This window comes from Tenacibaculum sp. IMCC1 (assembly GCF_054906355.1).
The window spans coordinates 1212672-1328014 of sequence record NZ_CM142818.1; the positions used below are offsets into that span (position 1 = coordinate 1212672).

The window sequence follows — 115343 nt, forward strand, 5'->3', positions numbered from 1 at the left end:
GTGAAATCATAGTATTGAATTGTTGAGGTAAAAATACAATTATTTTTAGTTCTCTGTTTTGAGTTTACTGCTTATTGTTGTGTAATTTTTACCGTTTCTTTACTAACAAAATTCTAAACCTGTTACAGGTTGTTTTTCACTTTCTACTACTTTGTGTGTATCGTATGTGTTTGGTTTATTTTTAGCGTATTATCTTACACTTTTTACATCGTACATTTTGAGAGAACTCTGTCAATTCGAGTGAATTTTACGATTGAAAATGAGTAAAATTTGTATCGAGAATAAGAGTTATAGTGTTTAGATTAGTTCTCGATATTATTTTTCGTACCTCAAAATCACTCGAACTGACAGTTTCCTATATTTTTGTCTCTAAAGGCATCAACTGGTTTAATCTATTCGTTTTCTTTGCTTGTCCAAAGAAAAGAATCAAAAGAAAAGACACTTTTTCTTAGGAATTTTTCAGTTATCGCATTTAAATTAGTTCTCGATAGTTCTACTGAGCGAAGTCGATGTATGATTTTCGTACCTCAAAATCACTCGAACTGAAAGTTTTCTGTATTTTTGTCTCTAAAGGCACCTACAGGTTTGACACTCTTGATTTATTTTCTTGCTTTTACGACTGTTTTTTTACTCCTTCTTGTTTGTTTTTTATATTTTGCTTTCTAAAAACTAACCGAATTTTAAAACTTACGTGTTGTAAAGAATAAGAAATTTTCTTTCAACTTATAACTACTCTTATATCATGGCTATAAACTACCCTTTTGGTCTTCCGTTAAAACATAATTTTGCTGAGTTTGTACACTACAATGGTTTATTTCTTCCGCATGAAACTGATAGAATTTTGAATTTATGGAGTGAGAATCAAAAAATTAAGGCTACGCTTAGTGGATCTGACACTTATGATGATGAGCTTAGAAAAAGCGATGTGATGTTTATTGAAAATACGCCTGAAACTGAATGGATTTACAACCGATTGGCGGGGTTGGCTATTCAGTGTAATAACGAACGATATTGGTTTGATTTATTGGGTTTTCATAACAATTTGCAATTGGCTAGCTATACTGAGGGTGACTTTTTTGATTGGCATTTGGATTTTGGTGCGGGTGAAATTTCTGATAGAAAACTGAGTATTTCCATGCAGTTATCTGACCCTGATGAGTATGAGGGTGGTGATTTACAGTTTATGCTGAATCAAAAAATTGTAAGTGCTCCTAGAGAAAAAGGGACCATCATTGTTTTTCCTTCTTTTATGATGCATCGTGTAACTCCTATTACCAAAGGGGTTCGTAAGTCTATTGTGGGTTGGGTTGCGGGTCCTCCGTACAGGTAGTGGTTACTCGCTAGTTGTTAGTGCTTAGTTGTTAAGAGTTCGTGGTTTATTTCTATATAAAGTTCTTATGATATTACGGCAGTTGCCTTTGGTAAAAAGGTCTGCGCCGTGGTGTTAACGGAGTATGCCGTGATATCAGCGACCCATGCCGCGGTGTCAACGGAGCATGCCGTGATATTAGCGACCCGTGCCGCGGTGTCTTCGGAGCATGCCGTGATATTAGCGACCCGTGCCGTGGTGTCTTCGGAGCATGCCGTGATATCAGCAACCCATGCCGTAGTGTCTTCGAAGCATGCCGTAGTATCTTCGGAGCATGCCGTGATATCAGCGACCTTGACAACTACATCTAAAGTCGTTAATGACACGTAACACTACTTTTATTACTTAAATAGTTGAGCTTATGGGATTCCGTAAGAAAATTAAATTATTATTAGTAAGTTCGTAAGAATATAAACAGACATAAAATACAATCATAGACCTACCTAAACAGGTGTATAACGATGTATTTTACATCTATATAAACAAGTTGTGTGCCATAAGAAAAATCACTTTAGAGATTGAATAAACTTTTAAAATATCGAGAAAAACTAAATCTGACTCAAGAGGAATTAGCAGAAAAAGCAGGAGTTTCAACCAGAACCATTCAACGGATTGAAAAAGGAACTGAACCCAAAGGACATACTTTAAAAGTTTTGGCTAAGACTCTTGGAGTTACAGAAGATGAATTAAAAGAAAATATAGCGGAACCTAAAACAGAAACCATAAACTATCAACTCACTAAACAAATTAATCTTTCTTCTATTTTAGGTATCATTCTTCCACCAATTAATATACTGCTTCCTTGGTTTATTATGAAGCGGAAAAATCAAGTGAATGAAATAACAAAACAAATTATTTCTGTTCAAATATTCTACACAATTATTGCTTTAGTATGTATTCTATTAAGTCCGTTTATAAGTAAGTGGTTCGGATTAACTAAACAAATAACTTTAATACTATTAATCGTTTCAGTTATCATAAATCTATATGTAATCATTAGAAATACTATTGAATTAGATAAAAACCAAAAACTATATATAAGACTGAATTTCAGTTTTTTATAACGCCTGTCAGATAATTGTCATCTAATTGTCAGGTAAATTTTTGTTTTTTATTAATTGGTATCAAGAGATTTGCAATTTCAAATATCAATCAAAATTTAATATGAAAACATATAAACTAATTTTTGCAGTCCTATTAATTCTAACAGCTAAAAACAGTGTTGCTCAAGTCGCTAATAATTCAAATTTATTTATTGAGCTAAAAAAAGCAGATAGCCTTATTTTTAATGAGGGGTTTAACAAATGTAATTATTCTGCTTTAAAAAAAGTTCTTCATAAGGATTTAGAGTTTTTTCACGACCAGAATGGAACTCAAAATTTAGAGCAATTTTATAAATCTTTTTCAAATAGCATTTGCTCTAACCCCAATTTCAAACCTATTAGAAAATTAGTAGATGAAACACAAAAAGTATTTCCTTTAAAAAATAATGGAGAAATATACGGAGCAATACAGGCAGGTGAACATATTTTTTACATTAAAGAACCTAACAAAAAGCTCTATGCAACTGAACGAGGAAAATTTACACACACTTGGGTGTTAGAAAGTGGACAATGGAAGGTCAAACGAATATTAAGCTATGAACACAAGCCACCAACAAAAGATTACGGAGTAAAATTTAATGCTGATTATGCCTACAAACTGTTTGATAATGATAAAGAAATCGAAAAATTATTAGAAAGACACAAAATTCCGTCGATAGCAATTGGATTAATTAAAAATGGAAAAATTCAACAAATAAGAACATTTGGAAACAAAACTGCAAAACAACCAATTTCAAATAACAGTATTTATAAAGTTGCTTCTCTAACAAAACCAATTACAGCTTTTGTAGTTTTAAAACTAATTGATGAAGGTAAATGGAATTTAGATGAGCCTGTTTCTAAATATTTTATAGATAAAGACATAAAGAATAGTAAATATCTAGATAAATTAACTACAAGGCATATTTTGTCACATCAATCTGGCTTTCCAAATTGGAGGTACTTAACCGATAGTAAAAAATTACACTTTCAATTCGAACCTGGAACAAAATGGCAATATTCTGGAGAAGGCCTTGAATATCTGCGTAAAGCAATTGAAAAGAAATTTAAACGTCCATTTGAAGACATTGCAAAAGAAAAATTATTTAATCCACTTGGAATGAATAACACCCATTTTTATTGGACTAATGAGATCGATGAAAATCAATATGCTGTTGAACACAATGAAAATGGAAAACCAATACATTACGAAAAATATTCTGTTGCAAATGCTTCAGCCAATTTATTAACAACAGTCGAAGATTACTCTAAATTCTTGGAGTATATTTTAAATGGTGCAGATTTATCAAAAAAAACTTATAATGAATTTTTAAAAGTCCAAGCAAACGAAAAAGATGGAATTGATTGGAGTTTAGGGATGCAAATGTTATCTGACTTACCAAATAACGAAACAGCATTTATGCACACTGGTGGAGATTATGGAACAAAAACTATTGCACTGCTTTTAAACAATTCCAAACAAGGTTTAGTGCTTTTCTCAAATTCTGAAAACGGAATGGTTTTATGGCAAAAAATTATATCAGAATATTTCGGAGCGGTTGGAGAAGAAATCGTAAGAAGAAATTTGGAATAGAATACTTATGAAATATTTAATATCGACTTTCTTCGTAGTTTCTTTACTAGTGAGTTGCAAAAAAGAATTATCATTACATAATCCAAACTCATTAGAAAAGTATTCAGACTCATTATTCGCAGACGCTATAAAGAAAAATCAAATAGCTGGAGCATCTATTTTAGTGCTTAAAAAAAACAAAATCTTACTTGATAAAAACTATGGATATGCAAATATAGAATTATCAACCAATATGCCTATTAATGCGGTATTTGAAATAGGCTCTGTAACAAAACAGTTTACTGCTGTTGCAATTCTAAAATTAGCAGAACAAGGTAAAATTAATTTAGATGATGATTTTACCGACTATTTGAATTTTGACACAAAAGGCAGAAAAATCACAATAAAAAACCTTTTAGAACATACTTCTGGCATTGCTAACTATACAGATATTCCAAAGTTTTGGTCACTATCTGTTCAAAATTTACCAAGAGACTCTCTTGTTAGGTTAGTTGAACAAGAAAATTTTCAATTTGAGCCACAAGAAAATTTTGTCTATAACAATTCTGGTTATTTTTTCCTTGGATTAATCATTGAAAAAGTTACAGGAAAAACCTACGAAGAGTATTTAAGAAAAGGATTTTTCATCCCTTTGGGTATGAAAAACACAAGCTATTGCTCAATGAAAGCTATAGTTAAAAATAAAATAAATGGATATAGTTCAACAGAAGAAGGATTAAGACAAAAAGATTACATCAATCATATATGGCCATATGCTGGTGGTTCTTTGTGTAGTACAACAAATGACCTATTAATATGGCTAAAAGCATTACACGAATACCGAATTTTATCTAAAGAATCATACCGTTCACTTATTGAACCCATAAGGTTAAGAAATGGTACTAAACTATTTTATGCAAAAGGTCTGGTTAATTTTTCAAATTATGGAAATGTAGAAATAGGACATAGTGGATATATCCCTGGTTTTGTATCCATAACACAGTATTTTCCGAAAGAAGATTTATATCTCATTTGCCTTATAAATACCTCTGGACTATTAGGTGTAAATCACTTTACCAATAAAATAAATTGGAAAATTTTAAAGAGAAAAATCTCAAAACCTATACCATTAGATTTTGATAATAAAATGATTGAAGGAATATATTCAGGTAAAATTGGAGGTGAAAAGCTATCGCTCCAAGTTTCTGTTAATACGAATAAAGTTATTCTGACTAATGTCCAAAATCAAAAAACAGATACTTTGAAAACCTATATAGGTAATAACACTTGGATGAATAAAAATGATGTTATCACAATTAAGAACGGTATGTATAAATTCAATTCTGAATACAAATATTATTGTTTAAAATTGGATTAAATATAATACGGCACACAACAACGTATAAAAATAATAGCGGCATTGGTGCTTAAATCAAGCTGCTTTTTTTATATTTAAGCTTTAGCATAATTTGTAAGGGTTGCGTTTTAAAATCCGCTACTATTCTTATACAAGACCGTTATAACCAATTCGATGAACCCTATCAGAAAAATATTTTTCTATAAAAAGCAACTAAATGGAAGAGGACGGTTTGGTGGAGTTGAATTAGAACTAAAAAAAGTTAAAGAGAAATCAAAAGTTATTGATAAGTGTGAGTGGAAAGACTGGAAAGCTTACACCGTTGATTTTCAAGAAACCAACTATATGAAATCTATAAAAGCATATATTTTAACCTCTATTGAATATATACTTGAGAATTATAACTGTGGTATCGGACTTGAAATTGGCTTAACTGATATTAAAGTATTACCCTCTGATACTCAACCCACTCATATATTAGCTTCAGTAATTATTGGAGTCTATGGACTTATTAGCCAACATTTAAATGAGAATCAAATTGCATTAATTGATAAATTCATAATACAAAATACAGATAATGAATTTCCTAATTATAATGAATTGATTTTAGAAATTTTGAAGAATAATTAATATAGAAAACAGGTTATAACACCGTGTATAATTAATTGCGGCTGAATTTCCTCATCGGAAATTCAATCTTATTAATTATCTTTCCGCTACAACGGAAAAGAACTCGCGTCCTTTTCCCGCAAAAAATCATACACAAATACGTTAGCAGCAAGCAAGAAAAAGAAAACCCAATAAATGGTAAACTATGAATTAAAATATGGAGTCGCCGAAGTTGCCAAAATTTTGGAAATTGAGAAACAGGTGATTAAAAATATGGCTTATCATTTCAAAGAATATTTAAATCCCAATGCAAATCCAGAAACAGGCAAAATAAGAGAATTTACGGTCGAAGATATTTGTACTTTAGGATATGTTTATATGTATTGGGAGGAAGAACCAGATTTTGAAAATATCCGTTATGGATTAAATGCAAATGAACAATTTGAATATCCTTATTCCGAATTAGCTACAAAAGCAAAACCAATTTTCAGAGAATTTTCGGATGAATTAATGAAAACCAATGTTTGGATGATAGGAGGAATGACTGAATATTCGGATAAGTTGACGCTTGCTAAATCATATAAAAAAGCAGGAGATTCACTAATTGAGATGGGAATTGACGATGATAATAAAAGGGACATAATTTATCCAGCGATTTATAATTATAGACACGCAACAGAATTATATCTCAAATCATTAATAAAAAAGGAAAAACAAACACACAATTTAAAAAAGTTGTACGAATTCGTAGAAGAAATTCTACAAAGAAGATAGGTGTAAAACCTCCAAAATGGTTTGAGAATTTGATTTTAGCTTTTGATGATTTCGACCCAAGTGGAACAACTTTTCGATATGCAATTCCGATCGAAAAAGATGAAATGTTCGTAGATTTGGTTCACATAAAAAAGCTAATGAATTGGTTTGATGAATCAATCGAAAGAATAGGAAATAAAATTACCGAATTAAATCGTAACCAAGAATAAAAAAAAGCCAGCAGCTAACAATGGCTATAAGTAATTGCTTGTTCTCGCCTACTTCTGAAAATCACAAAAAATATGAAGAAAATATTTACATTGTTCACTTTAATTATTATTTCAAATCTTTCATTTGGACAAAATCTAGAAGACCTGGACAGTTACACAGTTGATGAATTTTATAAAAAAGTAGAATTAGATGATGAAACTTTAGATGAATATGGTGATGAAATTGAATATATTTATGTCAAAACAAATGTTGATAAGGGAGATTATAAAATTGAATTAACTGATGGTGATGGTGACCTTTATGAAATTAAAGGCACAAATTTATATGTGACATTTAATGGATACTTTGGTTATGCTGGCTATTCAAAAAAATGTATTATGAAAGTTGATTATTATTCAACCAAAGTTTACAAACTTGAATAAATATGAAAAGTTATATATTTCTAACCCTACTCTTCTTATTAACTCAGCTTACATTTGGTCAAAATATTCCCGAAATATTAAAAAAATATGAAAAGGGAATCATTGTAACTCATTCGAAAGACACTATTTACGCCGAATTATATAATGGGTCTAAACCGAATCGAATGAAGTATGTTTGGAATTATGAAACATCAGTTAAAACCAAAAATAAAGAGTTGGAAATAGTTGAATTTGGAGGTTATAATTACATTAATAATGAATGGGATTCAAATACAATTTTCGGTAGACCTTTTAATAAATCTGAATTTTCAAAATGGTATTCTTGTGAAAACGGGATTTTAAAGTTAGGCGAAACTTATTCTGACAAAAATAACTGGACAACTAGCGATTACATATACGGTGATACAAAAACAGGACTTTGGTATTTTATTGGAAAAGACTCTAATGGACAGAAATATATTGGTTATAAGAAATTTGTTTTAGTAGGGAGATTAAGAGACAAATAAGAGTAATTCGTTAATAAATTTACCTTAGATAAGGTGTTAGTTTTATATATTTGATAACGTAAAAAATTGCTAAGATTTATAATATCACTTGTTTTTGTTGGGGTAAAAGAATTGGAGTTTTGTGTAAAACAAGTTGCCATTAATTATGAAAAAACTAATTCCAATAGAAAAAAGAAAATCCGAATTAAAAAAGTTTGGAGCTAATAAATATTTTATTGAAAATATTGGAAAAATAGATGAACTAAAATATCGTGTTGAGAACGTGGAAGGAGCTTATTTCTACTTTCCAACAATTTCTAATTATAAAATATTTAATGGACTAAATATTATTCCAATTTATGACGAAGGAGAATCTTTCCGAGTATTTGGATACAATGATTCGATTCAAAAAATCTTTCATTTTGAATTAGAAAATGATGAAATATATAACGATTATGGAACTAATTGGGATTTACTTCTTTTAGATATTATGTTTCAATACTTTAATGACGACATTGAGAACGGGCTTGACATTATTGGATTTAAAAAGGTTGGAGATAAATTAGGGTTTGACAAATCAGAAACTTTATACAAACTATTAGATATTCCTGTAGACAAATACAATGAGAAGTATAACGAACTTGACAAATGGAAAATCGAATTAGCCGAAAAGTTAAAAATACTACTGTAAATAACAATGTATATAAAAAATTGGCGAAGCAGTAATAATATAAAGGGGTTTGGCTCGTATCAAACCTTATTAACCGAAAACTCAGTACTTGGAAACCGCCTACTTTTCATATGCTAACCTTTGTAAAAAACATTTAAATGAAGACTTGGACAGTCAAAGACTTACTGTATAAAACTTTTGAATTTAGAGAAATGGTTCCTAATTCAAATGAATGGAATGAAAGTTCTCTGAAATATAATGAACCGAGATTGATTCGTTTCAGGAGACTGAATGCCTTACTAAAAGCATTTGGCCTTACTAGAACGAAAAAACAGAAAAATAGTTTATGGACGATGCTCAGCGGTAAGAAAATAGCTAAAGAAGATGAATTGACCAAAAATAACACCTTTTTTGCGTGGAGATTTCATTCTCAAAAGAGAATCAATAAAATATCCGAGAGTTCAAGAATTGATAGAAAAAGGAAAATCATCCGAGTCGGATCCTTTTAACGAACCAAGAGATATTTATACATTCTACAATCATCTGATGAAATATAGAATTGAAATTGATAATGTTCTTAGACACAATAGTGTAGTTTTAGAAGCAAGTAGTTTAGGGTTTCGCTCTGCAATTACTCTAACAGCTGAATTGAACAATGATTTATGTAAAAAAGCAGAAAAAATTGACGAGTTATTATTTGAAATTATAAATCCAAATGACCTCTCATTTGACGAAGAAACCTTGATTAAAGAATATGGCTTTCCTAAAGAAGATTTAAATGCTATTGATGTGGATAATTATTAAAAAACGTTTTACAACAATTTGTATAATTCATTGCTAGCTCTAGCTTACTTACGAAAATCCTCGCGGACTTTCTATTTGTTATTTATTTGCTAACTTTAGTGCTTAAAACACGTTGTAAAACATATGAAAAGAACAGTATTATTGACATTAATATTTTTCCCCCTGATTTTAATTGGGCAAAATTCAGAGAGTTATTTTCCGATTGAAATTGGAAAAGAAAAAAACTGACTTGGTATAAAGATAAATACGTGGAATCTTTTACAGACTCAACAGAACTAGGTGGAAAAAAATATTATTTGTATTTTCAAAAATTTAAAAATAACTTAATGGAGATGAAAATCCGAATTAGTAACGATACTGTATATCATTGGAATGATGTTAAGAAAAAACATCAAGTATTTTTCGGAGTAAACCCAAAAGTTGGACAAACAATTGGCAACGGAACAATTAAAAAAGTTGGAGCAAAACTAAAAACACCGAAAGGAAAACTTAAAGATTTATTAGTAATCGAAATGAATTATTCGAACGGAATGTCTGATATAAGATATTACCAAAAAGGACTTGGACTCGTCGCTGTGAAAAATAATAAAGGATTAATATCTTATCATATTCCTGATTAAAAAATACGTTTTACAACAAAGAACTAAGGTAAAAAACAAGTAAATTTTATACTTTTTTAAACCAACGTACTTTTATAATTTGCGTCATAAGGTAAACCACTTTTTACGATGGCAAAAACTTGTTTTAGTAGCTTATTACATACCGCTATTAAAGCTAGTTTTTTAACCTAAAAGCTATCTCTATAAAATTTGTCAAACATTCGTAATTTTGCCATATGAAAATAAAACTACTCGCCATAGGCAAAACTGACAATAAACAGTTGCAGCAATTAATTGACGAATACCAAAACCGCTTAAAACATTACGTAAAGTTTGAGTTGGAGATTATTCCAGATATTAAAAACGTTAAAAACCTAAGCGAGGCGCAACAAAAAGAAAAAGAAGGAGAGTTAATTCTGTCTAAACTGCAACCTACTGATCAATTAGTTTTATTAGACGATAAAGGAAAACAGTATACTTCTGTAGAGTTTTCACAATACTTACAAAAGAAAATGAACTCTGGTATTAAGCAACTGGTACTGGTAATTGGAGGTCCGTATGGTTTTTCTGAGGCTGTATATAAAAAAGCACAAGGAAAGTTATCACTCTCTAAAATGACGTTTTCTCATCAAATGATTCGTTTATTTATTGTCGAACAAATTTATCGTGGGTTTACCATTCTTCGTAACGAGCCTTATCATCACGAATAAGTGTTGTTAAGCTATTTATTCATATCAAATTTTATGTGAGTCAAAACATTATGTTTTTAGTATCCTGAAAAACATGATAAAAAACATGATGAAAAGTTATTTTTTTTTCGCATTTAGCCATACTTTTGCGCCCCGAAAAAAACAAAAACTTAATACCATAAAATTAAAATGAAAACACTAAGATTCCTAGTCTCTTTAACTTTATTCTTAACGCTTACTTGCCAACAAGTAAATGCTCAAGATGACATTAAAACTTTAAAAGCTCAAGTAAAAAACAAGAAAAATCAAATTAGCGCTAATGAAGAAATTTTAGTTAGTGGCGTTGGTGCTTTAAAACGTGTAAAAGGAAATTTAGAGCGTTTTAAAACAAGTAAAAAGGCTACAAAACAAGAGGTAGAAAGAAAAGAAAAAATTGTTGCTAATATGCAACAAAGGTTAAGCAAGTTAAATAATCAAATTGATTTACATAAAAAAGACTTAGTGTCTCTTGAAAGAAAGTTAGCTAGAAAACTTAAAAAAGAAGAAGCTAAGAGAGCTGAGGAAAAAGAGGAAGCTAAAACTACTACTGTAAGTACTGGTCTTGTGGTATATGAAGATAATATAAGTGACGAACAGAAAGAAGTTCTTTTACAAAAACAAAAACTTGAAGAGGCCCGTAAGAAGTTAGACGAAGAAAGAAAAGCCAGAGAGCTTGCTTATTTAAAAGAACAAGAGGCTTTACGTTTAGAGGAAGAAAAATTGAAGCAATTAAGTAACCAAATTAAAGCTAAGGAGCAAAACATTAGTAAAGAGAAAAACACGTTAATAAGTGACCTTGAAGATGATATTAGCATTAACGAAGAAATTTTAATTAGTGGTAAGGAAGGTTTAGCTAAAATGAAATCTAAATTAGAAGAGGCTAAGCAAGATGCTTCTACTTCTAAAGAAAGTATTGAAAGAAAACAAGCTATTATCAGTAAGATTGAAAATCGCTTGTTAAAAATTGAAAATGAAATTAATGCTAAAAAGCAAGAGTTAGCAAAAATAAAAGCTTAAAACTTTTTTCTCATAAACAAAAAACTCCAAGAATAACCTTGGAGTTTTTTTATTGTTTTTATGTTGTTGCTTTAGTTTTTCTAAACATTAACCAAAAACCGATTAACACTAGTGGAATACTTAACACCTGACCTGTGTTTAATGTATTGAATACCCAATCTTCTCTTCCTTCTACTTGTGCCTCTTTTAAGAACTCTATTACAAAACGTAACGTCCATAACACAACCATAAACAGTCCGAATAAAAATCCTGTTTGGTTTTTCTTATCTGTTTTCCAATAGAAATGCCATAATGCAAAAAACAAAACTAAATAACTTAGTGCTTCGTATAATTGAGTTGGGTGACGTGGTACCGTCTCTCCTGCTCTTTTAAAGATGACACCAAAGCTGCTTCCTGTAGGTTTTCCATAAATTTCAGAATTAAAAAAGTTTCCAAAACGGATGAAAAATCCTGCCAAGGCTACCATAATTCCTAATCTATCTAAAATAAACAACCATGGTTTTTGTAAGTGTTTCTTAGCGTAAAAGTACATGGCTATAGGAATAGCTATTGCTGCTCCGTGACTTGCAAACCCTGTAAACCCTGTAAATTTCCATCCATCTAACAATCCGAATAAAGCCGAAGCTCCTTCTAGCTTTTTAAATGGTAATATGATTTCTAGTAAATGATTTTGGTAATAATCCCAACTGTAAAAGAATACATCTCCTAAACGCATTCCTATCAACATAGAAACGAATACGTACATAAATAACGGATCTAGTTTTTCAACAGCAATGTTATCGTTGATGTAAATTTTTTTCATCAATCGAAGTCCTAAAATAAACGCCGCTACAAACATTAAACTGTACCAACGAATACCAAAACCTCCTAAATTTATTATTTCTGGGTTCCAATCCCACACTATGGATAAAAAATTCATCTACTTTAATTTAGTTTTTGTGTCAATCCAAAACACTATTGAGTTTCTTTGTTTCTAAGGTTGCTCAACAGTATAAAATGACTGTTATTTTTCTTTTTTCTCTGGAACAGGATCGTAACCGCTTCCTCCCCAAGGGTGACAACTGAAAATTCTTTTCAATGCCAACCAACCACCGTAAAACAATCCGTGTTTTTGCAACGCTTCAATTGTATAACTTGAACACGTTGGTGAATATCTACATGTTGCTGGTGTAAACGGAGATATGGCTGTTTGATAAAATCGAACTAGTAATATAAACGGATATGTTAGTATTTTTTTCAATTAATTAACTGTAAACGTTGTTCCTTCTCTACCGTCTTTTAATTGAATACCTAATTCCAGTAATCTATCACGAATTTCATCAGACAATGCCCAATCTTTATTCTCACGTGCTTCTTTACGCATGCTAATTAACATTTCAACGACACCACTTAGTTTGTCTGAATTATTTCCTTCTGAAGTTTCATTCATTAATCCTAATACATCAAAAACAAACGCGTTGATTGTATTTTTAAACACGTCTAAGTCATCGGTAGTTAAACTTGCCTTTCCTTCTTTTATTTGATTGATAACTTTTACTGCTTCAAATAAATGTGCTATTAAAATTGGCGTATTAAAATCATCATTCATAGCATCGTAGCAATCTTGTCTCCATTTTTCAACATCAAATGAAGAAGAACTACCTGCTTCTATTTTATCCAAGAAATCTACAGCTTCCATCAACTTTGCATGTCCTTTTTCAGCAGCTTCTAACGCTTCTCCAGAAAAGTCTAAAATGCTTCTATAGTTCGCTTGCATATTGAAAAAACGAACCACACTTGCAGAAAACGGTTTTCCTAAAATGTTATTTTCTCCCGTTAAAATTTCATTTGGTAAAATAAAGTTCCCTGTTGACTTTGCCATTTTTTGACTGTTCAACAATAACATATTGGTGTGCATCCAGTAATTTACTGGTTTAACACCACTGCAGGTTTGCGATTGTGCAATTTCACACTCATGATGCGGGAATTTTAAATCCATTCCTCCACCATGAATATCAAACTGTTCGCCTAAGTACTTTGTACTCATCACTGAACATTCTAAATGCCACCCTGGAAAACCATCACTCCAAGGTGAAGGCCAACGCATAATATGACGATCGTCTGCTTTTTTCCAAAGTGCAAAGTCTTGCGGATTTCTTTTATCAGACTGTCCGTCTAACGCTCTTGTATTGTGAATAGCGTCTTCAAATTTTCTACCAGAAAGGATTCCGTAGTTACCTGTTTCATTATATTTTAACACATCGAAATACACCGAACCGTTTACTTCATAAGCAAAACCTTTTTCCATGATTTCTTTAATCATTTCAATCTGCTCTACAATATGACCTGTTGCTGTAGGCTCTATACTTGGTGGTAAAAAATTATAGTTGTTTAATACATTATGGAAATCAACTGTATAACGTTGCACTACCTCCATCGGTTCAATTTCCTCTAGTCGTGCTTTTTTTGCTATTCTGTCTTCTCCTTCATCTGCATCGTTTTCTAAGTGACCAGCATCAGTAATATTACGTACATAACGCACCTTATAACCTAAGTGTAATAAATAACGATACACCACATCAAAAAACATAAAAGTTCGTACGTTTCCTAAATGGGCGTTGCTATATACTGTAGGACCACATACATACATTCCTACGCGTCCTTCGGTTACTGGTTTAAAAAGCTCTTTTGATTTGGTTAAAGAGTTATATATTTTAAGTTGATTTTCTTTGTATAATTCCATAGTAAAAATGACTATTTGCAATCGCTAATATAGGCACTTTATAAAGAATATAGAAAAAGAATTTGGCAGCAATTTTGTAGAAATAAAAAGTAATTTTGTTTGTATTTCTTATTGGTTTTTAACTTTTAATTGGCTGTATTTACCGTCTATTTCTATTTTCTTATCGTTTGAAATCAAAATAAACTCTCCATTATATTCTACACTTCCATCTTTTAGTTTCTTAACCTTATTACTCTGAATATCGAATTTTTTGTTTATCCCTGCTAAATCGACCCCAGCATCTGAATAATTTAAAAGTACTTTTAAATTATCATGACTAGGGTGTACTTTGGTTATGGTTAAATTTCCAAACTTATTATTTACTTCAACATTGCTATACACATTATTTACCACCAATCCTGATGAATTAGAGTTTACGGTTGTATTGGTAACCGATGCTAATTGAGCATCGGTTACATTATTTAAGAACAACGTACAAGCGTTTAATGAATTTATGTTTACTGGTGAAAATGAAATATTTAATTTTCCACCGTCAAGTGCGTCAGCTTTAAAAGTTCCATAACTAACCTTTCCTGAAGCTTTAGTTTTTGGTAGTTTTACTTTACAGTGTCGTGTATTCAAGTCAAACGTTGCCGATTTTGGAACTTTTATCGTAATCTTCTTTGTGATTTTTACTTTTTTCCCATTAATCATAAGGTTATTGCTGTCAGAAGAAAAAGAATAATTCCTGTGATTTTTTTTCATTTCTTCTCTAACCTTATGCATTTCCACTCTCGCTTTTGCTAATTGTTTTTGAATTTTTTCTCTGTCAATTTTTTTAAGCTCACTTTTAACTCTTTTTAGTTCGTCTCTTAATTTTTTTTCATTGAGAACTTGATGGTTTTTTGAGAAAAACATCTTTGTTTTAGAATTTTTATTATTCTTAAGATATTCTTTATATGCTTCCGTTTTCTTAAATTCCTCCCATTCTTCTTTTGAGGTTATATTTACATTATGTTTGCCATCTTTCCACTTAAACCTGACAAGCTCTTCATTTTCAAACATTTCCTCTACATCAAAATCCACATCTTGAAATAACTTTTCAAAATTAATTTCTGGAATTTCAATTTCAGGCATTTCTGGCATCTCAGGCATTTCTGGGATACTTACCTCTGGTATTTCTGGTATTACTACAACCTCACTTTCTGTATCATACTCAAATACTCTTGGGTAATTATTGTCTGATGAATTGAAGAATACAATATTGTCTCTTCCTATTCTAAAACTATTTCTATTGGCATTAATTTGTACCTTACTTTTATTCCCTAAGGCTTCAAATTTCCAGTTGTCTAAATATTTTTGAGCTTCTTTTTTATCTAGCCCTTCAACTTCTACAACTGCTTCTACTGAAACTTCATTTTTATTCCATGTAGTTACATCTACATCTGCATTAGATGCATTGATATTAACTACTACGTCTTTACTTGTTTTAAAATTTTCACTAAACTTTTTATCGTATTTCTGTGCAGATACAACGCCAGTTACTAACAGTAAAAAAACACTGATTTTAAATTGTTTGAATGTCATTTTGAGTTGGATTTTTAAATTCTTGTAATTGTTTTTGCATACGTTTTAACAGCTGTAAACGTAATTGCAGGTTTCCAATCAATGCATTGATAGTATCATCGTTAATTCCTTTTGTATTGAGCTCTTCGGTTAACGATTTATATTCTTTGGTTAATTCTCCTATTTTAATTAAATAACCATCAAAAAGTTCTTTATTATCTTCAGTTAATTCTAACTGACTTAGTTCGTAATTAATGGTATTTACATAGTAATCTTCCACCGTTTTTAACTCAGGAGATATGGTTCCTAAACTAATTTGATTTTGAGTTTCTTTTGGAAGCTCAGTTATTATTGGATTTACAGTATTAGTTGGGTAAAACTGAATTCCCAAACTCACCAACAACACAATGGATGCTGCTATATACAACCACTGATATGATTTTTTTGTTGATGGTGTTGAATGCAATTCATCCATCAACTTTTGTTGAAAACGCTGTCTGTGATTTGTTGATAACCTCTCGGTGTTTTCAACATTGTTTTTTAGTATTTCTCTAATATCTTTAGACATGGTGTACTGCTTTTAATTGTTCTTGCACTTGTCTTTTTCCTCTTAATAAATGTGTTCTCGAACTCACTTCCGAAATTCCTAATATTTGCGAAATCTCTCCATGATCATACCCTTCTAATAAAAACAGAGTCAACACAACTCTATACTTTTCTTTTAATTGCTGAATGCAGTTTACAATTTCTTGATACGATATCGTAGCGGCTACATTCCAATTATCATCATCTGCTACTGTGGTAATTTCTTCGTTAATAGAAACCAGTTCTAATTTTCTCTTCTTTAAATAATCAATACTTTGATTGATAACGATTCTTTTTAACCAAGCACCAAACGCTACTCCTTTTTTATATGAATCAATATTTTTAAATGCTTTTACAAATGCTTCTTGCATTACATCTTCCGCTATAAAAGAATCTTTTACATACCGTAACGCCACTGTATACATGGCATCACAATACAAATCATACAATTGCATTTGTGCTTTTGCATCATTGCTTCTACAGGCATCTATTACCGATTGATGTAACTGTTTAGTTGATTTCATTCTTGATTTCTTACCCTAAATACGAGACTTTTTCTACCGCGTTGCATTTTCCTGCATTTTTATTTCTAAATTTACGTTATTATTTTGTTTTACCTACATAATGACCGACAAAGACACATCTGCACTCTCTGAAAAAGACGGGGTTTCTCAGCCTGAAACCACCAGTAAATCATCTGCAGAAAAAATAAAACGTAACAGAAGAAAAACTACCTCAACTGAAGAATTTGTTACTCAAATAGTTGCTGGTAATATTCCTTTTTTAAGTAGAGCTATTACGTTAGTGGAAAGTACGAATCCAAAACACCAACAACAAGCCAATGAAATTTTAGAAGCTTGTTTACCGCATGCCAATAAATCGGTTAGAATTGGAATTACAGGTGTTCCAGGTGTAGGAAAAAGTACGTTTATTGAAGCTTTTGGTAAGCATTTAACTTCTTTAGGAAAAAAAGTAGCTGTTTTGGCGGTAGATCCAAGTAGTTCTATTAACAAAGGGAGTATTTTAGGTGATAAAACACGTATGGAGGAATTAGTAACTGATGAAAATGCTTTTATCCGCCCTTCTCCTTCTGGAACTTCGTTAGGTGGTGTTGCTCAAAAAACACGTGAAAGTATTATTTTATGTGAAGCTGCTGGTTTTGATACTATTATTATTGAAACGGTAGGTGTTGGACAATCAGAAACGGCTGTACATTCTATGACTGATTTCTTTTTATTGTTGAAATTGGCAGGTGCTGGTGACGAATTACAAGGTATTAAACGTGGAATTATTGAAATGGCGGATGCGATTGTGATTAACAAAGCAGATAGCGGTAATGAAAAAAATGCTAAACTAGCGAAAGTAGAATTTAACAGAGCTTTACACTTATATCCTGCTAAGGAAAGTGATTGGCAACCTAAAGTTTTATTAGCTAGTGCATTGCATCATCAAGGAATTGATGCTATCTATGCTATGATTGAAGAGTACATGGGTTTAGTGAAAAAATCAGGCTACTTTCAACAGAAAAGAGATGATCAAAATAATTATTGGTTGTTAGAAACCATTAATCAGCAATTAAAAAGTAATTTTTATAACAATCCAAAAATTAAAGAATTATTGCAGCAGGAAATTGCAAAACTAGAAAATGGGAAAACGACACCGTTTACTGCAGCAAAACGATTGCTAGAAAACAGCTAAATTATGGAGCTCATAATGGGCACTTAATAAAATTTTATTTTTAAACAACTATAAATACCTAACTGGTATAATTTACAGACATATGGAAGATAACACCCTCACTTGGAACGACTTTACAAAGGTAGAAATGCGTATTGGTACGATCATTTCTGCCGAGGTTTTTAAAGAGGTTAAAAATCCTGCCTATAAAATGCAGGTTGATTTTGGTGATTACGGAATTAAAAAAACCTCAGCACAAATCACTAAACTGTATCAGCCTGAAGATTTGATAGGAAAACAAGTGGTTGCTGTGGTAAACTTTCCTAAAAAACAAATTGCTAATATGATGAGTGAATGCCTTGTATTAGGTGGTTTAGGTGATGGTAAAGAGGTTACTTTGTTAACTACTGAACGTGCTGTTAAAAACGGGACAAAGATTGCGTAGCATTCTTTCCTGTTTTTTATCAAGTTTTATTTGTATTAAGAGAAATCAGCTTTTTGAACTTTTTAGCTTTAATAAATTACTACCCCAGTCCATTCTTTAAATTTAGAAAAGTAATGCTGTCAAATTGCTGTTCTAAAAAATCAATTGCACGTTGGCTACGTACTCCTGATTTACAGTACACTATTACAGGTTTTTCGGTATTTATTTCATCATATCGTTGAGCAAGCTCTCCTAAAGGGATATGTTGTCCTCCAATATGGTGCTGCTCTCGTTCCCAATCTTCACGAACATCTAATAAATTATAGGATGTTAGATTATTTTGTAACTCCTCTAGAGTTATCTCGTGAGTAGCTGTTTTTATTCCGCAAAAGAATTCATAATCGTTATCTAATTCAATAACCTCAGCTTTATTGGTCTTTTCAAACTTTAATATCATTTGACGCATACTTAATGTATCATACATCAATAATTTATTGGCTAACACCTCTCCTATTCCACAAATAATCTTAATAGCTTCATTGGCTTGTAAACTTCCTATAATTCCAGGTAATACACCTATTACACCAATTTCAGAACAATTGGGTGATTCTTCTGGTTTGGGTGGTGTTGGATATAAACATCGGTAAGTAGCACTTCCTTGATAATTAAAAACACTTACTTGTCCTTCAAACTTAAAAATAGCCCCATACACCAATGGCTTTTGTGTTAATACCGCTGCATCGTTGGTTAAATAACGAGTGGCAAAATTATCGCTACCATCTACAATTACATCATATTTTTCAAATAATGAAATAGCATTCTGATTAGTTAATTTTTCTTTATATACATGAAACTGAACAAAAGGGTTTAACTTTGACAAACGATTTACTGCTGTTTCCGCTTTAGACTTTCCTATATCGTCTATTGTATATAATATTTGACGCTGTAAGTTACTTTGGTCTACTACATCATCATCTATAATTCCAATCGTACCTACACCTGCTGCTGTTAAATATTGTAGTACAGGACACCCTAATCCACCGGCCCCTATCACTAATACCTTGGATTGTTTTAATTTTAATTGCCCCTCTTCTCCTACTTTATTGAGAATTAAATGACGGTTGTATTGTTTTTGTTCTTCTTTTGTTAGCATTTGGTTATTAGCTATTCGCTTTTGGCTATTAGTATTTATTTTACAACTTTATTTTCTTAACCTTGAGTATAATACATTTAACATTTTTCTTATTGAAATTATTTCTCTATTTAAATTTTCATGATCTTCGTACGACAAATAATTCAATTCACTTGTAAGCTCTAGAAGGTACTCAACATCAGCTGATTAACCTGATGCTATATTAACAAAATAAGCAAATTCTTTTTCTGTATTTCTACTAACTCCTTCAACAATATTCGTTGGAACTGATAATGAAGCTCTTCTTAATTGTGAAGTTATTCCATATATTTCTTCTTTAGGAAAGCCTTTAGTTAACTCGTACACTTTTAATGCTAACTCATGTGATTTTTTCCACACTTCAAACTTTCGATAATTTCTCATAGCTTTTTTATTTGTTTTTCAATCTTAATCATTACCTCAAAAAACCAAGTGCTAACAGCTAAAAGCCAATCTATCCAAACTGCTCCCAATCTTTCCAAACTACTTCTAATCCTTGACCTTTTAGCATCTGTACAATTTCTTCTGTACTTCGTTCGTCTGAAATTTCAAATTGCTCTAACGATTGTGGTTCAACACTATATCCTCCAGGATTTGTCTTTGACTCTGCACTTATTGAGGTTGCCCCTAAATTAACAATATTATTCCTAAAAACTTCACTTTCTCGGGTAGACATTGACAGTTCTACATCTTCATCTAATAATCTAAATGCGCAGATTAATTGTACCAAATCAGCATCCGTCATTTCTACTTTGGGTTCTAATCCTCCTGAATGTGGTCTCAAGCGTGGAAATGAAATAGAATACTTCGTTTTCCAGTAGGTTTTTTGTAAATATTTTAAGTGTAATGCTGTAAAAAAGCTATCAGCTCGCCAATCTTCCAGTCCAAATAAAGCTCCTAATCCTATTTTATGAACACCTGCTTTCCCCAATCTATCAGGGGTTTCTAAACGATACTCAAAGTTTGATTTTTTCCCTTTCGGATGATGTTTTTTATACTCTTGTTTATGATAGGTTTCTTGATATACCAATACGGCATACAACCCATTCTCAATTAACAATTCATATTCATCTTGATCTAAAGGTTGAACTTCAATAGTAATATTTGAAAATTGTGAACGAATGAGCTGAATCGCGTTTTTGATATAATCAACTCCCACTGTTCTATTAGCTTCCCCAGTAACTAACAAAATATGATCGTAGCCTTTTTTCTTTAAAAAAGCAACTTCTTTTAATATTTCATCGTCGGTTAATGTTCTTCTCGGAATTTTGTTTGTAAAACTGAATCCGCAATACGTACATATATTCTGACACTCGTTACTCAAATACATTGGAGCATACATTTGAATGGTATTTCCAAATCGCTTTTTAGTAAGCATGCGACTCCTTTGCGCCATTTGCTCTAAAAATGGTTTTGCTGCAGGAGAAATGAGCGCTTTAAAATCTTCCAAATCGAGTTTATCCTTAGATAAAGCACTTTCAACATCAACGGATGTTTTATTGAAAATGCTTTGTAAGGTTTCATCCCAATTGTACTGATTAAATATGGTTGTAAATGTTTTACACATCTTTTAATTTTTATTCGTCATTGTAAGCGAAGCGAAGAAATCTTTATTTTTTTAGGTTCTCAGCAAACAGATTACTTCGTCCTTTTCTCCTCGTAATGACGTTATACTAACTTAAAAAACTCGTTAATGGGCTACTTGCTTCTGCTTGTTTTCTTACGGGAGCTAATTTTGCTTCATATGCCATTCTTCCTGCTTCTACTGCCATTTTAAAAGCTTGTGCCATCGCTACCGGATTTTGTGATACCGCAATAGCTGTGTTTACTAAAACAGCATCGGCACCTAATTCCATAGCATATGCCGCATGGGAGGGTGCTCCAATACCAGCATCAACAACTACTGGAACATTAGATTGTTCTATAATGATTTCTAAAAACTCCAACGTCTTCAATCCTTTATTACTTCCAATGGGCGCTCCTAAAGGCATTACACATTGTGTTCCTACTTCTTCTAATCGCTTACATAAAACCGGATCTGCATGAATGTAAGGCATCACTACAAATCCTTTTTTTACTAATTCTTCAGCAGCTTTTAAGGTTTCGATAGGATCAGGTAATAAATATCTTGGGTCTGGATGTATTTCTAATTTTACCCAATTCGTTTCCAAAGCTTCTCTAGACAATTCAGCTGCAAACACTGCTTCTTTTGCTGTACGAACTCCCGAAGTGTTTGGTAATAAATTGATTCTTGAGTGGCTTAAATGTGATAAGATATCATCATCTTCATTTTGAACATCTACTCTTTTTAAAGCAACTGTTATCAATTCACTTTCTGATGCTAGCAAAGCCTCTTTCATTAATTGTGAGGAACTGAATTTTCCTGTTCCTGTAAATAATCGTGAGGTAAATGTTTTATCGGCTATTGTTAAGTTGGTATTCATTATTGCTAATTTATTGCGCTCCTATTTTGTACACTTGTTCATTGGTACTTGGAGCTTTTAAAATTTTATGAAATGTAGGAATCGAGTTGAAATTTTGTGTAATTGCTCCTGAAACAGCGACTCCATATACTCCTGTGTTTATAACTTCAGATACGTCTTCTATAGTAATTCCTCCAATGGCTATTATTGGAGTGGTTGTTTTCAACTCTTCTAAAAGCATCTGGTAGCCAGTAGTCCCTAAAACTGGACTCAAATTCTTTTTAGTTTCAGTAAACTGATAAGGACCTAAACCAATATAATCTACTTTTTTCTCTAGTAGCATTTTACAATCTTCTAAAGTATTTGCTGTTCCTCCTACGATATATAAATCACCTAAATACTCTTTTGCTTTTAACGGACACGTATCTGTTTTTCCTAAATGAACTCCATCTGCTTTGATTTCTTTAGCTACTTTGTAATAATCGTTTATGATTAAACGCGTTTGAAAATGACTCGTAATTTCTCTCGCTTTTTGAGCTGTTTCTAAAATAGTTTTCGGATCCAGATTCTTTAATCGGAGTTGTACCCACTCTGCTCCAGAAGCACAAGCTCTTTGAACATTTTCTATGTGTTCTTCTGGAGTTTTCCCTTGAGTTATATAGTGTAATTTACTTATCATGTATAGTTGTGCTCTCCTAAGAGCGTTTTATTAGAGTTTAAAAATTGTTCTGTATACCATTTGGCATTTGTACATGCATCTTCTAAAGAAAGTTGTTTGGCTATGTTTGAAGCTAAAGCTGAAGACAACACACAACCGCTTCCATGCTTTTCAAAAACGGATGTAGCTTTCGGTGGAATATTCAATTGTACTATCTTACTGTAATATACTTCATCCCATCCTTTTTTATCTTCTCTATGCCCTCCTTTTAAATAGATATTGGTCTTTTCTGAAATGAATTCAATGGTTTCTTCAATCGATTTATTAGAAAACAAAACTTTGATTTCATCATAATTTGGAGTGATAAAATCACAGTGTTGCAATACTTCTTCAAACACCTTTATATTCTCTTCGGAATGAAAATCAAATCCTGCACTAGCTTTTAAAACAGGATCCAAAACTATCTTTATAGATGGATTGTATTTTTTTAGTGTTTGGACAACCTCCAATAATACATTCCAAGATTGTATGATTCCTATTTTTGCTACTGATATTTCAAAGCGTTCAAATAAAGTTTCTATTTGATTGATGATGGTTTCTTTATCAACCCAAACACAGTCTTTAAAATCAATATCATTTTGAACTGTAACTGCTGTACATACCGATAATCCATATAATCCATGTGCTTCAAAAGTTTTAATATCCGAAGTCAATCCTGCTCCACTTGACGGATCAAATCCTGCAATCGTTAGTATGTAAGCTTGTTGTTTCATTTTTTATTAATATGCTTTCTTTTGATAAAAAGATTACTTCTTCATATACTTCTCGTAATGACGCTTGATATTTTTAAAGCTTTGAACTGGGGTTTCTGTATTCCAAACTCCTCCTAAAACACCAATTCCTTGAAAACCTAGCTCTAAGGTTTCTTGAATGGTATCTGTATTGATTCCGCCCATACCTATAATGGTTTTATCAATATGGTTTACATCAAAGCCTCTCCCTTCGTATCCTTCCTTTGAAATAGAAGAGAAAACAGGACTCAATAAATGGTAATCGAACTCAATATCACAATTTGCTAATTCTTCAGGTTCGTGAAAAGAGCTACTCATCGCTTTTCCTATCATATCTAATCCAATAAAATATTCGCTTCCATTCTCTAAAGCATCAATTCTTTTTTGCTCTTGAAAATGAATTCCTTTTAGGTTGAAATCATTAATGAGTTCATGAAAATAATGAGTAACTATTCTATCATGATACTTTTCATCTATCTTATTCAAATAAGCTACATGCTCCACGTAATTCTTATCAGGTTTTCTGAAATGATAATATTCCAATCCTTCTTCAAATAATTGTTGAAGGATTTCAATCTCATTTGGAATATCTTTTTCTGGAGCTATTAAAACAATCATATAGTGAATTTTAAATTATGAATTACGAATTTAGAAATTGTCAACTCGTAATTCATAATTCTAAGTTTAGGTTTTATAGATAAACTTCTGAACCTTTGTCTTTAAACTCTTTAGATTTTTCCTCCATTCCTTTTGCAAATACTTCGTCTCCTTCCACTTTATTTTCTGCTGCAAAGTCACGTACTTCCTGCGATATTTTCATAGAACAGAATTTTGGCCCACACATAGAGCAAAAATGTGCAATTTTAGCTCCTTCTGCTGGTAAGGTCTCATCGTGATATTCTCTAGCTAATTCTGGGTCCAATCCTAAATTGAATTGATCTTCCCAACGGAACTCAAAACGTGCTTTACTTAAAGCATCATCTCTGTGTTGCGCTCCCGGATGTCCTTTTGCTAAATCCGCTGCATGGGCTGCTAATTTATAAGTAACTACTCCTGTACGTACATCTTCTTTATTAGGTAACCCTAAATGTTCTTTTGGTGTTACATAACACAACATGGCACAACCAAACCAACCAATCATTGCCGCTCCAATTCCTGAAGTTATATGGTCGTATCCTGGAGCAATATCCGTAGTTAAAGGACCTAAGGTATAAAACGGAGCTTCATCACAAGCTTCCAATTGCTTATCCATATTTGCTTTAATCATATGCATTGGCACGTGACCTGGACCTTCTATAAAGCATTGTACTTCATGTTTACGTGCTATTTTTGTTAGCTCCCCTAACGTTTCTAATTCAGCAAATTGCGCTTCATCATTCGCATCGGCAATACAACCTGGTCGTAAACCATCTCCTAACGAAAAAGCAACATCATAAGCCTTCATAATTTCACAAATTTCTTCGAAATGGGTATATAAAAAACTTTCTTTATGGTGTGCTAAACACCATTTTGCCATGATAGAACCTCCTCTTGATACAATCCCTGTAATACGTTTTGCCGTCATAGGCACATAACGTAAACGAACTCCTGCGTGAATCGTAAAGTAATCTACTCCTTGCTCAGCTTGTTCAATTAAAGTATCTCTAAAAATTTCCCAAGTTAAGTCTTCAGCAATCCCATTTACTTTCTCTAAAGCTTGATAAATAGGTACGGTTCCTACAGGTACAGGTGAATTACGGATAATCCACTCTCTAGTTTCATGAATATTTTTACCTGTAGATAAATCCATAATATTATCAGCACCCCAACGACATGCCCAAACTGCTTTTTCTACTTCTTCTTCTATGGAAGAAGTGGTAGCTGAATTTCCAATATTCGCATTGATTTTCACCAAGAAATTACGACCTAAAATCATAGGTTCTGCTTCTGGATGGTTGATGTTTGAAGGAATAACTGCGCGTCCTCTTGCTACTTCCTCTCGAACAAATTCAGGAGTAATTTTTGTAGGAATACTTGCTCCGAAATCTTGCCCTGGATGTTGTTTAGACAAACGTGTCATTTCATCTATTCGCTGGTTTTCACGAATGGCAATATATTCCATCTCGGGGGTAATAATTCCTTTTTTTGCATAATGTAACTGAGTTACATTTTGTCCTTTTTTAGCTCTCTTAGGTTTATGCTTTAAGTTAAATCGTAAATGGTCTAAACTTTTATCATTTAAACGTTCGTTACAATAATTCGAAGTAAATTCATTTAATTCTTCTACATCTCCTCTCTCTATAATCCATTCTTCTCGAATACGTTCTAATCCATTATGAATATTAATCTCTTTATTGGGGTCTGTATAAGGACCTGAAGTATCGTATACTGTAACTGGCTCATTAGGTGTTCTTTTTTTAGTCATCGAATCCACAGTATCACTCAATTCAATTTCGCGCATTGCTACTTTTATCTGTGGATGAATTTTTCCTTGAACATATATTTTTTTGGAGTTCGGAAATGGTTGTCTTGTTACACCATCTTGTTTTGGAGCTCTATCTTTTTTCTTCATTTTAGGGTTGTTTGTTTATGTTTTTGTTTTGCTTTCTGAAAATATTATCCTCCTTGTGTAGATTTAATGATTAAAACTTCATCATTGTTTTGGAGTAGTTTTGAAGACCAATCTGTTTTTTTTACCACACTACTGTTAACAGCAATAGCAATTCCATTGGTTTTAATTTGTAGTTTATCTACTAATTCTTGCAATACTAATGGGCTTAAAAACTCTTGTTGATTATTGTTTACTTTTATCGTTATCATACTAACATATATTTAAAGTAAACTGTAGAAGAAATTCAGAATTGTTTTATTATGAACAATACCTAAATAAGATTTTATAACTTTTCCCTACGCTGGTGTTAACCATATCAGGTTCAAAGGATCTTTCTCAAACTAGCGAACTAGCTACTCCTAAAGTTTACTGCAACAAATATAAACGTTTATTTTTTCTAAAACGACCTCTATAAAAATAAAAAAGCGAACTTTTAAAAGTTCGCTTTTTACAAAAATTATTATAATACTATAAACTCTTTACCTTTTTAGTTACTTCTTCAAGAACTTCAAACGCCGTTTCAGCCATTTTATTTCCTTTAAAGTCTAGTAATGGGTTTACTTCAACAAACTCCAAACAAGCTACTTTATTACTTGCTAACAATCCGTTAATTATATCAATGATTTCATGTTGATCAAATCCTTTAGGTACTGGTGTTCCTGTACCATAAGATATCATATCACAATCCATTGAATCTACATCAAACGACACATATATTACATCACAAACAGATAATTTATCTAAAGCTTCGTTTACACAAACATCTAATCCACGGTAACGAACTTCAGCAACCATATAGTTTTTAATACCATATTTTTCCATTTGTTTGTCTTCTGGTTCTTCTGTATCACGAACACCAAAGAAAATGATGTCTTCAGGTAAAACTTTTTGCCCTGGAGTACCTATGTTTTTCATACGTTCCCACAACTCTGATGTTTCTCTGTCTACATCATTAATTTGGCAGTCTAAATTATCGTCTGAAATAGCGGCAGATAAAGGCATTCCGTGAATATTTCCTGATGGTGATGTATAAGGAGAATGTAAATCTCCATGAGCATCAATCCAAACTACCCCTACTCTTTTATTAGGGTTAGCTGCTTTTATTCCACTGATAGTTCCTAACGCTGAAGAATGGTCTCCAGACAAAACTATAGGAAACTTCCCTTCTTGTAAATTTACTTTCACGTGGTTACTTAATCGTTTACATTGATTAAAAACGCTATCAATTCGTTTTGCAAACGAATTATTTACCTTATTATAAATAGATTCGTTTTCAGTGATTACATCTTCAAAATAAAAAGAATCGAAATAATTACTTTTTTTATTTATCGCTGCAATTTCAATCGCATCTACTCCCATGTCAGACCCACGAGTTCCTGCTCCAATGTCTGATCTGTTTTTGATAATTTTAATTTCTTTCATCATGAGTTATTTTACATAAAAAAATGCCATTTAATTATTTTAAATGACACTTTTTAAATAGTTTATCTCTTGTCTAATTCTACGAATTCCCTTAAGTTCTCTCCAACGTAAACTTGACGTGGACGACCAATTGGTTCTTTGTTTAAACGCATTTCTCTCCATTGAGCAATCCATCCTGGCAGGCGCCCTAGAGCAAACATTACTGTAAACATTTCTACAGGAATCCCCATAGCTCTATATATTATTCCTGAATAGAAATCTACATTTGGATATAGTTTTCTATCTACAAAATATGGATCATTTAATGCTTCTTGCTCTAATCCTTTTGCGATATCTAAAATTGGGTCTTCAACTCCTAAGTCATTTAACACTTCATCGGCAGCTTTTTTGATGATTCTTGCTCTCGGGTCGAAGTTTTTATATACACGATGTCCGAATCCCATTAAACGGAAAGGATCATTTTTATCTTTAGCTTTTGCCATGTACTTTTTAGTATCTCCCCCATCTTCTTTAATTGCTTCTAACATTTCAAGTACTGCTTGATTTGCTCCACCATGTAAAGGTCCCCATAAAGCTGAAATTCCTGCTGATAGCGATGCAAATAACCCTGCATGAGAAGAACCTACAATACGTACTGTAGATGTAGAGCAGTTTTGTTCATGGTCTGCATGTAAGATTAATAACTTATCTAGGGCATCTTTAACTATTGGATTTAATTCATACTCGTCATTAGGTTTTTGAAACATCATTGTTAAAATATTCTCAACATAACCTAACTTACGTGAACCGTAATTTAATGGCAATCCTTGTTTCTTACGTAAAGTCCAAGCTACCAATACTGGGAATTTCCCCATTATTTTAACAATAGCTTTATACATATCTTCTTCTGAGTCAACATTAACAGAAGATGGATTAAAAGCTGTTAATGCAGACGTTAACGACGATAATACCCCCATTGGATGTGCATTCTTTGGAAAGGCATCAATAATTTTTTTGATGTCATCATCAACAATAGCTTCATCTAAGATGTCTCCATAAAATTTATCTAATTGTTCTTTAGTTGGTAATTCTCCAAAAATTAACGCATAAGCCACTTCTAAGAAATCTGCTTTTTCTGCCAATTCTTCAATTGAATATCCACGGTATCTTAAGATACCTTCTTCACCGTTTAAAAATGTTATAGCACTTTGGCATGAACCTGTATTCTTGTATCCTGGGTCAATAGTTATAACTCCACCCGTGGCTCCTCTTAAGGCTTTAATATCAATTGCAGTTTCATTTTCTGTTCCTTTTATTAAAGGAAACTCATACGTATTTTCGCCAATTTGTAATTTTGCTATATCTGACATTTTTTACTATAATTTTTTATGATTGAAGTGAGTTGCGAAGATACCATTTTTTGAATTATTTTAAAAGTTAGAATTGATAGATTTTTAATATGTAAAAATCAGTTTATTTTATTAAAAAAAACAAATCTAATCTTACTTATAATACAACGCCTTACCTAGAAGAAAGACACAATTAATTTCTCTTATAAAATTGATTTAATCTTAATTCTCTTATTTTTTCAGACCTTACAAACTTATTTAAGCATACCAAATTCCGTATTCTTTTAGAGTGTGTATTTTTTTCTTGATAACAAATTAATTACACAATATCTTTTATTTAACTCCGTTAACAAAACAACATATATTTTTAGAAAAAATTAATTCAATTCATAAAACCCTTTCACAATGAAAAAAATTAAATTTATTATTGCATTATTATGCATATCAATTCTTGCCGTACAATGTACCAAAGAAGACAATAATTTAACAAGCGACAACGCCCCTATGGGGATTAACTCTCCAAGCATGCTAGAAATTAACAATGCTGAGTGTTACACTGTTGACGGTTTTGGTCCAAACTCTTACTGGGCTGATTATATAGTTAACCAATCTACCACCAATTTTTTAAAAACTGAACACAACGAAGCTGCGAGTTTTTTTGGAATGGGTAATGTACCTTTATACTTAGCAGGTGGAGACGGAACTTTCAATGCTCTTTCTTATTCTAATGGTTATGTAGTATGGGGAGAAGAATTGCTAGCTAGTGCTTTAAATTATGGTAATGTTGCTATTGCTTATGTTGCTGCTCATGAAATGGCACATCAAGTACAGTTTAGAGACAATACCATTCCTAGCGGCAATCATGTTAGTGCTACTGAATTAGAAGCTGATGGTTTTGGAGGATATTTTATCCGTAGAACTTATACTAGTGATTGGAATACTGCAGCGGGTGCTTACAACTTCTCACAAACATTAGCTGGTCCTAATGGAAGTTCTCATGGTACAGCTGCCCAAAGAAGATCTGCTTTTAGGTTAGGTTACTTATTAGGAGATAACGGTACCTATTCTAACAGAAACTTTGATACAAACTTTTTTTACTACTATGACTATTATGTAAAAGATGGTAGATTAAAGTTAGAATTAGTTAAGCCTGCTACTATCGAACAAAGTCAGCACGAGCATATTGTAGCACACTTAGAAGAGTTACAAAAAATTGCTTCAGGAGAAATTTCTGAAGAAGAATTCTTAAACTTAAATTAAAATATAATCGACTAAAATAAACGAATTGAATTGAATTTCAAAGGCTGTTTTATAATTTAAAACAGCCTTTGTTTTTTATACTATTTAGCCTTGATTTGGTTTTTCTTTATCTTCTTCATAATTCTTTTCAAAGCACTATGAATAATAAGGTTTGAGTTTTTTGAAAGCGCATAATCATTATCTTTTTCAGAAACAACTAATTTACCAACTACTGTTTGGCTGTATATTATTTTAAATATGTTTAAATCGTAGATACTAAGTGTCACTTCACCTATGTTTTTTGAAGGATCAGTTAGAGAATTACTTGCCCCTAAAACACCTACTTCATTGGATATATTTTTAGTTCTAATATCAATAAAGTAATCATAACCTGTGCCGTATTTTATATCTTTTAAAATAGATTTATCAAGACTAGGTAAAATATTACTAGGAATTAATAGTCCTTTCATGTTGCTAACTACCAAAAGTCTATTACCTATAAGTTCAGAAAATCGTTCATTTGCCATTTCAGTTAAACCATCTTTTCTAATGTTTTTAAAAGAAGTAACATCATTTAACAACCACTTTCCTTTTCTGAAATCTAATCGTGAATTTACATCTCCAGAATGAGTGTATTTTACCAAATTACAAGACGTAATTACAATAACAGCAAGTAATATGTATAAGTATTTCATATTTCTATAAATCAAACCCTAAATTTAGTTGTAACATTAAGGGGAAAAAACCATGACCTCCATTTACATCAAAATAATAAATAGGTCCCATATCAAATAAAAAGTGAAAGTTTTTACCATATCTACGTTGGATACCCCAAGTAGGTCCGACAGCAAAATCTAAATTATCAGTTACTACATCATCTCCAAAAAGAGTTTTACCTCTTGTTAAAATACGAGCTGATATAAAATTTGCTGAATTGTTGGTTATATTCAAACCTTTAGTTTTACGTTTATCAAAATTATAAAACCATCTCTGTTGCAGGTCTAAAAAAGGGTTTATGGCATATACTAACCCTGTATCTACACCAGAAGCTGAAGAGTGTGGATAACTTCCACTATATCCTATTCCTACCCCTATAGAAAGAGTTGAGTTATTTCCAATAGGCATTTCATATTCAATCCCTGGGTTTAAAAAATTTACTCTCCAAACACGCTGCGTTAGTTGTTCTTGAGAAAATACTGTTGCAACAAATAAGCTACAAATAAGCAGGAATGATTTTTTCATAATTATTTTTTTAGTTCATAAACAACTATATAAAAAGTTAGAAGTGTTTTACCCTACTTTTACTTCTTATATTTAAACTATTTATCAAAAAACAATACTATACTTAACTAAAAAAGCCCGTACTTAAGTACGGGCTTTAAAGTTTATTAAAAAATTATTTTATTTTAAACGCTTTTTCTTTCGGATAATAAGCTACATCTGCCAATTGTTCTTCAATACGTAATAATTGATTGTATTTTGCCATACGATCAGAACGTGAAGCAGAACCTGTTTTGATTTGTCCACAGTTTAATGCTACAGCTAAATCTGCAATGGTATTATCTTCAGTTTCTCCAGAACGATGACTCATTACAGAAGTATATCCTGCATTATGCGCCATGTTTACCGCTGCAATTGTTTCTGTTAATGTACCTATTTGATTTACTTTAATTAAGATTGAATTTGCAATTCCATTCTCAATTCCTTTTGATAAACGCTCAACGTTTGTTACAAATAAATCATCTCCAACTAACTGAACTCTATCTCCTACTTTTTCTGTTAACATCTTCCATCCATCCCAATCGTTCTCATCCATTCCATCTTCAATAGATATAATAGGGTATTTTTCACATAATTCAGCTAAATAAGTAGCTTGTTCTTCTGAAGTTCTTACAGCACCTTTATCTCCTTCAAACTTAGTATAATCATACTGTCCATCTATATAAAACTCAGCTGAAGCACAATCTAATGCAATCATCACTTCTTCTCCAAATTTGTATCCAGCATTCTTGGTTGCTAAGGCAATTGTTTCAATAGCATCTTCTGTTCCTTCAAGCGTTGGAGCAAATCCACCTTCATCACCTACTGCTGTAGATAAATTACGATCATGCAATACTTTCTTTAAGTTATGGAAGATTTCAGACCCTACTTGCATTGCTTCTGTAAAGTTTTGAGCTTTTACTGGCATAACCATAAATTCTTGGAATGCAATTGGTGCATCTGAATGTGAACCTCCATTAATGATATTCATCATAGGAACAGGTAAAGTATTTGCTGAAACTCCGCCTACATAACGATATAATGGTAATCCTAATTCATTTGCTGCTGCTTTTGCTGCTGCTAAAGAAACACCTAAAATAGCATTCGCTCCTAAAACTGATTTGTTCGGAGTTCCATCTAAATCAATCATCAATTGATCGATCATGTTTTGCTCAAATACAGATACTCCTAATAACTCTTGGGCAATAACTGTGTTAACATTTTCAACCGCTTTTAAAACACCTTTACCCATATAATTGTCACCTCCATCACGTAATTCAACAGCTTCGTGTTCACCTGTAGAAGCACCAGATGGTACTGCTGCTCTACCTACGATTCCATTTTCTGTAGTTACATCTACTTCCACTGTTGGATTTCCTCTTGAATCAAAAATTTGACGTGCATGAATGTTTATTATGATACTCATAGTTATTTACTTTTAATATAGATTCCCGTGATTGTTAATTCACGGGAATTTATTTATTATACTTTTTAAAAATTTATGCTTTTACTTTTTTAATGTTCTCAATGAACTGATCAAATAAGTATTCAGCGTCATGCGGTCCAGGACTAGCTTCTGGATGGTATTGTACAGAAAATACATTTTTAGACTTCATTCTAATACCTGCTACAGTATTATCGTTTAAATGTACATGTGTTATTTCCACATCTGGATGCGATTCTGTTTCTTCTCTATTAATAGCAAAACCATGATTTTGAGAAGTAATTTCTCCTTTTCCTGTCAATAAATTTTTAACAGGATGATTAATACCTCTATGACCATTATGCATTTTATAAGTAGAAATTCCATTAGCTAATGCAATTACTTGGTGCCCTAAACAGATTCCAAATAAAGGCAAATCTTTTTCTATTATTTCTTTAGCAGTCTTTTGAGCTTCTACTAAAGGCTCTGGGTCTCCAGGTCCATTAGAAATAAAGTATCCATCAGGGTTAAAATCACTCATTTGTTCGAAACTAGCATTGTAAGGGTACACTTTAATATAAGCGCCTCTTTTAGCTAAGTTTCTTAAAATATTTTTCTTTATACCTATATCTAAAGCTGATATTTTTATTGAGGCATTTTCATCACCTACGAAATAAGGTTCTTTGGTTGATACCTTAGAAGCTAATTCTAATCCTTCCATGTTAGGAATTTCAGCTAATTGCTTCTTTAATTCGTCTATTTTATCTATTTCAGTTGAAATAACAGCGTTCATAGCTCCATTTTCTCTAATGTAAGATACTAACGCACGTGTATCAACATCTGAAATAGCTACTAAATTGTGCTTTTCGAACCAATCGAATAGATTCCCATCTGAATCTACACGAGAGTGTGTAAAACTGAAGTTACGACAAATTAAGCCTGAAATTTTAATTCCTTCTGATTCTACTTCTTCATTATTAACTCCATAATTACCAATATGAGCATTGGTCGTTACCATTAATTGTCCGAAGTAAGAAGGATCTGTAAAAATTTCTTGGTATCCTGTCATACCTGTATTAAAACAAATTTCTCCTGTTGCGGTTCCTTCTATTCCAATAGATTTACCGTAGAAAATAGTCCCATCTGCTAATAGAACTAATGCTTTTTTACGTGTTTTATATTTCATTTAGTGGTGTTGTGTAATTTGTTTGCAAAAATATATAAAAAAAGGGACAAACATTAAATGTTTATCCCTTTGATATAATTTATAAAAATTCTCATTTTTATTCTTCTTCTTGTGAAGTTTGAGTTTCAACAGCTGCAGCTTCAGTTTTCTTCGCTCCACCACGACGGCTACGACGAGTACTCTTTTTAGCTTTGTTTCCTTTTGGATTGTATAACTCGTTGTAGTCAACTAATTCAACCATCGCCATTGGAGCGTTATCTCCTTGACGGTTTCCTAATTTGATTATACGAACGTATCCTCCTGGTCTGTCTGCTACTTTTACAGAAATTTCTTTGAATAATTCTGTAACAGCTTCTTTGCTACGCAAGTAACTAAATACTACTCGACGGTTGTGCGTTGTATCGTCTTTAGATTTTGTAATTAAAGGCTCAACAAACTTACGTAAAGCTTTTGCTTTAGCTTCAGTAGTATTGATTCGCTTGTGCTCTATTAAAGAACAAGCCATATTAGATAACATCGCTTTTCTATGCGCTGTTTTTCTACCTAAGTGATTAAATTTCTTTCCGTGTCTCATGACATTTGGTTTTAGCTCTCATCTTGCTACTACTCTAATTTAGAGGAGCAAAATATGAAAGGTTAATCTTTATCTAATTTGTATTTGCTTAAATCCATTCCGAAATTTAAACCTTTGTTAGCCACTAACTCATCCAATTCTGTTAATGATTTTTTACCAAAGTTTCTGAACTTCATTAAATCGCTTTTGTTAAATGATACTAAGTCTCCTAAAGTATCTACTTCTGCAGCTTTTAAACAATTTAAAGCACGAACTGATAAATCCATATCAACTAGTTTCGTCTTTAATAACTGACGCATATGTAATGATTCTTCATCATAAGTTTCAGTTTGTGCAATTTCATCTGCCTCTAAAGTGATACGCTCATCAGAGAATAACATAAAGTGGTGGATTAAAATCTTAGCTGCTTCTGTTAAGGCATCTTTAGGATTGATAGATCCATCAGTATCGATATCGAAAACTAATTTTTCGTAATCGGTCTTTTGCTCTACACGAAAATTTTCAACAGCATATTTTACATTCTTTATTGGAGTGTAAATAGAATCTGTAAAAATTGTTCCTAAAGGCGCACCAGCTCTTTTATTTTCTTCTGCTGGTACAAAACCTCTACCTTTTTCAATGGTAATTTCAGCATTTAACGTTACTGATTTATCCATGTTACAAATTACTAAATCTGGATTTAGTACTTGAAAACCTGAAATGAACTTTTGTAAGTCACCAGCTGTTAATTGCTCTTGCCCTGATATTGCAATAGAAACTGTTTCTCTATCTGATTCTTCAATCTGCTTCTTAAAACGTACTTGCTTTAAGTTTAAGATAATTTCTGTTACATCTTCTACAACACCTTGAATAGTTGAAAACTCATGATCAACTCCGTCGATACGTAATGATGTAATAGCGAATCCTTCAAGAGATGATAATAATACTCTTCGTAATGCATTACCAACTGTTAATCCAAAACCTGGTTCAAGAGGTCTAAATTCGAATCTTCCTGAAAAATCAGTAGATTCAATCATTATTACTTTATCAGGCTTTTGAAAATTTAAAATTGCCATATTATTTTTCTTCGTTTTAATTGTTATTTAGTTGCGCGGTTTATAAGTGTGAAGAAATACGAATAAACCCTTTGGCTAAATACCAATATGATTAATTTATTACTTAGAGTATAATTCTACGATTAATTGCTCTTTAATGTTTTCAGGAATTTGTAATCTTTCTGGAGCTTTTACAAATGTTCCTGATTTTTGATCTGCATTCCAAGTTAACCACTCGTAAACATTGCTATTAGCTGCTAAAGCATTTTCAATAGCTTCTAACGACTTAGATTTTTCTCTTACTGCTACTACATCTCCCTCTTTTAATCTATAAGATGGAATGTTAACGATATCTCCGTTAACTGTAATGTGACGGTGAGATACTAACTGACGTGCAGCTCTACGTGAATTTGCAACACCTAAACGGTATACTACGTTATCTAAACGAGATTCACATAATTGTAATAAGATTTCACCTGTTACTCCTTGAGAAGCTGATGCTTTTTTGAAAAGGTTACGGAACTGACGTTCTAAAATACCATAGGTATATTTAGCCTTTTGCTTTTCCATTAACTGGATTGCATATTCAGATTTTTTACCTCTTCTTTTACCTACTCCATGTTGTCCTGGAGGGTAATTTCTTTTTTCGAAGTTTTTATCGTCTCCGAAAATTGCTTCGCCAAACTTACGAGCAATTTTAGTTTTTGGTCCTGTATATCTTGCCATTTCTAATTAGTTTAGTAGGGATTATGAATTAAGGCGTACTCCTTCGATAATCTTTTTAATCCTACTGTGTTAAAATACTTAATTTTTCACGCACAAAAGTACGCTAAATAAAGTATAAGTTGAAAATTAATTCAACTTATACTCTTCTTCTTTTAGGTGGACGACATCCGTTGTGAGGAATCGGAGTAACATCAATAATTTCTGTTACCTCAATACCTGAATTGTGAATAGATCTGATTGCAGATTCTCTACCGTTACCTGGTCCTTTAACATACACTTTTACTTTACGTAAACCTGCTTCTTTAGCAACGTTTGCACAATCTTCTGCTGCTAACTGAGCTGCGTAAGGAGTGTTCTTTTTAGAACCTCTGAAGCCCATTTTTCCTGCAGATGACCAAGAAATAACGTCACCTTTTTTGTTTGTTAAAGAAATAATAATATTGTTGAAAGATGCAGTTACGTGAGCTTCACCAACTGACTCTATTACAACTTTACGTTTTTTTGTTACTTTAGACTTTGCCATAATTCTTTACTATTAGTAAAAAATAATCAATGATTATTTTTTCTTGTTAGCTACAGTTTTTCTCTTACCTTTTCTTGTACGAGAGTTATTCTTTGTTCTTTGTCCACGTAATGGTAAACCAAGTCTGTGACGAATACCTCTTTGACATCCGATATCCATTAAACGTTTGATGCTTAATTGAACCTCAGAACGTAACTCACCTTCAATAGTGTAAGTTCCAACTTGCTCACGAATTGCTGCAATTTGATCATCAGTCCAATCTTGAACTTTGATACTTTCATCTATATTGGCAGCAGCTAAAACTTCTTTAGCTCTGCTTCTTCCTATACCAAAGATGTAAGTTAAAGCGATAACACCTCTTTTATTCTTTGGAATATCTATACCTGCGATTCTTGCCATAACTACCCTTGTCTTTGTTTAAATCTAGGATTCTTTTTGTTAATTACATATAATCTGCCTTTTCTGCGTACAATTTTGCAGTCGGCACTTCTTTTCTTTAATGATGCTCTTACTTTCATCAGTGTGTGTTTTTAATATCTGTAAGTAATTCTTGCCTTTGATAAATCATACGGACTCATTTCTAACTTTACCTTATCTCCTGGTAATAGTTTTATATAATGCATACGCATTTTTCCTGAAATGTGAGCCGTAACAATATGTCCGTTCTCTAATTCTACTCGAAACATTGCATTCGATAATGCTTCTGTAATAGTTCCGTCTTGTTGAATTGCTGGTTGTTTAGCCATATTATTTTAATGATTTTCTGTTACTGTTACCTGTTTTCATTAAACCATCATAACGACTGTTTAATAAATACGAGTTTATTTGCTGAATAGTGTCTATTGCAACTCCTACCATAATGATTAATGATGTTCCTCCATAAAACATTGCCCAGTTTTGAGTAACTCCAAACTTTACAATGATTGCTGGTAAAATAGATAAAGCTGCTAAGAAGATAGATCCTGGTAATGTAATTTTCGACAATACTGAATCTAAAAAGTTAGCTGTTTCTTCACCTGGTTTATAACCTGGAACAAAACCATTACTTCTCTTTAAGTCTTCTGCCATTTTATTCGTTGGAATAGTAATAGCAGTATAAAAGTAACTAAAGACAATAATTAATAAAGCAAATATAACGTTATACCATAAACCGTTAATATCAGTTAAACTGTTTAATGCTGGATATTTTTGACCTAATGCTATTGGTAAAAACATAATAGCCTGTGCAAAAATAATTGGCATTACTCCAGCTGCATTCAATTTTAAAGGAATGTACTGTCTTGCGCCATCAACATCTTTAATGTTTGTAACTGCTGTACGACGTGCGTATTGAACGGCTACTTTACGTACTGCTGTAACTAATAATACGGTTAACAAGATTACTACAAACCAAACTATTAATTCGATTAAAATCATCATAATTCCTCCAGCACCTGCAGTTTGCTTAGAAACTAATTCTTGAATAAATGCTGCTGGGAAATTTGCGATAATACCAACGGTAATTAATAATGAAATTCCATTACCAACTCCTTTATCAGTAATACGCTCTCCTAGCCACATTGCAAAAATTGTTCCTGCACTTAAAAGAATGATAGATGATACCCAAAATGTTGCTCCAGTTACTAAGAATGCTTCTTGCGGTAAACCCATTTGGTTTTGGATTACTCCAATGTAGGTTGGTGCTTGAAACAACGTAATAGCAATCGTAAGCCATCTTGTTATTTGCGTAATCTTCTTACGTCCACTTTCTCCATCTTTTTGTAATTTCTGTAAATACGGTACTGCAATACCCATTAACTGAACCACGATTGATGCAGAAATATAAGGCATTATACCAAGTGCCATAACTGACGCTCTAGCAAATGCCCCACCTGTAAATGCGTTTAATAAACCTAAAAGTCCACCGTCAGTACTGTCTTTTAATGCTGATAACTGAGTAGGGTCAATTCCTGGTAATGGAACTGCTGCCATAAAACGGTAAACAGCGATTAAACCTAAGGTTAAAAGTAACTTTTCTTTTAACTCTTCAATCTTCCAAATGTCTTTTAAAGTATTTATAAAATTCATCATTTACAATTCTTATAATGTTACTGCTTCACCTCCTGCTGCTTCAATAGCTGCTTTAGCTGATGCTGTAAATTTATGTACAGTTATATTTAATTTAGCTTTTAACTCTCCACCACCTAATATTTTAACTAAGTCGTTTTTACGAGCTAATCTGTTTTCTACTAAAACGTCTAAATTAACTGTATCTGTTATCTTTCCGTTATCTACTAATGATTGTAACTTGTCTAAATTTACACCAACATATTCTTTACGATTAATGTTAGTGAAACCAAATTTAGGTACACGTCTTTGAAGTGGCATTTGCCCTCCTTCAAATCCTATTTTACGAGAATAACCAGAACGAGATTTAGCTCCTTTATGTCCTCTTGTAGAGGTACCTCCGTGACCAGAACCTTCTCCACGAGCGATTCTTTTACCGCTTTTTGTAGATCCTGCTGCTGGTTTTAAGTTGTGTAAACTCATCTTTATATTGTCTTATTTAATTTCTTCTACAGAAACTAAGTGTGAAACTTTACTTACCATACCCAAAATTGTAGCTGATGCTTCATGCTCTACAGTTTGGTTCATTTTACGTAAACCTAACGCCTCTAACGTTCTTTTTTGATTTTTAAGGCGACCGATTTGACTTTTTACTTGTGTAACTCTAATTTTACTCATCGTCTTAAATTTTAACCGTTAAAAACTTTCTCTAAAGATATACCTCTTTGCTTAGCAATTGTAGCAGCACTACGTAATTGTAATAAAGCATCAAAAGTTGCTTTTACTACGTTGTGAGGGTTTGATGATCCTTGAGATTTTGATAATACGTCTTTAATACCTACAGCTTCTAATACTAAACGTACAGCACCTCCGGCAATAACCCCGGTACCGTGTGAAGCAGGCTTGATGAATACTTTTGCACCACCAAATTTACCTTTTTGTTCGTGTGGTAATGTTCCATCTAAAATAGGAATACGTACTAAATTTTTCTTTGCATCTTCAACTGCTTTTGCAATTGCAGAAGAAACATCTTTAGATTTCCCTAATCCGTGACCTACAACTCCATTACCATCTCCAACTACTACGATTGCAGAGAAACCAAATGCTCTACCTCCTTTAGTTACTTTGGTAACACGTTGTACACCAACTAATTTATCTACAAGCTCTAATCCGCTTGGTTTTACTCTTTCTACGTTTTTATATCCTAACATAATATAATTTCTTAAAATTTTAAACCAGCTTCTCTTGCAGCGTCTGCTAATACTTTAACTCTTCCGTGGTATAAATATCCGTTACGGTCAAAAGCAACAGTATCAACACCAGCCTTTACAGCTTTTTCAGCAATAGCTTTACCTACAGCTGTAGCCGCTTCTGCTTTAGAACTAGATGTAATTTCTTTATCTCTTGATGATGCAGATGCTAATGTAACACCAGCAACGTCATCAATTAACTGAGCATAGATTTCTTTGTTACTTCTAAAAACTGATAACCTTGGTTTTTCAGCTGTACCTGTAACAATCTTTCTAATTCTATGCTTAATTCGTTGTCTTCTTTCAAGCTTTGATAATGCCATAATAATTTCTCTTATTTATTATGCAGATTTACCTGCTTTTCTTCTTAATACTTCTCCTACAAACTTAATTCCTTTTCCTTTGTAAGGTTCTGGCTTACGGAATGAACGAATTTTTGCTGCAACTTGACCAACTAATTGCTTGTCATGTGAAGTTAATTTTACGATTGGGTTCTTACCTTTTTCAGATACTGTTTCAACCTTAACTTCTGGAGCTAAATCTATTACAATATTGTGAGAGAAACCTAAGGCTAAATCTAATTTTTGTCCTTGGTTAGATGCTCTATAACCAACACCTACTAACTCTAACTCTTTAGTAAATCCTTTGCTAACACCTTCAACCATGTTATTGATTAAAGCACGGTATAAACCATGTGCTGCTCTATGATCTTTACTTTCTGATGGTCTTTCTAAAGTAATGGTACCATCTTCAACTTTTACAGTAATATCAGACTTAATTTCTTGAGTTAACTCTCCTAATTTTCCTTTTACTGTAACCACATTTCCGTCTACTTTCACTTCAACACCTTGTGGCAATGCGATTGGATTCTTTCCTATTCTACTCATCTTACAAAATGTTTTTTAGTAAACGTAACATAATACTTCACCACCAACGTTCTCTTGTCTTGCTTTTTTGTTTGTCATTACACCTTTTGATGTAGAAACAATAGCAATACCTAATCCGTTCAATACTCTTGGCATTTCTTTAGCGCCAACGTATCTACGTAAACCTGGTGTCGAAATTCTTTGAATCTTTCTGATTACTGATTCTTTCGTATCACGATCGTATTTTAAAGCTATCTTAATCGTTCCTTGAACCTTATCGTCATTGAACTGATAACTTAAAATGTAACCTTGATCGAACAAAATCTTCGTCATTTCCTTCTTCAACTTTGAAGCAGGAACTTCAACTACTCTGTGATTTGCTGCAATAGCATTTCTCACTCGAGTAAGAAAATCCGCGATTGGATCTGTATACATAGTTAATTAATTTTCGGTTTTGGTTTTTAGCATTATTATCTTATCAACGCAAATACTAAACCTGAAACCAGTTAATACTTATTTATTTGTTTTTTGAGTAAAATCTCATAAGCATTATACCATTTAAGTGGTATTTACTTACAAGGCGTAATTTACCCTATAAAAACAGAGTGCAAATATACATAAACTTTTTGAAAATCAAACCTTTTTGATGATTATCATTTTTAGTATCAAAATATTACGTTTCTGTAAGAGTATTTTAATTTTAAAATGAAATTAAAGTATGTATTAATTACACCTTTTTATTAAGCAAAAAGGTGTACAACTTTGTTTAGTTATACACCTTTATTTTGTATGGAAGAGCTTCTTACCAGCTTGCTTTCTTTACTCCTGGAATTAATCCTTGGTTAGCCATTTCACGGAAAGTAACACGTGAAATTCCGAACTGACGCATATATCCTTTTGGACGTCCAGTTAGTTTACAACGATTGTGCATTCTAATTGGTGATGCGTTTTTTGGCAACTTTTGTAATGCTTCATAGTCTCCAGCTTCTTTTAAAGCTTTTCTCTTTTCTGCATATTTAGCAACCATTTTAGCTCTTTTGCGCTCACGCGCTTTCATTGATTCTTTAGCCATCTTATTAATTCTTTTTAAATGGTAATCCTAATTCTCCTAATAATGATTTAGCTTCCTTATCAGTGCTTGCTGATGTTACAAAAGTAATATCCATACCACTAATTTTTTTCACTTGATCAATATTAATCTCTGGGTAGATGATTTGCTCAGTAATTCCTAAATTGTAATTACCTCTACCATCAAAACCATTTGCTTTGATACCGTTAAAGTCTCTTACACGTGGTAAAGAAGCTGTAACTAATCTATCTAAAAATTCGTACATTTTGTCTCCTCTTAACGTAACTTTTGCTCCAATAGGCATTCCTTTACGTAATTTGAAGTTTGCAACGTCTTTCTTAGAAATTGTAGGTACTGCTTTTTGACCAGTAATAGTAGTTAACTCATCAATAGCGTATTCTATTAATTTCTTATCTGCTATAGCTGCACCAACACCTTTACTTACTACTATCTTTTGTAATTTAGGCACTTGCATTACATTGCTATAACCAAATTCATCAGTAAGAGCTTTGATAACTCTGCTCTTGTACTCTTCTCTTAATCTTGGTACGTAACTCATTGTTATATTGCTTTATCTGATTTTTTTGAAACTCTGAACTTTTTTCCACTTTCCTTATCAAAATCATACCCTACTCTAACAGCTTCACCGTTTTCGATTAAGGCTACATTCGATATATGTAATGGAGCTTCCTTTTTTACAATTCCTCCTTGAGGGTTAGCAGCACTAGGTTTAGTGTGTTTAGACACCATATTTACACCTTCTACTACTACTCTATCCTTATCTTTAAGGATTTGTAAAACTTTTCCTTCAGATCCTTTATGATCCCCTGCTATAACTTTAACAGTATCTCCTGATTTAATTTTAAATTTTTTCATTTTAAAATCTGATTTTATAACACCTCAGGTGCTAATGATACTATTTTCATAAATTGTTTCTCACGTAATTCACGAGCCACAGGTCCGAATACACGAGTACCTCTCATTTCCTCTGAAGGATTTAAAAGTACACAAGCATTATCATCAAATCTGATATATGATCCGTCTTTACGTCTAACTTCTTTCTTAGTACGAACAACAACTGCACGAGATACTTGACCTTTCTTTACAGTTCCGTTTGGAGTTGCAGATTTTACTGAAACTACAATTTTATCTCCAACGCTAGCGTAACGCTTTTTTGTTCCTCCTAAAACTCTAATCACTAAAACTTCTTTTGCTCCAGTGTTATCTGCGACTTTTAATCTTGATTCTGTCTGTAACATATTATTTAGCTCTTTCTAGGATTTCTACTAATCTCCAACGCTTAGATTTACTCATAGGACGTGTTTCCATGATCCTTACAGTATCACCTTCGTTGCAATCGTTATTCTCGTCATGTGCAACGTACTTCTTAGTCTTCAATACGAACTTTCCGTACATTGGGTGCTTTACTCTTTTTACCTCGCTAACTACGATAGATTTCTCCATTTTGTTGCTAGATACTACACCGATTCTCTCTTTTCTAAGATTTCTTTTTTCCATCTTTAAAACTGACTAGAATTATTGTAATTCTCTTTTAGTTAACTCTGTAGCAATTCTTGCTACAGTTTTTCTTAAGCTACGTAACTCTAATGGGTTTTCCAATGGAGTTATGGCGTGAGCCATCTTAAGATCAGTATAATTTTTCTTCAACGCCCCTAGCTTTTCTTGTAAGTCAGCTGTTGATAATTCTTTAATTTCTGATTGTTTCATGATCTAATAGAATTAAGCGTTATAATCAAAATCTCTTGCTATTACAAACTTCGTTTTTACAGGAAGTTTTTGCGCTGCTAAACGTAAAGCTTCTTTTGCTACTTCCATTGGTACTCCACCAATTTCGAACAAAATTCTACCTGGTTTTACAACTGCTACAAAGTGATCTGGTGCACCTTTACCTTTACCCATACGTACCTCTAACGGTTTCTTTGTTATTGGTTTATCTGGGAAAATCTTAATCCAAAGTTGCCCCTCTCTTTTCATATAACGAGTTGCCGCAATACGAGCTGCCTCAATTTGACGAGAGGTAAGTAAGTTCTGATCTAATGATTTGATACCAAACATTCCGTTAGAAAGTTGAGTACCTCTACCAGAGTTACCTTTCATATTTCCTTTCGCCTTCTGTACCTTACGGTATTTTACTCTTTTTGGCTGTAACATTGTTAATTTCTTTTAAAAATTATTTTCTTCTGCGAGGTTGACGTTTACCACCACCTTTGTTTCCACTACCTTTTTGCTTAGATAGTCCAACTAATGGAGATAATTCACGTTTTCCATAAACCTCACCTTTCATAATCCATACTTTCACACCGATTCTTCCGTATGTAGTATGTGATTCAACAAGTGCATAATCGATGTCTGCTCTGAAGGTAGAAAGAGGAATTCTTCCTTCTTTGTAATGCTCAGAACGTGCCATTTCAGCTCCGTTTAAACGACCTGATAATTGAACTTTAATTCCTTCTGCATTCATTCTCATTGCAGCAGCGATTGCCATTTTAGTAGCTCGCTTGTAAGAAATTCTATTTTCAATTTGACGTGCGATACTAGCAGCAACTAATTTTGCATCTAATTCTGGACGCTTAATTTCGAAAATATTAATTTGAACTTCTTTACCAGTAATTTTCTTAAGCTCTTCTTTTAACTTGTCTACCTCTTGACCTCCTTTACCAATAATGATACCTGGACGTGCAGTAGTGATAGTAACGGTTACAAGTTTTAAGGTACGCTCAATAATAATTCTTGATACACTTGCTTTAGATAATCTAGCATATAAATACTTTCTTATCTTATCATCTTCAGCAATCTTATCTCCGTAGTCATTTCCACCATACCAGTTAGATTCCCATCCTCTGATAATTCCTAAACGATTTCCTATTGGATTTGTCTTTTGTCCCATTTCTACTTTGATTAATTACTATTATTTTTAGTTCCTAACTCTAAAGTTACGTGATTAGAACGCTTACGAATTCTATGTGCACGACCTTGCGGAGCTGGTCTTAACCTTTTTAACATACCTGCGCTATCAACACAAATTGATTTTACGTATAATCCAGCATCTTCAATGCTTGCATCTTCATTTTTAGCTTGCCAGTTAGCAATAGCTGATAATAATAACTTTTCTAAGTTACGTGATGCTTCTTTTGGACTGAACTTTAAGATTTGTAAAGCTTTTTCAACTTCTACTCCTCTTACTAAATCTGCTACCAAGCGCATTTTTCTTGGTGATGTAGGACAATTAGTTAATTTAGCGAAAGCTCTAGACTTTCTAGCTTCTTTTAACTGTGTTGCCATGTTATGTTTACGACTTCCCATAATTTCCTACTATTTTTTACCTTTATTTTTTGCACCAGCATGTCCTCTAAATGAGCGTGTTGGTGAAAATTCGCCTAATTTATGACCTACCATGTTTTCAGTAACGTAAACTGGTACAAACTGACGTCCGTTGTGAACTGCAATTGTTTGCCCTACGAAATCAGGAGTAATCATACTTGCTCTAGACCAAGTTTTGATAACTGACTTACTACCTGCTTCTACGTTAGCTAACACTTTTTTCTCTAACTTATAGTGAACGTAAGGTCCTTTTTTTAATGATCTTGCCATGGTTTATTATTTCTTTCTACGTTCTACGATATACTTATTACTAGCTTTGGTCTTTGATCTAGTCTTAAATCCTTTAGCAGGAATACCGTTTCTAGATCTTGGATGCCCTCCAGAAGAACGTCCTTCTCCACCTCCCATTGGGTGATCAACTGGGTTCATTCTTACTGCATTTGTTCTTGGTCTTCTTCCTAACCATCTACTTCTACCTGCTTTACCCGAAACTAATAATTGGTGGTCTGAGTTAGACACTACTCCAATTGTAGCCATACAAGTTAATAAGATAAATCTTGTTTCTCCAGAAGGTAATTTAACAGTTGCATATTTACCTTCTTTTGCAACTAACTGAGCAAAAGCTCCAGCAGAACGAGCCATAACAGCTCCTTGACCTGGGTGTAACTCAATACAAGAAATTGTAGTTCCTAAAGGAATTTCACTTAAATACATAGCGTTACCTACTTCTGGAGCTACTTCCTTTCCTGAAATGATTGTTTGACCTACTTTTAATCCGTTTTGTGCAATCACATAACGTTTTTCACCATCAGCATAACTAACTAATGCAATAAATGCAGTACGGTTTGGATCGTACTCAATAGTTTTTACTGTTGCAGGAATACCTTGCTTATCTCTTTTAAAATCGATAATACGGTATTTTTGTTTATGACCTCCACCGATGTTACGTGTAGTCATTCTACCCTGGTTGTTTCGACCTCCAGATCGTTTTTTCGGAGCTAATAAAGATTTCTCCGGCTTATCAGTAGTAATGGTGTCGAACCCATTTACAACTCTAAAACGCTGACCTGGTGTTATTGGTTTTAATTTTCTAACTGACATTCTGTCTTTTCTTAAAGATTGTTATAAAAATCAATAGTTTCTCCTTCAGCTAACTGAACGATTGCCTTTTTGTATCCACCTGTTAATCCAGTAACTAAACCTTTTTTAGTGTATTTAGTTTTTCTTTGTACTGGATAATTCATTGTTTTTACAGATTCAATCGCTACACCATAAGCAGCTTCTACAGCTCCTTTGATTTCTAATTTGTTAGCTTTTTTATTTACAACAAATGTATAACGGTTGTTTAACTCGCTATCATTTGTAGCTTTTTCTGTAATAATAGGTTTAATTAAAATACTCATCTTGTTCCCTATTTACTTAAATTAGACTCAATTCCTTCTAGAGAGCTTTCTGAAATAACCACTTTATTAGCATTTAAAACGCTATACGTGTTAATACCTGAAGCATCTACTACTTTAGAACCTTTTAAGTTACGAGATGATAAGTAAACATTCTTACTTTCTTCACCTAATACGAATAAAGACTTTTTAGCGTCTAATTCTAAAGCTTTTAATACATTGATAAACTCTTTAGTTTTTGGAGCTTCAAAATTGAAGTCTTCAACAACTACTAAATTGTTTTCTTTTGCTTGAATACTTAAAGCTGACTTACGTGCTAAACGCTTTAAGTTTTTATTTAACTTAAAAGAATAGTTTCTAGGTCTTGGACCAAACATACGTCCACCACCTCTAAAAACACCAGACTTGATACTACCCGCACGAGCTGTACCAGTTCCTTTTTGTTTTTTTATCTTTCTTGTACTACCAGCAATCTCAGCTCTTTCTTTCGATTTATGAGTACCTTGTCTTTGATTAGCCAAATACTGCTTTACATCTAAATAAATTGCATGATCATTTGGCTCAATTCCGAATACCTCGTTAGAAAGTTCAACTTTTCTACCAGTATCTTTTCCTGTAATATCTAATACTGCTACTTTCATTATTTCTCGATAGTTACATAAGAGTTTTTGTGACCAGGAATTGCTCCTTTTACAACGATAAGATTCTTATCTGCAACCACTTTTAAAACTCTTAAATTTTGAACTTTTACTTTGTCTCCACCCATACGACCTGCCATACGCATTCCTTTGAATACTCTTGCAGGGTATGATGCTGCACCAATTGAACCTGGAGCTCTTAAACGGTTATGTTGACCGTGAGTTGCTTGTCCAACCCCGCCAAAACCATGACGTTTAACAACACCTTGAAAACCTTTACCTTTTGAAACTCCTGATACATCAACGAATTCTCCTTCAGCAAAGTGTTCAACAGTAATTGAGTCACCTAATTTGTACTCACCTTCGAATCCTTGGAACTCAACGACCTTTCTTTTAGCAGATGTACCAGCTTTTTTAAAGTGACCATCTAAAGCCTTGTTAGAGCTTTTTGCTTTTTTGTCATCGAAACCAAGTTGTAACGCGTTATAGCCGTCAACCTCTTCGGTTCTGACTTGGGTAACAACGCAAGGACCTGCTTCGATTACAGTACAAGGAATATTTTTCCCATTTTCATCGAATAAGCTGGTCATTCCTACTTTTCTTCCTATTAACCCAGACATATTTGTTAATTTTCAGACGATAGATTTTAATTTATCCAGCGCGTCTATTAATAAAATAATTTTTTGAAACAAATGTTTCTTGTTTTCCTTCGAACTTCTCAAAAAAAAAAAAGAGCGAAAAACATCTTCACTCTTTGAATTTGTTTTACCGTTTTTCCTTCGCGAAACCCTCAGGACATGTCATTTCTGAATACTTTTCAGAAACTTACACACTCCGAAAACTAAAATTTCGGTGTGCAAAAGTATAAAAAACTTTCGGCTTAACAAAATTAAACCGAAAGTTATTCATTTACTTATACTTTGATCTCAACTTCAACTCCACTTGGTAACTCAAGTTTCATTAGCGCATCAATAGTTTTTGAAGAAGAACTATAAATGTCTAATAATCTTTTGTAAGCAGATAATTGAAATTGTTCTCTTGATTTTTTGTTTACGTGTGGTGAACGTAACACTGTAAAAATCTTTTTATTTGTTGGTAAAGGAATTGGTCCGTTTACTACAGCACCAGTACTCTTTACTGTTTTTACGATTTTCTCAGCAGACTTGTCTACTAAATTATAATCGTAAGATTTTAACTTTATTCTAATTTTTTGACTCATCTTAATTAACCTTTAGCGTTTGCGATTACTTCTTCTGAAATGTTACTTGGAGTTTCTGCATAGTGAGAGAATTCCATAGTAGAAGTTGCTCTACCTGAAGATAATGTTCTTAAAGAAGTAACATATCCAAACATTTCTGATAAAGGAACGATTGCTTTTACTACTTTAGATCCAGCACGATCGCTCATATCGTTTACTTGTCCTCTTCTTCTGTTTAAGTCTCCAACGATATCTCCCATGTTCTCCTCTGGAGTTAACACTTCTAATTTCATCATTGGTTCCATGATTACAGCTCTTGCAGCTTTTGCAGCAGCTTTATAACCTAACTTAGCAGCTAATTCGAATGATAATTGATCAGAATCTACAGGGTGGAAAGATCCATCCTTTAAAGTAATCTTCATCGAATCCATTTCATAACCAGCTAAAGGACCATTCTTCATTGCCTCTTTGAATCCTTTCTCTACAGAAGGTACAAATTCCTTAGGAACGTTACCACCTTTAATAATAGACTCAAATTGTAATCCTGTAACACCTTCATCAGCAGGCTCCATAGTAAACACAATATCAGCAAATTTACCACGTCCACCAGATTGTTTCTTATAAACCTCTCTGTGATCTGCAGTAGCTGTTAAAGCTTCTTTGTACTCTACTTGTGGTTGTCCTTGATTTACTTCAACCTTAAACTCACGCTTTAAACGGTCAACAATAATATCTAAGTGTAACTCACCCATTCCAGAAATTACAGTTTGACCTGAAGCATCATCTGTTTTTACAGTAAATGTTGGATCTTCCTCTGCTAATTTACCTAAAGCCATACCTAACTTATCAACGTCAGCCTTAGTTTTTGGTTCAACAGCAATACCGATTACTGGATCTGGGAAATCCATTGATTCTAAAACAATTGGATTCTTTTCATCAGATAAGGTATCTCCTGTTTTAATATCTTTAAATCCTACAGCAGCTCCAATATCTCCAGCTTCAATAAAGTCGATAGCATTTTGCTTGTTAGAGTGCATTTGGTATATACGTGAAATACGTTCTTTTTTACCTGAACGGTTGTTCAACACATAAGAACCTGCATCTAAACGACCAGAATAAGCGCGGAAGAATGCTAAACGTCCTACGAAAGGATCTGTAGCAATTTTAAATGCTAAAGCTGAAAATGGTGCTTTTGCATCTGGCTTACGTGTTTCTTCCTCACCAGTATCAGGATTAGTTCCTACGATATTATCTCTATCTACTGGCGAAGGTAAATAACGACATACAGCATCTAATAAAAACTGAACACCTTTATTTTTGAATGATGAACCACATACCATTGGAATAATAGACATATCCATTACAGCAGCTCTTAATGCAGCATGCACTTCTTCTTCTGTAATTGAATCTTCATCTTCCATGTACTTCTCTAATAAGTTTTCGTCATAAGCAGCAACCTCTTCGATTAACTTACCACGTAACTCACGAGCTTCTTCTTTCAATTCTTCTGGAATTTCTACAACATCAAAAGTTGACCCGTAGTTGTCATCATGCCATACAATAGCACGGTTTTTAACTAAATCAACAATTCCTTTAAAATCTGCTTCATCACCAATGTTTAATACGATTGGCACTGCATTAGACTTTAACATGTCTTTTACTTGCTGACATACTGCTAAGAAGTTTGCTCCTTGACGGTCCATTTTGTTAACGAAACCGATACGTGGTACTTTATAGTTATCAGCTAAACGCCAGTTAGTTTCAGATTGTGGCTCAACTCCGTCTACTGCAGAGAATAAGAACACTAACCCGTCTAATACACGTAACGAACGGTTTACCTCTACGGTAAAATCAACGTGACCTGGAGTATCAATAATATTAAAATGGTATCCCTTAGCATCAGCGGTAGGCTGTCCATTTTCGGTTGGGAATTGCCAAGTACAAGTAGTAGCTGCAGAAGTAATTGTAATACCTCTTTCAGCTTCTTGCTCCATCCAGTCCATTGTAGAAGCACCATCGTGAACCTCTCCAATTTTGTGAGACACCCCTGTATAGAAAAGGATACGCTCAGTTGTTGTTGTTTTACCAGCATCAATATGAGCAGCAATACCGATATTTCTTGTATATTTTAAATCTCTTGCCATTTCTTATTAAAATCTAAAGTGTGAGAATGCTTTGTTTGCTTCAGCCATCTTATGAGTATCAACTCTTTTCTTAACAGCAGCGCCTTCTTCTTTAGCAGCAGCTAAAATCTCAGCAGCTAAACGCTGTGCCATTGTTTTTTCATTACGCTTACGCGCATAAGAAATCATCCATTTAATCGCCATAGAAACCTTACGGTCTGGACGAATTTGCATTGGAATTTGGAAAGTTGCACCACCAACACGGCGAGAACGAACTTCTACGTGAGGCATCACGTTAGATAAACCATCTTTCCACACTTCTAAAGCCGACTTTTCTTCGTCAGTTTTCTTTTCGTTTACGATATCCATTGCATCGTAAAACACTTTGAACGCTACAGATTTTTTACCGTCCCACATTAAGTTATTCACAAAACGTGTAACTAATTGATCGTTGAATCTTGGATCCGGTAACAAAACTCTTTTTTTAGCTCTTCTTTTCCTCATGTCTTTACATTAAAAAAGTTACTAATTAATTTTTACTTTTTGTCTTTTGGGCGTTTTGCACCGTACTTAGATCTACGTTGGGTTCTACCCTCAACTCCAGCAGTATCTAATGCTCCACGTACCACGTGATATTTAACACCTGGTAAATCTTTTACCCTTCCACCTCTAACTAATACTATCGAGTGCTCTTGCAAGTTGTGTCCCTCACCTGGAATATACGCGTTGATTTCATTACCATTTGTTAAACGCACCCTTGCAACCTTACGCATCGCTGAGTTAGGTTTCTTAGGTGTAGTGGTATACACACGCGTACAAACTCCACGTCTTTGTGGACATGCTTGTAAAGCAGCCGATTTACTCTTCTTAGTTATTTTGGCTCTTCCTTTACGAACTAATTGTTGAATAGTTGGCATACTAAATTATTACTTGTTTTTAATTTGTACTTAAATTACTCTAATTTTAAGAGTGTGCAAATGTACGACAATTTTCTATTTATTCAAATATCAAGGAGTTATTTTTAACAAACCTCAAAAAAAAAACTTCAAAAACTCAAACTCACAGCGCCTCTTACACCTTCTCTAAAACACAAAAAAAATAAACAATATGTTAAAAAAAACAAACAATTTCAAAAAACAAACAACAACCTTACATTCCACACCAAAACAAACACTTTATTTTAGAATTATTTAACAAATACCTTGTTTTTTTAAGTTTTATTTATGATTTTTGGCTCAATTAATTCAAATAATTACATAATGAAAACAAAAATTAACGGAATACTAACACTACTCTTAGCGTTAGTTGTGCAAATATCCTTTGCACAAGAAAAAGTGATTTCAGGTACTGTTTCCGACGAAACAGGCCCCCTGCCTGGAGTTAACGTACTAATAAAAGGGACAACTTCCGGAGTAGAAACTGACTTTGACGGAAAATTTTCTATTAAGGCTAAGACTGGTGATACACTTATTTTTAGTTTCGTAGGAATGAAAACTGTTGAAAAAATAGTTGGAACTACTAACGTTATCAATTTAACCATGGCTAGCGACAATGTACTTGATGAAGTTGTTGTAACTTCCTTAGGTATAAAAAGAGCTAAAAAGAGTTTAGGTTACGCTTCTCAAGAAATCAAAGGAGACAAGGTTTCTACTGTAAAACTTGATAATGTAGTAAACTCTTTATCTGGTAAAATTAGCGGTGTTCAAATTAAAGCTAACAACAATTTTGGCGGATCTTCTAATTTTTTAATCAGAGGAATTAGCTCTTTAACAGGAAACAATCAACCTTTATTTATCATAGACGGAATCCCTATTTCTAATCAAATAGAAAATAGCGCAAATCAAAAAAATGGTAGAAGAGGCTTTGACTACGGTAACGCAGCTTCTGACATTAACCCTGATGATGTTGAATCTATTAATATTTTAAAAGGAGCCGCTGCATCTGCTATATATGGATCTAGAGGAGCAAACGGAGTTGTCATTATTACAACCAAAAAAGGAAAAGAAGGAAATATGAAGGTAAATATATCTTCCGGTATTACCCTAGGAAAAATAGATAGATCTACTTTTTTAAAGTATCAAGATAAATACGGTGCTGGATATGGCCCCTACTATGGAAGTACAGGATATTTTGAAGATATTGATGTTAATGGAGATGGGATTAACGATTTAGCAGTGCCTACCTACGAAGATGGTTCTTTTGGAGCTCCTTTAGATGGATCTCTTGTTTATCAATGGGATGCGTTTGTTCCTGAACACCCAAACTACCAAACTGCAACACCTTACATCGCTGGTAAAAACACTCCTGCAGATTTCTTCGAAACTTCTCACCAAATCAATAACTCAATATCTATTTCAGGAAGCGATGATAAAGTGAGTTACAGATTAGGGTACACAAACTTTCAAAACAAAGGTATTTTACCAAACTCTAAACTAGACAAAAACACCTTTAACTTTAATGGTACTTTGAAAGTTTCAAATAAACTAACTACAGGTGCCAATGCCAACTTTATCAACCAAGATGTTATTGGTAGAAATTCTACAGGATATGGAGATAATTTAATGTCTCAATTTAGACAATGGTGGCAAGTAAACGTTGACATTAAAGACCAAAAGTATATTTACGACTTAACTGGCAAAAACTATAGCTGGAATCACCAAGGTTCGGTTGGAGGATCTCCTTTACAACCACAATACTGGGACAATCCATATTGGACTAGATATCAAAATTACCAATCTGATAACAGAAACAGATTCTTTGGTAATGCATTTGCTACATATAATATTAATGATTGGTTGGATTTAACTGGTAAAGTAGCTGTTGATACATACTCTGAAGTACGTGAAGATAGGAGAGCTGTTGGATCAGTTGCTACAGAGTTTGGACTAACAGTTGGAGACCAAGCGTCTGGTTATCAAAGAACACAAATTAACTTTTCAGAATTCAACTATGATCTAATGTTGAACTTCAGTAAAGATTTATCTGAGAAATTAACCCTAAATGGTGTTTTAGGAATGAATATCAGAAAAGAAAAATACCACTTCTGGAGAGCCTCAACAAACGGAGGTTTAGCTAACCCTGGTGTATATTCTTTAAGAAACTCTGTCTTACCCGTTAACCTACCCGAAGAACGTTTAGCCGAAAAACAAGTTAACGGATATTACGTTCAAGCTACTTTAGGATATAACGATAGACTCTTCTTAGAATTCACAGACAGATACGATGTATCTTCCTCTCTCCCAACAGCAAACAATAGCTATAACTATTTTGCTGTTAGTGGTAGTTTTATTTTTTCAGAACTAATAAACACAAACTGGTTAAACTATGGTAAACTTAGAGCTGGATACGCTGAAGTAGGTAACGACCTACCTGCCAACAACGTTTACGACACCTATAATGTTATAGATCATTTCGGTAGTGTAGCTTTAAGCTCATTTAATGGCACCAAGAAAAACGAAAACTTAGTACCTGAAAGAACCAAAGAAATAGAACTTGGTCTAGAAACTAGATTTTTAAACAATCGCTTGGGCTTAAATTTATCTTGGTATAAAAAAGACACAGAAAACCAATTAATGCCAGTCACCACAACAGCTGCTTCAGGTTTCTCTAGTAGATGGGTTAATGCTGGTACCATAGAAAACAAAGGGGTTGAAGTAAGTTTAGATGGAAAAATAATTCAAAATGAAGACTTTAAATGGAACACTACAATTAACTGGTCAAAAAACAACAACTTAGTTAAAGAATTATATTCCGACGTAGAAAACATTCAACTTGCATCGTTCCAAGGGGGTATTTCAATTAATGCCACTAAAGGTCAACCCTATGGAACAATAAGAGGTACTGGGTTTGTCTACGATGATAACGGCAACAAAGTTGTTAACGATAATGGTTACTATAAAGTTAAAAGCAATCAAATTATAGGAGATACTAACCCTGACTGGAACGCCGGTATCACAAACACTCTTTCTTATAAAAATTTATCGTTAAGCTTTTTAATTGACATCCAACAAGGAGGAGATGTATACTCATTAGACCTTCATTATGGTCAAGGTACAGGTTTACCAGACTACACAGGGGGGCTTAACGAACTTGGAAACCCAATAAGAAATCCTATTACATCAGGACCAGACAGTGGGGGTGTACTCAACCCTGGTGTTACAGAAGACGGACAACCAAACACTACTCGTACTCCTGCAGACACATACAATGGAGCTTTCTACTGGGGAGACTCGAACGTAAACCCAGCCGCACTTACTATATATGATGCTTCATATATTAAACTAAGAGAGTTAAGCCTTAAGTACAATTTTCCTAAAACTTGGCTTCAAAATTCTGCAGTATCGGATTTAACAATATCTTTAGTAGGTAGAAATTTATGGATAATAGACAAAAACGTACCTTTTGCTGATCCTGAATCAGGATTAGGAGCAGGTAATGCTCAAGGATATTTATCCGGATCATACCCTACCGTAAGAACAGTTGGTCTTAATGTTAATTTAGAATTTTAAAAGATTATGAAAAAAATATTTTTATTTTTAATTTCAACATTCTTAATCGTCTCTTGTGTCGATGAAGACTTAAATGTTGATAAAAAAAATCCGAGTGAAGTATCAGGCGCAACACTTTTTGCCAACGGTACCAGAAACATGTTTGACTTAATGAACTCATGTAGTGTTAATGAAAACGTTTTTAGACTATATGCTCAATATTGGGCACAAACAACCTATCCTGATGAAAGTCAATTTAATCAAGTTAGTAGAAACATAGGAGGCTCAATTTGGAACACACTATACAGAGATGTTCTTAAAGATTTAGATGGAGCTAGAGTCTCTACAGAAAACTCAGTAGATAACCCTAACAAAGAAAATCAATTAGCAATCATAGAGTTTACTACAGTTTACGCATATAGTATCTTAGTAGATACCTTTGGAGATGTGCCATACACAGAAGCACTTGATCCAAACAATCCAACTCCAAAATATGATGATGCTGAAACAATTTATTTAGATTTATTAGATAGACTATCAAAGGCCATTCAAACTATTAACACCAATGGAAACTTTGGTTTTGATGATTTTATTTACGGTGGTGACCTTTCAAAATGGAAAAAAGCTGCTAACTCATTAATGTTAAGAATGGCTATGAGAATAGCAGACTCTAACCCTACCGAATCTATCCAGTATGCTAACTTAGCTTCAACAGATTTAATTCTTAATAACAGTGATAACTTCTCTATTAATTATCTGGGAGCCTCTCCTAACACCAATCCTCTATACGTTAGCTTAGTACAGAGTGGTCGTAATGATTTTGTTGCAGCTAACACATTTATTAACAAAATGCAACCAAGAGAGTATTTAACTTACAATTCATCTGACTTGAATGGAGACGGCGTAATTGATGAAAAAGATGAAGTAGAATACATAGATCCAGACTCTTTTACTAACACAGATCCTAGAATGTTTGTATATTTCAGAACCAATAAAGTAATCCCTGAAGAGTTAAACATAACTGACTCTAATGACAATGTAGTTGCTACTTTCTCATACACAAATGCATACAACAACCAAACTCAATTGTTCGAAGGAGGTACTTATGGTACTGCCAACAGCCACAGTGGTCATACTCAACTAGGAGACATTCTAAGAGTACCAGACCTTAAAGGCACGATTATATCAGCTGCCGAAATTAGGTTTTTATTAGCAGAGGCATCTGCTAGAGGTGGATATAGTGTAGGCGGAGATACCGAAACTCACTATAACGAAGGTATCAGAGCCTCTTTTGATGAATGGAAAATAAACGATGTTAGCTCTTATTTAGCAATGACTCATGTTGCTTACTCAACTGCATCTGGTGACTGGAAAGAAAAAATTGCTACTCAAAAGTGGTTAGCTTTGTATAATAACGGTTTTGAAGGATGGACAACTTGGAGATTATTTGACCAACCAACCTTAAATAACTTACCTGTTACTAACCCTGAACAAATTCCTACTCGTTTTCTATACCCTACTTCAGAATCAACACTTAATGGTACAAACTATCAAAGTGCTTCTTCAAGTATTGGAGGGGATGAAAAAACAACAAAGATTTTTTGGGATAAAAACTAACACCTAAAAACATTAAAAGCTGAAGTTAGTAACTTCAGCTTTTTTATCATATCCAATAAAAACACAAAACTTTACACTAAAAATCATGAAATTGAAATTATTATTAATTACAGCGTTAGTCACAAATACTGTTTTCTCACAGTTTACCAGATCTCAAAAAATTCCCAAACACGCAAATAGCATATTCAACAACAACATGGATCATTTTGCTATGGCTAAAATTGATATGAAATTCAATAATGAATTTGGAAAAAATGTATCTGGCACATATTACTTAACTAAAGAATGGAAAAAATGTAAAATAACTACTAAAGAAAATAAAAGCTATACTCTACCAAACTGCAATTACAATTTATTCGATAAAAGATTTGAAGTTCAATTTGAAAATAATGATTTTATCTACTTAAAAAAACAAAATATAGAGCAAATTATTTTTGATAACAAAACCTTTAAACCCATAAGCAACAACCTTATATCTAACACAGATAATAATTATTATCAAGAGATTGCTCAAAACAAGAATATCACTCTTGTAAAACTATACAAACTCAAAAAGAGAACAGTAAACTCAAAGGAATCTCTAGGCATAATCGAAAACAAAATAATTAATAAAAGCTACAACTATTTTATTAAGGATAACCAACTCATAAAAATACCTAGATCAAAAAAGAAAACCTTATCGATTTTAGACATTAAATACAAGAAAAAAGAGCACAAAGAAATTAACACAAAAAACACAAATGATTTAAAAAAACTTCTCCAAAAACTGTAATTTTTTTACACATAGCTATTACCCTACCCCATCTTCTTTTCATTATCCCAAAATAAAACTACAATTACAAACCTTTTTAAGCAATCACAAAAACAACTATCATATTTTCTGTTTTAAACACTCAATTCAACAATAATCACAACATTCAACTACCAAAATTAGACATTTACAAAAAATAAAAATAGTTTTCAACTATTTTACTCATATTTACTAACCTATACTTTTTTAAAAAATCATCTCAAGTATTTTTATGTTAAAAAATTGTTTATTTAAGATATATTTATGATTTTAGCGATTAATTAATTCAAATAATTACATAATGAGAACAAAGTTTAATGGAATTTTGACGCTATTCCTAGCGTTAATTGTGCAAATGTCCTTTGCACAAGAAAAAACAATTTCAGGTACCGTTTCAGACGAAACTGGCCCATTGCCTGGGGTTACAATTTTAAAGAAGGGTACCACTCAAGGTACAGAGACTGATTTTGACGGAAACTACTCTATCCAAGCTAAAACTGGAGACATATTGGTTTTTAGCTTTGTTGGTATGAAAACAGTTGAAAGAACTATTGGTTCCTCAAGCACACTAAACGTTACTATGCAAAATGATGTAAACATACTTGAAGAAGTTGTTGTTACAGCAATTGGTATAAAGCGAAAGCCTAAAGAACTTACAGCTTCAGTAGCTAAATTAAAAAATGAGGATCTTACTAAAACAAAGTCTGTAAATGCTACAAGTGGAATTATAGGTAAAGTTTCTGGTATCCAAATAAATACTATAAGTAATAGTGTTAACCCTAATACTAGGATTGTTTTAAGAGGTAGTAGATCTTTAAGAGGAAACAATCAAGCTTTAGTCGTTATAGATGGTTCTCCTGCTCCTAGATCTGCAATTGACAGGATTAATCCTGATGATATTGAAAGTATGACTATACTTAAAGGTTCTAAATCTGCTGCATTATATGGTTCAGCTGCATCAAATGGTGTTGTAGTTATTACAACCAAGAAAGGTAGAGATAGAATGAGTATTCAATTAAGTTCTACTTTAGAATTATCTTCTGTAGCTTATTTACCTGAATTACAAGAAGAGTTTGGTGCCGGAGGGTTTCCTGATGGTAATTTATTACCTTTAGAGAATGTAAACTGGGGACCAAGATATGATGGTCGATTAGTTGACGCAAGTGAAACATTGGATAATGGAGAGGTTTGGCAAGTTCCTTTTAGTCCAATAAAGGATAGAAATAAAAACTTTTTTGATGTTGGTACAACTATAAGAAATGGTGTATCAATAAGTGGCGGTGATCAGAAAAGTGATTATCTTTTCTCTTTAGATCAAACAAATGTCAATGGTATTGTTCCAAAAGATAAATATAACAGAACTAATGTCAGATTTAAAGCTAGTAGAAAATATAATAAACTAACAGTTGGTGGTAACTTAAGTTTTTTTAGATCTCATGCTAATGTTGTAGGAGAAGGTGGTAGACAAGGAAGACCAGTTTATTGGAATGTTTTGAACACACCTCTTCATCTTCCTCTAGATCAAATGAAAAACTGGAGAACAGGTAAATTTACAAGAAATGAAGTGTCTTACTTCAGGTTTTATGAGAACCCATATTTTATAATTGACACTCAAAGAGAAAAGACAGATATTAATCAATTTAACTTTATAGCTGATATTAACTACGAGATTAACGATTGGATTTCTGCTACAGTTAGACCAAATTACACTTATACTTCTAATAAGTTTGACAGACGATTTGGAGCTTTTACCTATGAATTTCATTTACAAAATGTGTACTCAGAAATGGATGAGTATGGAGCTGTAAAAGCAGATCAGTTGACTACCACTAGTAGATTTAACAATGACTTCCTTTTAACCTTTGACAAAAATATCACAGAGGATTTTTCTGCAAAATTAATTTTAGGTAACAATATTTTTCTTAATAGACTTGATAGGATTAATGTTGAAGGAACAAACTTGATTGTTCCAGATTTCTTCCACGTTTCTACAAGAACTGGTGAGTTAACAGGTAATCAGTTCAGCACAGAAAATAGAAGAGTTTCAGTCTATGGAGATCTTACTTTAGGTTATAAGGACTTTTTATTTTTAAACGCTACGGCTAGAAATGACTGGTCGTCAACTTTACCTAAACAAAATAACTCATTCTTTTATCCTAGTTTTGGTTTGTCTTTTGTTGCCTCTGATGCTATCCCTAGCCTTGTATCTCCAAAAGGGTTAAGCTATTTAAAACTAAATGCAAGTTGGGCAAAAACTGGTAACGATGCAGATCCATTAGTAGCAAATGATATATTCTTTGCTCCTGATAATTTTCCTTACGGTAGCACAGCTGGTTTATCTCAAACTAGTAATGTTAGTGATCCTAATTTAAAACCAGAATTTACAGAATCTATAGAAGCTGGTATTGAATTTGGTTTAATTAATAATAGAATAACAGGTAGTATTAACGGATACAAAACTAATACTACAAATCAAATATTAAATGTAGATGTTCCTTTCTCATCTGGAGCTAGAACATATTTAACAAATGTAGGTGAACTACAAAACATGGGGTTAGAGTTAGATTTAAATGTGACTCCAATTAAAACTGAAGATTTTAAGTGGGATGTTAGTGCTAATTATTCAACTTTTGATACAGAAGTTATATCTCTTATGGATGGTGCTGATCAAATACAAATTGGTTCTCTTGATGCTACCAATGCAGTAAATATAGTTGCTAAGGTAGGAGAGCAGTTTCCATTAATTGAAACTACGGCTTATTTGAGAGACCCTCAAGGAAGAATTATTGTCGGTGATGATGGTGACCCAATTCAAGATACTAAAAATCAAATTCAAGGTCAAGTAACACCTGACCAAATATTAGGTTTAACTACCAACTTAAAATACAAGAATTTTAATTTATATGTTGCTGCTGATTATAGAACTGGACACGTTTTTTACAACAACTTAGTAGACGCTCTTGAATTTACTGGTTTAACTCAACATAGCGTTACAAATAATCGACAACCATTTGTTTTTCCTAATTCTTCTTATTCTGACGGTAATGGTGGTTATATATCAAATAATAATCGCTTAACGTCAGGAGGAGGTAATGCATTTTGGGATAGTTACAATGAGGTAAAAGAAAACTATGTTACCGATGCTTCTGCTTGGAAAATTAGAGAAATAGCTTTATCATATAATTTTGATAAAGAATTATTAAAAAGTGTAGGAATTCAAGACTTAAGCTTAGGAATTTATGGGCGTAATCTTTTCACGTTTAGACCTAGTGACAATGTTTATACCGATCCAGAGTTTAACAGTAACAGAGCTTCTACTAGTAACTTTGTTGGTGTTGGAACTCAATCACAAACACCTCCTACAAGACAATATGGTCTAACATTAAATGTAAAATTCTAATAACAATGAAAAAACAAATCATAAATTATATAGTATTATTTGCACTCTCATTTGTATCTGTAAGTTGTAGTGACTTTTTAGATGTAAATGATGACCCAAATAATCCTACGGTTTCTACTCCAAAATTGACCTTGCCTGTAGCGCAACAGGATTTATTAGCCTTAAATTCACGCTCGATGAATTATATTGGTAACTTTATGGTATATAATTGGACAACGCCATCTAACTGGTCTGCTAATCAAAACCTAATAAGGTATAATATAACTACAAACACTCTTGCTAATGTTTGGGAGACTTCTTATGCTGATATATTCAAGAATTTAACTTATATCGAAAATTATGAAGGTAGTGCTGATTATACAGTGTATAAAGTTATCTCTAAAGTTTTAAAAGGTTATCAATACCAATATATAGTTGATTTATACGGAGATGCTCCTTATACTGAAGCTAATCAAAGAGCTGAAGTTTTATTTCCAAAATATGACGATTCTGAAACTATATATAAAGATCTAATTGATAAATTGACTGAAGCTGCAAATCAATCTGTTAACATGCCAGACAATTATGATGACCCTGGTTCTCAGGATATTATTTTTGGAGGAGATATGACAAAATGGGCTCAATTTGCTAACACTATCAAGTTAAGACTTCTTATAAGAATGAGTTCTACAGGTCAAGATGCTTATATTTCTAGTGAAATTGCTAAAATAAATGCTAATGGAGCTGGCTATATTACTTCAAGTGTTCTTGGTAATCCAGGTTATAGTGACGACACAAACAAACAAAATCCATTCTTTGGTTACTTAGGTAGTGCCGCTGGTCAAACTACACCAACTGATAGAAATGATTTTACAATTGCAACTGATTATGCATTAGACTATTTAGCTGGTACAACTAATGACCTTAGATACCAAAGGTTATATGCTGAGGCTGAAGAAGGTGGTTATCATGGTGCTGCCCAATCTACTACTTTACCTGCAAGTGGTTTTACAAGTGAAGAAACATCACATGTAGGGCCTGGACTATTAATTAATTCAGAGCAAGATCAACCATTAATGCTACATTCAGAAGCTTTATTATTACAAGCAGAAGCTATGGTTAGAGGTTACATTCCTGGCGGAGATGCTGCAGCTAAGAGTATGTATGAACAAGCCGTTATTTCTTCTTTTAACTTCTTAAAAGTTCCTGACGCTACGACAGAAGCTAATAATTACTTAGCTCAACCATTACCTAATGTATCTTGGGATGATTCTACTGATAAATTACAAGCTATAGCTGTTCAAAAATGGATTGCTTTAAATGGTGTTAATGGTGCGGAATCATGGATTGAAGTTACTCGTACAGGATTTCCTGCTAATTTACCTGTTCCTACTGAAGCAGATAGTGCTGGTAAAAGACCTGTAAGACTATTGTACCCTAATTCAGAGATTGCTAGAAATCCTGATAATGTTCCTGCTCAAACTAAAGAAGCTATATATACAAACATTCCTTTCTGGAAAAATTAACTCTTAATATATTATGAAAGCAATTTATAAATTTAAATTTTTATTATTGGTACTCCTTTCTCTTGTAACTGTATCTTGTTTAGATGATAGTGTTACTGATTTTGGGAAAGGTCCAGTAGTTGTTCAATTTCCTGCAAGTGAATTGAGTCAAAATTTCTTGCAAGATGGTAGTGGAACTGTATATGATTTTGAAATACCAGTTCAATACTTTGGTGGAGATAATACTCCTCTTAGCAAAGATGTTACTTTAACTGTTGGTATAAATTCAGAATTAACAACAGCAACTGAAGGTTTCGAATTTTCACTGTCAGAAACATCTTTTACTATTCCTACAGGATCTAATTCTGCGATGGTTAGCTTAAAAGTAAATTCTGCTAACTTAGATTCTTCTGATCCTAAAATTGTAGCTTTGGAAATATTAGACTCTTCTGAATCTGCTTCTAATAATAGAGGAATAATTTTATTAACCTTACAAGGTATTTGTCCTTCTAACTTAGCCGGAAGCTATGCATATACAGCTGGTAACGGTAATGATGTTACAATTACTGAAACTGGTACTGGAACATACTCTGTTAGCAATGACAATGCTTTTGGAGGTAATTATCCAATATACGTAAGCGATTTATGTGGTACACTTACTATAACTGGTGGTTATTTAGCAGATAATTTTGGAATTCCTGTAAGTGGTTCTGGATCTGTTTCTGAAGATGGAAATACAATAACATTGATATATACAGTTGATGGTTATTTTTCCAATAGAACTATGGTTATGGAGAAAAAATAGTTAGTTTTAAATAAAACTAAAACCACCTCTAACGAGGTGGTTTTTTTATACCATAAAATCAACTACATTTGCAACATGGAACAAAACACAAATATTTTCGGTATTAGAGCCATTATTGAAGCTATAGAAAGTGGAGCTTCAATCAACAAGGTATATCTTCAAAAAGGCTTACGAGGAGAGTTATTTTTTCAATTGGATAAGCTCCTAAAGAAGAATAAAGTATCAACTAGTGTAGTTCCTACTGAGAAGTTAGATCGTTTATCTAAACATAACAATCATCAAGGTGCTGTAGCTAAAATTTCCCCTATTGACTTTTATGATTTAGAGAGCTTAATTGAAGAAGCATTAGAATCTGATAAAACTCCCCTATTTTTATTATTAGATCAAGTTTCTGATGTAAGGAATTTTGGGGCCATTATTAGAACAGCAGAATGTACTGGTGTAAACGGAATCATCATTCAAAAAAGTGGTAGTGCTCCTGTAAATGCTGAAACCATTAAAACTTCAGCTGGAGCTGCTTTTAAAGTACCTATTTGTAAAGTAGATCATATTAAAGATGCCATTTTTCGACTAAAGGCTGCAGATATTAAATTAGCTGCTGCTACTGAAAAAACTGAAGATTCAGTTTTTGATGTTAATTTTAATCAACCTATAGCAATCATCATGGGTTCTGAGCACAAAGGAGTAAGTAACTCTGTTTTAAAAATGGTGGACTATAAGGCTAAATTGCCACTTCTAGGTGAAATTGAATCTTTAAATGTTTCAGTTGCTTGTGGTGCGTTCTTATATGAAGCTGTAAGACAACGTTTATAATATTTTAAATCCTGCTTAGTGCAGGATTTTTTATTCCTCTTCCTTGTAGATATAACGGTATTTTATTTCCTTCAATTCTAACTCGGCTTCTTCTACAATTGGTGGAATATAGTTTCCATTTTCATCAAACATATCATCAAATTCTGTTTTAGAGAACTCAAACCTTTCCTTAATTATACCTTTATTTTTGTATAACAAAGCTAATACTATTCCTGTAATTAACCCTGATAAATGACCTTCCCAAGACATTCCTTCTTTAATCGGTAATACATACCAAACCATACTTCCGTATAAAAATATGGTGATGAAAGAAACAGCTACTAACCTGTAGTTTCTCTTTATAATTCCACTAAAAAGAACAAAACTAAAAAGCAAATACACAATTCCACTCGCTCCAATATGGTAGGATTCTCTTGCAATTAACCAAGTTAGTAATCCAGCAATAATCCCTCCAAATAACAAAACTTTAATTGCTACTTCCTTATAAAAATAAAAAAGACAAGCTGAGAGCACAAATAAAGGAACTGAATTATTAAAAAGATGCTTGGTGTCACTGTGAATAAAAGGAGAGCACAAAACCCCTTTTAAACCACTAAAATTTCTCGGAAAAACTCCAAATTTATTGAAATTCCATCCGAATTTAATTTCTATCCAATATACAAGCCAAATTGTAAAAACAAACAGGAGAGGAATAGTAAAAACTGTTGAAGAAAATTTTAGTTGCTGTTCTGTGTTCATGACCTTTAAAATAACAAAAATAAATCCAAAGCAGTATTTCTGAAGTTCTGTCATAAATCTTTGCTATTTTTACATTATGAATCAACCTTTGGCAGAAAGAATCCGTCCACAAAGTTTAAGTGACTATATTAGTCAACAACATTTAGTGGGCGAAAATGGAATTTTAACCAATCATATAAAACAAGGAATTATTCCTTCACTAATTTTATGGGGGCCTCCAGGAATTGGAAAAACTACCTTAGCCAATATTATTGCAAATGAATCTGGACGTCCATTTTATACCTTAAGTGCTATTAGCTCTGGAGTAAAAGATGTTCGCGAAGTAATTGAAAAAGCAAAGAAAAGTGGCGGATTGTTCACGCAAAAAAACCCTATTTTATTTATTGATGAGATTCATCGTTTTAGTAAATCTCAACAAGATTCTTTATTAGGCGCTGTTGAAAAAGGTTGGGTAACTCTAGTTGGCGCTACCACTGAAAACCCAAGCTTTGAGGTTATACCTGCCCTACTCTCTCGTTGCCAAGTGTATATATTAAATTCTTTTGATAAAAATGATTTGGTTGCTTTGTTACATCGCGCAATGGAAAAAGATGAAATCATTTCTCAAAAAAAAATCAACTTAAAAGAAACCGATGCACTGCTTCAAGTTTCTGGTGGGGATGCGAGAAAACTTCTGAATATTTTTGAATTATTAGTTTCTGCTGATGATGAAATTGAGGTTACTAATGAATTGGTATTATCTAAAATTCAAAAAAATACGGTTCGTTATGATAAAACAGGTGAACAACATTACGATATTGTTTCTGCTTTTATAAAATCAATCAGAGGTAGTGATCCCAACGCAGCAGTGTATTGGTTAGCTCGTATGATAGAAGGCGGAGAAGATGTGAAGTTTATTGCTCGTAGAATGCTTATTGCTGCTTCTGAAGATATTGGTAACGCAAACCCTACTGCGTTAATTTTAGCCAACAATACCTTTCAAGCTGTTTCTGTAATTGGCTATCCAGAGTCTAGGATTATTTTAAGCCAGTGCGCTGTATATTTAGCAAACTCTGCCAAAAGTAATGCTTCTTATATGGCTATAGGTGAAGCACAAAATTTAGTTAAAACAACTGGTGATTTGTCTGTTCCGTTGCATTTACGTAATGCTCCTACTAAATTAATGAAAGACCTAGACTACGGAAAGGAATATCAATACTCTCACAACTACGCTGGTAATTTCGTAAATCAAGAATTTTTACCCGATGAGATAAAAAACACAAAATTGTATGAACCAGGTAACAATGCTCGTGAAAATCAATTTAGAGAACTACTGAAGCAACGTTGGAAAGATAAATACAATTATTAGTTACAATACAAATAGGTTATGAATTATAAACTAAAAACTTTTATCAAAGTTGCTCAGTATTCAAGTTTTACACTTGCTTCTAAAGAGTTGAATATTTCACAACCTGCCGTTTCTAAAACTATTTCAAAATTAGAAGAAGAATACAATACAACTTTTTTTAATAGATCACGAAACTCTATTTCATTAACAAATGAAGGAAAAATTTTTCTTGATTATGCTTATAAAATTACTGAGTTATTTGAAGAATTAAAGAATTCTTTTCTTTTAAATGAAAAGAGCGTTTCTCTTGAATTTAATATAGGATTGAGCACCACAATTGCTACGTATGTGATACCAAAAGTACTCGCTAAAATACAACAAAACTCTAATAATATAAAGTTCAATATAATTAGTGGCAATACAAAAGATATTGAACATAAGATTTTAAATCAAGAATTAGAGTTTGGTATTGTAGAAGGAAAATCTTCTAATCAATTATTACGATACTCAAAATTTATAAAAGATGAGATTGTGCTGGTTACAAGCACTAACAATAGCAATAGTAAAAGCTCTATATCAAAAAAAGAACTAAGTGAAATACCTTATGTAAGTCGTGAAGTTGGTTCGGGTACACGTGAAGTAATTGAAGAAACTTTAAAGAAAAACAACATTACTACACTAAACAGAGTAATAACATTAAATAACACAGAGGCTATTGAACAGTATTTGCACTACTCTAACTCTTATGCTCTCTTATCTATCCACGCTGTAACGGAAAAACTTATTCAAAACAAATTAAAAATAGTTGATATTAAAGGACTTTCTTTTGAACGTGAGTTTGATTTTGTTTGTAGGACAAACTATCAATCAAAAAAAATGGACCTACTTTATAAATTAATTAAAACCAACTATAACTTTTAGTTATCTTGAATAACTATTTAATTTCCTTTTTAGCTATATTTCAGTCGTAGTTTTGTTTCATCAAATTCTTAGAAAAAATGAAACAATTCTATCTAATTATCTTTTTTATATTCTCTTTAACACTAGCCTTGGCTGGCTACATTTCTAGCCCTTTTGCTTTAGTATTTGGCTTTATTTTGACATCTATTTTTGGTAATCCTTTTCCAGAAAAAACTAAAAAAGCAACTCAAATTCTTTTAAAAACGTCTGTTATTGGTTTAGGTTTTGGAATGTCTTTAACTGAAACTATACAAACAAGCAAAGAAGGGTTTATTTTAGCTACTTTATCAATTATTTTAACCGTAACTCTAGGTCTCTTTCTTATTAATTTTTTATCAATTGAGAAAAAGTTAGGCTTTTTAATTACTTCGGGGACTTCTATTTGCGGCGGAAGTGCTATCGCTGCTATTTCACCTGTAATTAAAGCTAATCATAAAACTATAAGTATCGCTATTGGAGTTGTTTTCTTTTTAAATGCTATTGCCTTATTTATATTTCCTCCTTTAGGGCATCTTTTTGGTTTAACTCAACAACAATTTGGAATTTGGTGCGCCATAGCTATCCACGACACCAGTTCTGTTGTAGGGGCTGCTTTAGAGTATGGTGATGAAGCTTTGCAAATAGCAACTACTGTGAAACTTGCACGTACTTTATGGATTATACCTTTATCTTTTTTTGCTATGCTTCTTTTTAAGTCTAGTGATAGAAAAATTAAAACCCCTTATTTTATAATTGGATTCATTGTAGCTATGCTACTCAACAGTTATCAAGTTGTTCCAGAAAGTTTTTCGATAAACATCGTAGAATTATCTAAAAGACTTCTCGTAGTAACCTTATTTTTAGTAGGAATGAATTTAACTGGTAAGGATTTAAAAGAAAGTGGTATTAAGCCTGTTATTGTTGCTTCTCTTTTATGGATATTTATAAGTGTTTTTTCACTACTCTTTATTATTATTTCTTAAAGAGTAGTGAAAAATATGCGTTAGAACTTTATTTGATATTGTTTTATTGTTTTAGTTCCATCCACATAATACTCAGCAAACCAAAAACCTCCATTTTTATATAAAATTCCATTCTTATCTTTAATTACAAAAACGTCTTTTACATTCGTTTTTAATACTTGAAAAACAACTTCAGGTTTTGTGTTTACTAACTGGAATCCGTTAGTTATTAATTGTGCGTACAATACATTTTTTGTTGTGTTTTCTTCATTAGCCTCATCTGTTTTATTTTTTACTACCTCAACAGCTGAAACCACTGGAGCTACTACTTCTTCTTTTACAGTAGTTACTTCTTTTGATGGTGTATACTTGTACTTTAATGCCTGTACTGATTTAAAAGCATTACGAATAGCTTCATGATAGGCCTTTTTGTAATCTTTCTCTTTACTTCTTCCTTCTTTAGATGCAAACACCACTTTGTTATTACAATCTTTTAACTCTACAATACTCTTTGTTGTAAATAATCCTGATTCATCTCTTACTGTACCTGTTAAAGCTAAACACCTATTATTTACAACTTCTTCTGGTAACTTCTCATCTTCTAATAGTGCTGTAAAGCCATACTTATTGAATAAGAATTTTGTTAATGAACTTGTTTGGTATTTATCTTTACCTTTTAAAAAGTCAAACTTTGTTGGTACAATAACATACTTGTAAGTATTAATAGATTTTTGCGCAAAACTTGTTGCTGTGATTAATAATAAAACGTAAACTATTTTTTTCATTTATTTAAATATTAAATTAACTCCTAGTTGAAAAGAGGTTGTATTGGCATCAGCAATATCGGCAATTTTAAACAAATTGTCCACTACACCGTATATGTTTAACTTTCCTGTTTTTACTGATAATCCTAATCCAAAATTAGTGTATGAAAAATCATCAATTGTATAGGTTATTTTACTCCTCACTCCTTTTATTAAAATTCTTTCATAAAAACTTGTAAATGCGAATTTAGGTCCTGTAGGTCTAAAAACAGCAAACAACTGACCACCAATAGCATTGTTATAAAATTTATTATACGTCATATCGTAGCACGTTTCTTCTCTTCTTGATTTTCCCCAACTATGTTTAACTGAACTATTAAACTTTATAGGACGCATTACTGTGTATGAATTTTTATCTTCTTCATTAGGTATTTGGCTTTCTATGTCGTTCTTTAAGTCTTCCCAATAATTACGATTTGTTCCATCGTATTTAAACTCAATACCAGAAAAATCATAACTTCCTTTTACAGATGCATTTCTATTTCCTTTTGAATAATTCACAAAACCTACATCTAACAAACTAGCTGTTAATTCAGTTTGTTTATTAATCTTATAGGTAATTCCAAAATCTATACCTAAGCCCAAGTTTCCTCCCAAAAGTGATCTACTAATGATATCTTTTGTAGAAATTTCAACATTATTATTTTCATTATAAATACCAGAGCTATAAACCGCGGCATCAATATTATTTAAATGGTGTGTGTAAATATTATCTTGACCTAATTTTGTTGCAAAACTTCCTTTATTTTCAGTAGAAGTAACATTAGCTATTCCCGAATAAATTTTTAACCTCCCTCCTACTGTTAACTTATCATCTACTTTTTTTGAAATACCAACATGGAGAACACTTAATACTTCAGATTTTACCGAAACTTCTGATGCCAAAAAATCTTTATTTAAGTTGGAAGCATTGCCATCATTAATTAGTTGTAATATATTTTTTGGCACCGCCATAAATGCGTCTACTTCTGTATAAAAACCTCCAGATATATAATACTTATCATTAAGTTTATAACCTGCATTTAGTATTTCTATTTGTGTGTTTAACTGTATATAATCGTTAACTGATAATTTATTTAATGCATTCCTATACTTAACATTAAAATTAATCATGTCATTTCTAAAAACATCGGCTATTGTAACATCACCTGTTACTCCGGCTTGAAAAGACACTCCTGATAAAAAGGGAATTCCTACATGATATTTATAATTAACGGTTGCTCCTGGGTTTAATAATAATGTTTGTGGTATTTCATCGAACCCATATAAAACTTGTTTATTTTGACTGTTTATTTCGTGTATTACGATTATAAACAACAGCAATAAAATGTATAAATGTTTCATTAATTTATTTTAAAATAAAGGGTTCCTGCTGATTTAAAAGTAAACTTTTTGGGTTCGTTGATATCAATCACGGTACCGTCTGAACTTGGTAATAGCTCAAGAATTAATTCAATTTTAGTTGAATTTAAAATACTTGAATTACTCAAAACATCAATAACCTCTTGAAAGTTAAAAGCCTGAGTGTTTTTTGGAATATTAATTGATGTAACTCTATACGTTACTGCATTATTCTCGCCGAGAAAATTAAAATTAAGTTTAAAGTTTCTATCAAAAGGATTATTTATTTCAAAATTAAGTTCAATTTTATTTAAATCTTCAGCTCCTTCATTATTAAAAACTTCTAACCTTGAAACCTCTCTTATTCTTGCTATTTCAATTCCTGTTGGTGTAACTAATGAAGTTTGATCAAGATTGGCATACACTAATGATGCAACAATAACTGGTGTTATTTCTATATCTTCTGCTTGACTAAAATCAATATCTTTTATACATGACATATGTGTTATTAAAACAAATAATATAAAGAAGTGTTTTACTTTCTTATTTTTATTTATTTTCAGAATATTATTCATTTATAAATATTTTTTTAATTCAATTAATGAAGTTATTTGTTGGACGTCTTTACTTTTTATTTCTTCTGAAAAGTGAATTACTTTCATTTCTGAATTTAGAGCACCAATAATATCAGCCTCATAATTGTCACCTATCATAACAGACTCTTTTGCTTTAGCTCCGGCTTTTTCCAATGCAAACTTAAAAACCTTCGAATTAGGTTTTTTAGCTCCAACACATTCAGATGTGATTACTTGTTTAAAAAAATTACTAATTCCTGACTTTTTTAGTTTTAATTTCTGCACCTCTTCAAAACCATTAGTAATGATATGTAAATCATACTTCTTTTCTAAGTACTCTAGTACCTCTTTAGTATTATCAAATAGGTGGTTAAAGTTTGGTAAATATTCTATGTAATCTTTAGATATTTGGTTTATTAAATCATCAGAAACTTCATAATTTAAATTATCAAATGTTTCTTTTAATCGATAATACCTTAAAGCTGATTTTTCTATTTTATCTTCTCTGTATAGTTTCCAAAACTTAAAGTTCAAAGGCATATAAACTTTTAAAAAATCACCTACTGGAATAGTTATATTTTGTTCTTTAAAAATTTGATTAAAGGTTAGTTTAGAGTTTTTATCAAAGTCCCATAATGTATGATCTAAATCAAAAAACAAATGTTTTATATCCATATTATCTATGTATTTCTTACTATTTTTATCATTGAATTGTATAATCTATTCCAGCCTCTCCATCTTAAATAATTACTTAAACTTTCATTATGAAATACTGTTATAAAAGTACCATTTACCGCCTTTACTTCATTTTTTAAATCTCTAATTTTTCCTAATGACTGTTTTGGTGTTAACTTCATGTAATCGTTTAACGTTGTATCCATCAAAGCAAATGGGAATATTTTTAATGGTGTTTGAATTTCAAAATCTAAATCGTAAAAGTGAAAAGGTGTACATGTAGTTGCTCGAAAACCAACATGTGTTGTATATCCCATTGAATAGTCTTCATCTATCTCTAAATCTATTAACTGTTGATATGTTTCTGGTAAAGACACTCTTAAATAGTGCTGTCTTGAACGTTTAATAGGCATATTAGTTATGTTTTCTAAACGCTCTTTTTCCTTTTTTAACATAGCCGCATTATTAACGGTGTAATAAGAAGGATGTAAGCCTACACGAGCGTAATCAACCATATCTTTTATTAACAATTTAAATTTTCTTTTAGAAGCAGAAACATTAGTATCGAATGTAGTATAATCACCTATTAAAAAGAAAAATATAGTTCTTATGTTATATGTTTTCTTTATATCTATTATTTCTTTAAAGGTATCAAATGGGTCTTTTTTAATATTAAAAAAGACAGCAAATCTATCCCAAACTGTAAAAATCTTAAACTGAGAAATGTCTTTTAAAAAACCTCCCAATATCCTAATAAAACTTTTATACTTATATGCATAAGCATTATCCACATCTATTGTAGATATATACTTATATTTTCTTGTAGTATGTTTAAAATCAGGAAATTTTTGCTTTAAAGTATCGAGAAACTTATATGCCCATATATCAACAAGTGGCTTTTCTAAAAACCCATTTTGATATGCTATACTTTCTTTTACCGAAAAACGGCCATGCTCGTCTTTAATATGCGGTAAATATTCTTCATATCTTGATATTAAATAAAAACTAGCAGCAAAAATATCAAATGGGATCTCAGAAGTTTCAGCCGTTGAAAAAAAACAAGGAGCTTCATCCCATTTTTGAATAATTATTTCTACATCCTTTACACCTTGTTGAAACAACAACTCATTACTTTCAACAAAAAACTCTTTTCCTAAAGGAACATTTGTATATGAAAACTTAGGTCCATTATAAGCTACAAATTCCTCTACTTTCCCTGTAAAATCAATCTGAACTTGTAAAATACGAGTAAATATATGTTTAAAAATATAACGTACTCTAGGAGTAACTTTATGGGTATAAATAAGTATCATAAATAGTAACTAGAATCGTAAAACGACTATAAAATTCCTTCATCTGCAAAGCTAAAATAAGCTTTTTCAGTAACTATTAAGTGATCTAGTAATTTAATATCTAAGGTAACACCTGCTTGCTTTATTTTTTTAGTGATATCAATATCTGATTTACTTGGTGATAATTTTTCTGAAGGGTGGTTATGACAAACAATTATTCCAATTGCAGAAAGCTCTAAAGCCCTCTTATACAACAACCTTACATCTACCAAAGTAGCAGTAAATCCTCCTTTACTTAATTGGTGTTTTGCTAATACTTTATTTGAGTTATTAAGATATAATACCCAAAATTCTTCGTATTGTAAATCACCTATAAGTGGTTGCATAATTTTTGCTACATCAATAGAACTTTTTATTTTAGGCACACTTGCTCTTCCTACAAACTGTCTTCTTTTACCAAACTCTAAAGCAGTTACCACAGATATTGCTTTTGCCTCCCCTATTCCTTTAAATTTCATTAACTCCTCTATAGATAATTTTGCTAAAGCATTTAAGTCGTTGTTTACTGATAATAATATTCTTTTTGCTAAAGCAACTGCACTTTCATCTCTATTTCCAGAGCCAATCAAAATAGCTACTAATTCGGCATCTGACAATACTGTTTTTCCTTTAGACATTAACTTTTCTCTTGGTCTATCATCTAATGCCCACGATTTAATAGAAATCTTATTCATATTATTTTTTTTCCTTTTCACAGTCTTATAAATACGTAAATAAACGTAGTCGTTTAATTACAAAACTTTAATTGTTTTTTCTTTTAAATTTATAAATATAATTCATTTTTTGCACAACCAAAAGAAGCACAGTATCTTTGCATTCTATCTTTTTTAATTTTTAATATGAAGATTATTATAGCCGGGGCTGGAGACGTTGGTTTTCATTTGGCTAAACTCCTTTCTTACGAAGCACAAGACACATATGTAGTCGATTTTGATGGTGAAAAATTAGAATATCTAAACAATCATTTAGATGTTATCACCAAAAAAGGAGACGCTACCTCTATAAAGTTATTGAAAGAAATAGGTGTAAGCTCTGCCGATTTATTATTAGCAGTTACTGAAAGTCCTAATACAAACTTTACGATTTCTGTAATAGGTAAAGCATTAGGTGTTAAAAAAACAATTGCTAGAATTAGTAATCCTGAATTTTTAAACAACCCTTGTATTAATTTTAAAGATTATGGTGTAGATTTTATGATCTCTCCAGAAGAATTAGCTGCGGAGGAAATTAAGTCTCTACTAAATCAATCTTCGTTTAACGATACTGTAGCCTTTGAAAATGGAGTTTTTAATATCATGGGAACTACACTTGGCTATAAATCTCCTATTTTAGACCTTACTGTTAAAGAAACTAAAGAGAAGTTTTGTTTAGTAGACTTCATTACTATAGCTATAAAACGTGAAGGGACCTCTCAAACAATTATTCCTCGTGGAGATACTGAGTATAAAATAAACGACCAAGTATATTTCTCTGTGCCAAAATATAGTATTGATAAACTATACCCTATCATAGGAAAAGAATATATAGATATTAAAAATGTAATGATCTTGGGAGGAAGCCGTGTTGGAAGAAAAACAGCGAGAAAACTCTGCAAAGATAATTTTAAAGTAAAGCTAATTGAAAAAGATAAAGACAAAGCCTTACAACTTGCAGAAGATTTACGTAATACATTAGTTATTTACGGTGATGGTAGAGATTTAGAATTGCTGGAAGAAGAAAGTATTAGAGAAATGGATGCTTTTGTGGCTGTTACTGGAGACTCTGAGACCAACATCATGTCCTGTTTAGTAGCTAAATCTAAAGGTGTAAAAAAGACAGTAGCTTTAGTAGAGAATATGGATTATATTAACATTTCTCAAACTATTGGTATTGATACGTTAATTAATAAAAAATTAATTGCTGCAAGTAATATTTTCCGTCATATTAGAAAAGGGGAAATTGTAGCCTTAGCTAATCTGCATAATGTTGATGCTGAAGTTTTTGAATTTGAAGTACATCCAGGTGCTAAAGTAACTCAAAAAATCATTAGAGAATTACGCTTTCCTAGAGAAGCCATTATTGGAGGTGTAATTAGAAATGGAGAAGCATTAATGTCTTTTGGTGATTTTCAAATGCAAAGCGGTGATAGAGCCATTGTTTTCTGCTTACCTGAAGCTATAAATATCGTAGAAGACCTATTTAAGTAATGGAAAACCTTAATCTTAAATTAGTCTATCGTTTTTTAGGAGTTACAGCTATCCTGAATGGGTTATTTATGTGGCTTGCCTTACCCATAAGTTTTTATTACAACGAATCCGCTAAATTAGGAATTCTAAATGCCGGAATTATTACGATAGCAATTGGTTCTTTATTGTTTTTTTTCAATAAACCCGATAATAAAAACATTCATAAAAAAGAGGGATACCTTATTGTTACTTTAGGATGGCTTACCTTATCGTTCACAGGAATGCTTCCCTATCTACTCACAGAAAGTATACCGAACGTAACTAATGCTTTTTTTGAAACAATTTCTGGTTACTCAACCACAGGTTCCTCTATTTTAACCGATATAGAATCTATGCCTAAGGGTATTTTATTTTGGCGAAGTTGTACACACTGGATTGGAGGCATGGGAATTATTGTACTTACCATTGCTATTTTACCTTTATTAGGTATCGGAGGTATGCAACTTTTTATGGCTGAAGCCCCAGGTCCTTCTGCTGATAAACTACACCCAAGAATTACTGATACAGCAAAACGCTTATGGTTAATTTATGTATTGTTAACTGCTATTGAATTTTTACTACTAAAAGTAGCTGGAATGACTTGGTTTGATGCTATTAATCATGCTATGGCGACCGTAAGCACGGGTGGATTCTCCACTAAAAATGCTAGTGTAGCTCATTGGAATAATGCTCCATTAATTCAGTACATTATCATCTTTTTCATGTTTATTGCTGGTACTAATTTTGTACTCACCTATTTTGCATTAAAAGGAAAAGTTAGAAAAGTTATACAAAGTGAAGAATTCAAATACTACCTTTTTGGTATTCTTGGAATAGCTACCATTGTAGCTTTAATGATTATCTTTTTTCAAGATCCCAATCTACAAACTACTATAGAACATCCTAAAGTATGGGGTGAAGTAGAAAGTGCAATAAGACATTCTTTATTCTCTGTTATATCTGTAGTGACCACAACTGGTTTTGTTACTGCCGATTTTACAATGTGGAGCTTTTTTGTTACCGCAATATTTTTCTCTTTATTTTTTTTAGGAGGTTCTGCAGGGTCTACATCTGGAGGAGTGAAAATTGTTCGTCACATTATCTTGTTGAAGAATAGCTTTCTTGAATTTAAAAAATCATTACACCCAAATGCCATAATACCTGTTCGTTATGACGGAAAAGCAGTTAATCAAACAATTATATTCAACATACTTTCATTTTTTGTACTCTACATGCTAATTTTTATAATTGGTACTGTTGTTCTAGCCCTTTTAGGTTTAGATATAAAGTCTGCTTTAGGAGCATGCGCTTCTTCATTGGGTAATATCGGACCTGCTATTGGAAGTGTTAGTCCTGTAGACAATTTTAACCATTTATCAGCAGGTGCTAAATGGTTTTGCTCTTTTCTAATGTTAATTGGTCGTCTAGAGCTATTTACTGTGTTAATTTTATTAACTCCTTTTTTCTGGAGAAAAAACTAACTTAAGTAATAAACTTACCTATAAAAAACATCTCTACTTATACGTATATACCTTAAAAGTACACGTTTGCATATTAATCGAATACGCTTAAACAATAGAATTAAAGTTTAGTGCGGTTTGTTTTTATATTTGGTTTATAGAAAACAAATATTCAACATTTAGCAATTTTACACACTTGTAACAAAAAACTATAACCAACAAATAATTAAACAGTTACACAAAGCATATTGTTTTTTTTACTAAATTGTTGTTCTTAACATTAACTACTAAACTTTTTATTTATGGAACCATTTTTAGGTCAAATTACGATGTTCGGAGGAAACTTTGCTCCAAGAGGTTGGGCATTTTGCGATGGACAATTACTGGCAATTTCACAAAACTCTGCTTTATTTTCAATTTTAGGAACCACGTACGGAGGAGACGGAAGAACAACTTTTGCTTTACCCGATTTAAGAGGTAGAGCTCCAATAGGCCCTAGAAATGGCCCTGGCTTAAGTGATTATAGATTGGGTCAAAGAGGAGGGGTAGAAACGGTTACCTTAAACATTACTCAAATGCCAAGTCATAATCATGCAACTCAAAACAATACAGCTGCTGACCAACATATTCAATTAAGTGCTGATGCTGGTATTCGTAGTACTCCTCAGGCAGGAGATGTTCCTGCTGGAGCAAGTTTTGGATCTGGTATTAGTGCCACACCTGTAAATGCTTATGGACCAGCTAACAATACTGTTAATGGACAAACTATTAGTGCTAATGCTGGTTTGAATATACTTAATACAGGTGGAAACCTACCACATACTAATGTACAACCTTACTTAGCTGTTAATTATATTATTGCTTTGGTAGGTGTTTTTCCTTCTAGAAATTAACTTATTTGATAAAATAAAACTCTAGTGAAAATCATTAGAGTTTTATCTGTAAAATTATTTAACCAATCATATACTAAATAAAAATGAAACATCGTTACTTTAAATTCTTATTGAATATACTTGTTTATTTTGTGCTTATTTTTTCTAATAAGCAATTGAACGCTCAGACCCCTAGTACTATGGAATTTGGTTCATCAACTGTGGTTTTAGCAACTGGTACAAATCCTAGTGCTGATCAATCAGTTAATTCTCTATTAAATAGCTTTGATATCTCTAGTACATCTAGTGGCAACATTGTTCTTGCCTTTGCCACAAATGGGAACGGAGTAGGTACTGATGCAATTGGTGGAGCCTCGGATGCTGTATTAGCTTGGGCAGGAAATGGTACTTTTTCTGTTAGTTCTGGAACACTATCAACAGATAGTGGTGGGGAAATAGGTATTACATCAATGCAATTTGCTTACCAACAAGCTATAGGTGGTAGCACACTTGATTTCACATTCATTGGTAAAAAAGATGGTGCAACAGTTGGTACACTTGTCTTAGTAGACCCTGCTCATAACTCTGCTATAAATATAAACTTAGCTTCACCTACTACAGGTTCTTTTTCAGATATTGACGAAATAGTTATAACACCTGCTACTCCTATTTTTGGGGGATTTTCAATAGATGGTATGGTAGTTACATCTGCTTTTTCCAATACAGCACCTGTAATTGGAGGAACAACCGCTGGTCAAAGTGTAAATGATAATAGTACTCTTTCTCCTTTTTCAAGTATCACAACTACAGATGCAGATGGAGATAACTTATCTGCTACCATTACATTAGATAATAATGCAAAAGGAACATTAACAGGTACCGGCCTTATTGGTTCTGGTCCTTATACAATTTCAAGTACTACTCCCGCAGACCTACAATCAAAACTAAGAGCTTTATCGTTTAATCCAACAGACAATAGAACATCAACAACAGAAACGACCACTTTTACAGTAGTTATTAATGATGGTACTGTTGATGATACGGATAACACAACAACTGTGATTTCAAGTGCAGTTGCACCTGCTGTTTCTAGTGTGAGTGTACCTACCAATGTAACTTACGTAACAGGACAAAATTTAGATTTTACCGTAAACTTTGACGAGGATGTAACTGTAAATACTACAGGAGGAATACCGCAAATAGCTATTACCATTGGAGCTACCATACGCCAAGCAACCTACATTAGCGGTAGTGGAACAAGTGCTTTGGTTTTTAGACATACGGTTCTTTCAGGGGATCTTGATACTGATGGTATTGCTGTTGGCTCTTTAGCTGCTAATGGCAGTACTTTAAAAGATTCTGGAGGAAAAGATGCTAATCTAACATTAAATAATGTGGGGGCAACTACTGGTGTATTAGTAGATGCAGTCGCCCCTACTGTAACAAATGTTAATGTACCTGCAAACGCCACTTACATATCAGGTCAAAACTTAGATTTTACTATTAACTTCAATGAAAACGTAATCGTAAACACTACTGGAGGAACTCCTCAATTAAGTATTACAGTAGGAGCAACTACTCGTCAAGCAACCTACATAAGTGGAAGCGGAACAAGTGCTTTACTGTTTAGATATACTATACAATCAGGTGATTTAGATTCTGATGGTATTGCTATTGGTACATTAGCTATAAATGGTGGTACTTTAAAAGACGTCGCTACTAATGATGCTAATCTAATTTTAAATAGTGTTGGAAACACAACCGCTGTATTAGTGGACACAGTTGCTCCCATTATAACAAGTGTTAATGTGCCTTCAAACGCTACTTATGTTACAGGTAATAATCTAGATTTTACCGTTAACTTTAATGAAAATATTATAATCAGTACTACTGGAGGAACTCCTCAATTAAGTATTACAATAGGAGCAACTACTCGTCAAGCAACTTACATCAGTGGAAGCGGAACAAGTGCTTTACTGTTTAGATATACTGTACAGTCAGGTGATTTAGATACTGACGGTATAATGGTTTCTTCTTTAACTGCTAACGGTGGTACTCTAAAAGACACCGCTACTAATGACGCTAACTTAACTTTAAATAGTGTTGGAAGTACAACCGCTATATTAGTAGATACAATTGCTCCTATTGTAACAAGTGTTAATGTGCCTTCAAATGCTACTTATATAGCAGGTAATAATCTGGATTTTACTGTTAATTTTAATGAAAATATTACAATCAGTACTACTGGAGGAGTTCCTCAAGTCGCTATTACTATTGGGGCTACTATACGTCAAGCAACTTACATCAGTGGTAGTGGAACAAGTACTATAGTCTTTAGATACACAGTACAATCAGGTGATTTAGACACTGACGGTATAACGATTTCTACTTTAACTGCTAACGGTGGTACTTTAAAAGACGCCGCCACTAATGACGCTAACTTAACTTTAAATAGTGTTGGAAATACAGCTGGTGTTCTTGTAGGAGTACAAACTATTACTTGGACAGGAGCTAGTGATAATGATTGGAATACAGCTTCAAACTGGGATTCTAATAGTGTTCCATCAACAAATTCTGATATTATTATTCCATCTGGATTAACAAATTATCCAACAGCTTCATCTGCTATTACTTTTAATTCTCTAACAATTAGTAATGGGGCTTCTTTTATACCTCAAAGTACTGTTACTGGTACCGTTACTTATAAAAGAAATTTACCAACTACAAACTGGTATTTAGTATCACCCCCTGTTGCTGGTGAAACTTTAGAAGATATTATTGCTAATCATACCTTGGCTTCTGGTACTGGTGGTAATTTAGGACTTGCTCCTTATAGCAATATTACTGGCCCTGCATGGTTATATGTTCAAAGTGGTAATACAGGAACCATTACTAATGGAATAGGTGTTTCTATTAAATTAGCTACTCCTGGAGAAGTTTCAATCAGTGGAACAGCTAATACTTCTAATATTACTAAAGCTATTTCTACAGGTAGTAGAACTAATTACAACCTTGTAGGAAATCCGTATACATCATACATTAATTCTGCTAGTTTTACAGCTGCTAATTCTGCTGTACTTACCAGCGAAACTATTTGGTTGTGGAATGGAACTCAATACATAACCAAAAACGCTATCAATCCAATTGAAATTGCTCCGGGGCAAGCTTTCTTTGTAGAAGCTGCGGTAAACAATAATGTTATCTTTAGTTCAGCCAACCAAAGTCACCAAAATTCAGATACATTCATGAGACAGGAACCTATTCCTTCAATTGAATTATCTATTGACAATAACGATGTTAAAAGATCTACAGATATCTTTTATGTTTCAGGAAAGACTACAGGATATGATAGAAGTTATGACTCAAAAATGTTTGGGGAAGATACTTCTAACTTAGCTGTTTTTACTGAGCTAATAACTAATAACCAAGGAAAACAATTAGCTATTCAAACATTACCAAACACTAATCATGAAAATATGATTGTTCCTGTAGGTATTAAAGGAAAAGCAGGTGAAAAAATAACCTTTTCAACTATTTCTAAAAATCTACCAGCTAATCTTAAAGTATACTTAGAAGATAGAACAAATAGAGTTTTTACCAATTTATCTGAAGATAATTATACTATAACTCTTACGAATGATACAAACGGTATTGGTCAATTCTATTTGCATACTAGCTCTAAAAAACTTGAAACACCTTCTGTTACCCCTTCATTAGATAATATTAGTATATATAGTTCTTCTAATAATGAAGTTACCATTGTAGGATTGCAAACTAAAGCCAATATAGTTGTTTACTCAATCTTAGGGAAAGAAATTTTAAATCAAAACATAAACTCTAACGGAGTAAGTAAAGTAAGCCTTCCTGAGGTATCTAGTGGTGTATATATTGTAAAGTTAAATTCTGAATTAGGAGAGATCACTAAAAAAATAATCTTAAAATAAGCTAGCTATAAAATCAAGTAATTATGAAGAAAAACATAAAAAAGACTGATACAGATTCTAAAAATATCACTCGCAAAGAAGCTCTAAAAAAAATTGGCGGTTATAGTAAATATGCTGCTTTAACGGCTTTAGGAACTTACATGATTTTAAATCCTCAAAAAGCACAAGCACAAAGCGCCCCAGAAGATCCTGGTAGTGGATTTTAATCTTAAAAACTTCATCCAAAAAACCTCGATAAAATTATCGAGGTTTTTTATCTTTAGTCAATCATGATAAATAAAATAATTAAACGAAACATAGATAATAAAAGTATTGTTTGGTTTCAAGATAACAATGAATATCTTGTTGTAGATCCTCTTGTGGCTGAAATACTCTCTCTTTTAGATCAAAACGTTGATAAGCAAGAGATAACTACTCAGATTACTAAACAAGTTGATATTACTTATAAAGAAGCGTTCAATTTAGTTATAGATATTGAGACTTTACTTATCTCTTCAAAAGAAACTAACAATAAAAGCAAAGTTCATCCTGTAGTTAAACCAACATCTTTTGCTTCAATAAAATATTATAAAATAAAGGATATAATTTTAAAAGTGAAATATGCTTCTGACATAGAAACTTCTCTAATTCATCCTAAGTTTGCTCATTTAGAAACTGAAGAAACTAAAAATATCAATCATAAATTTGAAATCTTTAGTAATGACAATAGCATTTCTCTCTCCGTAGATGATATTGTTATTGATACTTGGAGCTTGAGAGAAGTACATTATTTCCAGGGCAAATTTTCTATGGAATTAGTACAAAAAGTCCATAAAAAAAATGAAGATGAATGGATGGGTGTTTTTCATGCTTCAGCAGTTAGTAATAACAATAATTCTATTTTATTTTTAGGAGACTCTGGAAATGGAAAAAGTACATCTTTAGCATTATTACAAGCCAATGGTTTTACTTGTTTAGCCGATGATTTTGTACCTGTTGACAACTCTTTAAATGTACACAGTTTTCCTTCTGCTATATCTATCAAGAAGAATAGTCTAGAAACCTTACTTCCAATATATCCTGAGCTAAAAACATCCGCCGAATATCATTTTAAAAGACTAAATAAAATTGTTCGTTATCTGCCTACAAATAATCATGATTACTCTTTAAAGTTACCTTGCAAAGCTTTAATTTTTATTAAGTATCAAAAAAACAGTGGTTTAATCATTGATAAAATTTCAAATATTACAGCCTTTGAACAGTTAGTTCCTGATTCTTGGTTGTCTCCAATATCTCAAAATGCAGGGCTTTTCTTGGATTGGTTTGAAAAGCTACCATGCTATCAATTAACCTATTCTGATAATCAAAAAATGATTACTACTGTCAAAAATATCTTTGCTGATGAATTATAAAGAAACCCTTTTATTTGTTGCAAAATGTTTAACAATCACTCATGAAAGAGACAATTGTAAACTGGTTGAAGAAAAAATAAAAAATAATACGGTTGATTGGAACACTATAGTTAAAGTAAGTACAGCTCAATATGTGTTTCCTGCTTTATATTGTAATTTAAAACGAGCTGACTTCTTACACTATTTACCAACTGATTTAGTAGAGTACATGCAACACATTACTGGTCTAAACAGAAAACGAAATGAACATATTATAGCTGAAGCTAAAGAAATCAACGAGCTTTTGCTCTCAAATAATATCACTCCTATTTTTTTAAAAGGAACTGGTAATTTACTTGAAGGTTTATATGAAGATATTGCTGAACGTATGGTGGGAGATATTGATTTTTTGGTAAACCCTAAAAGCTTTCACTCCACTGTCAACCTTCTTAAAAAAAACGGATATATAGAAAAAACTCCCCACTATATAGATAATACAGTCTTAAATAGACACTATCCAAAAATAACTAAGAAAGGTAAAATTGCTGCAATTGAAGTTCATTACAAAATGATTTCTAATGAGAAAGGGTTTGACTTTAATTTTATTGAAAAAAGTGTAAATAAACTAGCTAATAAGACCACCGTTCTTTCTTATGGGAACCAAGTTCTCTTAACTAGTTTTAACAAGCAAGTCAACGACAAGGGGCAATGGACTAAAACTATCTCTTTAAGAAACTCTTATGACCTTTATAGGTTATCTAAAAAAACCTCTGTAAAAACCGTTTTAAACAATTTTGATCATTCAGAGTCCAGTTATTTAAAAAACTTTCTCGCAGCTACTAACTACATATTTAACTCTCCTCAATCATTAGAATATAACAAAACTCATAAATCTGAGAAATACATCAAAAAAGTGATTTTCTTTATGAATACCCCTAAAAAAAGCACTCATAATAAAAGAAAATGGGAATTATACTTTTTATACAAACACCGTTTTTCTATTATTTTAAAGTCTTTTTATGTAAAAGAATATAGGAAATATCTGTTTGATAAACTTTTTAATCAACCAAACTCCTAACCTCATCAAAATCTAAACCGCCATAATTACCAGAACTCATTAGTAACAAAGCAGTATTTTCAAGATTTTTACTAAATAAGAAGCCTTTAAACTCTTGTGGATTCGTATAAATTATCAAATCATCTCGTTCAAACGCTTTAGCTATTTGCTCTTCAGAAACTTCTTCTAACTGTTTAATTTTTACAGCATGGGGAGAATAAAACACTACTGCTTTGTCTGCTTTATCTAAAGCTCCTTTGTATTCTGATAAAAACTCAGCATTTAAGCTCGAGTAGGTATGCAACTCTAAACATGCTAACAAAGTTCTATTTGAGTATTGATCTTTAACCGCTCCTGTCGTAGCCGCAACTTTGGAGGGTGAATGTGCAAAATCTTTAAACACAACTGTTGAAGAATTTTCAGCAACCTTTTCCAAACGTTTACTTGCACCTTTAAAGCTTGCTATCGCTTCATAAAACTCATCTTCATCAATTCCCATGTGTTGACAAATCCACTTTGCTCCTGCCAAATTTTGTAAGTTATGTTCTCCAAAAATTTCTAACGGCAAATCTCCTTCTTCAGTTTCCAAATAAGTAATTCCATTATCAATAAAATAATGTGGGGTTTTATAAGGATATTTTTTTATCGGGTGACTAGAACTTTCTACAACTTCTTTTAAAATCGCATCTTCCTCATTATACACCATAATTCCACCATTCGTTAAAGAATCTGTAAAAATTGAAAACTGTTCAACATAGTTTTCAAACGTTGGGAACACATTGATATGATCCCAAGCAATTCCACTTAACAATGCAATATTCGGTTTGTACAAATGAAACTTCGGGCGCATATCTATAGGAGAACTTAAATACTCATCACCTTCCAGAACAATAAACTCATTTTCTTCGGTTAAATGTACCATTGTATCAAAACCATCTAACTGAGCCCCTACCATGTAATCTACTTCCCTATCATGATAATTCAACACATGTAAAACCATAGAAGTAATTGTTGTTTTTCCATGAGAACCACCTATAACCACACGAGTTTTATCTTTAGACTGCTCATATAAGAATTCTGGATATGAATAAATTTTCACTCCAAGTTCTTGCGCTTTTAATAACTCTGAGTTATCTTTTTTTGCATGCATTCCTAAAATTACAGCATCTAAATCAGCGGTTATTTTTTCTGGAAACCAACCAAACTCATTCGGTAATAAACCTTTATTTGCTAAACGAGTTTTTGACGGGTCATGAATTGTATCATCACTTCCTGTTATTTGGTATCCTTTTTGTTGTAATGCGATTGCTAGGTTATGCATTGCGCTACCTCCGATAGCTATAAAGTGAATTTTCATAGTGTTGTTATCTGTAATGTAAGCCTCAAAAATACAAAACCAAGCGAGAATTTTAAGTATCTTTAAATCGAAACTCATTAAATAGCTATGTTAACTCACTCAAATAGTATCTTTACAAACTTTAACTTGTAAAAAACTACTGTTTTTAAGTGTTTTGTTCATATAAATTTACGATTAGCATCAAAAAATATAGATAAATGAAAAGAATAACCCCTATTTTACTAATGATTTTATTTTCAACCTTAGCACACGCCCAAGAAAACTATGCCAACCTATGGGAAAAGGTGCACAAGCTTGAAGCTGAAAACTTACCTAAATCTGCTTTAAAAATAGTAAACACTATTTACGATAAAGCTGAAAAAAGTAACAATGCTCCTCAAATTATAAAATCATTGTTTTATAAAAGTAAGTATGCTCTAACTTTAGAAGAAAATGCGCAATTAAAAATTATTGATGAGTTTAAACAACAAATTAATCAACATAATTTTCCGACGAAAAATGTATTAGAAAATGTATTAGCTAACTTATACTGGCAGTATTTTAATCAAAATAGATGGAAATTTTACAATCGTACCCAAACACAAGAAAAAGTAGATGGAAATGATTTTAGAACATGGGACTTAAATACGTTGTTTGCTGAAATTCATTGTCACTATCAAAATTCTTTAGAAAATGAATCTGCACTACAAAAAACAGACATTTATACTTTTAAAGATATTATTCAAGCAGAAAAAGACTCTAAAAAATACCGCCCTACCCTATTTGATTTTTTAGCGCACAATGCCTTAGAGTTTTATAAAACCACAGAAACTAACATCACAAAGCCTACTTATCAATTTAAAATTGATAACGCTTTATACTTAAGTGAAGCTGATAAGTTTTCTGCTTTAAACCTCACTACAAAAGATGATTTATCATTACAGTTTAATGCCTTAAAAATCTATCAAAAATTAATAACCTTTCATTTAAAAAACAAGAATCTTAATGCGGTTGTGGATGCTGACATTCAACGATTACAGTTTGTTAAGCAGCATATAACCTTAAATAACAAACAAGAGTTATTATTACAAACACTAAAAACATCAGTTAATAATTACAAAAACAATGAAGTTTTTGGATTGTATAGTTATGAAATAGCTAGAATTTATAATCAACAAGCTGGATCTTTTAAGACCAAAAAAAACGAAGACTTTCGTTTTAAAAACAGAGAAGCACTTGCTATCTGTAAAAAGGTTATTAAACAATTTCCTAAAAGTTTAGCCGCTGAAAAATGTGAAGCTTTACAACAACAAATCACGGCTACATCTCTCAGTATTCTTTCTGAAAAATTTGTACCCATCCAATCTCACTCTAGGTTACTAGTTACTTACAATAATATTGACAAGCTGTACTTCTCTGCTTATAAAATTGATCATAAACAATTAGAAGAGCTTCAAAAAAATCACAAAGAAGAAGAACGCTTTAACTTTATAAAAAAGCTTACAAAAGCTACTTCATGGAATAGTAACTTACGAAATGAAAAAGATTATTTATTACACACAACTGAGGTAGTAGTTCCCGAATTAACTCAAGGAAATTATTTAATCATAGCACACCAGAATGATACTTTTAACTCTGAAGACTTATATGCTACTGCTCATTTACAAGCAACCAATTTAGTTTTGGTTGAAAATAATAATGATGGTGTAAAAACCTACCAAGTTGTTGATAGAAATACTGGAAAGCCTGTTAAAGACGCTGAATTATTATTACAAAACAAGCAACATAGGTATGGAAAATCGATTCACAAAAAAATAACAACTGATAAAAACGGATTTGCTTCTTTTAAAAGTGATGCTAGTTATGGTAATGTGTACGTTACTGTAACACATAAAAACGATTCAGCAGTTTTTGGTAACTATTACCTGAATAAATACCAAAAACAAGCCTCTCCAACTACAAATGATAATCGTATAAATATTAAATCTTTTATTTTTACTAATAGAAGCATTTATCGACCAGGACAAACTGTATACTTTAAAGGAATTTCTATAAAATTTTCTAAAAACAACTCTAATGCTTTATCTAATAAAGATGTAAATATAAAAGTTGTCGATGCCTCTAGAAATAATGTTACAGACCTAAAATTAAAAACTAATGATTTTGGTTCTTTTTCTGGAACATTTGTTATTCCCAACAATGGGGTAACTGGCGAATTTTCTATTAGAACTAGTGTAGAAAATCAACTAAACTTTTTCCCTTTTCAAGTAGAAGAATATAAGCGTCCTAAGTTTAAAACAGAATTTAAACCTGTAACAAAAACCTATAAGTTACATGACAGCATTACAGTAAACGGATTTGCAAAAGCTTTTGCTGGTTCAACTATCACAGATGCTAAAGTAGTATATCGCGTGCATCGTAAAGTACAATACCCTATTTGGTGGTACTGGCGTAAACCTCAGTTTACTTCAGAAGCACAAGAAATTACACACGGTGAATTAACAACTGATGCACAAGGTAACTTTTCAATTACTTTCAAAGCCTTACCTGATGAAAGTGTAAACAAAGAAAACTTACCTGTTTTTGAATATGAAATCACAGCTGGTGTTACCGATGTTAATGGAGAAACTCGCTCAGCAACCTCTATTGTAAAAGTTGGGTATCATGCATTACTTGCTACTTTACAAATTCCTTCTACAATACATAAATCGGACAAGGAAACAACAATTGAAATATCAAGTAAAAATTTAAACGGGGAATTTGCACCTGCTAAAGGAAGCATTAAAGTATACAAATTACAAGCTCCTAAAAATCCGTTACGTAAAAGACCTTGGAATACTCCAGATTATCAAGACATTTCGGAAAGTGAGTTTAGAAACTTATTTCCTCATGAAGCTTACACTTCGGAAGAACAAAATCCTCATAATTGGAAAAAAGAAAAATTAGTATTTGAGCAAAATTTCAATACAGAAGAATCTAAACAAATTATACTTAACAACTATAAAAAATGGGCTTCTGGTAAATACATAACCGTATTAAGTTCTAAAGATAAGTTTGGACAAGATGTTACAGACAAAGCTCTTTTTACAATAATTGATAACAAAGAAAAAAGTGTAACCGACAATCAGTTGTTCACGTATAACACAAATAAAACAACTTACAAACCAAATGACATTGCTGAGTTACAAATTGGTTCTGCTTCAAAAAATGTTACGGTTATAGTTCAAATAGAAAAGAATCATACCATCGTAAACACAGAGCTTATTCATTTAAATAACAAAATCAAAACAATTGAAGTTCCTGTTACGAAACAAGATGTTGGCGGGTTTGTTATCAAATATTACTTTGTGAATTACAATAGTTTTGTAAGTGGAATCATTCCTATTTCTGTTCCAAATGAACAAGATAACATTACTATAGAAACCAATACGTTTAGAGATAAATTACAACCTGGAACTCAAGAAACTTGGAGTTTCACTATTAAAAATGATAAAAACAACAAAGTAGCTGCAGAAGTTTTAGCGAGCATGTACGATGCTTCTTTAGATGAATTCAAAGCACATAATTGGCAATTTAATCCAATTAGAACTTCAACCTATTATTCTTACGGCAGCAGTGCAAATGCTTACCAAAGTTTTGGCAATGAGCATTTCAGGGTTTTTAATAGAAACTACCCTAATAGTTATTATCCAACTCAACAATACGATCGCTTAAATTGGTTTGGATTTAGCTTCGGAAGAAACAGAAATATTCTTTTGAGAGGAGCTTCTAAGAGGTTAAAAAATGGGATTTCGGAACCAGAAGCTATTATGGAAGAAGCTGATAGTGTCGTTAGAATTCGAGGAAATGCTTCGGCAACCGGTAAAAACACTCCTATCTACATCGTAGATGGAAAAGTTGTTGATTCATTTAATATCTCTAGTAACGATATTGTATCTTCTACTGTTTTAAAGGCTAATGAAGCCATTGCTTTATATGGTGAGAAAGCAAAATTTGGCGCTATTGTTATTATTACAAAAGATGGTCAATCAAAAATAGATAACGAATTGGCTAATGTAAAAGCTAGAAAAAACCTTCAAGAAACTGCTTTTTTCTATCCTCATTTACAAACCGATAAAGAAGGGAATATCACATTTAGCTTCACCACTCCAGAGGCTTTAACACGATGGAAATTGCAGCTATTAGCACACACAAAAGAATTGCAATCTGCTACCAAAACATTAACTACTGTTACTCAAAAAGAGTTAATGGTAATGCCTAATACTCCTAGATTCTTAAGAGAAGGAGATCAAATTACATTCAGCTCTAAAATTGCAAACATTTCTGATAAAAACTTAGAAGGTACAGCACAACTTATATTAACTGATGCTATTACAGGAAAAGAAATCAACCTGTTAAGTAATTCTTCTAAAAATCAGTCTTTCTGTGTTGATTCTAACGGAAACACGAATGTATCTTGGAACTTATCAATTCCTGATACTTATCAAGCAATTCAATATAAAGTAATTGCCAAGGCAGGAGATTTTTCTGATGGAGAACAAAATGTGTTACCAGTATTATCAAACCGAATGTTAGTTACAGAAACGCTACCTATGTGGGTTCGTTCAAATCAAACCAAAACATTCACATTAGATAAACTAAAAAATCAAACTTCGACTACGCTCAGCCACCATAAATTAACGTTAGAAGTAACTTCTAATCCTGCTTGGTACGCTGTACAGGCTTTACCCTATTTAATGGAATACCCGTACGAGTGTAGTGAACAAACATTTGCTCGTTATTATGCAAACACACTCGCTAGTCATATTGCAAATTCAAATCCAAGAATACAAGAGGTGTTCAATGCTTGGAAATCTTCAGACGCTTTATTGAGTAACTTAGAAAAAAATCAAGAGTTAAAGTCGTTGATTATCCAGGAAACTCCTTGGTTACGTGATGCTCAATCAGAGACAGAACAAAAGAAGCGTATTGCTTTGTTATTTGATTTAAACAAAATGAAAAACGAACAACAAAACGCTATTAATAAACTACTGCAAATGCAGTTAAGCAATGGAGGATTCCCTTGGTTTAAAGGGAATGATAAACCTAATGTTTATATAACGAATCATATTGCTACTGGTTTTGGACATTTACAAAAATTAGGTATTGATAATAAAGATGATTCTTTACAGAAAATGCTTGTGGATGCTATTCACTTTTTAGATGCTGAAATTGAACATACCTACAAGAAGTTATTAGAAAGTGCTGAACGCATTAAAGCTGAAAAAGGACAAAAAGAATACACTAAGTATCTGAAAAAAAACCACCTAAACTACTTTATTATTCAGTATTTATACATGCGTTCTTTTTATACAAATATTGAAGTTAACGATACGGCAAAAACCGCTTTTGAATATTACAAAAATCAAACAGCAACTTACTGGAAAGAGTTTAGTTTATACGGAAAAGGACAAATTGCCCTGCTACAATTTAGAAGCGGTAATACATCAATTGCTGATAAAATTTTAAAATCTTTAAGAGAGAACAGTATTACTTCTGATGAATTAGGAATGTATTGGAAAGAAAATCAACCGAGTTGGTATTGGCACCAAGCCCCTATTGAAACCCAATCGTTGTTAATTGAAGCTTTTTCAGAAATTGAAAATGATATTCAAACTGTTGATAATCTAAAAATATGGTTACTAAAAAATAAACAAACCAATCGTTGGAAAACTACCAAAGCAACTACTGAAGCTGTATATGCATTATTATTACAAGGTAGTGATTGGATTTCGGTAACTGATATGGTAGATGTAACAATTGGAGAAAAAACAATCAATCCTTCTAAATTAGAAGACACAAAAGTTGAAGCGGGTACTGGTTATTTAAAAACCTCTTGGAATGGTTCTGAAATCACTCCTAATATGAGTACAGTTAGCATTACTAAAAAAGGAAAAGGTATTGCTTGGGGTGGATTGTATTGGCAATATTTTGAAGATTTAGATAAAATTACCTCTGCTAAAACACCTTTACAGTTAAAGAAAAAACTATTTAAAAAAGTAAATACTAATGCGGGTAAACAACTTCAAAAAATTACAGAAAATACACAATTAAATGTAGGAGATTTAATGACTGTTAGAATTGAACTTCGCTCTGATAGAGATATGGAATTTGTACACATGAAAGATATGAGAGTAAGCGGAGTTGAACCTATTAACGTATTATCACAATACAAATGGCAAGATGGTTTAGGGTATTATGAAAGTACAAAAGATGCTGCAACAAATTTCTTTTTCGATCGTTTACCTAAAGGAGTATATGTATTTGAGTATGATGTTCGTGTAAATAATGCAGGAAACTTTAGTAACGGAATCACAACTATTCAAAGTATGTATGCTCCCGAGTTTAGTAGTCATTCAAAAGGAGAAAGGTTACTAATTAAGTAAAATAATTTATCTTAGCATTCACAAAACACTAAATTAAAAATTATGAAGAAAATCTTTTTATTCATCGGTTTTTTAACCATTTCATTTTTCACTGCAAATGCACAAGAAATTTCAAATAACGCAATAGGTCTTCGTTTAGGTGATAATGATGGTTTTGGAGCTGAAATAACTTACCAACGTAGATTAAGTGATGCCAATCGTTTGGAAATAGATTTAGGTTTACGTAACGGTAGTAATTATGACGGCTTTAAAGCTACTGGTTTATATCAATGGGTATGGCAATTAGAAAATCGTTTTAACTGGTATGCTGGTGCTGGTGGTGGTCTTGGGCATTGGAATGTAAAAAATGTAGATGCCTCAGAAACCTATATTTTCGCAGCTGGTGTTGTTGGTATTGAATATAATTTTGATATTCCTTTGATGTTGTCATTAGATTATAGACCAGAAATTGGTTTTGGTGATTATTATGACGGGTTCAACTCTGACTTTGGTTTAAGTATCCGTTACCAATTCTAAAAAAACGTTAAACTACATATAACAAAAGCCTCCAAATTAATTTGGAGGCTTTTTTATTTTAAAACTTCAAAAGTTAAATATCAAATGTTTTTAAAAGGTAATTTTTATATTAAATAAAGAATACTTAAACATTATAAAAACCTCAACCAATTAACATATAATCAACCTTATGTATAAGTTTTAATAATTTTTTACTAACAAATTTGAAATCTTGTTGCTAGTTATCGTAAATAATTTCGCCGTGGACAATTCACTAAAGATTTCAAAATGAAAAAAATAATACTAATTACACTTTGCTTGGTAAGTATTTTAGGATACTCACAAAGCAAATCCGGTTTAAAAGGAAGAGTTTTAGACGAAACCAATCAACCTTTACCTGGAGCTACTATTAGCATTCCTTCTTTACAAGTTGGGTTTTCTACCGACTTTAATGGAAATTATGAACTTTTAAATATTCCTGTAGGAAATTACGAGGTTCAAATATCATTTTTAGGTTATCAAACCCTAACAGAAAACATTACGCTTACAAACAATATTCAATCTAAAAACTTTTCGCTAACACCTAAAATAGATAGGTTGGATGAAGTTGTTATTAAAGGAAGTATTGGGAAAGGGCAAGCTAAAGCCTTAAATCAACAAAAAAACAAAGAGAATATAACCAACATTATTTCTGCCGATCAAGTAGGAAAGTTCCCTGATGCCAATATTGGTGATGCCTTAAAACGTGTTCCTGGTATTTCTATGCAAAACGACCAAGGAGAAGCTAGAGATATAGTTATTCGCGGATTAGCTCCTCAATTAAACTCGGTAACCTTAAACGGTGACAGAATTCCATCTGCTGAAGGAGATAACCGTAGAGTTCAAATGGACTTAATTCCTTCAGACATGATTCAAACTATTGAAGTTAACAAAGCAGTAACTCCTGATATGGAAGGAGACGCTATTGGTGGCTCTGTTAATTTAGTTACACGTTCTGCTCCTACTACTTTTAGAGCTTTCGTTGCTGGTTCTTACGGACAAAATCCTGTAAGAAATACGCCTAACTATAATGTTTCTGCTTTGGTTGCTAACAGAGCTTTTAAAGACAAACTAGGCTATGTAATCAATGCTTCATACAACTCTAACGATTATGGTTCAGATAATGTTGAGTTTGAGTGGGAAAAAGAAAACAACAAAACATACATTGGTGAACACGATATTAGACGTTACGATGTAAAAAGAAATAGAATGAGTGTTTCCGCCAACTTAGACTGGACACCTGACAACAACAATACGCTTTTCTTTAAATCAATGTACAACCAAAGAAACGATTATGAAAACCGTTATAGAGTGCGTTTTAGAAAAATAGACGAACCAGATGCTACAGGATTATCAAAAGCTGAAGTACGTCGTCAAACTAAAGGAGGTATCAACAATGATACGAATGACAACACACGTTTAGAGCGCCAAAGCACTTACAATATATCTGTAGGTGGAGAACATATTATTTTCGGAAACATTAAGTTGAACTGGAAAACAGGAACTGCTAAAGCAAAAGAAGAGCGTCCAGACGAACGTTACATAAGCTTTGAGAATGATGATATTGAAGTTATGCAAGACTTTTCGCGAACAAACTTCCCAGTATTACGACCAACAAACAATGACTTTAACGATCCTTCAACTTTTGATTACAAAGAAGTAACCCAACAACAAGGATTTACACAAGAACGTAAAATCAATTCTAATTTTGATGTCTTGGCTCCTATCAATGCTACAGGAGCTTACAAAAACTCTTTAAAATTTGGTTTTAAGTACAAGTACAAAGAAAAAGTAAGAGATAATAGCTTTTATGAGTATGATTTAGAAGATCAATTTCCGACCATGAATACTACCACTACTAAAGATTATACTATTAATGGTTATTTAGCAGGTGACGATTATAAATCAGGTCTTTTCGTTTCAAAAGAATTTTTAGGAAATTTAAACCTAACAGGTGGTGAACTTGTATTAGATGAATTTGTTCCTGAAAACTACGATGCTAATGAAAATATTTATGCTGCATACGGAATGTTACAACAAAACTTAGGTAACAACTTTTCTTTTATTGCTGGGGTAAGAGTTGAAAAAACAACAATAGATTATAACGGTTTTGCTATTGATGTTGAAACAGCTAATGATTTAAGTGATGTAACTAAAACATCAGGAACTCGAAACTATACCAATTGGTTACCTAACCTACAAGCTAAATACAATATTGATAAAAATACTATTGTTAGAGCTGCTTGGACAAATACTATTGCGAGACCTAACTATTACGATTTAGTTCCTTATAGAAACATTAATAGTGATGATATTGAAGCTGAGTATGGAAACCCTAATTTAGAACCAACTGAAGCGATGAACTTTGATTTAATGTTTGAACACTATTTTAGTAATGTCGGAATTATATCAGCTGGAGTTTTTTATAAAGATTTAGATAAATTTATTTACAATTCAGTTACTGAAGAACCAATTACCGTTGGGGGTATTACAGAAACTTATGATGTTACACGACCTTTTAACGGAGGTACTGCCGAAATTTATGGTTTTGAAGTGGCTTTACAACGTAAATTAAACTTCTTACCTGGCTTCTTAAGAAACTTAACTGTGTATGGTAACTATACCTATACAGACTCTAAAACAGATGGTATTGCCGACAGAGAAGATGGGTTACCTTTGGCCGGTGCTGTTAAAAACATGTTTAACGGATCGTTAGCCTATGAAAGTTCTAAACTATCAATTAGAGCCTCTTTAAACTTTGCTGATGATTATATTTTTGAATATGGAGACGATGCTTTTACGGATGTATTTTATGACGAACAATTGTTTGTAGACCTAAATGCTTCTTACCGTATTACTAAAAACTTACAAATCTTCGCTGAAGCGAAAAACTTAACCAATCAAGAATTACGCTTTTACCAAGGAGCAAAACACCAAACAATGCAAGCTGAGTTTTATAACTATAACTGGAATGCTGGTTTAAAATACAATTTTTAAGAATGAATAAAGTATACAAAATAACACTTACTTGCCTTATTTTAAGCGCTTGTAAAGTTGAAAAAATAGTCCATCAAAACCCGCAAGCCAAACCTGTAGTAGCTTTAGTTGCTGATGCTGAAACAGCACCTGTTACTTCTTTTGACGACGCTGCTGATGATCCGTGTGTGTGGATAAATCCCGCTGATGTAACAAAATCAACCATAATTGGCACAAACAAAAAAGAAGGTTTAGAAGTTTATAATTTAGAAGGAAAACGTTTGTATTCTTATAAAATAGGACGTGTAAATAATGTTGATATTCGTGATGGATTCTTATTAAACGGAAAAGAAGTTTCGGTTGTTACCGCTAGTAATAGAACCTACAATACTATTTCTATATTGATTGTAAAACCTACAGGTGAATTAGAAGATGCTGCTGCACGAAAAATAACTTCTAACTTAAAAGAGGTTTATGGTTTAGGAATGTACAAGAGCCCAAAAACTAACAAATTTTATGTTTTTATGGTTGGTAAAAAAGGCGGTGTTGAGCAATGGGAATTGTTTGAAAACAACACTCAAATTGATGCCAAATTAGTCCGTGAATTTTCATTAGGAAGTCAAGGAGAAGGTATTGTTGCTGATGATGTACATGCCAAAGTATATATTGGAGAAGAGAACAAAGCCCTATGGAAATATGATGCAGAGCCTAATGCTTTAAACAACCGTGTAAAGGTTATCAGTACCAAAGACTTGAATATGAAAGATGATTTTGAAGGTGTTACCTTATACGACGCTGGAAACGGAAAAGGGTATATTATTTTATCCTCACAAGGAAATAACAGTTATGCTGTTTTCGATAGAGTTAATAACCAATACCTAGGAAGTTTTTCATTAAAAGACGGTGCTATTGACGGTACCTACGATACGGACGGAATTGATGTAACCTCTGTTAATTTTGGTACAAAATACCCTAAAGGGTTCTTTATTGCGCAAGATGGTGCTAATACCCAAGGTAAGGACAGCTTGCATCAAAATTTTAAAATCATTGACTGGCAAAAAATTTCTAAAAGCCTACATTTAGATTCGTCAAATTAGTGTGTTTGTTGTGTAATTTGAAAAGCCTTTTGGTTTTACCAAAAGGCTTTTTTAATACTAAAAAAATTAGCTTAAAATATAGTCTTTAAAAAACACCTTGATGTTTTGATGAAAAGACCTTGATGTTTTTGTAAAAACGTCAAGGTCTTTTTTGTAGGTCTTCTTAGTATTTTTTTATATAGGTTATTAAGTGCTAGAAAAGTAGCTGTTATTTTGGTATGACTTTTGTTATTTTCAAAACAATAATAACTTAAAAAATTAAAAATTATGGCTGTGAAATTCACTGTAGTAAAAAGAAGAAATCCAAGAGCCCCTCAAGTACCTGAAAAGTTTTATGCAAACATTGTAGGGAATGGTAAAACCACGTTAAATGACTTAGCTAAATATGCTTCTGAAACCTCTACGGTTAGCAAAGGAGATATTCTTGCTGTGCTAGAAACAGTATTTACTAAAATAGCTAATGATGTAGCTGATGGTAAAATTGTATATGCAGGTGATTATTTTACCTTACAAGCAGGTGGTAGTAGTGAAGGTAGTGAAACTGCCGATAAGGTAACTGCTAGTAACATAAAAAGTGTACGTACTATTTTTAGACCTGGTAAACTCATTAAAAATGCTTTAAAGTTGGCTACTTTTGAAAAAAAGGCGTAAGCCGTAAAAAATCCCTATCATTTATTTATGATAGGGATTTTTTGTGTTTTTAAATTTGTTTAGGAGATGGGTAGTATTTTTTTACATTTTATTCTCCAGTGGTAATTTTCTTTTTCTAAATATACTAAAATTGAAACACCGTCTAAACTACCTTTACTCATCCCTACAGTTACAATTGCTTTATCGAAACTATCATTAAAAGCTATTCTTGAAAAACTTAATAGTAAGTCCATTTTATCAAAACCTTTCCAAGGTAACTTTCTAAATTCCTCTTTGTATTGTATTAATGTATCTTTATCGTAAACAGTAACTTTTGAAATATCTAGTTTTTTACTTACTCTTAAATTATTAAACTCCTTTAGCAATTGATTATCAACCAAATCACATTCACCTCTAAAACTATGCGTTTTTTTTAAGCTAAATAAACTATCAATTATAGCAATAGTTTTCTTTTTAGTTAATTGTTTGTAATGATATTCATAACCTCTTACACTATCTTGACATGTCATTGTTCTAACATTATAGTCTTTAGCATTTGGCAATGGAGGTATATAAAGAACAGGAGGCATAACTAAAAAATCCTTAGCATCCTCAGTCAAAAAAGTAATAATTTGATAGGTATTTTCTTCTTCGTAATTTCTTGTTTTCATCTTTTTACAAGATGAAAAAGTCAGAAAAAAAATTATAATTAAAAAATAGTTTACTTTCATTTAACGTGCAATTACAGTTCTTCTTACTTTAAATTTCAAATATTTATCTTTTTCCACTTTAAGTAAGAAGTATAAATCTTTAAATAAAATATTAGGATTATGCTCTTTCCATGTATTATCTTGAATCCATTTATAATTGACTAAATTTAAGAAATGTGTATCACAATGATTGATTATATCTACTTTACTTCCATAAATTTTGATAAAAATAAATTCTTGAGGTCTTTTGTAAAACTGATAACTATTAAATTTTCCTTCTTTTTTATCTTTCTTTACTTGCTCTTCTCTTTTTTCATACTCAATTCTATCATACAAACTAAACATACTAATGTTAGTATTCTCTCCAGTAGTTCTTAAGATATAATCTTTATGATTCTCATTCAATATATAATATGCATCATCATTTTTTGTTTGAGAATTACAAATAAAGGATGATAAGAAAAATACTATCATTAATTTAGTTACATTCATTATTTCCTGAGTTTTTAAAGTTAATAATAGCTTGCTTTATTCTTTGCTGTTCGTTTGTTGTATAAACAGGGTCTGCATACATATTATTTCATGAACTTGTTCCTTCTAGTCCAGCCCAAGCTAAATCTTTATATAAGTTAGAATTTATCAACTAAGTATTTGAAACATTTTAACAGGGATAACCTCATATTCATTTCCCCTTTTAATAACCAAAAATATACTTGTGTTTTTTAAATTAGAGTTGAAAAACTCTTCTTTTGACAAAAATTTTATTTTATTCAAATTCTCTATTACACGGATGTCTTTATCTTTAATTTTTTCAAAAACAAATAAATCTCCTTTACTATTACATAAAGGATGTCTGCTCTTATCATATTGACTGATATTTTTACATTCCGCAATGTTGTCAGTATATAGTAAATAAACACTTTTTGTCTTGGAATTTTGCCACAGAAATACTGTTAAACTAATTATAATTAGAATATTTGCTATAGTATATTTATATTTTTTAATTACAGTTATTATCATTTTGTCTTGCTTTGTTTTTTACGTTTATTAAATGTTGTTTTTGAGAATCTGTTAAATCAAAAACAGCATACGATGCTAATATTTTATAATCATCAAAGCTTGAAAAAATTGAGCTATCATAATTTTTAAGTACTGTTGCCATCCGATTAATAAACTGATCCCTCATTATGTCGTGACTATAATTTTGAATACCTGTATTGTTAATATATTTTTGATATAAATCAGAAAAGCTAGCATTCGAATTATTATAATGCTTAGCCAAAAAAGCATGAGCTATTTCATGAACTATAATCCCTGCTATTTCAATAGAAGAATATTTAGTGTTTAAGTTTTCATTTATTAAAATATAATAATTACCATCATAAATTTTTATTTCTCCTGCTCTATTTTCTGGTAGCTCTGAAGACATTTTAAAAGTTAAATCTCTACCTCCTATGTTATTATCTCCAAATTCTATAAATAAATCTGTTATCATGTTATGATAATTAGAAATACCTGAAGATAATAATTTCTCATAAACACATTTTGCTTTACCTGTAAGGTTGTTAATAATCTGATCTTCTGCTGTATTACTTGAGGTTCCACCTCCTCCATCACCATAATCCCATCCCATTGATGTATTTGGGTCGCCACTTGAACCATCATCTGGTCCTGTTCCTGAAAAATCTAATATATAATCTACGGGTGCGCTTCCTCCAGAAGTATTTCCCGATACCACAACTTCGTCTAGTTCTTGGGTACAATAAAGACAAAGAGAGTTTGCTGTACATTTTCCATGGTCTGGACATACACCACCTTTGCCGCTTTTGTTTACAGACAATACCTTTTTTGTAAACTTAGTTATAAGGTTTCCTGAGTTTGCTCTATAACCTTTTAAAAAATTACCTTCTAAATCTGTTATTATTATTTCTCCTGTAAAACCATTTGTTTCATTTTTTGTTGAAGATGGGTACATAGAAAAAATAACACTTTGTATATTTCCGTTTACTTTTAATAATACTATTCTGCTATAATATCCCGAGTCTTTTGTTGAAACTGGAATTATAGTTAATCGTTCTGTTGAGTTGATAATGTCTTCTTGATGAATTTTTTCAAGATGCGCTACAAAATAAGTATTCGTACGCTACTTTGCTGAACTGGTAGCCTTAAACAAGTTTAAAGCTTCTTCTAAACCTACTGTTGCTATATTATTTTCTTGCTTTTCTATAGTTTCATCTTGACAATTCCACAGCAACAATGAAAACCCGAACAGAAAAACACCTAGCTTTAAAAGGTTAGCAATTTGTTTGTTTCTTTTTTTCATACTATTTATAGTTTTAAAATTAGTTACAATTTTTTATTTAAAAGTAGTTGCTCATGGTCTTTTACACAATAAGGAGTTTCCCTAATTGTTTTAACTCCTCCTCAGGGATATCCCTGAGTTTTCTTTAACATTTTTATCATAAAAACCTAATATAATGCTACTTGACTCCAAAGTAAAGCATAAAAAATTAGAAACAGGTAAGTCAGTGACCTACTTTTAGTAAGTCACTGACTTACTTTTAGTACGTCAATTGTACGGTTATCAGTATTTTAAAACAAAAAGGAGGCTATTTCGGCGGATAATTATTGATTACTTTACCAATTACTTTTTGAAAATGTACTTTCTTTTGTTCTGGTGTTGCTTTTTCTCTTATTTCACTAGTAGCAATTCCTTGCCATATTAACTGGTTGTCTTTACTTTCAACAAAATCAATGGTTAATTGCTGATTTATTTTTCTACTCTCAATAGGGATACCTCCTGAAATTCCAAAACCAACATTTCTTCCTCCACTTCCTAAACCAACACCTATCGTATTTCTATTAAGAGATTCTCGTTCCTCAGATAAAATATTAATGTACATATCAGGGGTTTCAGTTAATCGCATCCCTTTGGCTTCCAAAGCAGCCGTTATTTCATAAGTGACTCTTTTTACATCTAATTCATTTAAACCTTTACCTGCATCTTCAAAAAAATTAAAGGTTTTATACTGACTAAAATCTGTTTGACTATCGTAGTCATATACTACTTTAGAAGAGGCACAACCAATAATAACTAACAGAAAAAAATATTTGTAATACTTCATATATAAATTCTTTACAGTGTGTTTAATCAAAAACTATACCTTATAAAAATACAAAAAAGCCTCGCGTAAACGAGACTTTTTCTAAGGTTAGTTAGTTGATTTTTATTGAACTGCTTTTAGAGCATCAATATTTCCATATCCAAACTCTGAATGTTTGTTCGGATAAAAATCAGCGGATTCTTTCATTTTTTGTAAAACTTGTTCTCTTGACCAACTTGGATGTTTTGCCCATACTAACGCTGCAATACCAGCAGTTGTTGCTGTTGCTACAGATGAACCTCCTACATAATTTGCTTGTCCATCATAATAACTCAATACAGGAATTTTATTATCCGTTCCGTTAGTTCGTTGCATTTGTACCGTAAAATCAATTTGCGATCCGGTATGGCATACATTACACTTACTATATTGTCCTTCTTTAACTCCTGTTACCGCAACAGTTTCAGACATACTTGCTGGAAAAATTACTCCATACCAAGTAGTAAACGAAGTAGATGTTCCTCCTGCTGCTAAAATCATCTTTCCTTTGCTATGTGCATACTTTACTGCATCCGATACATTACCAATACTAAAAGGAGAACCTAATGACATAGAAATAACTTTTACATCACTTCTATTTGCCAAGGCTGTTAACGCCTCTACAATACCTCTTTTTTCATGATAATCATCAATTACTACATTTTCAACAGCCCTATACGTTACTAAGTTTGCATTGTAAGCAACCCCTACAGGTAAGTTGTCATTATTTCTTGGAGCAGTCGCTACTGCAGCCATTTTGGTTCCATGACCACACTTATCGTTTACTCCATCATAATTATTAGACCAAGCCCACCAAGAATCCACAAATGTTCCATATTTCTGAACTGTTCTTCCTGATGAATATCCATCGTTAAAATATTGATTCATCCATTTTTGTTCTGGTGATAGACCTGAATCAACTACTGCTACAGTAATTCCTGACCCAGTACTGTAATTCCAAGCTTGTGAAATATTGTGTGCATCAAAAGACCATGGTAATTTAGCTCCTGGTGCTACTGTTCTATAATCATTGGTGCTTAAAGTAGCCGTACCATAGCCACATCCTGAAGAACCTGATGAACTTGACTTAGCTTGTGCAGTAGACTCTAAAAAACTATAACCTCCCGGTTCTATATAACGAACTCTACTATCTTTTAATAAGACATTTATTGTTTCCTTGTTAGTAACTTTAATATCTAATACATTAATATTTTCATTTACATACAATTCCGTTTCTCCCTTAGCAGAAGTTGATTCAAAGCTTTTTACTAATGCTATTAACTCATCTTTTATATTAGTACTTTCTTCACTCCTAGCATAATTGTTTTTTGAAGTACCATAACCAATTGTTAAGATATTTTCTCCATGATTTACTGCACTCCATATAGTATGAGCATCTTGTGACATCCATTTGAAATCTCCAGTTTTTTGTAAAGATTCCTTAATTTTTGAATTAATTTCTTTTTTGGTAAGTAAATCTTGATCTTGTTTTATATCTAATGCTTCATCATTATTAGAACATGAGATCATAGTTAAAACAACCGTTAGGCTTAAAAGTGTTTTTTTCATTTTCGAAGGGGTTTAAATTAAAACTTTTCGAATATAGTAAAATTTTAATACAATTTTAACACTTTAAACAATTTAACCTATACAAAGTTAACATTTTATTAAAAACAAAACACCTAACCCCAATAAAAAAGGAGCTCATGGCTCCTTCTTTACTTTAAGTTTTCAATATGTTTACTCCATCTTTACTCTAGTAGGCGTGTCTTTTCCTTCAATAATACTTTGAGTTCCTCTAGCAACTGCTTTAACAGTTTCTGTTAATACAGTCATATTTAAGGTTTCAGCTTCATCTGTTACTTTATGATAATCCGCATCGATATCAATCGGAGTGGTTGAAAATGTATGAGACGGCACCCCTAAACGTGCTAGAGAAGCATTGTCTGATCGTAAGAATAATTGAAATTTAGGGTATGGATCTGGAAATAACTTATATCCTGACCCTTCCAAGTTCTTTTGAATTATTTTACCAAAATCCGATTTATCAAAACCAGTTAACCATGCTGTTTTTGGTCCTGTTTTAGGTTGTTTCCCTATTAACTCTAAATTAATTCCCGCTACAAACTTATTCGCATCAATTCCTTTTCCAAAGTACTCAGAGCCTACCAACCCCATTTCTTCAGCAGTAAAACATACAAACAAAATACTACGCTCATTGTTTCCTTTTTTAGCATAATATTCAGCCAATGATAATACACCAGTAACACCAGAAGCATCATCATTCGCACCATTAAAAATTCGATCTCCTTCCCCGTCTTTCTTTACCCCTAAATGATCGTGATGTGCAGATACAATAACAAACTCATCTTTTTTAGACTTCCCTTCTAACAAGCCTATAATATTACTCATCTTGATTCCTTTATACTCAAAATTTTGGCGATACGTAGTTAATGTATCAAAAGTTTTTAAACCAATTCTTTTGTATTCATTTTCTATATACTGAGTTGCTTTTTCCATTCCCTCAGTACCTGGTTTTCTACCTTCCATTTCATCTGAAGCAAGTGTATATAAGTGTTTTCTTACTAAAACAGAATCAATTAACTCTTCTTTATTTTCTTTTTTCTGAGTTACCTCAACAGTATTCATAGCAACCTCGCTACTAGTATTTTTAGTTTGCTTACACGACAGTAAAATTGATACACTTACAAGTGCTAATGGATATAAAACTTTTTTCATTCTTTATTTATTTAAAAGCCTAAATATAGCCAATTTAATTTCTTAATTTTGTTGAAAATTTTTAAGGATGGCTTTAACTGATATTCCAAACATAAAACATACTGATTCAAACAACTTTTTCTTACTTGCTGGTCCTTGTGCCATCGAAGGAGAAGATATGGCAATGCGTATTGCTGAAAAGGCAATTACCATTACTGATAAATTAGAAATTCCTTATGTATTTAAAGGAAGTTTTAAAAAAGCGAATCGTAGTAGAATAGATAGTTTTACAGGAATTGGTGATGAAAAAGCATTAAAAATTTTACGTAAAGTTTCTGAAACTTTTAATGTTCCTACCGTAACCGACATTCATGAAGTTTCTGATGCTGAAAAAGCTGCTCAATATGTAGATGTATTACAAATTCCTGCTTTCTTAGTTCGTCAAACCGATTTAGTAGTTGCTGCTGCTAAAACTGGTAAAGTTGTGAATTTGAAAAAAGGACAATTTATGAGTCCTGAAGCTATGCAACATGCTGTAAAAAAAGTTCATGATGCAGGAAATAAAAAAGCGTGGATAACTGATAGAGGTACGATGTTTGGGTACCAAGATATGATTGTTGATTTCCGCGGAATTCCTACGATGCGTCAATACGCTCCTACTGTGTTAGATGTTACCCACTCCTTGCAACAACCAAACCAATCAAGTGGTGTTACTGGTGGGCGTCCTGATATGATTGAAACCATTGCTCGTGCTGGTGTAGTAAATAATGTAGATGGTTTATTTATAGAAACACATTTTGATCCTGCAAATGCAAAAAGTGATGGAGCTAACATGTTACACCTTGATTATTTAGAAAGTTTGTTAACCAACTTGGTTAGCATTAGAAAAACTATTAATAATTTATAGGCACAGTTTTTGTTTCATACAATTGTTTTTAGTTTATATATGAAACAACTTCTTTTTTTATTCTTTCTAGCTACTACTATCGTAAGTGCACAAGACTTTTCTTTAATTGAAGAGAAAGTAAATGGGTATTCTAAAATTAATGAAGTAGAACGTCTGGCTCAACAGATAGCAAGCGATTTTAAAACTAACGAACAACAAGTACAAGCTGCTTTTTATTGGCTTAGCCATAATATACGATATGATTTGGATGCATATTATCGTCCAAAAAACAAACGAATTTCTTTTAGATACAGGAATGAGCAAGAGAAATTAGCAAAGCTACAGGCTATAAAAGACGATATTGTTAACCAAACTCTATTAACTCGTAAAGCAGTTTGTGAAGGTTATGCACAAACTTTTGCTAAAATATGCTCTATACTTCAAATTGAAAACGAAGTTATAAAAGGGTACATCAGAAATTCATCAAATGATATAGCTAATCCTAAAATCAATTCCAATCATGCTTGGAACGCTGTTAAACTGAATGGCAAATGGATTTATATTGATGCCACCTGGGCAGCTGGAGTTGTAAATAATAACAGATGGCAACCTTTATTTAATTCTTATTATTATAACATTCCTAAAGAAAAGTATTTTAGAACACATTTTCCTGAAAAAACACTCTGGCAATTAAGAATTGGTAGAATGAATAAAAAAGACTTTTACAATCAGCCTATTTACGATGCTTCTTTTTTAAAATCTGACTTAGAGCTAATTTCACCTTTAAAAGGGATATTAGATAAAAAAGCTACTATTGAACTAGAAATTAAAAACATACACCCTAATCAATCAATTTTCTTAGGCTATAGTGGATATAGATATGCTGTAAAACCAGATAAAATATCTACTAAAAATAATATTACTACAGTTACAACAACTCCACTTGATAATAGCAAACAGCTATTTTTAATCGTAGATAAAGAGGTAATGCTTGAATTTTTAATTGAATAACAATATTTTCTTCTTTTGATTTATTAAAGTAAATTTCTCTGTAATGATTTAAAAGAAAATCGACAAAGGGTGAAAACAAATTAATATTACATGAAAAAATTTTACACCCTCCTATTCTTTTCTATTTTATTAGGAATTTCAATAACCTCTTACGGTCAAGGTCTATATGATGGCTTTACTCCAAAGAAAAATAGTTTATCTATTACTACTTCTTTTACCAAAAGCGAGTATGAAAAATTTTATCTAGGTAAAACTAAACAAAACGCTACTCCTGTTCATGAAAAGATTAATCAGAATATTTATTCTCTTTATGCAAAATATGGTATCACTGATCGACTTTCAGCTATTGTAAGCATTCCTTTTATTGATGCTACAAATACTAGTAATCAACCAGACCCTGTAAACGGGTTAACCTCTATCTCTGAAGTTCAAGACATTTCAATAGCTTTAAAGTTTAATGCGCATAAGTTTCAGTTTAAAAGTGGAGATTTAAATATTATAACAGGTATTACTACCGTTATTCCTACAGGGTATGAGCCAAACGGAATATTATCTATTGGTAACGGAGGCTTCGGATTTGATTTAAAAGCTGGTTTACACTTAAACACAAACGTTGGCTTTTTCTCTACCATTTTTGCAGGTTACAACTTAAGAGGAAATGCTGATAATAATTTAACTCCTGGTGGTGACTTTGGTGTTCCTAATGCCTTTACCACTACTGGTAAAATTGGTTATGCTAGTAGTTTTATTTATGTAGAAGCTTGGGCAGATTATTATAACTCAGAAGAAGGAGTAGATATCGGAAGCCCTTCATTTAAAGGTAATTTCCCTGAAACTGATGTAGATTATAAGAGTGTGGGTATAACTGTTTATAAAAATATTCTTCCTAAACTAGGAATTGGAGCTGGTTACGGTAAAGTAATAGATGGTAGAAATATTGGTGAATCTTCTACTTACTCTGTAAGCCTAACGTATAATGTCCTATAATCAAACACAATTAGATAAAAAAAAGAGCTTTTAAAAAAAGCTCTTTTTTATAGATATTCTTTAACAAGATTAGTGACGTTATAAATTCAATTAGTTAATCTTTCCTCCAAAAACCTTTATGATTGTGTTTTGCTACTTCTCCTATAACTTGTAGTAGTATTTCTTCATTAATTTCTTCTATTGATGAATAACGAAGTGATTTTACAACTGCTCTTCCTTCTGAAACTAAAAAAGTATCAAAGTCCTGTAAAATACCTTTTGCCCAAAATCCAACGTCAACAAATCCTTTTTTATGGGATGCATTTATATAACATAATTGCTTACCATTAATATAATATACTGGAATTTTCCATTTGTATTTTAATTCTAAATTTTGAAAATTCCCTTCTATCAGTACTTGTAAATGCAGTAAAATAGACTTGAATGGTTCTGGCTGTTTAAGTATGTATTCTTCGGCTGGTTTCATTCTTTCAAAAATACATCAAATTTTTATTTGTATGTTTCATAAAATTAAGTTTACTTTGTTTTTCAAAGTTCTTTAAAAATGAGTTCAGAAGATTATTTAAAAGACATATCAGAAATTAAAAACTTAATGAATAAATCATCAAGATTTATATCATTAAGCGGCTTGTCTGGTATTTTAGCAGGAATTTATGCTCTAATCGGTGCAGCTTATGCCTATTGGTTAGTCAATATTAATTCTAGTGGTTATTTGATACTAGATGGAAAAACTTTCCAAATGGTCATCCTTGATTTATTGTTAGTTGGCTTTTTGAGCATTACTACCGCCATTTTTTTAACTACGAGAAAAGCTAAAAAAAACGGTGAAAGAATTTGGGATGCTACCACAAGAAGGTTATTATTGAATTTCCTTATTCCTCTGGTTTCTGGAGCTATCTATATCATTATTATTTTAGGACATCAGAAATATGGACAAACTGGGGCTTTGATGTTACTTTTTTATGGCTTAGCATTGATTAATGCTTCAAAATATACTGTAGGTGATATTAAGTATTTAGGGTATACTGAAGTTGTTTTAGGACTTATTGCTGCTATGCTTCCCGGTTATGGTTTTTGGTTTTGGGTTCTAGGGTTTGGAGTTATGCATATTGTTTACGGTACTGTCATGTATTTTAAACACGATAGAAAATAAGCACTATTTTCGTACTTTAAAATTTATCTTTTTTGAAAAACATTATTCTAAATATAAATAAAGCTTTTGATCATAGAATCAGACTCGGAATTATGTCTGTTCTTATGGTTAATGAATATGCTGAATTTACTACATTAAAAGAATTATTGGGTGCTACAGATGGTAATTTGGCAAGCCATACCAAAGCATTAGAAAAAGTTGAATTTATTAGGATAGAAAAACAATTTATTGGTAAAAAACCCAATACAAGATACTATGCTACAGAGCTTGGTAAGCAAGAATTTAAAAAACATATTGACGCTTTAGAAAAGCTAATTAAAAATAAATAAAAACTATTTTTTTATCATTAAACTTTGAAATTCAAAGTTCTTTTAAAAAAACAAACTATGGAAATATCAAACAAACAAAACGGAAGATTCGGAAAGTGGGTAAAAACATCAATTACAGCTAGGATGCTAATGATTGGGTTTTTAATTCTCATCCTTTTAATTCCTTTATCTTTTATTAAAAGTTTAATTGTTGAGCGAATGAATCGACAGCAAGAAGTTGTACAAGAAATCAATCAAAAATGGGGTAAAGAGGTCTTGCTATATGGACCTATTTTAAAAATTCCCTACAAAACTTATAAAGAGAAATTTGTTCTAAATCAAAAGACAAAAGAAACTCAAACCGAGATCGAAGAAAAAATCAAGTATGCCTACTTTTTTCCGAAGAAACTAAATGTGAAATCTTCTATAAACCCTGAAGAGAAAAAGCGTGGTATTTATAAAACAGCTGTATATAATAGTAAAATAGATATTGATGGCAGTTTTACAACACATGATTTTAGTGAAAAAGATATTAATGAAAAAGACATACTTTGGAACAAAGCTCGCTTAATTATTAAAACTTCTAATTTAAAGGGAGTAAACAATTTAGTTGAAATAAAGCTGAATAAAAACAACTACGCTTTTACTTCTAAATATGAGGATAATAATAGTAATGAAAAAGCATACTACAACTATTTAAACCTTCATAAATTAGAAAGTAAATTTTTAAATGAAGAAGACCTTCCTAAAAAATCAGACACGAACTTTAATCTATCACTAAGCATCAATGGTAGCAAACAAATTCGTTTTATTCCTATCGGAAAAGAAACAACTGTTCATATAAATTCTGACTGGAAAACCGCTAATTTTATTGGAGAATACCTTCCTTTTAACTCCGACAAAATCTCTGAAAATGGCTTTAATGCTAAATGGAAAATACTGGATATAAATAGACCTTTCTCTCAACAATCTTTTAACGGAATTCCTAACTTAAAAGAATATGCTTTTGGTGTAAACTTTATGATTCCTGTAGACGAATACCAAAAAAGTGAACGATCTGCTAAATATGGCTTTATGGTTATTGGACTTACATTCTTAATTTTCTTTCTAATTCAAACAATGAGTAAAATATCCATTCATCCCTTTCAATATTTAATGATTGGCGTTGCCTTAACTATGTTTTATACGTTGCTCATTTCTATTTCTGAACATAGTAGCTTTTTAAAAGCTTACTTAATAGCTTCGATAGCTGTTGTATTGCTAATTTCTTTGTATTCTAAATCCATTTTAAAAAGTAATAAATTTCCTTTATTTGTTGGAGCTTCTCTTACCACATTATATGCCTTTATTTTTGTAATTATTCAACTAGAAAATTATGCTCTTTTGGTAGGTAGTGTAGGATTGTTTATAATTCTTGCTTCAGTGATGTATGCTTCAAGAAAAATAGATTGGCAAAACGGTTAATTAACAACAATAAATAAGCAAACTATTATATTATGTAATAGTTTGCTTAATATATGATTATGAAATTCAATATAAAATACTTCCTTGCCTTTATATTTCTTCTTTTGTTAGAAATTATAATAGCTCAAACTTCAGGATTTATAAGACATACTTTTGGTGACTTTTTAGTCGTTATCTTACTTTTTTATTTGGTGAAAGCGTTCTTTAACCTCTCTAATAAAACCGTGGCCGTTTCTGTGTTAATTTTTGCTTATATCGTAGAATTTTTACAGTTAACTCCTCTTCTAGAATTTCTTGGTTTAGAAAACAACCGATTAGCAGTAATCGTATTTGGTGCTACTTTTAGTATTGGTGATTTAGTAGCTTATACCTTAGGAATTGTCACTGTTTTACTTTTAGAAAAATTTTTAACTTGCAAATTATCTTCTAATCTTTCGTAAAATGTCTTCTAGTCCGTTTAACTTCAATTCGTAAACTAGCTCTAGCATTGTACCTAGTTTCCCTTGTGGAAATCCTTTATTCTTATACCAAACAATATAATACTCAGGAATGTCAATTAAATACGTTCCTTTGTATTTACCAAAAGGCATTCTCATGTTTGCTGTATCAATTAAGAACTGTTTGTCTGGTATCATATTAAATAAAAATCCCGCTTCAGCGGGATTTATTAAGTGTTATTCTTTTCCGTCTACGTAATCCTGCAAATATGCATAACGTTCGGTTAATTTACCAGTATTTGTTGTCATTTTTGATCGAGCTAAAATTCCGTCTTTATCATCATTATAAAATGCTGGAATTACATGCTCCAAAAACATTTCTCCAAAACCTTCACTTGCATCTTTTGGTAACTCACAAGGTAAATTATCAACCGCCATTACTGTAATGGCTTTTTCATCTTTAAAATCAATTTCTGATTCCGTTTCTGGGTTATAGCCGTAAATAGGGTCTGCAATTGTTGACGCACGAAGTGTTGTTGCTACTGGTCCATCAATATCACATGAAATATCTGCTACATACTTTATTCTAAACTCAGGATGTTTTACATCTTCACGTGTAAATAAATACGGAGCTCCGTCTCCATAAAAATGCCCTGCTATAAAGAAATCAGTTTGTTTCGCATACGCCATAAAATTACTTTCGTATCCTGTTGGATCTTTATAAAACTCAAACTTATCTCCTACTTTACCATCTTTTCGTTTGGCATACTCCATAACATCGGCTATACAATATACTGGTTCAGTAAACTCACTTGTTAAATATAAAGCATCACTTACTTGCTTAATTTGCAAATGATCTAAAATTTCTTGTGCTCCTTTAGCTACTTTTCCTGTTCCTGTTAGTAAAATTTTGATGTTTGGTAAAGTTATTTTATCTAATTCAACTTTTACAGCATCTAAATCGGGTAACGTTTCTACTTTGGGTAAGTTGAACAATCCTTCACGTATGCCTAAGGCTCTAAAACCATTATAAGCACCTACCAAACCTGCATAATGACCAAAACCAATTAAACGAGCTCCATTTTCTTCAATAATGGTTTCATGATCAAACATTTCTATATTTCTATCAAGCATTGCTTTTAACAACTTACGATTATATGGTTGCTTTTTAATCGTATGACTAAAGAAAAAATATTTTTTATTTGGAATTAAATTGTCTTCAGGAACTTCTTTTACTCCTAATAACACATCACAATCAGAAACATCATTTGTTACTTCAAAACCTGCTTTTGTGTAAGCCTCATCAGAAAAAACTCGGATATCGGAACTTTCCACGACTATTTCTGCTTGAGGAAACTGTTCTTTAAACTCTTGCAATTTTTCTGGAGAAAACACAACTCTTCTATCTGGTGGATTTTTACGTTCTTTAATAATTCCGAATTTCATAATTGACCTTAGTATTAAAATTAAACAATTTTACATATAATGTTATAGTTTATAACAATTGCAGCGAAAATACTTGTTTTAAAATGATTGTACAAGTAGTATTTTTTTATATTTGCATCCTCTTGTTTCAACAGTATTGTTTTATATTGCTGTTAAACGAAATTGCATAGAATCACAAAGATTATCTGGTATATTTTTTGCACGGGTACATATAGCATCTTTGACATATTGGGGACGACTGGTTTTGACAGCAAGATTAGTAAAAATGTAAGCATACCGAGGAGTGAAATGACAACTCGTTAAACTTATTTCAAACATTTAAACGGCGAAGATAACTACGCTTTAGCTGCTTAATCTGAATTAATAGTAAGATAGAGCCTCGGCGCACAAGGTGCGCAAGCTAAATGTCCACGAAAAGCCTTGGTTTACGGCGTTTCACTTTTGGGCATCGTAAAAGTAAACATAGAAAACTTAGGGCTTCGATAGGTTTTCGAAACTAAAGAAGATAAGTTAAGATTGGGCGGTTTTTGGTCAGGTCTTAATCGAAAATTAAACAAAAACTAAGTATGTAGAAAGCCTTTGAGCTACTTGTTTGGACCCGAGTTCGATTCTCGGCGTCTCCACAACAATCCCTTACAAGTCTGGTTTTGTAAGGGATTTTTTTATTATAAAGCTCATTTCTACGCTATCTATTATGCTAAAATTAACATGCGTATCCTTATATTTTTTTAACGTTTACTTCCTTATACAAAATAAATTATTGAGTATTTTTACGAGCTGATTCTTTAATTGATTAAAGAACTTAATGTTTTTTAAAAGAAGATATTCTAAACTAAAAAACAAAATCAACCTAATTTTTATTATTCAAATTATATTATGAAAAAAACAAGTCTTTTTTTAATTGCTTTTTTAATCTTACTACCTGCTTCATTGTTCGCTAATGAAGGAATGTGGTTTTTAATGCATATTAAGCGTTTGAACGAACGTGATATGCAAAAAATGGGACTTCAACTAACCGCTGAAGAAATTTACAGTATCAATAATCAAAGTCTCAAAGACGCTATCGTTCAATTTAACGGTGGTTGTACAGCTAGTATTATTTCTGATAATGGATTAGTACTTACAAATCACCACTGTGGTTATGACGCCATTGCAGAATTATCTTCTGAAGAGCAAAATCACCTTAAAAATGGGTACTGGGCTAAAACATTAAAAGACGAGCTTAAACCAGAAAGTCTTTTTGTAAGATTCTTTGTGAGAATGGATGACGTTTCTAAACGTATTTTATCTAAAGTAAACGATTCTATGACAGAAAAAGAACGTGAAGCTGCTATTAACAAAGAAATTGCAAAAATAGAACAAGAAAACAACGAAGGTGGTAAATACACTGTTTCTGTACGTTCTTTTTTCCAAGGTAATGAATATTACTATTTTGTATACGAAGATTATAAAGATGTACGATTAGTAGGTACACCTTCTGATAAAGTTGGTAAATACGGTGGAGACACTGATAACTGGGAATGGCCACGTCACACAGGAGACTTTTCTTTATTTAGAGTATATGCAGATGCAGAAGGAAACCCTGCAGAGTATTCTGAAAACAACGTGCCATTGAAAGCAAAGTATCACTTACCTGTTAACATTAAAGGGGTAAAAGAAAATGATTTTGCTATGATTTTAGGATACCCTGGTAGAACAAACCGTTGGATGCCTGCAGAAGGAATCGAACAAAACGTAAATTACGCATATCCTGCTTGGGTAGAAGGATCTAAACTTAGCATGGATGTAATGAAAAAATACATGGATAAAGATGCATCTATCAATTTAATGTATGCATCTCAATATGCTAGAATTGCCAACTATTGGAAAAACAGACAAGGTATGATTGATGCTTTAACAGCTCATAAAACTGCCGAGGCTAAACGTAACGTAGAAAAGAAATTTGACAAATGGGCTAACAAAAAGTCTAACAAAGCTACTTACGGAGATGTTGTTACCAACATAAACAATTACTACAGCTTAACCAACAACAAAGCAAAGCATGATAACTACTTAATGTTATTATTACGTTCTAGTAAATTTGCAGTTTTACCATATCAAATAGGTAAAGGATTTGAGTCTTATATTAATGCTAATGAAGCTGCTCGTAAGAATTTAATGCCTCGATTGAATGCTTTTATAGAAAGTAACTACACAAATTATCATTTACCTTTAGAAAAAGAAATTTTAACTGAGCAACTAAAGTTATATTCAGCTAAAGCAAATTACGAATTACCAGAGATTGTAGCTAAAATTGCTAAGGATGATAATTTTAACGACTACGTAAATTCTATTTTTGAATTAAGTATTTTTACATCTAAAGAGCGTGCTACAGCTTTCTTAAAATATCCTAATAAAGAATTGTTAGCTAACGATCCTTTATATATCTTATCTTCTCAATTACTAGATAAGTATAGAGAGCAACCTGAAAACTTAGTACAACCATTAAACGATTATCAAAAATCATTTAGACTATTAGTAGATGGTTTACGTAAGTCTGGTCTAAGCAACATTAAATATCCAGATGCTAACTCTACTTTACGTTTAACTTACGGAAAAGTAAGAGCTTTACCTAAAGATTCTAGAAACGACGCTAGCATTAACAACTACACAACGTTAAAAGGAATGGTTAAAAAATATAAGCCAAACGATAGCGAGTTTGATTTATCTAAAGATATGTTAGATATCTATGAGAAAAAAGATTACGGAAGATATGCTAACAGTAAAGGTGAATTACCTGTAAACTTCTTATCTGATAATGATATTACCGGTGGAAACTCTGGTTCTCCAGTATTAAACGGAAAAGGTGAATTAATCGGGCTAGCATTTGATGGTAATATTGAAGCGATGGCTGGTGATGTTATTTTTGACAAAAACCTACAACGAACTATTAATGTAGACATTAGATATGTACTTTGGTTAATTGATAAGTATGCTGGTGCTAAACGTATTGTAGATGAACTTACTATTGTGAAATAAAGTATAACACTGACACGAACTAAAAAAACGTAGCTACTTCTTTAGCTACGTTTTTCTTTTTTAGATAATTCATGATTTTTTTTACACATAAGATATTTCTTTTAATAAACGTTTTATAAAAAAATCATATTTAAAATATTTACTAATTAATATAACTAACCTTAAAAACTTATAGTTTCTCCATCATCAGGTACATATACTTTTTTAGACAAATCTAAATTTAAAACTTCTGCTCTCAATTCTTCACGCCTTGTAGGGCAATGATTTACTGCCTCCATATGATTGGCGATGACTTTACCTGGTGCATTTTTAGCAAATTTTAAAATATCATCCATAGTCATTAATAAAGGTTTAAAAATATCAAACTGAGCCGATCCTGCTGCAACTACGCTAATATCTGGTTTATAGTTTCTAAAAACTTTATCTACTGTATCTGTATAAATAGTATCGCTACTTAAATAAATTGATGGTTGATTAGGTAATTGTATAAAAAATCCCATAACATTACCTGCTGGTTTGGCTACAAAACCATAACCATGTTTTGCCGGAATTCCTTCTATACTACCATCTAAAAATTCAGATTTAGTCCAATATTCAATAGTTTTTACAATGTTTAAACCTTTCTTTGAAAATGTTTTTTCATCTTTTACACTACAAAACACAGGGATATTCTTCTCTTTTAAGAAATCTTCTGCAGGTTTGTCAATATGATCTGGATGGTTGTGCGTTATAACACAATGCGTAATTTTATCTAAAAAGGTTTTACTAATTTCTGGTAATTCTACAATAGGATTTTTAACAGGTTTAAACCTAAAAAATGTAAATGGAGGCAAAGATCCTTTTGAGCCTAACATAGGATCTATTAAAATAAAATGACTATTAGCTTCAATAACCATTGTGGCATTTCTAAAGTGATGAATTTTCATAATGCTTAAATGTTTTTGCAAAGGTTACAAACGTATTACACTTAAGCATTGATTCAAATCAAGAAATGCGTTTTCGAATACGACTTAAAGTTTCTGGTGTAACATTTAGGTAGGATGCAATGTGGTATTGTGGAATATTGTCTAGCCAGTTAGGCCTATAAATAATTAGC

The 115343-nt window shown here is 32.1% G+C and carries 123 protein-coding genes, 1 other RNA gene, 1 pseudogene and 1 riboswitch (2 of these 126 cut by a window edge); of the genes and pseudogenes, 50 read left to right on the plus strand and 75 right to left on the minus strand.

The genetic code is table 11. The features are described 5' to 3' along the window. Positions 1 to 10: the 5' end (the start) of a carboxylating nicotinate-nucleotide diphosphorylase gene (nadC, locus tag ACXIHB_RS05575; protein ID WP_462099140.1), read on the minus strand. The gene continues 851 nt to the left of window position 1, outside the view; 10 of the gene's 861 nt are visible here — the first part of the coding sequence; it begins with the start codon at positions 8 to 10; its stop codon lies beyond the left edge, outside the window. A 732-nt stretch (positions 11 to 742) separates the two neighbouring features. On the opposite strand from nadC, the gene ACXIHB_RS05580 reads away from it, so the two are divergent. The 14 genes from ACXIHB_RS05580 to ACXIHB_RS05645 all read left to right on the plus strand — a co-directional run bounded on the left by ACXIHB_RS05580 (position 743) and on the right by ACXIHB_RS05645 (position 9975). Beyond that, positions 743 to 1330, plus strand: coding sequence for a 2OG-Fe(II) oxygenase (locus tag ACXIHB_RS05580; RefSeq protein WP_047790489.1), 588 nt, complete (start codon positions 743 to 745; stop codon positions 1328 to 1330). A gap of 108 nt (positions 1331 to 1438) precedes the next feature. Beyond that, on the plus strand, positions 1439 to 1699 hold the full coding sequence (locus tag ACXIHB_RS05585; RefSeq protein WP_462099141.1) for a hypothetical protein: 261 nt from the start codon (positions 1439 to 1441) through the stop codon (positions 1697 to 1699). Between the two features lie 188 nt (positions 1700 to 1887). Further along, positions 1888 to 2433 (plus strand): helix-turn-helix domain-containing protein, encoded by a 546-nt coding sequence (locus tag ACXIHB_RS05590; RefSeq protein WP_253055948.1) that lies wholly within the window; start codon positions 1888 to 1890, stop codon positions 2431 to 2433. Positions 2434 to 2533: 100 nt separating this feature from the next. Further along, positions 2534 to 4045 (plus strand): serine hydrolase, encoded by a 1512-nt coding sequence (locus ACXIHB_RS05595; RefSeq protein WP_462099142.1) that lies wholly within the window; start codon positions 2534 to 2536, stop codon positions 4043 to 4045. 49 nt (positions 4046 to 4094) lie between these two features. Then, positions 4095 to 5402, plus strand: coding sequence for a serine hydrolase domain-containing protein (locus ACXIHB_RS05600; protein ID WP_462099143.1), 1308 nt, complete (start codon positions 4095 to 4097; stop codon positions 5400 to 5402). A 153-nt stretch (positions 5403 to 5555) separates the two neighbouring features. Further along, on the plus strand, positions 5556 to 6011 hold the full coding sequence (locus tag ACXIHB_RS05605; RefSeq protein WP_462099144.1) for a hypothetical protein: 456 nt from the start codon (positions 5556 to 5558) through the stop codon (positions 6009 to 6011). A 174-nt stretch (positions 6012 to 6185) separates the two neighbouring features. Further along, positions 6186 to 6764, plus strand: a complete 579-nt coding sequence (locus tag ACXIHB_RS05610) for a hypothetical protein (protein WP_462099145.1) — start codon at positions 6186 to 6188, stop codon at positions 6762 to 6764. Between the two features lie 29 nt (positions 6765 to 6793). Beyond that, positions 6794 to 6973, plus strand: a complete 180-nt coding sequence (locus tag ACXIHB_RS05615) for a hypothetical protein (protein ID WP_462099146.1) — start codon at positions 6794 to 6796, stop codon at positions 6971 to 6973. A gap of 72 nt (positions 6974 to 7045) precedes the next feature. Next, positions 7046 to 7396 (plus strand): hypothetical protein, encoded by a 351-nt coding sequence (locus tag ACXIHB_RS05620; protein WP_462099147.1) that lies wholly within the window; start codon positions 7046 to 7048, stop codon positions 7394 to 7396. 2 nt (positions 7397 to 7398) lie between these two features. Next, complete coding sequence (locus ACXIHB_RS05625; protein WP_462099148.1) at positions 7399 to 7902, plus strand: hypothetical protein; 504 nt, start codon at positions 7399 to 7401, stop codon at positions 7900 to 7902. Between the two features lie 145 nt (positions 7903 to 8047). After that, positions 8048 to 8572 (plus strand): hypothetical protein, encoded by a 525-nt coding sequence (locus tag ACXIHB_RS05630; protein ID WP_462099149.1) that lies wholly within the window; start codon positions 8048 to 8050, stop codon positions 8570 to 8572. A 137-nt stretch (positions 8573 to 8709) separates the two neighbouring features. Next, a complete protein-coding gene (locus ACXIHB_RS05635) occupies positions 8710 to 9060 on the plus strand; it encodes a hypothetical protein (RefSeq protein WP_462099150.1) in 351 nt (116 codons plus the stop codon). A gap of 37 nt (positions 9061 to 9097) precedes the next feature. Continuing rightward, positions 9098 to 9355, plus strand: a complete 258-nt coding sequence (locus ACXIHB_RS05640; protein ID WP_462099151.1) for a hypothetical protein — start codon at positions 9098 to 9100, stop codon at positions 9353 to 9355. Positions 9356 to 9681: 326 nt separating this feature from the next. Further along, positions 9682 to 9975 carry a hypothetical protein gene (locus ACXIHB_RS05645; protein WP_462099152.1) on the plus strand — a complete coding sequence of 98 codons (294 nt, stop codon included), beginning with the start codon at positions 9682 to 9684 and terminating at the stop codon, positions 9973 to 9975. A 56-nt stretch (positions 9976 to 10031) separates the two neighbouring features. Here the strand turns inward: ACXIHB_RS05645 and ACXIHB_RS05650 are convergent. After that, a pseudogene (locus tag ACXIHB_RS05650) lies at positions 10032 to 10139 on the minus strand (IS110 family transposase); the annotation flags it as partial. A 51-nt stretch (positions 10140 to 10190) separates the two neighbouring features. Here ACXIHB_RS05650 and rlmH point away from each other — a divergent pair. Together rlmH and ACXIHB_RS05660 are read left to right on the plus strand one after the other, a co-directional pair. Further along, positions 10191 to 10664 carry a 23S rRNA (pseudouridine(1915)-N(3))-methyltransferase RlmH gene (rlmH, locus tag ACXIHB_RS05655; protein ID WP_159490073.1) on the plus strand — a complete coding sequence of 158 codons (474 nt, stop codon included), beginning with the start codon at positions 10191 to 10193 and terminating at the stop codon, positions 10662 to 10664. 168 nt (positions 10665 to 10832) lie between these two features. After that, positions 10833 to 11699, plus strand: coding sequence for a hypothetical protein (locus ACXIHB_RS05660; RefSeq protein ID WP_462099153.1), 867 nt, complete (start codon positions 10833 to 10835; stop codon positions 11697 to 11699). 58 nt (positions 11700 to 11757) lie between these two features. On the opposite strand, the gene lgt is transcribed toward ACXIHB_RS05660, so the two are convergent. From lgt to ACXIHB_RS05690, 6 genes are all read right to left on the minus strand, one after another. Further along, positions 11758 to 12618 (minus strand): prolipoprotein diacylglyceryl transferase, encoded by an 861-nt coding sequence (lgt, locus tag ACXIHB_RS05665; RefSeq protein ID WP_462099154.1) that lies wholly within the window; start codon positions 12616 to 12618, stop codon positions 11758 to 11760. Positions 12619 to 12702: 84 nt separating this feature from the next. Continuing rightward, a complete protein-coding gene (gene yidD / locus ACXIHB_RS05670; RefSeq protein ID WP_073181389.1) occupies positions 12703 to 12939 on the minus strand; it encodes a membrane protein insertion efficiency factor YidD in 237 nt (78 codons plus the stop codon). Then, complete coding sequence (gene cysS / locus ACXIHB_RS05675; RefSeq protein WP_239178975.1) at positions 12940 to 14421, minus strand: cysteine--tRNA ligase; 1482 nt, start codon at positions 14419 to 14421, stop codon at positions 12940 to 12942. A gap of 108 nt (positions 14422 to 14529) precedes the next feature. Further along, on the minus strand, positions 14530 to 15987 hold the full coding sequence (locus tag ACXIHB_RS05680) for a hypothetical protein (protein WP_462099155.1): 1458 nt from the start codon (positions 15985 to 15987) through the stop codon (positions 14530 to 14532). After that, on the minus strand, positions 15968 to 16534 hold the full coding sequence (locus tag ACXIHB_RS05685; RefSeq protein WP_159490063.1) for a hypothetical protein: 567 nt from the start codon (positions 16532 to 16534) through the stop codon (positions 15968 to 15970). Before ACXIHB_RS05685 ends, ACXIHB_RS05680 begins: the two co-directional genes overlap by 20 nt. Further along, on the minus strand, positions 16527 to 17075 hold the full coding sequence (locus ACXIHB_RS05690; RefSeq protein ID WP_173360408.1) for an RNA polymerase sigma factor: 549 nt from the start codon (positions 17073 to 17075) through the stop codon (positions 16527 to 16529). The genes ACXIHB_RS05685 and ACXIHB_RS05690 overlap by 8 nt, the downstream gene beginning before the upstream one ends. Before the next feature lie 100 nt (positions 17076 to 17175). Here ACXIHB_RS05690 and meaB point away from each other — a divergent pair, with 100 nt between their 5' ends. Continuing rightward, a complete protein-coding gene (gene meaB, locus ACXIHB_RS05695) occupies positions 17176 to 18249 on the plus strand; it encodes a methylmalonyl Co-A mutase-associated GTPase MeaB (RefSeq protein ID WP_173360407.1) in 1074 nt (357 codons plus the stop codon). Between the two features lie 82 nt (positions 18250 to 18331). Further along, complete coding sequence (locus ACXIHB_RS05700) at positions 18332 to 18673, plus strand: tRNA-binding protein (RefSeq protein ID WP_073181404.1); 342 nt, start codon at positions 18332 to 18334, stop codon at positions 18671 to 18673. A gap of 79 nt (positions 18674 to 18752) precedes the next feature. Here ACXIHB_RS05700 and moeB read toward each other — a convergent pair whose 3' ends face one another. The 11 genes from moeB to ACXIHB_RS05755 form a co-directional block, all read right to left on the minus strand. After that, positions 18753 to 19805 carry a HesA/MoeB/ThiF family protein gene (moeB, locus tag ACXIHB_RS05705; protein ID WP_173360406.1) on the minus strand — a complete coding sequence of 351 codons (1053 nt, stop codon included), beginning with the start codon at positions 19803 to 19805 and terminating at the stop codon, positions 18753 to 18755. A 186-nt stretch (positions 19806 to 19991) separates the two neighbouring features. Continuing rightward, positions 19992 to 20207, minus strand: coding sequence for a four helix bundle protein (locus ACXIHB_RS05710; protein WP_431197051.1), 216 nt, complete (start codon positions 20205 to 20207; stop codon positions 19992 to 19994). 70 nt (positions 20208 to 20277) lie between these two features. Continuing rightward, complete coding sequence (thiH, locus tag ACXIHB_RS05715; protein WP_173360405.1) at positions 20278 to 21390, minus strand: 2-iminoacetate synthase ThiH; 1113 nt, start codon at positions 21388 to 21390, stop codon at positions 20278 to 20280. Positions 21391 to 21496: 106 nt separating this feature from the next. Beyond that, positions 21497 to 22267, minus strand: a complete 771-nt coding sequence (locus ACXIHB_RS05720; protein ID WP_047789803.1) for a thiazole synthase — start codon at positions 22265 to 22267, stop codon at positions 21497 to 21499. Between the two features lie 10 nt (positions 22268 to 22277). Next, the gene (gene thiE / locus ACXIHB_RS05725; protein ID WP_462099156.1) at positions 22278 to 22925 is read right to left on the minus strand and encodes a thiamine phosphate synthase; all 648 of its coding nucleotides are present in this window, start codon (positions 22923 to 22925) and stop codon (positions 22278 to 22280) included. After that, a complete protein-coding gene (locus ACXIHB_RS05730) occupies positions 22922 to 23677 on the minus strand; it encodes a hydroxymethylpyrimidine/phosphomethylpyrimidine kinase (protein ID WP_047789805.1) in 756 nt (251 codons plus the stop codon). The genes thiE and ACXIHB_RS05730 overlap by 4 nt, the downstream gene beginning before the upstream one ends. A 33-nt stretch (positions 23678 to 23710) precedes the next feature. Next, a complete protein-coding gene (locus ACXIHB_RS05735) occupies positions 23711 to 24313 on the minus strand; it encodes a thiamine phosphate synthase (RefSeq protein WP_462099157.1) in 603 nt (200 codons plus the stop codon). A gap of 73 nt (positions 24314 to 24386) precedes the next feature. Next, positions 24387 to 26246 (minus strand): phosphomethylpyrimidine synthase ThiC, encoded by a 1860-nt coding sequence (thiC, locus tag ACXIHB_RS05740; RefSeq protein ID WP_462099158.1) that lies wholly within the window; start codon positions 26244 to 26246, stop codon positions 24387 to 24389. A 44-nt stretch (positions 26247 to 26290) separates the two neighbouring features. Next, positions 26291 to 26494 (minus strand): sulfur carrier protein ThiS, encoded by a 204-nt coding sequence (gene thiS / locus ACXIHB_RS05745; RefSeq protein ID WP_047789808.1) that lies wholly within the window; start codon positions 26492 to 26494, stop codon positions 26291 to 26293. A gap of 67 nt (positions 26495 to 26561) precedes the next feature. Further along, a riboswitch (TPP riboswitch) is annotated at positions 26562 to 26656 on the minus strand. A gap of 97 nt (positions 26657 to 26753) precedes the next feature. After that, positions 26754 to 27707, minus strand: coding sequence for an arginase (locus tag ACXIHB_RS05750; RefSeq protein WP_462099159.1), 954 nt, complete (start codon positions 27705 to 27707; stop codon positions 26754 to 26756). Positions 27708 to 27769: 62 nt separating this feature from the next. Then, entirely contained in the window at positions 27770 to 29056 is a 1287-nt protein-coding gene (locus tag ACXIHB_RS05755; RefSeq protein WP_073181419.1) for a citrate synthase, read from the minus strand. 384 nt (positions 29057 to 29440) lie between these two features. On the opposite strand from ACXIHB_RS05755, the gene ACXIHB_RS05760 reads away from it, so the two are divergent. Then, a complete protein-coding gene (locus tag ACXIHB_RS05760) occupies positions 29441 to 30295 on the plus strand; it encodes a neutral zinc metallopeptidase (protein WP_156167071.1) in 855 nt (284 codons plus the stop codon). A gap of 80 nt (positions 30296 to 30375) precedes the next feature. Here the strand turns inward: ACXIHB_RS05760 and ACXIHB_RS05765 are convergent, their stop codons facing one another. From ACXIHB_RS05765 to rpsL, 36 genes are all read right to left on the minus strand, one after another. Continuing rightward, positions 30376 to 30969: a hypothetical protein gene (locus ACXIHB_RS05765; protein ID WP_462099160.1), complete on the minus strand. Its 594-nt coding sequence runs from the start codon at positions 30967 to 30969 to the stop codon at positions 30376 to 30378. Positions 30970 to 30973: 4 nt separating this feature from the next. Then, complete coding sequence (locus tag ACXIHB_RS05770; protein ID WP_462099161.1) at positions 30974 to 31516, minus strand: hypothetical protein; 543 nt, start codon at positions 31514 to 31516, stop codon at positions 30974 to 30976. Between the two features lie 154 nt (positions 31517 to 31670). Continuing rightward, on the minus strand, positions 31671 to 32960 hold the full coding sequence (eno, locus tag ACXIHB_RS05775) for a phosphopyruvate hydratase (RefSeq protein ID WP_159490047.1): 1290 nt from the start codon (positions 32958 to 32960) through the stop codon (positions 31671 to 31673). Between the two features lie 73 nt (positions 32961 to 33033). Beyond that, the gene (carA, locus tag ACXIHB_RS05780; RefSeq protein WP_462099162.1) at positions 33034 to 34143 is read right to left on the minus strand and encodes a glutamine-hydrolyzing carbamoyl-phosphate synthase small subunit; all 1110 of its coding nucleotides are present in this window, start codon (positions 34141 to 34143) and stop codon (positions 33034 to 33036) included. Positions 34144 to 34240: 97 nt separating this feature from the next. Then, positions 34241 to 34717 (minus strand): 50S ribosomal protein L17, encoded by a 477-nt coding sequence (rplQ, locus tag ACXIHB_RS05785; RefSeq protein WP_047789815.1) that lies wholly within the window; start codon positions 34715 to 34717, stop codon positions 34241 to 34243. Positions 34718 to 34779: 62 nt separating this feature from the next. Beyond that, positions 34780 to 35772: a DNA-directed RNA polymerase subunit alpha gene (locus ACXIHB_RS05790; protein ID WP_047789816.1), complete on the minus strand. Its 993-nt coding sequence runs from the start codon at positions 35770 to 35772 to the stop codon at positions 34780 to 34782. 99 nt (positions 35773 to 35871) lie between these two features. Continuing rightward, positions 35872 to 36477 (minus strand): 30S ribosomal protein S4, encoded by a 606-nt coding sequence (gene rpsD / locus ACXIHB_RS05795; protein WP_047789817.1) that lies wholly within the window; start codon positions 36475 to 36477, stop codon positions 35872 to 35874. Positions 36478 to 36613: 136 nt separating this feature from the next. After that, positions 36614 to 37000: a 30S ribosomal protein S11 gene (rpsK, locus tag ACXIHB_RS05800; RefSeq protein WP_047789818.1), complete on the minus strand. Its 387-nt coding sequence runs from the start codon at positions 36998 to 37000 to the stop codon at positions 36614 to 36616. Between the two features lie 33 nt (positions 37001 to 37033). Beyond that, positions 37034 to 37399, minus strand: coding sequence for a 30S ribosomal protein S13 (gene rpsM, locus ACXIHB_RS05805; protein ID WP_047789819.1), 366 nt, complete (start codon positions 37397 to 37399; stop codon positions 37034 to 37036). A 2-nt stretch (positions 37400 to 37401) separates the two neighbouring features. After that, positions 37402 to 37518, minus strand: coding sequence for a type B 50S ribosomal protein L36 (ykgO, locus tag ACXIHB_RS05810; RefSeq protein ID WP_010181906.1), 117 nt, complete (start codon positions 37516 to 37518; stop codon positions 37402 to 37404). 12 nt (positions 37519 to 37530) lie between these two features. Further along, positions 37531 to 37746 (minus strand): translation initiation factor IF-1, encoded by a 216-nt coding sequence (infA, locus tag ACXIHB_RS05815; RefSeq protein ID WP_024740627.1) that lies wholly within the window; start codon positions 37744 to 37746, stop codon positions 37531 to 37533. A 1-nt stretch (position 37747) separates the two neighbouring features. Then, complete coding sequence (secY, locus tag ACXIHB_RS05820; RefSeq protein ID WP_047789820.1) at positions 37748 to 39067, minus strand: preprotein translocase subunit SecY; 1320 nt, start codon at positions 39065 to 39067, stop codon at positions 37748 to 37750. A gap of 12 nt (positions 39068 to 39079) precedes the next feature. Continuing rightward, a complete protein-coding gene (gene rplO, locus ACXIHB_RS05825; protein WP_047789821.1) occupies positions 39080 to 39529 on the minus strand; it encodes a 50S ribosomal protein L15 in 450 nt (149 codons plus the stop codon). Positions 39530 to 39541: 12 nt separating this feature from the next. Further along, entirely contained in the window at positions 39542 to 39724 is a 183-nt protein-coding gene (gene rpmD / locus ACXIHB_RS05830) for a 50S ribosomal protein L30 (protein ID WP_047789822.1), read from the minus strand. Positions 39725 to 39735: 11 nt separating this feature from the next. Next, positions 39736 to 40260: a 30S ribosomal protein S5 gene (gene rpsE, locus ACXIHB_RS05835; protein ID WP_125064354.1), complete on the minus strand. Its 525-nt coding sequence runs from the start codon at positions 40258 to 40260 to the stop codon at positions 39736 to 39738. An 8-nt stretch (positions 40261 to 40268) separates the two neighbouring features. Then, positions 40269 to 40619, minus strand: coding sequence for a 50S ribosomal protein L18 (rplR, locus tag ACXIHB_RS05840; protein WP_047789824.1), 351 nt, complete (start codon positions 40617 to 40619; stop codon positions 40269 to 40271). 18 nt (positions 40620 to 40637) lie between these two features. Continuing rightward, a complete protein-coding gene (gene rplF / locus ACXIHB_RS05845) occupies positions 40638 to 41183 on the minus strand; it encodes a 50S ribosomal protein L6 (RefSeq protein ID WP_047789825.1) in 546 nt (181 codons plus the stop codon). A 15-nt stretch (positions 41184 to 41198) separates the two neighbouring features. Next, positions 41199 to 41597, minus strand: coding sequence for a 30S ribosomal protein S8 (gene rpsH, locus ACXIHB_RS05850; protein WP_047789826.1), 399 nt, complete (start codon positions 41595 to 41597; stop codon positions 41199 to 41201). 367 nt (positions 41598 to 41964) lie between these two features. Further along, positions 41965 to 42234 (minus strand): 30S ribosomal protein S14, encoded by a 270-nt coding sequence (rpsN, locus tag ACXIHB_RS05855; RefSeq protein ID WP_028890738.1) that lies wholly within the window; start codon positions 42232 to 42234, stop codon positions 41965 to 41967. A 4-nt stretch (positions 42235 to 42238) separates the two neighbouring features. Further along, a complete protein-coding gene (gene rplE / locus ACXIHB_RS05860) occupies positions 42239 to 42790 on the minus strand; it encodes a 50S ribosomal protein L5 (protein ID WP_047789827.1) in 552 nt (183 codons plus the stop codon). A gap of 2 nt (positions 42791 to 42792) precedes the next feature. Beyond that, a complete protein-coding gene (gene rplX / locus ACXIHB_RS05865; protein WP_047789828.1) occupies positions 42793 to 43107 on the minus strand; it encodes a 50S ribosomal protein L24 in 315 nt (104 codons plus the stop codon). A gap of 14 nt (positions 43108 to 43121) precedes the next feature. After that, a complete protein-coding gene (gene rplN / locus ACXIHB_RS05870) occupies positions 43122 to 43490 on the minus strand; it encodes a 50S ribosomal protein L14 (RefSeq protein WP_047789829.1) in 369 nt (122 codons plus the stop codon). Position 43491: 1 nt separating this feature from the next. Continuing rightward, positions 43492 to 43749 carry a 30S ribosomal protein S17 gene (gene rpsQ, locus ACXIHB_RS05875; RefSeq protein ID WP_028890734.1) on the minus strand — a complete coding sequence of 86 codons (258 nt, stop codon included), beginning with the start codon at positions 43747 to 43749 and terminating at the stop codon, positions 43492 to 43494. Between the two features lie 18 nt (positions 43750 to 43767). Continuing rightward, positions 43768 to 43959: a 50S ribosomal protein L29 gene (rpmC, locus tag ACXIHB_RS05880; protein WP_028890733.1), complete on the minus strand. Its 192-nt coding sequence runs from the start codon at positions 43957 to 43959 to the stop codon at positions 43768 to 43770. A 12-nt stretch (positions 43960 to 43971) separates the two neighbouring features. Then, the gene (gene rplP, locus ACXIHB_RS05885) at positions 43972 to 44403 is read right to left on the minus strand and encodes a 50S ribosomal protein L16 (protein ID WP_047789830.1); all 432 of its coding nucleotides are present in this window, start codon (positions 44401 to 44403) and stop codon (positions 43972 to 43974) included. A gap of 19 nt (positions 44404 to 44422) precedes the next feature. Beyond that, positions 44423 to 45139, minus strand: a complete 717-nt coding sequence (gene rpsC, locus ACXIHB_RS05890) for a 30S ribosomal protein S3 (protein ID WP_047789831.1) — start codon at positions 45137 to 45139, stop codon at positions 44423 to 44425. Positions 45140 to 45150: 11 nt separating this feature from the next. Further along, positions 45151 to 45555: a 50S ribosomal protein L22 gene (gene rplV, locus ACXIHB_RS05895; protein ID WP_028890730.1), complete on the minus strand. Its 405-nt coding sequence runs from the start codon at positions 45553 to 45555 to the stop codon at positions 45151 to 45153. A gap of 9 nt (positions 45556 to 45564) precedes the next feature. Next, positions 45565 to 45843, minus strand: a complete 279-nt coding sequence (gene rpsS, locus ACXIHB_RS05900) for a 30S ribosomal protein S19 (RefSeq protein ID WP_028890729.1) — start codon at positions 45841 to 45843, stop codon at positions 45565 to 45567. Positions 45844 to 45849: 6 nt separating this feature from the next. Beyond that, positions 45850 to 46674 carry a 50S ribosomal protein L2 gene (rplB, locus tag ACXIHB_RS05905; protein ID WP_047789832.1) on the minus strand — a complete coding sequence of 275 codons (825 nt, stop codon included), beginning with the start codon at positions 46672 to 46674 and terminating at the stop codon, positions 45850 to 45852. 11 nt (positions 46675 to 46685) lie between these two features. Next, positions 46686 to 46976, minus strand: a complete 291-nt coding sequence (gene rplW / locus ACXIHB_RS05910) for a 50S ribosomal protein L23 (protein ID WP_125343660.1) — start codon at positions 46974 to 46976, stop codon at positions 46686 to 46688. 8 nt (positions 46977 to 46984) lie between these two features. Further along, on the minus strand, positions 46985 to 47614 hold the full coding sequence (gene rplD / locus ACXIHB_RS05915; RefSeq protein WP_047789834.1) for a 50S ribosomal protein L4: 630 nt from the start codon (positions 47612 to 47614) through the stop codon (positions 46985 to 46987). Then, on the minus strand, positions 47614 to 48231 hold the full coding sequence (gene rplC / locus ACXIHB_RS05920) for a 50S ribosomal protein L3 (RefSeq protein ID WP_047789835.1): 618 nt from the start codon (positions 48229 to 48231) through the stop codon (positions 47614 to 47616). Before rplC ends, rplD begins: the two co-directional genes overlap by 1 nt. A gap of 293 nt (positions 48232 to 48524) precedes the next feature. Further along, positions 48525 to 48830, minus strand: a complete 306-nt coding sequence (gene rpsJ / locus ACXIHB_RS05925; RefSeq protein WP_024740605.1) for a 30S ribosomal protein S10 — start codon at positions 48828 to 48830, stop codon at positions 48525 to 48527. Positions 48831 to 48835: 5 nt separating this feature from the next. Next, positions 48836 to 50953, minus strand: coding sequence for an elongation factor G (gene fusA / locus ACXIHB_RS05930; RefSeq protein ID WP_047789836.1), 2118 nt, complete (start codon positions 50951 to 50953; stop codon positions 48836 to 48838). A gap of 6 nt (positions 50954 to 50959) precedes the next feature. Continuing rightward, entirely contained in the window at positions 50960 to 51436 is a 477-nt protein-coding gene (gene rpsG / locus ACXIHB_RS05935) for a 30S ribosomal protein S7 (RefSeq protein WP_028890723.1), read from the minus strand. Positions 51437 to 51468: 32 nt separating this feature from the next. Next, positions 51469 to 51849: a 30S ribosomal protein S12 gene (gene rpsL / locus ACXIHB_RS05940; RefSeq protein ID WP_028890722.1), complete on the minus strand. Its 381-nt coding sequence runs from the start codon at positions 51847 to 51849 to the stop codon at positions 51469 to 51471. Between the two features lie 342 nt (positions 51850 to 52191). On the opposite strand from rpsL, the gene ACXIHB_RS05945 reads away from it, so the two are divergent. The 7 genes from ACXIHB_RS05945 (at position 52192) to rlmB (ending at position 64328) form a co-directional block, all read left to right on the plus strand. Beyond that, complete coding sequence (locus ACXIHB_RS05945) at positions 52192 to 55440, plus strand: SusC/RagA family TonB-linked outer membrane protein (RefSeq protein WP_239178997.1); 3249 nt, start codon at positions 52192 to 52194, stop codon at positions 55438 to 55440. A gap of 6 nt (positions 55441 to 55446) precedes the next feature. After that, positions 55447 to 57036, plus strand: coding sequence for a SusD/RagB family nutrient-binding outer membrane lipoprotein (locus tag ACXIHB_RS05950; RefSeq protein WP_462099163.1), 1590 nt, complete (start codon positions 55447 to 55449; stop codon positions 57034 to 57036). 85 nt (positions 57037 to 57121) lie between these two features. Further along, positions 57122 to 57808, plus strand: coding sequence for a hypothetical protein (locus tag ACXIHB_RS05955; RefSeq protein WP_462099164.1), 687 nt, complete (start codon positions 57122 to 57124; stop codon positions 57806 to 57808). Positions 57809 to 58127: 319 nt separating this feature from the next. Next, positions 58128 to 61226, plus strand: a complete 3099-nt coding sequence (locus ACXIHB_RS05960) for a SusC/RagA family TonB-linked outer membrane protein (protein ID WP_462099165.1) — start codon at positions 58128 to 58130, stop codon at positions 61224 to 61226. 5 nt (positions 61227 to 61231) lie between these two features. Then, on the plus strand, positions 61232 to 62731 hold the full coding sequence (locus ACXIHB_RS05965; protein ID WP_462099166.1) for a SusD/RagB family nutrient-binding outer membrane lipoprotein: 1500 nt from the start codon (positions 61232 to 61234) through the stop codon (positions 62729 to 62731). A 13-nt stretch (positions 62732 to 62744) separates the two neighbouring features. Further along, positions 62745 to 63515, plus strand: coding sequence for a hypothetical protein (locus ACXIHB_RS05970; protein ID WP_462099167.1), 771 nt, complete (start codon positions 62745 to 62747; stop codon positions 63513 to 63515). Between the two features lie 75 nt (positions 63516 to 63590). Then, positions 63591 to 64328, plus strand: coding sequence for a 23S rRNA (guanosine(2251)-2'-O)-methyltransferase RlmB (rlmB, locus tag ACXIHB_RS05975; RefSeq protein ID WP_462099168.1), 738 nt, complete (start codon positions 63591 to 63593; stop codon positions 64326 to 64328). A gap of 30 nt (positions 64329 to 64358) precedes the next feature. Here rlmB and ACXIHB_RS05980 read toward each other — a convergent pair whose 3' ends face one another. After that, positions 64359 to 65066 carry a rhomboid family intramembrane serine protease gene (locus tag ACXIHB_RS05980; protein WP_462099169.1) on the minus strand — a complete coding sequence of 236 codons (708 nt, stop codon included), beginning with the start codon at positions 65064 to 65066 and terminating at the stop codon, positions 64359 to 64361. Positions 65067 to 65142: 76 nt separating this feature from the next. On the opposite strand from ACXIHB_RS05980, the gene ACXIHB_RS05985 reads away from it, so the two are divergent. From ACXIHB_RS05985 to ACXIHB_RS05995, 3 genes are all read left to right on the plus strand, one after another. Next, positions 65143 to 66414, plus strand: coding sequence for a replication-associated recombination protein A (locus tag ACXIHB_RS05985; RefSeq protein WP_047789843.1), 1272 nt, complete (start codon positions 65143 to 65145; stop codon positions 66412 to 66414). An 18-nt stretch (positions 66415 to 66432) separates the two neighbouring features. Further along, positions 66433 to 67314 (plus strand): LysR family transcriptional regulator, encoded by an 882-nt coding sequence (locus ACXIHB_RS05990; RefSeq protein WP_462099170.1) that lies wholly within the window; start codon positions 66433 to 66435, stop codon positions 67312 to 67314. Positions 67315 to 67391: 77 nt separating this feature from the next. Next, positions 67392 to 68315, plus strand: a complete 924-nt coding sequence (locus tag ACXIHB_RS05995; protein ID WP_462099171.1) for a YeiH family protein — start codon at positions 67392 to 67394, stop codon at positions 68313 to 68315. 20 nt (positions 68316 to 68335) lie between these two features. Here ACXIHB_RS05995 and ACXIHB_RS06000 read toward each other — a convergent pair whose 3' ends face one another. Genes ACXIHB_RS06000 through radC form a run of 6 tightly spaced genes read right to left on the minus strand, consistent with a single transcriptional unit; the run spans position 68336 to position 73735 of the window. After that, positions 68336 to 69079 carry a hypothetical protein gene (locus tag ACXIHB_RS06000; protein ID WP_394420705.1) on the minus strand — a complete coding sequence of 248 codons (744 nt, stop codon included), beginning with the start codon at positions 69077 to 69079 and terminating at the stop codon, positions 68336 to 68338. Continuing rightward, positions 69080 to 70462, minus strand: coding sequence for a DUF5723 family protein (locus ACXIHB_RS06005; RefSeq protein WP_462099172.1), 1383 nt, complete (start codon positions 70460 to 70462; stop codon positions 69080 to 69082). It abuts the gene before it with no gap. Further along, on the minus strand, positions 70462 to 71034 hold the full coding sequence (locus ACXIHB_RS06010) for a hypothetical protein (protein ID WP_462099173.1): 573 nt from the start codon (positions 71032 to 71034) through the stop codon (positions 70462 to 70464). Before ACXIHB_RS06010 ends, ACXIHB_RS06005 begins: the two co-directional genes overlap by 1 nt. Next, positions 71035 to 71709, minus strand: a complete 675-nt coding sequence (locus ACXIHB_RS06015) for a YjjG family noncanonical pyrimidine nucleotidase (protein ID WP_073181445.1) — start codon at positions 71707 to 71709, stop codon at positions 71035 to 71037. It abuts the gene before it with no gap. 5 nt (positions 71710 to 71714) lie between these two features. Beyond that, positions 71715 to 73022, minus strand: a complete 1308-nt coding sequence (locus ACXIHB_RS06020; RefSeq protein ID WP_047789850.1) for a polysaccharide deacetylase family protein — start codon at positions 73020 to 73022, stop codon at positions 71715 to 71717. Between the two features lie 26 nt (positions 73023 to 73048). After that, complete coding sequence (gene radC, locus ACXIHB_RS06025; RefSeq protein ID WP_047789851.1) at positions 73049 to 73735, minus strand: RadC family protein; 687 nt, start codon at positions 73733 to 73735, stop codon at positions 73049 to 73051. Positions 73736 to 73900: 165 nt separating this feature from the next. On the opposite strand from radC, the gene trkA reads away from it, so the two are divergent. The 7 genes from trkA to ACXIHB_RS06060 all read left to right on the plus strand — a co-directional run bounded on the left by trkA (position 73901) and on the right by ACXIHB_RS06060 (position 83989). Next, the gene (trkA, locus tag ACXIHB_RS06030) at positions 73901 to 75247 is read left to right on the plus strand and encodes a Trk system potassium transporter TrkA (protein WP_047789852.1); all 1347 of its coding nucleotides are present in this window, start codon (positions 73901 to 73903) and stop codon (positions 75245 to 75247) included. Then, positions 75247 to 76746: a TrkH family potassium uptake protein gene (locus ACXIHB_RS06035; protein WP_159613088.1), complete on the plus strand. Its 1500-nt coding sequence runs from the start codon at positions 75247 to 75249 to the stop codon at positions 76744 to 76746. Before trkA ends, ACXIHB_RS06035 begins: the two co-directional genes overlap by 1 nt. Before the next feature lie 281 nt (positions 76747 to 77027). Continuing rightward, positions 77028 to 77618 carry a phage tail protein gene (locus tag ACXIHB_RS06040; protein WP_047789854.1) on the plus strand — a complete coding sequence of 197 codons (591 nt, stop codon included), beginning with the start codon at positions 77028 to 77030 and terminating at the stop codon, positions 77616 to 77618. Positions 77619 to 77797: 179 nt separating this feature from the next. Continuing rightward, complete coding sequence (locus ACXIHB_RS06045) at positions 77798 to 81541, plus strand: beta strand repeat-containing protein (protein WP_462099174.1); 3744 nt, start codon at positions 77798 to 77800, stop codon at positions 81539 to 81541. A gap of 23 nt (positions 81542 to 81564) precedes the next feature. Next, positions 81565 to 81747 (plus strand): hypothetical protein, encoded by a 183-nt coding sequence (locus ACXIHB_RS06050; RefSeq protein ID WP_047789856.1) that lies wholly within the window; start codon positions 81565 to 81567, stop codon positions 81745 to 81747. A 63-nt stretch (positions 81748 to 81810) separates the two neighbouring features. After that, on the plus strand, positions 81811 to 82932 hold the full coding sequence (locus tag ACXIHB_RS06055; protein ID WP_462099175.1) for a hypothetical protein: 1122 nt from the start codon (positions 81811 to 81813) through the stop codon (positions 82930 to 82932). After that, positions 82922 to 83989, plus strand: a complete 1068-nt coding sequence (locus ACXIHB_RS06060; protein WP_462099176.1) for a nucleotidyltransferase domain-containing protein — start codon at positions 82922 to 82924, stop codon at positions 83987 to 83989. The genes ACXIHB_RS06055 and ACXIHB_RS06060 overlap by 11 nt, the downstream gene beginning before the upstream one ends. On the opposite strand, the gene ACXIHB_RS06065 is transcribed toward ACXIHB_RS06060, so the two are convergent. After that, positions 83970 to 85325 carry a UDP-N-acetylmuramate--L-alanine ligase gene (locus ACXIHB_RS06065; protein WP_462099332.1) on the minus strand — a complete coding sequence of 452 codons (1356 nt, stop codon included), beginning with the start codon at positions 85323 to 85325 and terminating at the stop codon, positions 83970 to 83972. The two genes, ACXIHB_RS06060 and ACXIHB_RS06065, sit on opposite strands and share 20 nt — an antisense overlap. Positions 85326 to 85522: 197 nt before the next feature. On the opposite strand from ACXIHB_RS06065, the gene ACXIHB_RS06070 reads away from it, so the two are divergent. The 5 genes from ACXIHB_RS06070 to ACXIHB_RS06090 all read left to right on the plus strand — a co-directional run bounded on the left by ACXIHB_RS06070 (position 85523) and on the right by ACXIHB_RS06090 (position 96987). Next, positions 85523 to 91729 carry an alpha-2-macroglobulin family protein gene (locus ACXIHB_RS06070; RefSeq protein ID WP_462099177.1) on the plus strand — a complete coding sequence of 2069 codons (6207 nt, stop codon included), beginning with the start codon at positions 85523 to 85525 and terminating at the stop codon, positions 91727 to 91729. A 42-nt stretch (positions 91730 to 91771) separates the two neighbouring features. Next, positions 91772 to 92245, plus strand: a complete 474-nt coding sequence (locus ACXIHB_RS06075) for a hypothetical protein (protein ID WP_159613098.1) — start codon at positions 91772 to 91774, stop codon at positions 92243 to 92245. A gap of 267 nt (positions 92246 to 92512) precedes the next feature. Next, a complete protein-coding gene (locus ACXIHB_RS06080; RefSeq protein ID WP_462099178.1) occupies positions 92513 to 95260 on the plus strand; it encodes a TonB-dependent receptor in 2748 nt (915 codons plus the stop codon). A gap of 2 nt (positions 95261 to 95262) precedes the next feature. After that, on the plus strand, positions 95263 to 96336 hold the full coding sequence (locus ACXIHB_RS06085; protein WP_462099179.1) for a phytase: 1074 nt from the start codon (positions 95263 to 95265) through the stop codon (positions 96334 to 96336). A gap of 267 nt (positions 96337 to 96603) precedes the next feature. After that, the gene (locus ACXIHB_RS06090) at positions 96604 to 96987 is read left to right on the plus strand and encodes an HU family DNA-binding protein (protein WP_462099180.1); all 384 of its coding nucleotides are present in this window, start codon (positions 96604 to 96606) and stop codon (positions 96985 to 96987) included. Between the two features lie 59 nt (positions 96988 to 97046). On the opposite strand, the gene ACXIHB_RS06095 is transcribed toward ACXIHB_RS06090, so the two are convergent. The 7 genes from ACXIHB_RS06095 to ACXIHB_RS06125 all read right to left on the minus strand — a co-directional run bounded on the left by ACXIHB_RS06095 (position 97047) and on the right by ACXIHB_RS06125 (position 103558). Continuing rightward, entirely contained in the window at positions 97047 to 97637 is a 591-nt protein-coding gene (locus ACXIHB_RS06095) for a hypothetical protein (protein WP_462099181.1), read from the minus strand. A 60-nt stretch (positions 97638 to 97697) separates the two neighbouring features. Next, positions 97698 to 98168 carry a hypothetical protein gene (locus tag ACXIHB_RS06100; protein WP_047789865.1) on the minus strand — a complete coding sequence of 157 codons (471 nt, stop codon included), beginning with the start codon at positions 98166 to 98168 and terminating at the stop codon, positions 97698 to 97700. Between the two features lie 508 nt (positions 98169 to 98676). Then, the gene (locus ACXIHB_RS06105; RefSeq protein ID WP_462099182.1) at positions 98677 to 99651 is read right to left on the minus strand and encodes a hypothetical protein; all 975 of its coding nucleotides are present in this window, start codon (positions 99649 to 99651) and stop codon (positions 98677 to 98679) included. A gap of 168 nt (positions 99652 to 99819) precedes the next feature. After that, positions 99820 to 99999, minus strand: coding sequence for a hypothetical protein (locus ACXIHB_RS06110; RefSeq protein ID WP_462099183.1), 180 nt, complete (start codon positions 99997 to 99999; stop codon positions 99820 to 99822). A 286-nt stretch (positions 100000 to 100285) separates the two neighbouring features. Then, positions 100286 to 100801 (minus strand): DUF4136 domain-containing protein, encoded by a 516-nt coding sequence (locus ACXIHB_RS06115; protein ID WP_462099184.1) that lies wholly within the window; start codon positions 100799 to 100801, stop codon positions 100286 to 100288. A 102-nt stretch (positions 100802 to 100903) separates the two neighbouring features. Continuing rightward, positions 100904 to 102388 carry a S8 family peptidase gene (locus ACXIHB_RS06120; protein ID WP_462099185.1) on the minus strand — a complete coding sequence of 495 codons (1485 nt, stop codon included), beginning with the start codon at positions 102386 to 102388 and terminating at the stop codon, positions 100904 to 100906. A gap of 171 nt (positions 102389 to 102559) precedes the next feature. Further along, positions 102560 to 103558 carry a M28 family peptidase gene (locus ACXIHB_RS06125; RefSeq protein WP_047789871.1) on the minus strand — a complete coding sequence of 333 codons (999 nt, stop codon included), beginning with the start codon at positions 103556 to 103558 and terminating at the stop codon, positions 102560 to 102562. A gap of 67 nt (positions 103559 to 103625) precedes the next feature. Between ACXIHB_RS06125 and kdsA the strand changes: the two genes are divergently transcribed. The 3 genes from kdsA (at position 103626) to ACXIHB_RS06140 (ending at position 106421) form a co-directional block, all read left to right on the plus strand. After that, positions 103626 to 104444, plus strand: a complete 819-nt coding sequence (kdsA, locus tag ACXIHB_RS06130) for a 3-deoxy-8-phosphooctulonate synthase (RefSeq protein ID WP_073181470.1) — start codon at positions 103626 to 103628, stop codon at positions 104442 to 104444. 39 nt (positions 104445 to 104483) lie between these two features. Beyond that, entirely contained in the window at positions 104484 to 105434 is a 951-nt protein-coding gene (locus ACXIHB_RS06135; RefSeq protein WP_462099186.1) for a transglutaminase domain-containing protein, read from the plus strand. A gap of 90 nt (positions 105435 to 105524) precedes the next feature. Next, a complete protein-coding gene (locus ACXIHB_RS06140; RefSeq protein WP_073181474.1) occupies positions 105525 to 106421 on the plus strand; it encodes a transporter family protein in 897 nt (298 codons plus the stop codon). A 94-nt stretch (positions 106422 to 106515) separates the two neighbouring features. Here ACXIHB_RS06140 and ACXIHB_RS06145 read toward each other — a convergent pair whose 3' ends face one another. Then, positions 106516 to 106887, minus strand: a complete 372-nt coding sequence (locus ACXIHB_RS06145) for a DUF1801 domain-containing protein (protein ID WP_047789875.1) — start codon at positions 106885 to 106887, stop codon at positions 106516 to 106518. A gap of 78 nt (positions 106888 to 106965) precedes the next feature. On the opposite strand from ACXIHB_RS06145, the gene ACXIHB_RS06150 reads away from it, so the two are divergent. The 4 genes from ACXIHB_RS06150 to ACXIHB_RS06165 are packed head-to-tail and all read left to right on the plus strand — an operon-like array spanning position 106966 to position 109786. Beyond that, complete coding sequence (locus ACXIHB_RS06150) at positions 106966 to 107574, plus strand: hypothetical protein (protein ID WP_047789876.1); 609 nt, start codon at positions 106966 to 106968, stop codon at positions 107572 to 107574. 32 nt (positions 107575 to 107606) lie between these two features. Beyond that, the gene (locus ACXIHB_RS06155) at positions 107607 to 107903 is read left to right on the plus strand and encodes a winged helix-turn-helix domain-containing protein (protein ID WP_462099187.1); all 297 of its coding nucleotides are present in this window, start codon (positions 107607 to 107609) and stop codon (positions 107901 to 107903) included. A gap of 57 nt (positions 107904 to 107960) precedes the next feature. Next, positions 107961 to 109346, plus strand: a complete 1386-nt coding sequence (gene creD, locus ACXIHB_RS06160) for a cell envelope integrity protein CreD (RefSeq protein ID WP_462099188.1) — start codon at positions 107961 to 107963, stop codon at positions 109344 to 109346. Positions 109347 to 109405: 59 nt separating this feature from the next. After that, the gene (locus ACXIHB_RS06165) at positions 109406 to 109786 is read left to right on the plus strand and encodes a ribosomal maturation YjgA family protein (RefSeq protein ID WP_462099189.1); all 381 of its coding nucleotides are present in this window, start codon (positions 109406 to 109408) and stop codon (positions 109784 to 109786) included. On the opposite strand, the gene ACXIHB_RS06170 is transcribed toward ACXIHB_RS06165, so the two are convergent. Then, the gene (locus ACXIHB_RS06170) at positions 109766 to 109981 is read right to left on the minus strand and encodes a DUF3820 family protein (protein WP_047789880.1); all 216 of its coding nucleotides are present in this window, start codon (positions 109979 to 109981) and stop codon (positions 109766 to 109768) included. The two genes, ACXIHB_RS06165 and ACXIHB_RS06170, sit on opposite strands and share 21 nt — an antisense overlap. A 39-nt stretch (positions 109982 to 110020) precedes the next feature. Continuing rightward, positions 110021 to 111229, minus strand: coding sequence for an NAD(P)-dependent oxidoreductase (locus tag ACXIHB_RS06175; protein WP_462099190.1), 1209 nt, complete (start codon positions 111227 to 111229; stop codon positions 110021 to 110023). A gap of 230 nt (positions 111230 to 111459) precedes the next feature. Between ACXIHB_RS06175 and ssrA the strand changes: the two genes are divergently transcribed. Beyond that, positions 111460 to 111855, plus strand: a transfer-messenger RNA (tmRNA) gene (gene ssrA, locus ACXIHB_RS06180). A gap of 250 nt (positions 111856 to 112105) precedes the next feature. Next, positions 112106 to 114247 carry a S46 family peptidase gene (locus ACXIHB_RS06185; RefSeq protein WP_281979704.1) on the plus strand — a complete coding sequence of 714 codons (2142 nt, stop codon included), beginning with the start codon at positions 112106 to 112108 and terminating at the stop codon, positions 114245 to 114247. Between the two features lie 161 nt (positions 114248 to 114408). Here the strand turns inward: ACXIHB_RS06185 and ACXIHB_RS06190 are convergent, their stop codons facing one another. Both ACXIHB_RS06190 and ACXIHB_RS06195 read right to left on the minus strand, forming a co-directional pair. Further along, positions 114409 to 115173 (minus strand): MBL fold metallo-hydrolase, encoded by a 765-nt coding sequence (locus ACXIHB_RS06190; RefSeq protein WP_047788392.1) that lies wholly within the window; start codon positions 115171 to 115173, stop codon positions 114409 to 114411. A gap of 58 nt (positions 115174 to 115231) precedes the next feature. Next, positions 115232 to 115343, minus strand: the end of a protein-coding gene (locus ACXIHB_RS06195) for a Crp/Fnr family transcriptional regulator (protein WP_281979706.1). Its footprint extends 467 nt past the window's final position; the window shows 112 of its 579 coding nt (coding positions 468-579); its start codon lies off the right edge, out of view; its stop codon occupies positions 115232 to 115234.

Coding starts and splice junctions, on each gene's coding strand:
- ACXIHB_RS05580 (WP_047790489.1), top strand. CDS start 743: ATGGCTATAAACTACCCTTTTGGTCTTCCGTTAAAACATAATTTTGCT.
- ACXIHB_RS05595 (WP_462099142.1), top strand. CDS start 2,534: ATGAAAACATATAAACTAATTTTTGCAGTCCTATTAATTCTAACAGCT.
- ACXIHB_RS05605 (WP_462099144.1), top strand. CDS start 5,556: ATGAACCCTATCAGAAAAATATTTTTCTATAAAAAGCAACTAAATGGA.
- ACXIHB_RS05610 (WP_462099145.1), top strand. CDS start 6,186: ATGGTAAACTATGAATTAAAATATGGAGTCGCCGAAGTTGCCAAAATT.
- ACXIHB_RS05620 (WP_462099147.1), top strand. CDS start 7,046: ATGAAGAAAATATTTACATTGTTCACTTTAATTATTATTTCAAATCTT.
- ACXIHB_RS05625 (WP_462099148.1), top strand. CDS start 7,399: ATGAAAAGTTATATATTTCTAACCCTACTCTTCTTATTAACTCAGCTT.
- ACXIHB_RS05630 (WP_462099149.1), top strand. CDS start 8,048: ATGAAAAAACTAATTCCAATAGAAAAAAGAAAATCCGAATTAAAAAAG.
- ACXIHB_RS05635 (WP_462099150.1), top strand. CDS start 8,710: ATGAAGACTTGGACAGTCAAAGACTTACTGTATAAAACTTTTGAATTT.
- ACXIHB_RS05640 (WP_462099151.1), top strand. CDS start 9,098: ATGAAATATAGAATTGAAATTGATAATGTTCTTAGACACAATAGTGTA.
- ACXIHB_RS05645 (WP_462099152.1), top strand. CDS start 9,682: ATGGAGATGAAAATCCGAATTAGTAACGATACTGTATATCATTGGAAT.
- rlmH (WP_159490073.1), top strand. CDS start 10,191: ATGAAAATAAAACTACTCGCCATAGGCAAAACTGACAATAAACAGTTG.
- ACXIHB_RS05660 (WP_462099153.1), top strand. CDS start 10,833: ATGAAAACACTAAGATTCCTAGTCTCTTTAACTTTATTCTTAACGCTT.
- lgt (WP_462099154.1), bottom strand. CDS start 12,618: ATGAATTTTTTATCCATAGTGTGGGATTGGAACCCAGAAATAATAAAT.
- cysS (WP_239178975.1), bottom strand. CDS start 14,421: ATGGAATTATACAAAGAAAATCAACTTAAAATATATAACTCTTTAACC.
- ACXIHB_RS05680 (WP_462099155.1), bottom strand. CDS start 15,987: ATGACATTCAAACAATTTAAAATCAGTGTTTTTTTACTGTTAGTAACT.
- ACXIHB_RS05685 (WP_159490063.1), bottom strand. CDS start 16,534: ATGTCTAAAGATATTAGAGAAATACTAAAAAACAATGTTGAAAACACC.
- ACXIHB_RS05690 (WP_173360408.1), bottom strand. CDS start 17,075: ATGAAATCAACTAAACAGTTACATCAATCGGTAATAGATGCCTGTAGA.
- meaB (WP_173360407.1), top strand. CDS start 17,176: ATGACCGACAAAGACACATCTGCACTCTCTGAAAAAGACGGGGTTTCT.
- ACXIHB_RS05700 (WP_073181404.1), top strand. CDS start 18,332: ATGGAAGATAACACCCTCACTTGGAACGACTTTACAAAGGTAGAAATG.
- moeB (WP_173360406.1), bottom strand. CDS start 19,805: ATGCTAACAAAAGAAGAACAAAAACAATACAACCGTCATTTAATTCTC.
- ACXIHB_RS05710 (WP_431197051.1), bottom strand. CDS start 20,207: ATGAGAAATTATCGAAAGTTTGAAGTGTGGAAAAAATCACATGAGTTA.
- thiH (WP_173360405.1), bottom strand. CDS start 21,390: ATGTGTAAAACATTTACAACCATATTTAATCAGTACAATTGGGATGAA.
- ACXIHB_RS05720 (WP_047789803.1), bottom strand. CDS start 22,267: ATGAATACCAACTTAACAATAGCCGATAAAACATTTACCTCACGATTA.
- thiE (WP_462099156.1), bottom strand. CDS start 22,925: ATGATAAGTAAATTACACTATATAACTCAAGGGAAAACTCCAGAAGAA.
- ACXIHB_RS05730 (WP_047789805.1), bottom strand. CDS start 23,677: ATGAAACAACAAGCTTACATACTAACGATTGCAGGATTTGATCCGTCA.
- ACXIHB_RS05735 (WP_462099157.1), bottom strand. CDS start 24,313: ATGATTGTTTTAATAGCTCCAGAAAAAGATATTCCAAATGAGATTGAA.
- thiC (WP_462099158.1), bottom strand. CDS start 26,246: ATGAAGAAAAAAGATAGAGCTCCAAAACAAGATGGTGTAACAAGACAA.
- thiS (WP_047789808.1), bottom strand. CDS start 26,494: ATGATAACGATAAAAGTAAACAATAATCAACAAGAGTTTTTAAGCCCA.
- ACXIHB_RS05750 (WP_462099159.1), bottom strand. CDS start 27,707: ATGAAAGAAATTAAAATTATCAAAAACAGATCAGACATTGGAGCAGGA.
- ACXIHB_RS05755 (WP_073181419.1), bottom strand. CDS start 29,056: ATGTCAGATATAGCAAAATTACAAATTGGCGAAAATACGTATGAGTTT.
- ACXIHB_RS05760 (WP_156167071.1), top strand. CDS start 29,441: ATGAAAAAAATTAAATTTATTATTGCATTATTATGCATATCAATTCTT.
- ACXIHB_RS05765 (WP_462099160.1), bottom strand. CDS start 30,969: ATGAAATACTTATACATATTACTTGCTGTTATTGTAATTACGTCTTGT.
- ACXIHB_RS05770 (WP_462099161.1), bottom strand. CDS start 31,516: ATGAAAAAATCATTCCTGCTTATTTGTAGCTTATTTGTTGCAACAGTA.
- eno (WP_159490047.1), bottom strand. CDS start 32,960: ATGAGTATCATAATAAACATTCATGCACGTCAAATTTTTGATTCAAGA.
- carA (WP_462099162.1), bottom strand. CDS start 34,143: ATGAAATATAAAACACGTAAAAAAGCATTAGTTCTATTAGCAGATGGG.
- rplQ (WP_047789815.1), bottom strand. CDS start 34,717: ATGAGACACGGAAAGAAATTTAATCACTTAGGTAGAAAAACAGCGCAT.
- ACXIHB_RS05790 (WP_047789816.1), bottom strand. CDS start 35,772: ATGGCAATTTTAAATTTTCAAAAGCCTGATAAAGTAATAATGATTGAA.
- rpsD (WP_047789817.1), bottom strand. CDS start 36,477: ATGGCAAGATATACAGGACCAAAAACTAAAATTGCTCGTAAGTTTGGC.
- rpsK (WP_047789818.1), bottom strand. CDS start 37,000: ATGGCAAAGTCTAAAGTAACAAAAAAACGTAAAGTTGTAATAGAGTCA.
- rpsM (WP_047789819.1), bottom strand. CDS start 37,399: ATGGCAAGAATCGCAGGTATAGATATTCCAAAGAATAAAAGAGGTGTT.
- ykgO (WP_010181906.1), bottom strand. CDS start 37,518: ATGAAAGTAAGAGCATCATTAAAGAAAAGAAGTGCCGACTGCAAAATT.
- infA (WP_024740627.1), bottom strand. CDS start 37,746: ATGGCTAAACAACCAGCAATTCAACAAGACGGAACTATTACAGAAGCA.
- secY (WP_047789820.1), bottom strand. CDS start 39,067: ATGAATTTTATAAATACTTTAAAAGACATTTGGAAGATTGAAGAGTTA.
- rplO (WP_047789821.1), bottom strand. CDS start 39,529: ATGAGTTTACACAACTTAAAACCAGCAGCAGGATCTACAAAAAGCGGT.
- rpmD (WP_047789822.1), bottom strand. CDS start 39,724: ATGAGTAAAATTAGAGTTACACAAGTAAAAAGTCAAATCGGTCGCCTT.
- rplR (WP_047789824.1), bottom strand. CDS start 40,619: ATGGCATTATCAAAGCTTGAAAGAAGACAACGAATTAAGCATAGAATT.
- rplF (WP_047789825.1), bottom strand. CDS start 41,183: ATGAGTAGAATAGGAAAGAATCCAATCGCATTGCCACAAGGTGTTGAA.
- rpsH (WP_047789826.1), bottom strand. CDS start 41,597: ATGTATACAGATCCAATCGCGGATTTTCTTACTCGAGTGAGAAATGCT.
- rpsN (WP_028890738.1), bottom strand. CDS start 42,234: ATGGCTAAAGAATCAATGAAAGCGCGTGAGCGCAAAAGAGCTAAAATG.
- rplE (WP_047789827.1), bottom strand. CDS start 42,790: ATGAGTTACGTACCAAGATTAAGAGAAGAGTACAAGAGCAGAGTTATC.
- rplX (WP_047789828.1), bottom strand. CDS start 43,107: ATGAAAAAATTTAAAATTAAATCAGGAGATACTGTTAAAGTTATAGCA.
- rplN (WP_047789829.1), bottom strand. CDS start 43,490: ATGTTACAGACAGAATCAAGATTAAAAGTCGCAGATAACACTGGAGCA.
- rpsQ (WP_028890734.1), bottom strand. CDS start 43,749: ATGGAAAAAAGAAATCTTAGAAAAGAGAGAATCGGTGTAGTATCTAGC.
- rpmC (WP_028890733.1), bottom strand. CDS start 43,959: ATGAAACAATCAGAAATTAAAGAATTATCAACAGCTGACTTACAAGAA.
- rplP (WP_047789830.1), bottom strand. CDS start 44,403: ATGTTACAGCCAAAAAGAGTAAAATACCGTAAGGTACAGAAGGCGAAA.
- rpsC (WP_047789831.1), bottom strand. CDS start 45,139: ATGGGACAAAAGACAAATCCAATAGGAAATCGTTTAGGAATTATCAGA.
- rplV (WP_028890730.1), bottom strand. CDS start 45,555: ATGGGAAGTCGTAAACATAACATGGCAACACAGTTAAAAGAAGCTAGA.
- rpsS (WP_028890729.1), bottom strand. CDS start 45,843: ATGGCAAGATCATTAAAAAAAGGACCTTACGTTCACTATAAGTTAGAG.
- rplB (WP_047789832.1), bottom strand. CDS start 46,674: ATGTCAGTTAGAAAATTAAAACCAATAACACCAGGTCAGCGTTTTAGA.
- rplW (WP_125343660.1), bottom strand. CDS start 46,976: ATGAGTATTTTAATTAAACCTATTATTACAGAAAAAGCTACAAATGAT.
- rplD (WP_047789834.1), bottom strand. CDS start 47,614: ATGAAAGTAGCAGTATTAGATATTACAGGAAAAGATACTGGTAGAAAA.
- rplC (WP_047789835.1), bottom strand. CDS start 48,231: ATGTCTGGGTTAATAGGAAGAAAAGTAGGAATGACCAGCTTATTCGAT.
- rpsJ (WP_024740605.1), bottom strand. CDS start 48,830: ATGAGTCAAAAAATTAGAATAAAGTTAAAATCTTACGATTATAATTTA.
- fusA (WP_047789836.1), bottom strand. CDS start 50,953: ATGGCAAGAGATTTAAAATATACAAGAAATATCGGTATTGCTGCTCAT.
- rpsG (WP_028890723.1), bottom strand. CDS start 51,436: ATGAGGAAAAGAAGAGCTAAAAAAAGAGTTTTGTTACCGGATCCAAGA.
- rpsL (WP_028890722.1), bottom strand. CDS start 51,849: ATGCCAACTATTCAACAATTAGTTCGTAAAGGAAGAGCCAAAATAACT.
- ACXIHB_RS05945 (WP_239178997.1), top strand. CDS start 52,192: ATGAAAACAAAAATTAACGGAATACTAACACTACTCTTAGCGTTAGTT.
- ACXIHB_RS05950 (WP_462099163.1), top strand. CDS start 55,447: ATGAAAAAAATATTTTTATTTTTAATTTCAACATTCTTAATCGTCTCT.
- ACXIHB_RS05955 (WP_462099164.1), top strand. CDS start 57,122: ATGAAATTGAAATTATTATTAATTACAGCGTTAGTCACAAATACTGTT.
- ACXIHB_RS05960 (WP_462099165.1), top strand. CDS start 58,128: ATGAGAACAAAGTTTAATGGAATTTTGACGCTATTCCTAGCGTTAATT.
- ACXIHB_RS05965 (WP_462099166.1), top strand. CDS start 61,232: ATGAAAAAACAAATCATAAATTATATAGTATTATTTGCACTCTCATTT.
- ACXIHB_RS05970 (WP_462099167.1), top strand. CDS start 62,745: ATGAAAGCAATTTATAAATTTAAATTTTTATTATTGGTACTCCTTTCT.
- rlmB (WP_462099168.1), top strand. CDS start 63,591: ATGGAACAAAACACAAATATTTTCGGTATTAGAGCCATTATTGAAGCT.
- ACXIHB_RS05980 (WP_462099169.1), bottom strand. CDS start 65,066: ATGAACACAGAACAGCAACTAAAATTTTCTTCAACAGTTTTTACTATT.
- ACXIHB_RS05985 (WP_047789843.1), top strand. CDS start 65,143: ATGAATCAACCTTTGGCAGAAAGAATCCGTCCACAAAGTTTAAGTGAC.
- ACXIHB_RS05990 (WP_462099170.1), top strand. CDS start 66,433: ATGAATTATAAACTAAAAACTTTTATCAAAGTTGCTCAGTATTCAAGT.
- ACXIHB_RS05995 (WP_462099171.1), top strand. CDS start 67,392: ATGAAACAATTCTATCTAATTATCTTTTTTATATTCTCTTTAACACTA.
- ACXIHB_RS06000 (WP_394420705.1), bottom strand. CDS start 69,079: ATGAAAAAAATAGTTTACGTTTTATTATTAATCACAGCAACAAGTTTT.
- ACXIHB_RS06005 (WP_462099172.1), bottom strand. CDS start 70,462: ATGAAACATTTATACATTTTATTGCTGTTGTTTATAATCGTAATACAC.
- ACXIHB_RS06010 (WP_462099173.1), bottom strand. CDS start 71,034: ATGAATAATATTCTGAAAATAAATAAAAATAAGAAAGTAAAACACTTC.
- ACXIHB_RS06015 (WP_073181445.1), bottom strand. CDS start 71,709: ATGGATATAAAACATTTGTTTTTTGATTTAGATCATACATTATGGGAC.
- ACXIHB_RS06020 (WP_047789850.1), bottom strand. CDS start 73,022: ATGATACTTATTTATACCCATAAAGTTACTCCTAGAGTACGTTATATT.
- radC (WP_047789851.1), bottom strand. CDS start 73,735: ATGAATAAGATTTCTATTAAATCGTGGGCATTAGATGATAGACCAAGA.
- trkA (WP_047789852.1), top strand. CDS start 73,901: ATGAAGATTATTATAGCCGGGGCTGGAGACGTTGGTTTTCATTTGGCT.
- ACXIHB_RS06035 (WP_159613088.1), top strand. CDS start 75,247: ATGGAAAACCTTAATCTTAAATTAGTCTATCGTTTTTTAGGAGTTACA.
- ACXIHB_RS06040 (WP_047789854.1), top strand. CDS start 77,028: ATGGAACCATTTTTAGGTCAAATTACGATGTTCGGAGGAAACTTTGCT.
- ACXIHB_RS06045 (WP_462099174.1), top strand. CDS start 77,798: ATGGAATTTGGTTCATCAACTGTGGTTTTAGCAACTGGTACAAATCCT.
- ACXIHB_RS06050 (WP_047789856.1), top strand. CDS start 81,565: ATGAAGAAAAACATAAAAAAGACTGATACAGATTCTAAAAATATCACT.
- ACXIHB_RS06055 (WP_462099175.1), top strand. CDS start 81,811: ATGATAAATAAAATAATTAAACGAAACATAGATAATAAAAGTATTGTT.
- ACXIHB_RS06060 (WP_462099176.1), top strand. CDS start 82,922: ATGAATTATAAAGAAACCCTTTTATTTGTTGCAAAATGTTTAACAATC.
- ACXIHB_RS06065 (WP_462099332.1), bottom strand. CDS start 85,325: ATGAAAATTCACTTTATAGCTATCGGAGGTAGCGCAATGCATAACCTA.
- ACXIHB_RS06070 (WP_462099177.1), top strand. CDS start 85,523: ATGAAAAGAATAACCCCTATTTTACTAATGATTTTATTTTCAACCTTA.
- ACXIHB_RS06075 (WP_159613098.1), top strand. CDS start 91,772: ATGAAGAAAATCTTTTTATTCATCGGTTTTTTAACCATTTCATTTTTC.
- ACXIHB_RS06080 (WP_462099178.1), top strand. CDS start 92,513: ATGAAAAAAATAATACTAATTACACTTTGCTTGGTAAGTATTTTAGGA.
- ACXIHB_RS06085 (WP_462099179.1), top strand. CDS start 95,263: ATGAATAAAGTATACAAAATAACACTTACTTGCCTTATTTTAAGCGCT.
- ACXIHB_RS06090 (WP_462099180.1), top strand. CDS start 96,604: ATGGCTGTGAAATTCACTGTAGTAAAAAGAAGAAATCCAAGAGCCCCT.
- ACXIHB_RS06095 (WP_462099181.1), bottom strand. CDS start 97,637: ATGAAAACAAGAAATTACGAAGAAGAAAATACCTATCAAATTATTACT.
- ACXIHB_RS06100 (WP_047789865.1), bottom strand. CDS start 98,168: ATGAATGTAACTAAATTAATGATAGTATTTTTCTTATCATCCTTTATT.
- ACXIHB_RS06105 (WP_462099182.1), bottom strand. CDS start 99,651: ATGTACCCATCTTCAACAAAAAATGAAACAAATGGTTTTACAGGAGAA.
- ACXIHB_RS06110 (WP_462099183.1), bottom strand. CDS start 99,999: ATGAAAAAAAGAAACAAACAAATTGCTAACCTTTTAAAGCTAGGTGTT.
- ACXIHB_RS06115 (WP_462099184.1), bottom strand. CDS start 100,801: ATGAAGTATTACAAATATTTTTTTCTGTTAGTTATTATTGGTTGTGCC.
- ACXIHB_RS06120 (WP_462099185.1), bottom strand. CDS start 102,388: ATGAAAAAAACACTTTTAAGCCTAACGGTTGTTTTAACTATGATCTCA.
- ACXIHB_RS06125 (WP_047789871.1), bottom strand. CDS start 103,558: ATGAAAAAAGTTTTATATCCATTAGCACTTGTAAGTGTATCAATTTTA.
- kdsA (WP_073181470.1), top strand. CDS start 103,626: ATGGCTTTAACTGATATTCCAAACATAAAACATACTGATTCAAACAAC.
- ACXIHB_RS06135 (WP_462099186.1), top strand. CDS start 104,484: ATGAAACAACTTCTTTTTTTATTCTTTCTAGCTACTACTATCGTAAGT.
- ACXIHB_RS06140 (WP_073181474.1), top strand. CDS start 105,525: ATGAAAAAATTTTACACCCTCCTATTCTTTTCTATTTTATTAGGAATT.
- ACXIHB_RS06145 (WP_047789875.1), bottom strand. CDS start 106,887: ATGAAACCAGCCGAAGAATACATACTTAAACAGCCAGAACCATTCAAG.
- ACXIHB_RS06150 (WP_047789876.1), top strand. CDS start 106,966: ATGAGTTCAGAAGATTATTTAAAAGACATATCAGAAATTAAAAACTTA.
- creD (WP_462099188.1), top strand. CDS start 107,961: ATGGAAATATCAAACAAACAAAACGGAAGATTCGGAAAGTGGGTAAAA.
- ACXIHB_RS06165 (WP_462099189.1), top strand. CDS start 109,406: ATGAAATTCAATATAAAATACTTCCTTGCCTTTATATTTCTTCTTTTG.
- ACXIHB_RS06170 (WP_047789880.1), bottom strand. CDS start 109,981: ATGATACCAGACAAACAGTTCTTAATTGATACAGCAAACATGAGAATG.
- ACXIHB_RS06175 (WP_462099190.1), bottom strand. CDS start 111,229: ATGAAATTCGGAATTATTAAAGAACGTAAAAATCCACCAGATAGAAGA.
- ACXIHB_RS06185 (WP_281979704.1), top strand. CDS start 112,106: ATGAAAAAAACAAGTCTTTTTTTAATTGCTTTTTTAATCTTACTACCT.
- ACXIHB_RS06190 (WP_047788392.1), bottom strand. CDS start 115,173: ATGAAAATTCATCACTTTAGAAATGCCACAATGGTTATTGAAGCTAAT.